A 115,343-nucleotide genomic window follows, 5' to 3' on the forward strand; every position below is an offset into this window, starting at 1 on the left:
CTGCTGACGCGCGGCACCAGACGTCGTCTCGGCTTGGCGGATGAGGTTCCTAACCAAGTCGAGGTAGCTTTCAGCATATGCGAGGCATTCCTTTTCCGAGTCTCGGAACGAAAGCCCCTGCATGATCAGCTCAGCAGTGTTTTTTCGCACTGCTGCAAAAAACTCTTCGCGGGCGGCGAGAAATGAGGCCATCGCGGCAGAAGATGGCAGCGTGAGCCCGACCTCGGAAGGCGGCTCGGCGGTATCCAGATTGATCTGCATTCGCCAGCCTGATGGGTGCTTTGGCTCCGCCAGGATGCGCTGCTCAATGGTTTTTAGCATGCGCGAAAGCGGAATCTGAACAGCGCCTTCACGGCCAAATTTCGCAAGCAAAGTTTCCTGACGGGAGGCCTTCTTCGAGCGACCGCCCTCGGACCAGGCGACACCGCTGATGGCAATGTCATCCGGGTCGCGCTCATCCCCTAAAGCAGTCAGTTGCAACCGGAAACGTGCATGCTCCAGGCTCTGTTCAATAGGGACGCCGCGTTGCGGCGGTTCTTCCTCGATGTTGCCACCGGGCAGGACATAGAAGGGCTCGCTCTCGTATGAGCGTTTGCCACCGCGGTAGGTGGAATCCGATTCCATCGGAATCGGATCGCCATCGCCCGTCCAAGGCATTACACGGATGAAATGCCATCCTTCCTCGAATTCGATCCTATTGAGTTTGTCCAGGGCGGTTGTGCATTGCAGGCGGTTCGGCGTCCAGGCTCTGACCTTTTTGGATTTGCCTACCGGGCCGTCAATCTGCGAAATGATCTGAACCGTAAAATGATCAAGTCCGCTGACTTTGCCAGGGTGAGGGGTAACCTCGAACACCACATTCATTTTTCGGCGGTCGTTCGGGACCAGAACCTGTTGCCCGATGAGGCCAGAGAGTTGGTCGTTGATCTCATCCTGCTGAACGACTGGTAAGTCGGTTTCCAGCACTGTCAAAAGGACCTTGTCCAGGGAAAGCTCTTCCTGGAACGTCCATTTGTCGAAAGAAATGTTCCACCAGCTCTTATCAGTCGCGATGGGCGGCTCCCAGGATTCTGGCTCCTGAACATCATATTTCTCAAAGTAGGTCAACAGGCGTGATTCCAAGGCTTTGTCGCTGAGTCCCAGATCGGCGATGCGGCCACGAACCGACTTGTGCGAGGTCATTAGGCTGCGGACGCTGCCGATGTTACGACGAATCTTGCCATTGACCATCCCAAGATCGGCAAAGAGCTTGAAGTCCGGGATTAGCGTCAATTCATACAGGCCGGCTCCGAGGGTTTCTCCATCAATTCCGTTTTCGAGCGCGGTGAGTAAGTACCGCACGCGGGAAACATCGTCGGCAAAAATCCATTCCTCGTCGGTGAGGATGCCCAAAAGATCGCGAACATGGCTGACTAGCGTTGCCGGGAGCCGGTCAAGCAGTGAGTCTATAAGTTCCTCATAGATGCCGGTGAAAGCGAGCTCCTCGAAGGTCGCCACGCTAAAAGAGTCCTCGGCGCTGGTGCGGAGCGAGGTCGGTATGAAAACCAGCAAAGGCTGGCGCAGTTCGCCAATTGCGTCAGGATTGCGAAGCTCCACCAGTTTGGTGGAAGTGACTCGGAAGGGCTGGTCCTCCTGGTCATGACTGCCGAGGATAAAGATGTTTATTTCAGGCCGGGCTTGCCGCAGTCCCCTACAGACCGACTCCATCACATCGTCATCAAGATCGGTGACTCGAATGCAGTGGCCTGGGCCACGCTCGCCGAGGACCGCTTCGATACGAGGGCACAGCAGACCAGCGAGTGCCGCGTTCAATTTATCCTGGGAAAGCTTGGTGAACGCGTTACTCATACGTGCCTCCCGCTCCTATCAGTTCCGTCACTTCTCTCAATTGCATAGCGGGGCGATACCTTCTGGGTCACGTAGGCATCCGACAGGTCCTCATAGAACCCGATTTCACGCAGGCGGCGCTTGAATGCTTCAAGGTTGAGGCGCAGGGCGCGTCTGTCGAGGATGCTGCTGTTGGCCTGGGCTCCTTCCGGCAGTCGGTCAATGTGAAGGCCATAGCGGTTTCTCAAAAAGGTTAACAACTCCTCGATGCGAAGCTCGCGGGTCACGAAACGCCCGCTGTCCTGCGTGAGCACAGCCACCTGAAGCAGCACTTCGAGCAGCTTGCTTCCTAGCACAAATCGTCGAGGACTCCCCTTGGTTCGGGATTGGGCCAGCAGGCCGTTCTCTTTGTTCTTCAGCAGCAGAGAGTCCAGGCACTCAGTGATGTACTGGCGGTGATAATTGCCCCGATACGCCATCAGGATTTCGATGAAGGATTCGAACTCGCCCAGGCCCATGCCGGTAACGTCCCGGATCTCCGGATCGACGTCCTCGTTCCCGGAGGTAGATTCCTCGATCAGGCTTGCTAGACGGAATTTAAAGTAGGCTTGGCGCTCGGCGTCGTGCTCGGGCTTGAGCAGGGATACCAGATCGCCAACGGAGAACACGCCGCCCCCAGGGGTAGCCAGCTTGCCCATTTTTTTGCTCAGGTATTCCGCCATCTCATCGAGCTTCTTGACGACGAAATTAGCCTGAACAAAGGCCGGTATCTGACGATAAAGCCGGTCAGTGGACTTGCGGGCCAACTCGGCCATGTGCGGATTGTTGACGTCACCCATGTCCACGGCCAGTGCCACACGGTACGGACAGCCCTCCAGCGCATTGTCGCGGCCCGGGTTGATCGGGCATTCCTTTGTGGTGCAGAGATCGTTGCCGGAGCGCTGTTTCACCAGCTTGGGTAGCATCTGCAGCAGCTTAAGGTGGTAGAGCGCCAGATGGAATGCCATCAGGGTTTTGAGGTAATCCACCAACACCGAACGCGGAATATAGGGCTCATAGGCCAGTAGCCGCAGGATGTCATCGGCCATAATATCCGCCTGACCAATACACAGCGGCTGGGAGCGCGAGGGCTCCTTGGAGTCCTTCATGTCCTGGGTGACCTGATGATCCAGACGCAGGATGGCCTGCGTTTCCACGTCTACTGACACGTTGGGATCGTAGCGGTCTGTCACCAGGTCGATTCCCGGAAAGAAAAAGCGCTTTAAGGCATCCCGCGCTGCTTGGCCCTTGCCTTTGCGGGCATAGAAAAGCATCCAATATATCTGCTCGGCAGCGCCATAGTCACGGGAATGCTTTGCGTTGCGGAACTTATAAGTATTACCATGTAGCGGCCTCGGGGCAGCCACGGCCTGATTGGCTTTGCCTCGATTAACAACATCCATCAGATCGGTTTCGATCCAGCGGCGTACTACCTGTGGAAAGCGATCAAAGCCCGCAAACCATTCGGGATGCTCGAGGAAGTCCTCCATAAACTCTTCAACGGTCAGGTCGCCGCCACGAGGCGGGCGCCGGCTGGCATAACCATCATATTTCAGCCGGGGAAAAAGCATGGTCAGCACACGATCCATCTCAACGTGTTGCCAATGCAGATAACTCACTTTTTCAATACGAAACTCTTTGTCTCGAGCTTTAACACTCATGTTTCAGCACTCCTGCTTACCTTTCCCAGATGCAGGATGCCTTTGTCGTCGCGCCGGATCTGGAAGAATTCGAAGCCGCTTTCAGTGAGGAGCACCTCCTGATAAGGAGCGGCGGATAGAATGTTTTTGAACACGGCTAGGCTCAGGCAGAAACCTTCTAGCTCCTCGATGCTAGGCCGGTAGCCGTTGTTGAGCCGCATTAGCATTTCGTAGATGTCAAGGTTGATGCGCAAGCTGGCCTTGTGCCCGTCATTAGAGTCGTAAAGCAGCACCAGCGCTTGAGACAAGCACTCGAGGAAAGGATGAGCCGTCGTTTCCTGCTCGGTTCGGAGCGTGAACTGGTCGCCGCCAAAGAGGCGATAACTGCGGATGGTTCCCTTATCCACATAGCGAACTCGCAGCGCCAACTGGTCGCCTAGTCGTGTCGGATTGCTCAAGCCTTCGCCCCGGTTAATGGCTCGGAGAATGGCGGCAACCTCATCGGCACTTTTCGCACCCGGCTGCTCAATGGCATCTAGGAAGGGATCGATGCTTCCGTAAGGCAGCATTTCCTTCCAGCCGATATCACGCCGCTCGAAGAAATGGCGACGGCGCATGTGCGAGAGGTAATTCCGGTGCTTGGCGATCAATCGAGCACGGTTCTTTGACGAATAATCGCGAGGCAGATTGCGAAACAGCGTCTCCACGAGTTCATTGTCATATCCGGACCGCTCTGCGAACGAGAAGCGGCTCATGGTCTTGGTCTTAGGATTAAGGAAACCAAGCTCGCGGTCCAAATCAGGGTTGCTAACTTCGGCAACGTCGATCTCGCGCAGCAAGGCAATTAGCCGATCATTGGATCCCCCCGCCCCGCCAAGCCACGAGTTGAAATAGAAACCGTCGAGAATGCGGTTCTGGGTCTCTTCACCGCCGTTCTGATAGAGTTGGTGAATGCCGTCACAGTCCTGGGTGCCCACCAGCATGAATGCCAGCGCCGAACGCAGGTCGCGCATGGTGATATGCAGTCGCCCGCGGAGGTGGGTAATAGTGTAGAGCATCTTTAAGCGCTCAATCACCTTGGGTCCGGCAACCGGGTCTTGGAAGGTTCGGGCGTTATGGTTGGCAAAGCACTTGCCCTTGAGGTCACATTTCTCGCAGGCCTTCCAGTATTCCTGTTGTGTCATGCGGGCGATCAACCGTTCCAGGATCGAAGGCTGACCTTCCTCGGGTTCGGCGACCACCGAGCGTAGGTTGAGGTTAATGACCGCGATACCGCCCTCCGGAGCGGCCCCGGCCAAACCCTGCTGGATTTGCTTGGCGAGCAGCGGGAACTCCTCGTCATGCTCCAGGAAGAAATCGACCAGCCGCCCCTCGTTGATAGCGATCAGGCGGGTCTGATTCGCGGGCCAGCTTGAGGCGTCCTTGCCCGCGAAGGGAGTAAAGAACTTCTGCAGTACGGCATCGTTACGCTCGTCGCCTTCATCTTGGCTGCCGTCGTAGTTGCTCTGGTACGTATGCCCCTTGAGCTGGAACACAGCCCCATTTGCGCCGCGCTGCATATGTGCGCCTTTGCTCTCGGCAAAAGCCTCGAATTGCTGAATGAAGGCCGTCTTACCGTCACCGGCGTTACCACTGATGATCACGAGGCGGAACTCGCCCTTGAGTAGCGCAGGCTTGAGTTTTTCGTCCAGATAGGTTGGCACATAGGTGGCCTTACCAACTTCGTCGAGGCCACGGGTGCCCGCGTTGGACACCTGGCTCTGGCTGTAGAGGGTCAACAGGTGGGAGACAAAGGGATTGGTGTTGGGCTTAATCGGCTCGAAGCCCAGCTTGGACACCACCTTGGGTCCGGCACCGATCTCACCGGTGGTGCTACCTGCCCGCAGGCGCTTGACTTCGGCCATAACGTTCAAGAACTCATCAACTGAAGCGAAGCGATCCTTGCGCTCAGGCGCGATCATCTTCGCCAGCATATTGACCAGCGACGAGCTGAGGTCGGCGCAGCCTTTGAACTGCTTAGGGTCCTTGGGCTGCGTCTTGATCGGCGGCGTGGGGGCGTCGAAAGGATACTTGCCGGTCAGGCACTCATAGAAGGAGATGCCCAGGGCATAGAGGTCGCGGTCTATCCGAGCCGAAGCATCCGGCTCGGAGGAGTAGTCGTAATCCGGCGGCAGGTAGCGACGCGTGCCCCCGCCGCCTTGAACCTCGTCGTTCTCGGAGACGGCAACGTTGAAATCGATGATGCGGACACCCTTATCGGTCCACAGCAGGTTGGAGGGCTTGACGTCCTGATGGTAAACGCCGTGCTTATGAAGATGGGCCAGCCCATCGGCAGCCTCGCGCACGATGCGCACTGCATCATCCAGCGACAGCGCCTCGGCATCGATCAGATCGGAGACGTCCAGACCTTCCACATACTCAAAGACGATGTACGGCGTCTGTTTGGCATCGGCCATGCGGTCCGCCCAGATCACTTTCACCACATGCGGATGGTCGGGCAGATTGGTCAGGGTCTTGTACTCGCGGCGCAGCCGTTCGTACACGCTACGGCGGTCCTTAGTCACCAGCTTGATCACCCGCACCACATCGCCCAGAGAATCGAACACCTTGTAGGCCACGCCGAAGCCACCGCTGCCCAGCTTCTTTTGAATGCGGAAGCGATCCGCCAGGATGAAATCTTGCGGCAGTTCCATAAGATTATCTGGAAGCTGCGGTACAACTACGACCGGACTGCTCGCATCCGGGGTGGAATCGTTCTTAGCCTCGGGCAGAATTAAGTCATCCAAGGCCCTGCGGGCGATGGCCGCGCTGGTGTGCCGATCCTCGGGGTCGAACTCGCAGAACTTCTGCAGCCACTCGTCCATCCCCTTGGGCAGATCCGGCTTGTGCTCCGAGGGTTTCATCGGAAACTTGCCGTCGGCCTCCATCATCTGGTCGACGCCTTCAAAGGGCAGCTCGCCGGTCAGCAGCTCATAGAAGATCAGCCCGGCGGCGTAGAGGTCGGAGGCGATGCTGGCCTGGGTCGGGTCTTTGAAGCACTCCGGAGCCTGATAGGTGACTTCCAGATCATCTACCACCTGATCGGCGATGGTGAAGGTGCGGTTCTTGCCAACCCGGGCAAAATCGAAACCGGTCACGCGCGCCTGGCCGCCCTTGGTCACCAGAACGGCGTCCGGTGTGAGATTACGGTGGATCACCTCATGCCGGTGCGCATGGTCCAGGGCCGATAGCACGTCGCGCATCACCTGAAGCTTCTGGTCAAACGTCAGCGCCAAAGAGGCCTTGTTGATGTGCAGGCGCAGGGCCTGGCCGGGCAGGTCCTCGATTACTAGCACTACATTATGTTCGTCGTCGGAAATGAACAGATCCTTTACCGCCAGCACATTGGCGTGGGTCGGCATGTTTGCTACGGCGCGATAGGCGTTGCTGATCTTCTTGAATTCTTCCCTGCGAACGGCCTCGTCCTGGTACGGATCGGCCTGATAGACACGCAGACGGGCCATACCGCCGCTCTTGCCCAACAGGTTGTGCTTGGCGCGGTACTCGGTATAGCGGTCGGTGCCGCCGAGCTTCTCTTCCACCTGCCAGTCGCGGAACACCAGCGCCGCACTCTTGGGCTTGGCATTGCCGGTGATCGCCTTGGCGATCTGGGAGTGGAAGCGGCTGATGTTATCCAGCCGGTTTTCGGGGATGCGGCTCGCGTCGCGGAAGTATTTCAGGCAATGCTTAAAGTCGGTTACGTCTGGGCTGTCGATGCCGGCCTGATCAAAGACGGCAGCGTCATTGGCGGTGAGCAGCACGGTGGCATGCACATGAGCCTTGCGCAGCTCGATCAGGCCGGTGTTGCTCTCGCGGACGATCGTGGCCATGGTCTTAGCATGGCTGCGCAGTTTGGCCAGCGGCGAGAAGAAGGGCTGCCGCCCCTCGGGATACCATTTGGAACCATACACATCAATGTTGCCCCGTGTCCCTTTGACATCCACCAGATACACTGCGTGAGGCGCAAGGATGGCGATGTCGATTTCGAACACCTCATTACCCTGGCGCATCTCGAAGTTGTGGAAGATCAGCCAGCCATCGGGCAGATGATCCCGAAGAAAACCAATCGCCTGGCGTTCAGATTCGTTCACGGGTTGCCCGATGGGTATGACCTTTGCCATTAGTGCCCTCCCTCCTCAATAGTACGTTCGATGAGAGAGCGTGCTTCGTCTTCTAACTTAATGGCCTCATCGCGAGACTGATAAGCCTCCATGACCAAGTCATGACACTTCTTACGGACCGCCTGATCTGGATAAGGGATCGGTAAAGACGGCAGAACAGCATAGTGAAAATCTTGGAGTTTGCTTCCTGTCGAGGCAGAGCGAAGCATCCGGAATGCGGTTTCTGAACGCATAAATGCAAACAGTGCCCCGCGTTCGATAATAGTTTCATCTCCAATAACCCTCAGAAAATGCTGAGAGTACGCTCGCTCCAGCGTGGCTCCTGTAATAAACTCAGAACGACAAAACAGTTCACTTTCACCCAGTGTTCCTTGGGCAGCAACAAGGATAGTTCCATCCTGTACAAGCACTTCAGTTCCGACAGATTTCTTTGCAATCCAACGCCCTTCGGGCCTCAACCAGAATATCTGCTTTTGGCCTATCAACTGATATGCGTATTCAGGGTCTGCATCGATTCTTTTGAAACGCGGTCCGCTCTTTAGTGTGCCGTCGAGACATAATTCTGCTAAAGGCTTCCATTGCCCCTGCTTGATTCTCTCGCAAAGCCGATTAAACCGGGGGTTAAAGTTTAATGCGCGAAGAGACTGCACACCCGCTTTAGCTGTAAAACCAAGATCTGATCCCCAAGAATGCCAATCGCTTGGACTGATGTCCTTCAGACCAACAGAATCGAAATAGAGCTCTGTTGCCTGATTTAAGTTTGCCTGGTATTTGGTAAGCAGTGCAGCAGATTTCTCAACAAGGTCATGGGCCTTCTGCTCAATAGTATTTCCGAGCCGTGGAACCAAGAGGTCGGCAAAATGCTTTGGTTCAAGATGAGTAATTACCGAACCGTATTTCCCGGAAACAACAAATGGGACGCCGAATCTCGTGCAGAGATACGCATTCAGGTATCCCGAGAGTATTCGATTTGGATCCGCAACGATCTTCAGGATGTCTTGGTTGGACCAAACGTCATTCATGTCCGCACGTGCATAGATGGTCCTTCCTACCGTTCCAGAACACGTAATTAACGTCATCCCCTCATGAACCCGCAAGTAGTTGAGCTTTCTCGAGTGCGCGTCCTTCTTGCTCAAAAGAGGCAACCGACTCAAATCAGCCTGCATCATGAAAGTGGTTGTTAAAAACGGAACACCGTGGTGTGCATCATCAACATAATTCCGTTCAAACTGAGGACCGTTGTAAATCCCCCCATCATGACCTGCTGTCAAATCGGGAAGTACATCAGTTTTGTGTTTTTTTAGGAGTTCGCGAATCTCGACCGCGCCGGACATATAAGGGCCGCAGTCGAGCCGCCGACCAGTGCTTTCCAGCCAGGTACTTGGAATCGCTTTTACTTGGAACTTTCTACTCATAGCGTCACCTCGCCGGTCGCACGGAATTCTTTATATTTCTCTGCCACCAGCGGCAGTTCGTCATCAATACGCGGCGCACGTTTTGTGACACGCCGTACCTCAATCTGACCGCCATTACGTACTCGCTCAATGACGTTCTCTTCAAAGATCAGCACTTCACCATCAGGCGCACGCTGAAACAGTTTTCCACGAGTATCTTCTCCGGCCCGACCCACCACAGCCATGAAGACTTTATATTCCGGGTGGTCGGTATTGATTAGCTCCTCTTGGCTGCGACGACGCAGCACTAGCAAGCTGGGCAAGGCGGGGGCCAGGCCATACTCCTTCACGGTGACTTTGAACGGCTCCACCGGCAGGTCAACCGAGGCCATGACCTCGAAGTGACGCAGAATCCACCAGCGCACGTATTCATCGCCGGGATTGCCCAGCAAGCCATCAGGCAACAGGATTCCCACTCGGCCGGTTCCGGGCTTCACCCATTGTAGGGCGCGTTCAATAAACAGCACCTCGGGAGGGACACCGCCGGTGTTCAATTCGCCAGTGTTGCGGAATCCGCCTTCATCGTCGCGCTCCCAAATATTGCCCAGGTCATAATGCTGCAGGATGGAGGTGTCGCTTACCGTATCTTGGGTCGAGAACCAGGGGTTGAGCAAAACTATGTCCATGCTGCCCAGCGGCATGGCAGGACGGGCGGCTTCAATGCCATCCAAATCTCCATCCGGGAAGGTGCGGGCATCAATGCGAAATACGCGGCCGGGGTTGCCAGTGGTGAACAGCAGGTTCATGCGGCTGGCCACTGCCAGAAACGGATCGATGTCGCAGCCCAGGGCATTGCTGGCCGCCCAGGCGGCGGTTTCGTTTTGCGCCTGGCGAATCTGTTCTTTGGTGGCCTCATCAGGCGTGGCCCCCATAGCGGCGAGCTTCTTTTTGAAGATGTGCACGGCGGTCATGGCCAGGAAAGTGCCTGTACCGCTAGAGCAGTCCATAATGCGTTCGCCGGGTTGCGGGTCGAACATATTCACCGCTAGTTCGGCCACGTTAAGCGGCGTGGGGTAGCGGCCCTCGCGGCCGTCCATCACGCTGCGGGCGACCGCACGGAAGGCCCCGGTACGGTAACGAGGCTGGGTTTCGCTCAGGGAGTAGCGGGCTAGTTCCATGACCAAGCGGGCAATCTCATTTGGTTCCAGCGTCAAATCCCAGCCGCGTGTCAGTAGGTTTGGTTGCCAGGCCTTGGCAGCGGCAATGGATGCAATGATGCGCCGTGCAATAGCCTGTTGGCCTGCCTCGGTGAAAGGTTCGTCGCCCCTGATCCAGAACTTGCGCTCGCCGGTCGGTAGCGTCTCGTCGTGGATCTTGGCCAGCATCAGCACTGCCAACTGTTTGAACGAATCCTTGTGGTCGAGCCCCAGGTTGCGGTTCAGATACTGACGGCAGCGCATCAGGGCGTCTTCCAGATCCTCCGCCTCGGCGCTGATCTGAATGACACCGCCGGTGCGGTCGAGATCGGCAGTGCGTTCGCCTGGAACCGGCCAGACACCCAGGGGCTCGGGCCGGACCTCGAAGCGGGTGCGTTGGACCTGGAACAGGAATTCTTCCTGGCCGTTAGTCCACATGCCCAGAGTCGCGCCAGGAATTAGCTCCAGCAGCTCCGTGAGCTCACGTAGGTCGGCGTCCGCCTCGGTAATGGAGCGGAGCTTGTCGCGCTTCTTCTGGTTCTTGCAGACGATGATCCGCTGTAGGTTGTCATTGTTGTGCTCCGCATTGGGACGGAATACCGCGATATCGATGCGCTTGCGCCCCTGGCCGGAGAGCTGGGGGTTATAGTTCACCTCCAGGTCGTTCCGATCAAACCCATAGCTTTCGATGAGCTGGCGCAGAACCTTCTGCACTAGCAGCTTCTTGGCCGAGGCGCTTTCCTTGTTGCCGGTCAGGATGTCGATAAAAAAATTATCCGGTCCGTTCTCTTCGGCAGCATCCTGCTGGGCTTTAATGATGTCGTCGTCCTGGTCGCGCATTATGCCGCCACCTTTACCCCGTTTTGTTTTTGGCCGCGGTCAGTGCCTGAATTCTCACTGGTGAGTGGCAGGTCATTGCATTCCTTTAGAAACTCTCGATATTTCCGGGCGATTAGTGGCAGATCGTTGTCTTCGATCTTTTCCTGCCGCGTAAGTGTTCTCTCGACCCAGCCACTCTTGCGATGGAATCGCTCGGTGAACTGCCTGGGTTCGAGGATCTCTTCGCCGTCCGGCGTACGCTTGTAGAGCTTGTTGCCACGACGGTCGAACCCAACCTTGTCGGCTACCGCCATGAAGATAGGATATTCCTCCACTCCACCTAGAGCCTCGGCGCGTTTTTCCTCTTCACTCTTGCGGCGTAAGAACAGAAGGCTGGTAAGGATGTTGACATTTGCCTCGGCGATAAAAGCTTCCACAGGAAGATCGACGGAGGCAAGTACCTGCGATTCACGCATAATCCACCAGCGGATGTATTCCGCCGCTGGATTGCCGAGAACGCCATCGGGCAGGACGATACCCATGCGGCCGGTGCCCGGTTTGAGCCACTTGATACAACGCTCGATAAACAGAATTTCGGGAGCAACGCTGCCTTTAAGTACGCCATTATTGCGAAAGCCGCCTTCGCCATCGGACTCCCAGTTATGGGCCAGCTCGTACTGCTCCAGAATATGTTTGTCGGTAATTGGAATGTCCGAGCCGAACGGAGGATTGGCGGCGATAATATCCACCGACCCTAGCGGAATCTCCTTCTTGGCGCTCGTCAAATCGGCCAGATGTCCTAAGGGAAATTCCAGCGAGTTGATATTGTAAATATGCCCTCGGCCATCGCCCGCCAGTACCATGTTCATCTGGGCGGCACGGATCAGGAATGGATCGAAGTCGGCCCCGAAGACGTTGGCAGCCGCATACTCTTTCAGCCGTTCATAAATATTTAGAAACTCGTTTGTGCTTTCGCTTCCAACTTTAGTGTTTTGCTCATCTCGGAATTTTTTCAGCATGTAGCCTAATGTGGCGACCAGGAATCCGCCCGTTCCACAACTTGGGTCCAGCAGTTTCTCGTTTTCTTTGGGGTCAAGCATCTCAACAACCAGCTTCACTACGCCTCGCGGAGTGAAATACTGACCACGATCGCCGCGAAGATTGACTCCCACCAGCTCCTGGTATGCCACACCTTTGGCATCGACATCGGTACGTGTGAAGTCATACTTGGCCAGTTCGGAAACGATAAAGGCCAGTGCACGGTCGGAGAGGGCAATTTCTTCGTTGCCGCGGAAGATATTTTTGAATTGCTCCTTAACCTCGACGAAGAGCTCCTCGATCCGCCTGCGAATGGCTTTTCGACCCTCGGCTTCGAACTGCTCTTTGGGGCCTGCCCAGAAGCGGCGCTGCCAGGCCTGACGCTGCTTGGTCCGCAGGTTCTCGTCGTGCATTTTGCAGAAAATGAGGTAAAGGAACTGCCAAAAGGCGGCGTCCTTAGGCATCCCTTCGTTGCCATGAATGAAATTATGGCAGCGGCGGAAGGTGATCTTTAGCATCTCATTGTCGGCGACGCGGGTATGAGCATCAGACATAACCTCCTTGGTGCCAACCGACTCTTCAGCCATCGGCCAGTCGCCGATTGGGATGCACTTGGTTTCGAAGCGCTTTTGTTCTTTCTCGACAAAGAAGAACTCTAGGCCGTTGGTCCACAAGCCGTACTGGACAGCCTCGACCTCGTGCATGATAGTTTCAATTTCTTCAAGATCTTTGGCGGCCTGTTCAAAATCACGGATACGTACAGTGTTCTTGCCGATGTTAGGCTCTTGTCGGCAGAGAACGGCTCGGCCCAGGTTTTCAATGGAGTGGGCCTTGTCATGGTGGAAGATCGCGATATCCACCTTCTTGCGCCCGCCAATGGAGAAATCCATTTCCATGTCTTCGGGCGAAAACCCATATTCGTGAATAAGGGCACGAACCACCCGCTGGCGGACCAGCTCTTTAGGTGTTTCCTTGACTTGCCTTCCGGTTACATAGTCGAGCGTATACCCGGCTGGGATAGTGCCCTCTGGATGCTCCTGGTTTTTTTCCCGGCTCATGGAATGCTCCGTCGATTTGATGTTTGATTCATTTTTTCCGTCCTTCTTCGAAGTCCTGGGTTGCATGCTTCTGTAGCTCTATCCAGGCATCCAGATCCTTTCGAGAGAAACGCCATTGCCCCCTGACCTTGAATGCCGGGAGCTCTCCGTTCTGAGCCATGGAGTAGATGGTTTTTTCACTAACTTTCAACAGGGCTGCCACGTCTTTGATCGTTAGCACCTCTTCGCCTTGCACTTGGTTTCTCCTATGATGGTGCCGGGAACTGTCTATTGACGTGCAGCACACAAGGATTGACACGAAAAGGCATATGGTACTACTAGATGCCACATTTTACCAAAATCGTTTCATGTTGCGCAACACAAAACAATGAGATAAAATTTGCGCTATGAATAGCTTTGGCGAAACCATTCGCGATCTTAGAGTCGCCCAGGATCTTGGCTTACGGGAAACTGCGGGCAAGACGGGTATTTCGCCTGCCTACCTAAGCCGAATCGAGCGCGGAAAGGAGCGGCCCCCACGCCCTGAGGTCATAAAGGCCCTCGCGAGGGTCCTTGCTGCTGATCCGGACGTCCTTTTTCGGTTGTCATCTTCGACAGATCCTGAGGTAGTCGACTTTCTGCATGACCAACCCGAGGCGATGGCTTTGCTTCGCCATCTTAAAGATGCTGCTTTCACGAATGCGGAAATGGTGCAGCTCCTAAAGCTTGCCGAAGGAATTAAGAGGCCTGCGAAATGAAGCATGTCAACGGCTAAGAAGCACAGCTTCCGCCTCGTGTCGCCCCATAAGCCCGAGCAAGACTCGGCTTCCACCGTCGATCAGACAGCATAGCTCTTGTCAGGCTATAACCTAGTCCCACAGCTAAGGAACTCTTCCGAGAGCAGGGGCAGGCCAGCAGTCCCTGTTCGGTGAGGGCTGACGGATCACATCGAATCTTCCTCGAGGTGCGTGTGCGTGCACGCACCGACTTGGTCCGTCAAACCCGTCAGTCGGGCATGGCGGCATGGTGGTCAGTTGCCGGCATAAAGGTGTAACAAGATATCCGAGCGCTCTGCCATTGGGCGGTCGAAATCGCGAAGCAGTTCCGTCGCTTAGGGTCTGGCACCTCTGTGCCCAGCACGATCTAATATTGACTATCAGACATGAAGGATTAGTTGATGTTGGACTAAAGATGAAAACCGCATCAAACTCGCTTTGGCGGAGGAATCACATCATCCAGTCGTCTTTGTAATGATTGAACTTCTTCGGTTAATTCTATGATCCGCATATTTGCACTCGTAAGTGCGGACTGAGCATGATCACGCTGTAGAATCGCATCTTTGAGGCGCTCTTTAGCGGATCTATTCGCGCTCAGCTTTTTTCGAGCTGACTGGTTTAGAGGCTCATCATTATTAGGATGAAGTTCAATGTATGCTTGTATTTCACGAATAAGTGCAGGAAAACGAGATTTTTTTAGAGCTGATGGGTCGCAACCAGCTTCCCGCGCCACATTATTTTGCGTTACTGGCGTTCCCGATTTTAAAACGACTGTATCTCCAAACTTCAATCGTTCAAATGCTTGGCGAAATCGATTTTCTGCGCTCAGCGGAGCACTGGGTTGCTGCTCATTGGTGTTAGAGGGCATTTAAATAATTCTCCATCGCGGTTCGCTCATCTGCAAGGGCATTGTATCGAGGATGTACAACCGGAAGAATTTTCATTTCTTCTACTACACGGCGAAGTTCGGCGCGTACCCGAGGTTCCTTTGCACGGTCAAACAGGACGTCCGGACAGGGCTTTCGGTCCTTTCCACCAGCACAGCGTGCGACCGATTCGAGCCCACCATATTCGCATAGTCCTGCTTTCATGCAGCCGCCTAAACGATGTTCGCGAAAATTAATAGCTCCTTTTTTCGCCATTGCAACTAATTCATTGGTCTCCTTTGCGCTAAGCAAATTTATAACAAGCTGCTCTTTGCGCTCCAGAGCATGAGGAGAAAAAAATCTGTCTTCAGCGGCGGCAACCTTGACGATCTCTACCTGAGCTTCATACATTGCTAATAATACTGTTGTCTGCACCTCGTTATTAAAGCGCAAACGGCTGTGATTTCTTCCGTAATATAAAGGCATTAGGCGACTTGAGTGCTTCAATTGTTGTTGCATCGTCGAGTCTGAAATATCGCCGCTAGCAAACATATTAACTGCGCCAGTGCGACGATATTGATGCCATGATAAAGGCCAAATCGCATCTACAAAAAACTCCTTTTCTGGAAGGTTGGTTGTAAGACGTTTCGCGATCGCCAGATCATCAGCAGTAATTTTCATCTGCTCCTTATCAAATAACATCGAACATACTTTTTCTAATGTTTCCTGCAAATCCTTTGTAACGCCTCGAATCTTATAATTTCGCGAATGCCTTAGCCCAAGACCCCATGGCTCAGTGGCCGTGCTAGACAGATATGGATCGTTTCGATCTGCATCGCTAGGCATAATTTTAGGATTGACTCGATCGCAAATCATTCTCATGTGTGCGATCGCGGATGAAGCTTGGATCGCAATCTCAACGCTAGGGCTTGCCACCCAACGTGCATCCGAGTCTGGATCTGTCTTAGTGGTTTCGCCGCAGATAATCGGTACGCGACCGAATTTTTCGTCATTATCCCAAAGCAAGCAGCTACTTCTAAGTGAGCCAACCTCCTCTCTGCGTTGCAAAGTAAAATTGCAAATGTATAGTAGACTCGCGAATGTGACGATCGAAAAATATGAAGATAGTCCAGATATGTGTGGTCTATCTTTGAAGCCAGCAACCCACTTTCCAAAGATTTCAGAAAGGCCGAAGCGCGCAACAACCTCATGAAAAGTCCCTGGGAAATCTTTTTTGTAATTAAGTTCCGGATTAAAAGGACTCACTCGTGAATTTTCTTTTGTTCGAGATAGAGCAGCCTCGAGCGATCCATATTGTTTGGCATATTCGTTAAGACAAAATTGAAAGCATGCTTCAATCTGAGTTTGATTCGCGATGAAGTCTGTCAAGCATTCTCGCAAGCGACTAAGTTGATATAGCCAAATTCGGGGAGGGATATAGGGCGTTTGAATGGTTTCGTGTTTGGGCGCAATTTCAACCAGCCGTTTCAAACCGTTTGCATCAACGATCGTGAAGCCAAGAAATCCACGTGCGTCATATAGGTAATGGAGAAGCGTAATTGCCGCATCGAAATTGCTTGCAGATATGACATTTGGAACTTGTTCCAGTACCTTTGGGAAGCGCATCAATTTCTCAGCACTAATGCCGTTGCGATTGCAGAGGGAAACGATAGTCCTGAGAACATAGACGTGAGCATATATTGTAGCTGCCGACCTTATTCTTAACGGGCCCCAGATGAGCCAGGTAGCGATCATTCTCATTAGGTCAGCGTTCTCGGCACTAAGAGGCTCCGACTGCTTTCGCTTACGAACTTCGCCGTCCCCAAAGTTAAGAATCTTTCGGCGTCCAAACCATGACGTAATGTCCCATGTCGAGTCGCCCCAACGAGAGATAATAGTGCCATGTTCATCGACTACTACAGGCCAATCGCGTGGTGGTGGCCAAGACGTAATCCGATAGTTAGGCGATGTGATTTTTATGAAATCTCTATCGATTCCAATGGTCATTTCTTGAAAATCGACATTCATTTAATTTCGCCTTCCATTGATTCGATTATATAAGACCATTGATCGTGATAGTGGCCTTCCTCAATGCGCATTAACGACTCCTCAACCCAGTCGCGACGTATTGATTTCGATTCTCGAAAAAATTTAAGCTTTTCAGTCAACCTGTCTACTGAGTGTTCAGCTGGAGACACTGATTGATCTTTGCCTTTTTTCAAAGGCTCCTTTCCGACTTCGATAATTTTTAAATGTCGAAACGATGCCAATGACCAAACATAGTCAAGAGTATCGATGTCACGATGATGGTCGCACCAAAGGCATCCTGAAGGACTTCGGCAATCCGGCTCAGGGGCAGATATTGGCTTCTCGGACGATGTCGTTGGAATGCCATCACATGCGCCGGGCGCAGCAGCAAGCAAAATCGCCTTATCTACAAGAGCTGGATCATTGCTTACATGGAAGCGAACGATTTCGCTTATTGCCCGCTGTTGTGATGGTATTTCGTAAACAGTCAACAATGTTTTCGCATGATGTTGAGCCATCTCAGCTGTTATTTCTGGATCGCCACTACGCCGTAAAAGCCAATTTATACGAGTGCTACGTAGGGCACTTGGAGTGATCCACTTAACCCCAGATAGTTTACAAGCGGATTTAAGTGCCCCAAAATGGAGTCGTCCCGATTCATGAGCGCCGTGAACCCTTATAAAAGGGAAGATTCGCTTTTCTGTTTCAGGGAATATTTTCCTTCGCCATTCTAAGTATCGCTCGAAGTGACTTCTATATTCGCTAAAAATTTCGAAAAGTACCTCACCCTTACGTCTAGGTTTATATTCTCGGACTTTATATCCATCTATATCGCTCGAGTAAGAGAATCTATACAAGGAAATATTTTGCGCTTGCGCTAAATTCATTCCCGTCTGAGCCATAAACATAAGTAACTCGGCTTGCATACGAAGATTGACCATGTCTCGTCGGAAGCGGTGATCTAGTGACCGATTAGCCTTGTAAGCTGCAAGCGCAAGGTTTGCTTTGTTAACGGCGCTACGACGTTTTTCGGTCGTAGGAGTTCTGTTAGAGAACCTGTATTCTAGTTCTCCGCCCTGTTGCAGTTGTATGCGTACATGATGGTCTTTCCAGATAACTTCGAGAGGAAGACCATCACAGATGTCTTGTACAAATCGTCCAAATTTAAAAGTTTCGTCCAAGTTCTGCTTGTCTGCCTTTGCGCCTCTTGGCGTTTTTCTAGGATTCGGTCGTTTAATTCTTGTTGCCCGAAGAATAGGCTTTGTTCGTTCCAACGCTTTGTCTATGATTTGACCAACCATCCTGGCGCGAGAATATATAGTTTGTTGGTTTATACTCTTCGCCACTTTGCAACGATGTAATAAATAGTCTGACCATTCCAGGTAACTATTGATTATGCCTGAGACTGTTAGTTCGGCACTATGGCGGTCTGCCCAATTAAAGAATTCAGTAAGTTCCCTGATCTGCACACGAGCCGTTTGTGCACTACCGCCGGCGGCAAGACTATCGCTTATGTAGGTGTGCGAAAGCTGAACAAACGGAATTCTGTCGAATATAACTTCGCCAAGTAATCCCTCTCGAATTGCTTTCTCAGCTTTATCAATTCTAGTAGATGCTCCGCCTTTGTATAGCAATCGATTAAGGTTAAGCGGCGTTTCTTTTTCTCCAGCCGGAATTTTAGGGAAACTCAGGTCGAGGTTCTGTCCATCTTCATGCATGATACTCGTTCCAATCACGACCCACGAGGCCTGAGAAGATAGCACTAAATTGATTGGAAACCTCGGCTTTCAAAGGTTCGCGCTCAAGAAAGCGAACGTAAAGAAAAGTGGTTTTTTCATCTTTGTGTAGCATTGCATCGCGAACGAAGCTTACAGCGGCTTTTGCACTGGTTGCTTTTAAAGCTACACCCATAAGCCATGTGCCAAAAGTTGCTCGAGTCTGATGAAATTTAAAGCTATTCATAAAACGAAGTCCAGCATTTGATGCTAGCCTTCTCAAGTCCGTCATCAAGCGTGTGATTGTCCCGCTTTTGTAAGGGTTGCCCCTGTTCGTTAGAAATAGAAAACTACGATTCACTTTTTCTGCAATTGCTTGGCGTCTTAGTCTCTGCATGCTGTAGGCATAGGCCTTCAATTCATCGATAAGAAATTTAGGTACTAAAATTTCTCCGCTGACGTCGAATTTGGTTTCTACGCCGGTCCCTGGGCCGACGCGAATTCGGTATATGTTTGGTGTCTGGACGTCTGCGTATGCATTTTCAATGTTTTTAATGTGCAGGGTAGTAATAGTTTGAATGCGCGCGCCTGAAAGAATCCCAAGTAGCAGCATCAAATGAATTTCTTTTGGGCCTTGTTCCTTAGTAAGCTCAAGCAGCTTTTTTATGTCATCGTTTCTTATTGGTGTAAGCCCGTCTTCTAAACGCAATCCGACTCGAGATAGGTTGGGAATGGATAAATCGGATGACGTGGTGACGAATGTTCTTTCGAAGCCGGCAGCATCAAAATGGCGCACAACTACCGAACGATCTATCCATAATGGAGAATGTCTTTGGACAAAGCCATAAATTTTGGCGTGTCGATAAAATTGAATTACCGCTGCCATCCTTGATCGAGTTGTTGACGGGGCAAGGCTACCTCGATCTCTCTGCGCAATTAGATCTCCTCGATATCGAAGGACAGCACGATCTTGCTTGCGTATTGGAAAGTGCCACCATTCGAGTTTGGCTTCTTCTAGCCAAGACGCATATGCGACCAAATGCTTCATTAACGACGTTACCGTTTTAATGTGGCCACCTTTGGTACTCGTGACTTTCGTTAGTGCCCAGTGGTTCGCTTCATGCCACGCTTCGCCACTTGACCAAAAGATCTGTGGTAGCGCGTCTATTGAGCGAGCCAATGGGTCGGGTACCCAGGTGACTTTGTCGTTGTGTATGACTTCACGAACAGGTCTGTAGTTAATGGTTTCGAGGTTGGCCACGGAGTAGATATGTCATCTGATCAATGTCCATACCATACAGCACTCGTGGTTGCATGTCCATACCCCTGAGCTCGCGGTTGTCGTAAATGTAGTCGCCCAGGAAGGCCACCAGGTCGGGATTGGCCAGCGCGATGTGGCGGTGCGCGCCGTAGCTGCCGAACTCCCAGTGCTGGCACGATGCGACCGCCAGCTTCAAGGCGCCCGGCATCTCGTCGCGCGCAGGCGCGGTGCGCGTGCGGCCGACCGGGCTGACGGCGTCGCCCAGCATGAAGCGGTACCAGTACCATCGGCCAGGAGACAAGCCGGTCGCATCGACGTGCACGCTGTGCGCCAGTTCCGGCACGGCGGTGGCCGTACCCTTCGCGACGATGCTGCGAAAGGCTTCGTCGCTCGCGACTTCCCAGCGCACACTCAGCGCCACCGGCGCGATCGGCGCGCCCAGCGGGTCGCTCAGGATGCGCGTCCACAGGATCACCGCGTTCGGCAGCGGCGAGCCCGAGGCCACGCCGAGGCTGAACGGATAGGGACCCTTGGCGGACGATGCGCAGCCGCTCAGCGAGGCGCCCGTGATCGCGGCCGACAGCCGGGCCGCATCCAGCAGGAAGGAACGGCGCGACGTCATCGATGCGTCAGTCGCGGTGGATCAGCGATTCGATCGGCGGCACCTGGCGCGGCTTGCGGTCCGGGCCGGTGGCGACGTAGGTCAGCTGCGCCTCGGTGACCTTTACGACGTCCGCCTGCAGGCGGTTGCGCTCGGCGTAGACCTCGACGTTCACGGTGATCGAGGTATTGCCGACCCGGACGATGTCGGCATAGAAGGAGAGCAGGTCGCCGACGAACACGGGCTGCTTGAACAGGAAGGAATTCACGGCGATCGTCGCCACGCGGCCATTCGCGCGGCGGGTGGCCGGCAGCGAGCCGGCGATGTCGACCTGGGCCATGATCCAGCCGCCGAACACGTCGCCGTATACGTTGGCGTCGGCCGGCGCGGGCATCACGCGCAGTTCCGGCATCTTGCCTTCGGGCAGGCGGGTTGGATTGGGGGCGGCGTTTTGTGGCGTGGTCATCTTGTTTTCTCGGTAAAAGCTACAATCGTCCCGAATTGAACCATAAAACCCCCAGCCCTGCCATGCGACGCACTCCCGCTTCATCCGCTCCACTCCCGCCAGATGCGAAGGCTACGCCGCGCAACGACTGGGCCACCCTGCGCACCTTGTTCCCTTACCTGTGGGTGTACAAGTGGCGCGTGCTGGCCGCGCTCGCCGCGCTTGTCGGCGCGAAACTCGCCAACGTCGGCGTGCCGCTGGTGCTCAAGCAGCTCATCGACCAGCTCGCGATCGATCCGAAGGACCCGCACGCACTCCTCGTGCTGCCGCTCGGCGCGCTGGTGGCGTATGGCCTGCTGCGCCTGTCCACCACGCTGTTCACCGAGCTGCGCGAATTCCTGTTCGCGCGGGTGACGCAGCGCGCGGTACGGACGATTGCGCTCAAGGTGTTCCGCCACCTGCACGCGCTGTCGCTGCGCTTCCACCTGAACCGCCAGACCGGCGGCATGACGCGCGATATCGAACGCGGCACGCGCGGCGTGAATTCGCTCATCTCGTACTCGCTGTTCAACGTGCTGCCGACCCTGGTCGAGATCACGCTGGTGCTGGGCTACCTGGTGCTCAACTACGACATCTGGTTCACCATCATCACCGGCGTGGCGCTGGCCAGCTACATCGCCTTCACCGTCATCGTGACGGAATGGCGCACCCACTTTCGCCGCACGATGAACGAGCTGGATTCGAAGGCGAATACCAAGGCCATCGACTCGCTGCTCAACTACGAGACCGTGAAGTACTTCGGCAACGAGGAGTACGAAGCGAAACGCTACGACCAGGGGCTGCAGAGCTTCGAGAACGCGGCGGTGCGCTCGCAGACCTCGCTGTCCTTCCTGAACACCGGCCAGTCGCTGATCATCGCCACCGCCGTCACGCTCATCCTGTGGCGCGCCACCGAAGGCGTGATCGCCGGGACCATGACCCTGGGCGACCTGGTGCTGGTGAACTCGTTCATGATCCAGCTGTACATCCCGCTCAACTTCCTGGGCGTGATCTACCGCGAGATCAAGCAGAGCCTGGCCGACATGGAGCGCCTGTTCTCGCTGCTGGACCAGAACCGCGAAGTGGCGGATGGCGCGCATGCCAAGCCTTTGGTGACCCGTGGCGCGCATGTCGAGTTCTCGCACGTCGAGTTCAGCTACGAGGCCAAGCGCCAGATCCTGTTCGACGTCGATTTCGCCATCCCCGCCGGCACCACCACGGCGGTAGTGGGCCACAGCGGTTCCGGCAAGTCGACCCTGTCGCGCCTGCTGTTCCGCTTCTACGACGTGAACGGCGGCGCGATCCGCATCGACGGCCAGGACCTGCGCGACATCACCCAGCAATCGCTGCGTTCCTCGATCGGCATCGTGCCGCAGGATACGGTGCTGTTCAACGACACCATCGAATACAACATCGCCTACGGCCGTCCCGGCGCCTCGCATGAGGACATCGTCGCCGCGGCGCGCGCGGCCTCGATCCACGAGTTCATCGAGAGCCTGCCGGACGGGTACCAGAGCATGGTGGGCGAGCGCGGCCTGAAGCTGTCCGGCGGCGAGAAGCAGCGGGTGGCGATCGCGCGCACCTTGCTCAAGAACCCGGCGATCCTGATCTTCGACGAAGCGACGTCGGCGCTGGATTCGAAGTCGGAGCAGGCGATCCAGGCGCAGCTGAAGGAGATTGCGAAGGACCGCACCACCCTGGTCATCGCGCACCGGCTGTCGACGATAGCGGATGCGCAGCAGATCATCGTGCTGGACCACGGGCGCATCGTGGAACGCGGCACGCACGCATCCCTGCTCGCGGCGCGCGGGCTGTATCAGCAGATGTGGGAACGGCAGCTGGCGCGGCCGGATGAGGAGTTGGCGTCGCCGCCGTTGGAGATTGCGAAGTAAGCGTCGCGATCAGCTACCGATTCTATTTATTGTGGACCGAGAAACCGTCATGCGCGCCACTGGCGCCCATGACTCCCGGCGTAGGCCGGGATGACGGTCTTGAGGCTAGCGACTACGGTGACTTAGTAGGTATAGAACATCCGCTGAATCTCTTTGGTGCTGTTCGTCTTCGTCAACGCCAGCATCAACAGAATGCGCGCCTTCTGCGGGCTGAGCGTATCCGACACCACGAAGTCCAGCTGATCGTCATTCGCCTCGCCATTGCGGGCAACAATGCCCTGTCCCACGCGCGCCGAACGCACGATCACCACGCCCTGCGAGCGCGCCGCCACCAGCGCCGGCTTGGTCTTCGCCGGCAGACTGCCGTTCCCAACGCCGGCATGCACGAGACCCTTCGCGCCCGCAGCCACCAGCGCCTTCACCGCCACATCCCCCACATTCGCATACGCATACGCCACGTCCACCTGCGGCAGCGCATCGAGCTTGGAGATATCGAACTCGGTATCCACCGTATGCTTGCGTGTGACGTCACGATAGAAGAACGGCTTGCCGCCCTGGATATAACCGATCATGCCCAGCTCCGCGGTGCGGAAGGTGTCGGCGGTGGTGGTGTTGGCCTTGGTGACGTCGCGCGCCGCGTGGATCTGGTCGTTCATCGCGACCAGCACGCCCTTGCCGACCGCGGCGGGCGAGCCGGCCAGGTTGACCGCGTTGTACAGATTGATCGGCCCGTCGGCCGACAGGGCAGTGGACGGACGCATCGAGCCCACGACCACCACCGGCTTCCTGCTCTTGACGACCAGGTCCAGGAAATAGGCCGTCTCTTCCAGTGTGTCGGTGCCGTGGGTGATCACGATGCCGTCCACGTTCGGCTGGGCCAGCAGGGCGTTGACGCGCTTGGCCAGGATCAGCCACTGTTCGTTGCCCATGTTCTCGCTGGCGATCTGGAACACCTGCTCGCCGGTGACGTTGGCGACCTTCGTGATCTCGGGGACAGCGGCGATCAGCGCTTGCACGCCGACGGTGGCGGCGGTGTAGCCGACCGTCGTGGTGCTGGTGGCCCCGGTGCCGGCGATGGTGCCGCCGGTGGCGAGGATGGTCACGTTGGGCAGCCCGGCCGTCTGGGCCTGCGCCGCCGAAGCGAGCAGCAGGCAAGCGAACAGCGCCGCCATGGCGCGGGTGAAGCTCTGGTACATCTACATCTCCTTGAGTAAAACGGATTACGGCTGTTTGTATACGACGCCGTCCTTCATGACAAACCTGACCTGCTCGAGCAGTTTGACGTCCTGCAGCGGGTCGCCCTCGACCGCCACGATGTCGGCCGCGAAGCCCGGCTCCACTTGGCCCAGTCGCGCGGACTGGTCGAGCAGGCTGGCGGCGTGCAGCGTGGCGGCGCGGATCGCCTCGATCGGCTTCATGCCCGCTTCGACCATGTAGCCGAACTCCTTCGCGTTCTCGCCGTGCGGGAACACGCCGGCGTCGGTGCCGAAGGCGATCTTCACGCCGGCCTTGTGGGCGCGCGCGAACGTCGCCTGCAGCTGCGGGCCGATCGCCGCCGCTTTTGGGCGCACCAGGTCCGAATAGTAGCCCGGCGTCTTCGCCTTGTCCGCCACGTAGCGGCCGGCCGAGATGGTCGGCACGTACCAGTGGCCGGTCTTCTTGAACAGGGCGATGACTTCGTCGTCCATCAGGGTGCCGTGCTCGATCGAGTCGACCCCGGCGCGCAGCGCGCGCTTCATGCCCTCGGCGCCGTGGGCGTGGGCGGCGACGCGGAAACCGTAGTCCTTCGCGGTGCCGACGATGGCCTTCAGTTCGTCCTCGGTGTACTGCGAGTTCTGGCCATTGGCGGCCTGGCTCAGCACCCCGCCGGTGGCGGTGATCTTGATCAGGTCCGCGCCTTCCTTGTAGCGCTGGCGCACGGCCTGGCGGCCCTGTTCCGGGCTGTCGATCACGCCTTCTTCCGGGCCCGGGGTGCCGACCTTCTCGCTCAGGAAGTGGGACAGGTTGTTGGTCGGGTCGGCATGCCCGCCGGTGGTGGCGATCGATTTACCCGCGGTGAACATGCGCGGGCCCGGGATCTCGCCGCTGGCGATCGCCCGCTTGAGCGACACGTTCAGGCCGTCGGCCGCGCCGAGGTCGCGCACCGTGGTGAAGCCTGCCATCAGCGTGCGCTGGGCGAATTTCACGGAGCGGTAGGCCATGTCCTGCGGGTCGGCGGTGAGGCGGTCGCGGTAGGCGTCGACCACCGGCGCGGTTTCGCTGGTCAGGTGCACGTGCATGTCGATCAGGCCCGGCAGGCAGGCGTGGCGCGACAGGTCCACCCGGTCACCACTTGCGGGCGCCTGCGTCATCGGCCCGACGGACTTGATCACGCCGTTCTCGACCACGATGCTGACGCGCTCGCGCCAGGTCCCGCTTTTCACGTCCAGCAGGCGGCCGCAGTCGACCGTCCTGGTAGCGGCGTGGGCGCCGCCGGCAATCATCAGCAAAGCAAACGCAAGCAGTTGTTTCATGTCTCGCTCCTCATTGTCGTTATATGAAAAAAAGGCCCCCCATCGCTGGAAGGCCTTCGGTGCTGGAACTGTTAATGTCCCGCGTCAGCGCAGCGGCGCCACCGCCGGATCCTTGCTCGGTTCGCCGAGGTCGCCCTCCCACTTGGCGACGACGGCGGTGGCGATGCCGTTGCCGATCACGTTGGTGGCCGAACGGGCCATGTCCAGGAAGTGGTCGATGCCCAGCAGGAGCAGCAGGCCGGCTTCCGGGATGTTGAACTGGGCGAGCGTCGCGGCGATCACCACCAGCGAGGCGCGCGGCACGCCGGCCATGCCCTTCGAGGTGAGCATCAGGACCAGCATCATGGTCAGCTGGGTCGAGATGTCCAGCTCGATGCCGTAGGCCTGGGCGATGAAGACGGCGGCGAAGGTACAGTACATCATCGAGCCGTCCAGGTTGAACGAGTAACCGATCGGCAGCACGAAGGCGGCCAGGCGGTTCTTGACGCCGAAACGCTCCAGGCCTTCCAGGGTTTTCGGGAACGCCGCTTCCGACGAGGCGCAGGTGTAGGCCAGGATGGTCGGCTCCTTCAGTTCCGAGATCAGGCGCAGCACGCGCGGGCCGAGGAAGGCCATGCCGATCAGGATCAGCACCACCCACAGCAGGATGATCCCGAGGTAGAACTCGGCCATGAAGATGCCGTAGGTCGAGAGCACGCCCAGGCCGCTCTTGGCGATCACGCCGGCCACCGCCGCGAACACCGCGAGCGGGGCGAAGTTCATCACGTAGCCGGTCACTTTCAGCATGATGTGGGCGATGCCGTCCACCGCGTCGATCAGCGGGGTAGCGCGCGCGCCGACCGCGGCGGCCGCGGTGCCGAAGAAGATCGAGAACACCACGATCTGCAGGATCTCGTTCCTGGCCATGCCGTCGAAGATCGAGGACGGCACCAGGTGGGTGATGAAGTCCTTCAGGGTCAGGCCCGAGGTGGTGATGCCCGAGGAAGCGCCGACCGGCGGCACCGCGCCCGACAGGGCCATCGCGTCGCCCGGACGGAACAGGTTGACCAGGAGCAGGCCCAGCGACAGCGAGATGACGGAAGCGATGATGAACCAGCCCAGCGCCTTGACGCCGATGCGGCCGACTTCCTTGGCGTCGCCCATCTTGGCGATGCCGACCACCAGGGTCGAGAAGACCAGCGGCGCGATGATCATCTTGATCAGGCGTAGGAACAGGGTCGTGATCAGCGCCATGGTGTCGGCGAAGCCGGCCGGATCGGCGAAGGTGGTGTTGGCCACGTAGCCGACGACGATCCCGAGCACGAGGCCGATCAGGATATAGGTAGTCAGACGGTTTCGATTCTTCATAAAACTGCTTCCTGTCTTGTGGACCTGTGCAAAGCCGGCGGCAGGGGTATGCTGTCGCAGCCGATTAATGAGGCAAAAAATGGTGAGGGGAGGGCGAATGGCCATTCTGAAGATAATGGCAAGTTCCGCAGTATCCTAGGCACTGGAAATGCTGTCAAGCATGCTTACATCGGTACAACAGGACACGTGAATACAGGCGGCGAATGATCGAAATCCAGAATGTCAGCAAGTGGTACGGCGGCTTCCAGGTCCTGCGCGACTGCACTACCCAGGTCGCGCGCGGCGACGTGGTGGTGGTCTGCGGCCCGTCCGGCTCCGGCAAGTCGACCCTGATCAAGACCGTCAACGGCCTCGAACCCTACCAGAAGGGCCGGGTGCGGGTCGACGGCGTGGAAGTCGGCGCGCGCACCACCGACCTGGCGCGGCTGCGCGCCCGCATCGGCATGGTGTTCCAGAACTTCGAGCTGTTCCCCCACCTGTCGGTACGCGAGAACCTGACGCTGGCGCAAATCAAGGTGCTGGGGCGCGGCAAGGACGAAGCGATCAAGCGCGGCCTGGCCTACCTGGACCGGGTCGGCCTGCTGGCGCACCAGGACAAGTACCCGGCCCAGCTCTCGGGCGGCCAGCAGCAGCGCGTGGCGATCGCGCGCGCGCTGTCGATGGACCCGGTGGCGATGCTGTTCGACGAACCGACGTCCGCCCTCGACCCGGAGATGATCGGCGAGGTGCTCGAGGTGATGGTCGGCCTGGCCCAGGACGGCATGACCATGATGGTGGTGACCCACGAGATGGGCTTCGCGCGCAAGGTGGCCGACCGCATCGTTTTCATGGACGAAGGCAGGATCGTCGAGGACAGCTTCAAGGAAGACTTCTTCGCGGCGCCGCGTTCGGCGCGTGCGCGCGAGTTCCTGGCGCGGATCATCCACTAACGCCGCCCGTTCAATAAAAACGGCGCCCGAGGGCGCCGTTCTCAATATGGGAGCAGGATCCCGACTCAGGCCTGCTTGGCGGCGCGGCGGCGGCGTGCAGCGGCCAGGCCGACGGCGCCGAAGCCCAGCAGGGCCATGCTGCCCGGTTCAGGCACATAGTTCCAGCCGATCGCGTCGAACATCAGGTAGTCCATCGTGGTGATGTCCATGAATTCGCCGCGTGCGCCGGTCGGGTCCATGATGCCGATGTCCAGGTTGTCCTTCCAGTGGCTGGCTTGCTGGCTGTCGCCATAGGTACGGCCGGTCGAGAAGGTCGCCAGGGTGGTGGCGCACTTATCCAGCGAGAAGTACTTGGTACGGTTATCGGCCGAGAAGTCGATGTCGGCGTTGTTCTGATAGCTCAGGTTCGAGCAGCGGAACACGTCGGTCGGGGAAATATAGGTGAAGGCGACATCGGAGTAGTTGCCCGAGCGGTTTGCGTCGAGGGTGTCCACACCGCTGACTAAGCCGAGCGCATGACCGATCTCGTGAGCGGCGACGCCAATGAAATCGAAGGCGTTGCTGGTAATGCCGTCGGTGCGGTCGAAGTCCCATGTGAATGCCGTGCTGAACGAGATGTTGCCGTCCGATGCATTGTCCTGCGCGGTATACAGGCCCAATGCACGGGCATTGGCCTGGGTCATGCGGATCGTATTGTTATTTGCGTTGCAGTTATTGTCGAGGAATGGCGTCGCGCTGCCGGCACCATTCGGGTTGACTGCAGTACCGTTCATGACGACACTCAGGCACGATTTCGTGCTCATGCCGGAAACTGCTTTCTGGTCGAAAGGCGTGGAGATATCGTTCTTCAGCGCATTACGGAAATTGTCATATGACGAAACGTAACGGGTGGAACCGGTCGAACCCAGGATGCCGGTGCCGAGGGCGGTAAAGCCGATGTTCAGGTTCACCGTGACCTTATCGGTGAAGGCCGACGACCAGAGGTCCGCAGCGGCCTGGAAACCGGCCAGTGCACGCTGGTCCATGCTCGGGTCATAGGTGAACTTGAATTCCAGGGCTTGCACGGAGCCGCCGTAGGCGACAGCCATCAGTGGCACGAGCTTCAGCAGTTTCTTCAGGTTTTTCATGCGTCTCTTTTTCCGTAATGTTGACTTGTTATATGAGCGATGCCGGCGCACCTGCATGACCATTGCCGGCTCACCCTTTTGAGAGATGCAAGTTTCGAGCCAGAAACGCATGCAATTGTTTTTATTGAGAAATTTTCTTTTGAGAATTATTTCTCATCGTAAAGTGTAAAGATTGTCGACAGCAATTTGGCTGAACAGGAAGTTTGTACGGAGAAAATTGCCGTATGCCTCTCCCCACAGCCAGCGGGTAAAATGGCGGGATTCGTTCTCCGAGACCCGCCATGTCCACCATCGACCCGATTGAAATCCCGCAGTCCATCACCATCACCCGTCCCGACGACTGGCACTTGCACCTGCGCGATGGCGCGGCCCTCGCCAGCGTGCTGCCGCACAGCGCGCGCCAGTTCGCACGCGCGATCGTGATGCCGAACCTGAAGCCGCCGGTCACCACGACCGCCGCCGCCGGCGCCTACCGCGACCGCATCCTCGCGGCGCTGCCGGAAGGAGTAACCTTCGAGCCGCTGATGACGCTCTACCTGACCAACAACACCGACCCGGACGAGATCCGCCGCGCCGCCGACACCGGCTTCATCCACGCGGTCAAGCTCTACCCGGCCGGCGCCACCACCAATTCCGACGCCGGCGTGACCGACCTGCGCAACTGCTACAAGGTGCTGGAAACCATGCAGGAAGTCGGCATGCCGTTGCTGGTGCACGGCGAGGTGACCGACAACGACATCGACTTGTTCGACCGCGAGGCGGTCTTCATCGAACGCGTGATGCGTCCGCTGCGCCGCGACATGCCGGTGCTGAAGGTGGTGTTCGAGCACATCACCACCAAGGAAGCGGCCCAGTACGTGGCGGAAGCCGAAGGCCCGATCGGCGCGACCATCACCGCCCACCACCTGCTCTACAACCGCAACGAGATCTTCCGCGGCGGCATCCGCCCGCACTATTACTGCCTGCCGGTGCTCAAGCGCGAGGAACACCGCCTGGCGCTGGTCACCGCCGCCACCAGCGGCGACGAGCGCTTCTTCCTCGGCACCGACTCGGCCCCGCACGCGGTGCACACCAAATATGCCGCCTGCGGCTGCGCCGGCTGCTACACCGCGCTGCATGCGATGGAGCTGTATACGGAGGCCTTCGCCCAGGCCGGCGCGCTGGACAAGCTCGAAGCCTTCGCCAGCCTGAACGGCCCGGCCTTCTACGGCCTGCCGGTCAACGAGGGCACCATCACGCTCGAGCGCAAGGACTGGACCGTGCCGGAGAGCGTGCCTTTCGGCGAGCACCAGCTGGTGCCGCTCAACGCCGGCGAGACCATCCACTGGAAGATGGCGTAAGCGCCGCATGCTGTCGCAGATCGACTGGACGCGCCCCTGGTACGACACGGTGCGTCCAGGCGTCGAGCGCCTTGGCTTGGCGGGCGACGGCTTCATCGACGCCTTCAACCGCAGCGCGGCGTCGCTCGGCCTGCTGAACCACGCCGGCCTGCCGCTGCGCTTCGTGCCGCAGGCCGCGCTGCCCGAAGGCACGGCCTACGAGGAGTTCATCGGCGCCACCGGCCAGGTGCCCACGCGCGACAACCTGCACGACTTCTTCAACGGCCTGGTGTGGCAGACCTTCCCGCGCATCAAGCGCCAATTGAACGCCCTGCAGGCGGCGCAGATCGCGCAGGCCGGGGTGGGCAAGTCGCGCGGGGCCGCGCGCGACGCCGCCACCATCTTCGACGAGAACGCCGCGCTGCTGCTGGTGCGCGCCGGCAGCGCCGGGCGCGCGCTGGTGGACGAATTGCGCGGCCACTGCTGGCTCGCCGCGCTGTATGAGAAGCGCGCCATGTTCGGGCTTGAAGTGCAAGTCTTCCTGTTCGGGCACGCGCTGATGGAAAAGCTGGTGGCACCGCGCAAGGCCATCACCGCACATACGCTCGTCATCTTCGCCGGCGATGATGTGTTCGCGCTGGAGCCCGGCGCGCGGCGCGCCTGGATCGACGAGCACGTGGCGCGGCAGCTGGCCCTGGAGGGCTTGACGACGTCAAGCTTCACGCCGCTGCCGGTGCTCGGCGTGCCCGGCTGGTGGGCCGATCAAGACCAGGATTTTTATCTCGACACCACCGTGTTCCGCCCGAAGCGGGCATGAAACGCAACGCGAACTGAAAGGGAATCGCCGATGGTCGACGCAGTACGCTGGGGCATCCTCGGCACGGGCAAGATCGCCCGCGCCTTCGCCACCGCATTGAAGGACGTGCCGGGCGCCGTGCTGGCCGCCGTGGCCTCGCGCAGCCAGGACAAGGCCGACGCCTTCGCCCGGGAGTTCGGCGCGCAGGCCGCCTTCGGCAGCTACGACGCGCTGGCGGAGGCGCGCGGCGTCGACCTGGTCTACGTGGCCACCCCGCATCCCCGGCATGCCGACAATGCCCTGATGGCGCTGCGCGCCGGGAAGGGCGTGCTGGTCGAGAAGCCGTTCACCATGAATTTGCGCGAGGCCGAGCAGGTCGTCACGCTGGCGCGCAGCCGCCGCCTGTTCCTGATGGAGGCGATGTGGACGCGCTACCTGCCCGGTTTCCAGGAAGTGCAGCGCATCATCGCCTCGGGCGAGATCGGGGCGGTGAGCCAGGTGGTGGCCGACTTCGGCTTCACCGCCAACTTCGGCCCCGAACACCGCGCCTTCAATCCGGAACTCGGCGGCGGCGCGCTGCTCGACCTGGGCATCTACCCGCTGTCGATCGCCAGCGCACTGCTTGGTCCCGTGGTCGAGATCAAGGCGCAGGCCGAGATGGGCGCCACCGGCGTCGACGTGCAGACCGGCTTCACCCTCAAGCACGAAGGCGGCGGCGTCTCGGTGTGCAGCTGCTCGTTCACCGCGCGCACGCCGTGCGAGCTGACGGTGTCGGGCACGCGCGGCCACGTGCGCATGAACACCCGCTTCCACCACGCCACCTCGGTGACGGTCGTGACCGAAGACGGCGCGGCGCGCACCATCCAGACTCCCTACATCGGCAACGGCTATGTGCACGAAGTGATCGAGGCGCAGCGCTGCTTTGCCGCCGGCCTCACCGAAAGCCCGGCCATGAAGCTGGAAGAAACGCTGGCGCTGATGGGCGTGCTGGACGAGATGCGGCGCCAGATCGGGCTGGTCTACGACAGCGACCGCGCCTGAACAGTGGGGTATGCGCGGTGGGTTGACACCCGCCCGCCTGCCGCGAATACTGGACGGTGTCATCCACCTTCCTGCGAAAGCCGCCATGGGCCCCGTTACCCCGATCCTGCGCATCTTCGACGAGGCCAAAGCCCGCGAGTTCTACGTGGATTTCCTGGGCTTCCAGGTCGACTGGGAGCATCGCTTCGAGCCCGGCCTGCCGCTGTACCTGCAGGTCTCGCGCGACGGCTGCGTACTGCACCTGAGCGAACACCATGGCGATTGCTGTCCCGGCGCGGGCATGCGGATCCAGGTCGGGGACATCGACGCCTATCACGCCGAGCTCACGGCGAAGCAGTACGGCTACGCGCGTCCCGGCATCGGCGACAGGCCCTGGGGCTCGCGCGACATGTCGATCGCGGATCCGTTCGGGAACCGGCTGACCTTCACCAACGCGATCAGCACCTGATCAACCCGCGGCCGCCGCCGCGTCCAGGCGCCGCAGCAGGTCCTTGTGCAGGTCCAGCGTGTACTTGGTCATGTGCTTGCGCGCGTGCGAGATCTCGGTGATCTCGCGCTGCGCCACCGCCGCCTGGCCGTTGGCCAGCGCCCACAGGGCCAGTTCCACGCGCGCCTCGATGCTGCTCGAACGCTCGGCCGCGGCGATGAACTGTTCGCCGGCCTCGGCGCGCTGGCCGCAGGCGCTGTAGGCGCGGCCCAGCACCAGTCCCACTTCCTCGGGGCGGAAGCCCGGCTGGCGCGTCTGCAGCGGCAGCAGCAGGGCGATCGCCGCCGCGGCCTGGCCGTGTGCCAGCCGTGCGCGCGCCGCGCCCAGGATCACTTCAGCGTCGCCGGCGAAAGGGCCCTGCAGGCAGGCGTCGTACTGCGCCACCGCTTCCGCGGTCTGCCCGGCTTCCAGCAGGGCGCCGGCCAGGCGCATCTGATTGTGCGCGGTCGGGGTCAGGTCGAAGGCCTGGCGCGCTTCGCGCACGTCGCGGCCCGGGTCGAGCTTTTTTTGCAGCGCATTCCCCGCCATGCGCGCCTGGCGCTCGAGGCGCGAGTGCGGCAGGAACACGGCGGCGAAATAGACGATGCTGCCGAGCAGGGGGAAGGAAAAGAGGATCAGCAGCCAGACCATCTGGCGTCCGGTGCGCACGGCATGGACGGCGAAGAAGAGGGCGACGATCAGGTGGAGTCCGAGTCCGAGGATGGGCATGGCAGTAGGGATTCCGCAGGTAGGAAGACGATGCAGCCGCCACGATAGCCTGTTGGGAGGCGCGCATGTCTATCGGATTGTCACACCTGCGCAATTTGCGACACAAATTCCGCCAATCCCGACAATCCCGGCCCGGGTGTTGTCAGACTTTCAGGAATTCCTCGCGCCCGCCCAGCCAGCGGGTCAGGTGGGCGTCGACCACCGCCATGTATTCCGGGCGGTCGGCGTGGTCCAGCAAGTATTGCGCCACGTCGCGCGCCTTGTCGACGATCCACTGGTCGGCTTCCAGGTCGGCGAAGCGCAGCATCGCCTCGCCCGACTGGCGGGCGCCGAGGAATTCGCCGGGGCCGCGGATTTCCAGGTCGCGCCGGGCGATCTCGAAGCCGTCGGTGGTTTCGCGCATGGTCAAGAGGCGCTGCTTGGCGACCTGGCCCAGCGGGCTCTGGTATAGAAGTAAGCACACGCTCGCAGCCGAACCCCGGCCCACGCGGCCGCGCAGCTGGTGCAGCTGCGACAAGCCGAAGCGCTCGGCGTGCTCGATCACCATCAAGGAGGCGTTCGGCACGTCGACGCCGACCTCGATCACGGTGGTCGCCACCAGCACGTGCACCTCGCCGCTGGAGAAGCCATCCATGATCACCTGTTTTTCGGCCGGCTTCATGCGGCCGTGCACCAGGCCGACGACCAGATCCGGGAGGGCTTCGGCCAGGGTCTCGTAGGTCTCGGTCGCGGTCTGCAGCTGTAGCACCTCGGATTCCTCGATCAGCGGGCAGACCCAGTAGACCTGCCGGCCTTCCTGGGCCGCCGCGTGCACCCGCTCGATGACCTCGTCGCGCCGGTTCTGGTCGATGGCGCGCGTGACGATCGGGCTGCGGCCCGGCGGCAGTTCGTCGATGACGGACACCTCGAGGTCGGCGTAATAGGTCATGGCCAGCGTGCGCGGGATCGGGGTGGCCGACATCATCAACTGGTGCGGCACCAGGCCGTCGCTGCCCTTGTTGCGCAGGGTCAGGCGCTGGCCGACGCCGAAGCGGTGCTGTTCGTCGACGATCACCAGGCCCAGGCGCGCGAACTGCACGGTGTCCTGGATCAGGGCGTGGGTGCCGATCACGAGCTTGGCTTCGCCCGATTCGATCAGCTCCTTGGCCGCGTCCTTTTCCTTTTTCTTCAGGCTGCCCGTCAGCCAGGCCACCTTCACGCCCAGCGGCTCCATCCAGGCGGCGATCTTGCGGAAGTGCTGCTCGGCCAGGATCTCGGTCGGCGCCATCAGAGCCGCCTGGTAGCCGCTGTCGATGGCCTGGGCGGCGGCCAGCGCCGACACCACGGTCTTGCCGCTGCCGACGTCGCCCTGCAGCAGGCGCTGCATCGGATAGCTTTCGCGCAGGTCGGCGCGGATTTCCTGCACCACGCGCTGCTGGGCGCCGGTCAGCTGGAAGGGCAGGGCGCCCAGGAAGGATTCGGACAGTTCACCCACCGCGCGCAGGGTCGGCGCGCCTTTTTCGCGCCGCGCGCGCTGGGCCCGTTTCAGGGAAAGCTGCTGCGCCAGCAGCTCGTCAAACTTCATGCGGGTCCAGGCCGGATGGCTTTTTTCGGTCAGCGCGTATTCGTCGACGTCGGCCGGCGGATAGTGCAGCAGGCGCACCGACGGTTCGAAGTCCCACAGCTGCAGGCGGCTCAAGAAGGCGTTCGGCAGCGTGTCGCTCCAGTCGACCCGCTTCATGGCGTCCGCGATGGCGCGCCGCATGATGGTCTGCGACAGGCCTTCGCCGGCCGGATACACCGGCGTGAGCGAGGTCGGCAGCGGCGCGCCCTCGTTGATCACTTTATAGGTCGGGTGGACCATCTCGGCGCCGAAGAAGCCGTGCTTGAGTTCGCCACGCGCGCGAATCCGCACGCCTTCGGCCATCTGCTTGACCTGGCTGCCGTAGAAATTCATGAAGCGCAGCTGCAGGTCGCCGGTCTCGTCGGCGATCTGGACCAGCAGCTGGCGCCGCGGCTTGTAGGTGATCTCGTTCTTGGTGACCACGCCCTCCACCTGCCAGGTCTGCAAGCCGCGCATGGCGGCGTCGCGGATCGAGACGACCTGGGTCTCGTCCTCGTAGCGCATCGGCAGGTGCAGCACCAGGTCCATGTCGGTGCGCAGGCCCAGCCGGGCGAGCTTGGATTCTGTGGTTTTGGGGGCGGATGGGGTCTTGGAAGCGGGCATATTGCGGCAATTGAGCAAATGCTGGCGTAAAATAGAGGGTTCGCCGCACGCATTGCAGCCTCTATTGTAAGGCTGTCAGCACCCATTTTCCCAGAATTGAACACAATGTATTCGCTTTCCGATTTCGATTTCGAGCTGCCGCCAGAACGCATCGCGCAGCTGCCGCTGCCGGACCGCAGCGCCTCGCGCCTGCTGCAGCTCGATGGCGGCCAGATCACGGACCGTCATTTCGCCGACATCGTCGACCAGCTCCAGCCGGGCGATCTGCTGGTGATGAACAATACGCGCGTGCTCAAGGCGCGCTTCTTCGGCGTCAAGGAAACCGGCGGCCAGGTCGAGGTGCTGGTCGAACGGGTGCTGGACCCGCGCACGGTGCTGGCCCAGGTGCGCGCCTCGAAGTCGCCGAAGCCCGGCAACCGCATCCGCCTGGCCGACGCTTTCGACGTTACCACCGGCGAGCGCGCCGGCGAGTTCTTCACCCTGCATTTCGAGGGCGACGTGTTCGAGCTGATCGAAGCCCACGGCCGCCTGCCGCTGCCGCCCTACATCGAGCACAACGCCGACGAATTCGACGAGCAGCGCTACCAGACCGTGTATTCGAAAGAGCCGGGCGCAGTCGCCGCGCCGACCGCCGGCCTGCACTTCGACCAGCCCTTGCTGGACAAGCTGCAAGCGAAGGGCATCCAGTTCGCCTACGTCACCCTGCACGTCGGCGCCGGCACCTTCCAGCCGGTGCGGGTGGAAGACCTGTCGGAGCACAAGATGCACTCGGAGTGGTACACGATCCCGCAAGAGACCGTGGACGCCGTGCGCGCCGCCAGGGCCGCGGGCCGCGACGTGATCGCGGTCGGCACGACGAGTCTGCGCGCGCTGGAATCGGCCTCGCAATCGGGTGAACTGAAAGCGGGCAGCGACGACACCGCGCTGTTCATCACGCCCGGCTACACCTTCAAGACCGTCACACGCCTGATCACCAACTTCCACCTGCCGAAGTCGACCCTGATGATGCTGGTATCGGCGTTCGCCGGCTACGACGCCATCCGCAGCGCCTACCAGCACGCGATCGCCAACGAATACCGCTTCTTCAGCTATGGCGACGCCATGCTGCTGACGACCACCTCCCGATAAGAACACGATGCTCGAATTTACCCTGCTTAAAAAAGACACCAGCGGCCTGTCGCACGCGCGCCGCGGCCGCCTGAAACTCAACCACGGCACCATCGAAACGCCGATCTTCATGCCGGTCGGGACCTACGGCTCGGTCAAGGCCATGGACCCGATCGAGCTGCGCGAAGTCGGTTCCCAGATCATCCTCGGCAACACCTTCCACCTGTGGCTGCGCCCGGGCACCGCGGTGCTGGACAAATTCGGCGGCCTGCACGGCTTCATGGGCTGGAACGGGCCGATCCTGACCGACTCCGGCGGTTTCCAGGTGTTCTCCCTGGGCGCGATGCGCAAGATCACGGAAGAGGGCGTGAAGTTCGCCTCGCCGATCGACGGCTCGCGCCAGTTCCTGTCGCCGGAAGTGTCGATGCAGATTCAGCGCTCGCTGAACTCGGACATCGTGATGCAGTTCGACGAGTGCACGCCGTACGAGATCGATGGCCGTCCGGCCACCAGCGAGGAAGCCGCCAAGTCGATGCGCATGTCGCTGCGCTGGGCCCAGCGCTCGATGAACGAATTCAATCGCGGCGAGAATCCGAACGCGCTGTTCGGCATCGTCCAGGGCGGCATGTACGAACACCTGCGCGACGAGTCGTTGGCGGGCCTCGAGGACATCAACTTCCCGGGCCTGGCGATCGGCGGCCTGTCGGTGGGCGAGCCGAAGGAAGACATGCAGCGCATCCTGGCCCATGTCGGCCCGCGCCTGCCGGAAAACAAGCCGCACTACCTGATGGGTGTCGGCACGCCGGAAGACCTGGTCGAAGGCGTGGCGAATGGCGTCGACATGTTCGACTGCGTAATGCCGACCAGGAATGCGCGCAATGGGTGGCTGTTCACGCGGTTTGGCGACGTCAAGATCAAGAACGCGCGCTACAAGGATGACCAGGCGCCGCTGGATGCGTCGTGTGATTGCTATTGCTGCAAGAATTTCTCGCGGGCTTATCTGCATCACCTGCACCGGTCGAACGAGATCCTGGGGGCACGGCTCAATACCATCCACAATCTGCATTTCTATTTGAAGATCATGCAGGAGATGCGGGATGCGATTGATGCGGACAAGTTCAATGAGTTCAGGATTCAGTTCAGGGCGGATCGGGGGCGTGGGGTGTAAGTGGGCGCTAACTGCTGGGCTGGCTAACTTGGATCCCGGCCTGCGCCGGGATGACGGTGTTAGGGCTGGTGGATTTAGTTGGCATCCTTCTCTGCGCTAGCTGAAAAACCGTCGTACGCGCCACTGGCGCCTACGACTTACGGCGCAGGCCGGAACCCAATTTCTCTAGCGCGCCACTCGGTCACCGCTCCCCACCAAATTAAATTTCCTGCAACATCTTGCAATCCGGAATTGCAAACCTACATACCTCCAGCTTGTCTCCAGCCATAGTGCCGGTGCTAGAATACACCGCTTAATTTTTTTAATCTCACCACCATCGGAGTTCTTGTGTTCATTTCCAACGCGTACGCGCAAACCACTGCCGCTGCAGACGCTGGCATCATGGGTAGCATCACCGGCTTCCTGCCGATCATCCTGATGTTCGTGGTCATGTACTTCCTCATGATCCGTCCGCAGCAGAAGCGCCAGCGCGAGATGAAGTCGATGATGGACGCGCTGACCAAGGGCGACGAAGTGGCGACCGCCGGCGGCATCCTGGGCCGTGTCGTCAAGGTGGCCGACACCTACGTGACCCTGGAAATCGCGACCGGCACCGAGATCGTGGTCCAGAAGAACGCGGTGACGACCCTGCTGCCGAAAGGCACCCTGAAGGCCCTCTAAGCCGGTCAGCACATGGCGGCGGCCTGGGGCCGCCGCGCGCCCAACTCAGAACGCTGGAATACCATGAATCGCTACCCCGTCTGGAAATATCTACTGATCGCCGTCGCGCTCCTGCTGGGCGCGCTGTTTACGGCGCCGAACTACTTCGGTGAAACGCCGGCACTGCAGGTCACCACCGGCAAGACGGCGGTCAACATCACCAGCGCCACCGTCAGCCTGGTCGAGGATGCGCTCAAGCGCAACGGCGTTCCGGCCACCGCGGTCGCCCTCGAAGGCGCAGGCAACAGCACCTCGGTGCGCGCCCGCTTCGCGAGCACCGACGCCCAGTTCCGCGCCAAGCTGGCCCTCGAGCGCGACCTGAACCGCGACAAGAACAACCCCGACTACATCGTCACCGTCAACCTGGCCAAGAACACCCCGGCCTGGATGGAAAAGATCGGCGCCAAGCCGATGAACCTGGGCCTCGACTTGCGCGGCGGCGTTCACTTCCTGCTGCAGATCAACAGCAAGGCCGTGCTCGATACCAAGGTCAAGGGCCTGCAGGCGAGCGTGCGCAGCCAGCTGCGCGACGCCAACGTGCGCCACACCGGCATCGAGCGCGTGGGCGACACCATCGAAGTGCGCTTCCGCGACGCCGCCACCCGCAGCGCCGCCCGCAACACGCTGGGCAAGCAATCGCAGGACCTGACCTTTACCGAGACCGCCGACGGCACCGAGCTGAAGCTGGCCGTCGCCCTGAAGCCGGAGGCGATCAAGCGCACCGTCGAAGACGGCGTCAAGCAGAACATCGCTACCCTGTCCAAGCGCATCAATGAGCTGGGCACCACCGAGCCGCTGATCCAGCAGCAGGGCGCCGACCGCATCATCGTCCAGCTGCCGGGCGTGCAGGACGTGGCGCGCGCCAAGGACATCATCGGCCGCACCGCGACCCTGGAACTGCGCATGGTCGATTCGACCGTGACCCCGGGCACCGAGCTGTCCGCCGCGATTCCGCTGAACTCGGAACTGTTCACCGAAGGCCGCGGCGCCCCGGTGGTGGTCTCGAAAGACGTCATCCTGACCGGCGACTACATCTCGAGCGCCGTCGCCAGCTTCGACCAGAACCAGCAGCCGGCCGTCTCGATCGACCTGAACGGCGACGGCGGCCGCCGCATGCGCATGGCCACCCGCGAAAACGTCGGCAAGCGCCTGGCGGTGCTGCTGGTGGAAAAAGGCGTGTACAGCGTGCCGACGGCCCCGACCATCAACCAGGAACTGGGTTCGACCTTCCAGATCACCGGCATCGGCAGCATCGAGGACGCCAACGAACTGGCGCTGCTGCTGCGCTCGGGCGCGCTGTCGGCGCCGATGGAATTCATCGAGGAACGCGTGATCGGCCCGCAGCTGGGCGCCGAGAACATCGACCGCGGCCTGCACTCGACCGTGTGGGGTTTTGTTGCGATCGCGATCTTCATGGTCATCTACTACCACCTGGTGGGCTTCATCAGCGCGCTGGCGCTGGCCGCCAACGTGCTGTTCCTGCTGGCGCTGCTGTCGATGATGCAGATCACCTTGACCTTGCCGGGTATCGCCGCAATCGCGCTGGCGCTCGGCATGGCGATCGACGCCAACGTGCTGATCAACGAGCGCATCCGCGAGGAACTGCGCGCGGGCGCGGCGCCGCAGGTGGCGATCAACGCCGGCTTCAAGCACGCCTGGGACACGATTTTCGACTCCAACGTGACCACCCTGATCGTCGGCCTGGCGCTGCTGGTCTTCGGTTCCGGCGCGATCCGCGGCTTCGCCGTGGTGCACTGCCTGGGCATCCTGACCTCGATGTTCTCGGCCGTGTTCGTGTCGCGTGGCCTGATCAACCTGTGGTACGGCCGCAAGAAGAAGCTGACCCACATCTCGATCGGCACCGTCTGGAAAGAGGGCTTCACGCCTAACAAGAGCAACACGACTCAGGAAACTCAGGGTTAATCATGGAATTTTTCAAGATCAAACGGGACATCCCGTTCATGCGCCACGCCAAGATCCTCAATGCGATCTCGGTGCTGACCTTCCTGGCGGCCGTGTTCTTCCTGGTGACCAAGAACCTGCATTACTCGGTCGAGTTTACCGGCGGCACCCTGATCGAGCTGCACTACCCGCATGCGGCGGACCAGGAAAAGATCCGCAACACGCTGCGCGGCGTCGGCTTCGAAGCGCCTGAAGTGACCAGCTTCGGCACCGCCCAGGACGTCCTGCTGCGCCTGCCGATCGCCCAGGGTTCGGCCCAGGACGGCACCTCGACGCGCGCCTTCAACGCCGTCTGCGCGTCCGAGCAGGGCACGCCGAAGGTCACGCAAGTGCAGACCGACAAGGGCCAGACCGTCAACCGCACCAGCTGCATGAGCGCCGCCAACCAGGAGCTGGTGAGCCTGCAGCGTGTCGAGTACGTCGGCCCGGCGGTCGGCAAGGAACTGGCGCAAAACGGCCTGAACGCGCTGCTGATGGTGGTGATCGGCGTGGTCGCCTACCTGGCCATCCGCTTCGAGTGGAAGTTCGCGGTCGCGGCCATCGTCGCCAACCTGCACGACGTCGTCATCATCCTCGGCTTCTTCGCCTTCTTCGAGTGGGAATTCTCGCTGACGGTGCTGGCCGCGATCCTGGCGGTGCTGGGCTACTCGGTCAACGAATCGGTCGTCATCTTCGACCGGATCCGCGAAATGTTCCGCAAGCAGCGCAAGATGACGGTGCCGCAGGTGATCGACCACGCCATTACCAGCACCATCTCGCGCACCATCATCACCCACGGCTCGACCCAGATGATGGTGCTGTCGATGCTGTTCTTCGGCGGCCACGCGCTGCACTACTTCGCGATGGCCCTGACCATCGGCATCTGCTTCGGCATCTACTCGTCGGTGTTCGTGGCGGCGGCGCTGGCCATGTGGCTGGGCGTGAAGCGCGAAGACCTGATCAAGCCGGTCAAGGAAAAGGACGAGACCGACGGCGCCGTCGTCTGAGCGGACTCTTCCTTTGAAAAATGTCGCCCGGCTCTGCCGCGGCGGCATTTTTTCATCCAGATCAAGGTGAAATGGTATTTTGGCCATTTATGTGTGGTAACGCACAGAGTGGCCATTCCGGCCACCCTATAGTGGACCTGTCTCTTTCAGGACATCCCTAGTTTTGGACTTCACCCGCTTCCCAACCGAAGCGGGTTTTTTTTGGCTGTGTTCGCGATCGTTGGGTGAACCAAATCGCGTTGTCGAAGTCCTACGCATCGTCGAGTTAACTCATCTGGAGTGACGATGCAAGGCCCGCGCTTCGACGAATTGTTTGCTTTTCTGACCGCCGCGCCATTGTCCAGCACCGATCTTGCCCGGCTGCGCGACTGGCTCGACAGCATCCGCGACCCGGCCGAGTGCCTGGCGCTCATTGAAGCGGCCGCGGCAGGCCGGCCGTGTCCGCACTGTGCTTGCGCGCGCTTGCACCGCTCCGGCTTCGCCAGCGGCCTGCAGCGTTATCGCTGCCTGGGTTGTCGTCGCTCCTTCAATGCGCTGACCGGCACGCCGCTGGCCCGGCTGCGCAAGCGCGAGTGCTGGCTGCCTTATATCAAGTGCTTGCTGGAATCACGCACCGTGCGCGACGCGGCGCTCGTTACCGGCGTGCATCGCACCACGAGTTTTCGCTGGCGCCACCGATTCGCGCCGGGCGCCGCCCGGCACCGGCCCGCAGCATTAACGGGAATCATAGAGGCCGACGAAACCTACAGACTGGAATCGCAGAAGGGTTCGCGCACCTTGTCGCGCCCGCCGCGCAAGCGTGGTGGCGCCGCCCGGCGGCGCGGCATCAACCGCGAGCATGATTGCCTGCTGGTAGCGCGTGACCGCATCGGCACGACGCTGGACTTTCATACCGGACGCGGTCCCGTGACCGCTGCGCAATTACATACCTGCCTGCAGCCGGTGCTGCCCGGCGACGGGCTGCTCATCAGCGATGGCGCAGCGGCCTATGTCCGGTTTGCCCTTGACGCTGGAATCATGCACGAATCCATCAACGTGCGGGCGGGCCGGCGCGCACGCGGCGCGATCCACATCCAGAACGTGAATGGCTGGCACAGTCGCTTCAAGAACTGGCTGGTGCGCTTCAAGGGCGTGGCCAGCCGCTACCTGGCGAATTATTCGGGGTGGCAGCGATTACTGGATGCGCAAGTGTTGCGTACACCAGCGCAGTGGCTATGTGCTGCGGTACGACAAGTTCAGTGAAGGCGACCGTAAATACATAACTAACGCGAACACAGCCTTTGCATCCTCAATATTTTCTCCAGAAAAGGAGAAATTATTTTGATGCAATAAATGCATTATGAATTTCACCAGATGCCCTTACGATTTTGCGCACTCTGAGTGATTTTGGTCGGGCCAGGCATACACTGGCCCGACCAAAATAAACATAGTGGAGACAAAATGAAGACTCTGGCAAAGCAGTGCCTGCCTGCGTTCGCGCAGCGCAGGAAGGCTATCGGCATGGTGGCCGCGGCGCTGTTCCTGCACGGGTGCGGCGGATCGGACACCGGTCTCGATACCGGCGCCGGCCCCAACGCCACCCTGGGCACCATGGTGTCCTCGTCCGCACGCGAGGTGCCGGCCTTCCCGGTCAGCGGCTGGGCATCGCAGGGCGAGGGCACGACCGGCGGCGCCGGCGCCCCGCCCAGTAACATCTACGTGGTGCGCAACTGGGCGCAGCTGAAAGCCGCACTGGCGAACCGCAACAGCCCGACCTTCGCCACCAATCCCAATGCCGCCAAGCTGGAGCCGAAGATCATCCAGGTCGTCGGCACGCTCTACGGCACCGACATCGGCAATGGCCGCCTGGCCGACGAGGCCTACTACAAATCGCTCAACGCCACCGCCGCCAAGTGGGACTGGAACCTCTACCTGCAAAGCCTGGACACGGCCTTCATGGCCGACCTCAACAAGAAAGTCGCCCAGGGCGACCCGGCGGCGATCGCCCTCAGGTCGCGGATCTCCGCACTGAGCTCGGCGAAGAGCACGCTGCGTAACATCCAGAAGGAACAGATCCAGGCCATCATCCCGTCCAACACGACCATCGTCGGCGTGGGCGCGGACGCCAAGCTGATCGACGGCTATTTCTCGATCAACGCATCGCGCAACATCATCCTGCGCAACCTGGAACTGGAGGCGCCGCTCGACCTCACCGCCGACTGGAACGGCAAGGAATGGAATGCCCGCTACAAGGCGATCTCCGTCGTCACCGGCAAGCAGCTGTGGATCGACCACAATACCCTGAGCGACGGCAGCCATTTCGATTCCGCCGAGGTGGTGACGATCAACGGCGTCACCAGCAAGGTCCAGCGCCACGACGGCCTGATCGACATGGAAGACAGCACCGACTACGTCACCATCTCGTACAACATCTTCAAGAACCACGACAAGACCAATATGGTCGGCGGCTCCGGCGACCAGAACGGCGCCAAGGAGCGCGAGTTCAACCGCCTGACCTTCAGTAACAATATCTGGGAAAACACCACCCAGCGCGCCCCGCGCGCCCGTTTCGGCCGCATCCACGTCTACAACAACTACTACAAGGGCGATACCGCCGCCCAGGACTACAAGCTCAGCTACTACATCGGCATGGGCGCGGAGTCGAAGATCCTGTCCGAGGCGAATGCCTTCGAGATCAGCGGGCCGAACGCGGACGCCTCGAAGGTCGTGTCGAACCTGAACGGCTACCAGTTCAAGGACGTCGGTTCCTGGATCAACGGCGTGCCGTCATCGATCGCCATCGAGAACGCCGCCCGCGCCGCGCTGGAAAAGAACTGGGCCAGCGCCAGCGCCGCTGCGGTATCGAGCAATTTCACGCTTGGCCCCTACACCAACGTCCTCGGCTGGACGCCGCCCTATGCCTACACGCCGGGCGCCTCGTTCGACGAAGTCAGGCAGCACAACCGCGCCAATTCCGGCGCCGGCAAGGTGGCGATCGAGGGCGCGACGCTCGACGTCAGCGCCGGCTTCGCCGTGCTGCGCTCGGGCCTGGCCTGGAACCGCAGCACCAACAAATACAGCGGCACGATCACCCTGACCAACAAGGGCGGCACGGCGGTGAACGGTCCGGTACAGCTGGTGCTGGCCGGACTGCCGGGCGGCGTCACGCTCGACAACGCCACCGGCCTGCGCAACGGCTCGCCCTACGTGACCGTCGCGGCGGCGTCGATCGCGCCGGGCGCCTCGGTCACGGTCCCGCTTACCTACAGCAATCCGGCCAAGCTGGCGATCAGCTACACCAATTCCATCCACATCGGCATCTTCTGAGACCAGGACAATCAATCATGCGCAATCTGATGAAACGCTTTTCGCTGTGCCTGTTCGCGCTGGCGCTGTTCGCCAGCAATGCCGCGCAGGCGCTGCCCACCTACCAGGTGAAAGTCGACACCCGCGGCCTGAGCGGCACGGCCCTGATGGATTTCACTTTCCTGGCCAATGCCGGGGCGACGCCGGCCCATGCCATCCTGAGCAATTTCAGCGGCGCCTTCGGGGACGAGTATGAACGTTCCGCGGGCGTCACCGGCAACGCCGCCGATGGGCTGGTGCTGGGCAACCAGGATGGCGGCGACTGGCTGACCCGCTACGTCCTGCTGGGCGGCTGGTTCAGCTTCGACGTCAGCTTCGACGGCGCCTTCGCCACGACCGAGGGTGTGGACGCCACGCTGTTCAACGCCAGCCTGTACACGGAAGACTTCAGCGACTACATCGGGACCGTGGGCAGCTTCGCCGCGTTCTCGCTGCTGCCGCAGGTGGATGGCGTGCCCGGTGAGATCGTAATATCCGCAGCGGATGGGCTGGCCACCGTCGCGCAGGTGCCGGAGCCCTCGTCGCTGCTGCTGGTGCTGCTTGCCTTCGGCGCGCTGGCCTGGACCCGCCGCAATGCCGCACAGTGTGAATCAGCGCACGGAGCGCGCCTGGCGGCGCACGTATAGTGGACCTGTCTCTTTCAGGACATCCCTAGTTTTGGACTTCACCCGCTGCCATCGCAGCGGGTTTTTTTTTGCCCGGCTCAGCCGTCAGCAATTGCGGATTTATGTGTGTCAGCGCACCGAGGCGGGCTCGTCGCGGCCTTATAGTGGACCCGTCTCTTTCAGGACATCCCTAGTTTTGGACTTTGCCCGCTCCCTCCGGAACGGGCATTTTTTTTGCGCAATCCGCCTCAGATCAGGGCGGCGGTCAGGCTCTTGACTTCCTCCGCCGACTCGTCCAGCACTTGGGCCAGCGTGCCTTCGCCGGCGACGAAATCGATGGTCGCCGCCGAGTGCATGGTGGTGGCGCCGGGGCGCTGGTGCAGCGGGGAGGGGAAGGGCGCCAAGTCGTTGGCCAGCAGCAGGGTGTCGCCCAGGGTTTCCGGCGGCAGGGCGCGCATGCCGTTCCACAGCGCCTCGATGGCGCCCATCACCGGCACCGGCACGCCGAGCTTGGACAGCACGCCGCGGCCGATCGCCACTTCGCCATGCTCGATCCATTCCTCGGCGCCGCCGTCGACCAGGCCCGGGTATTCCTCGGCGCGTGAGAGCAGGTAGAAGCCGCCCACTTCATGCACGATGCCCGCGAACATCGCGGTTTCCGGATCGACGAAGGAGACCCGGCGCGCGATCACCTGGCTCAGCGCCGCCACGTGGGCCGAATGGATCCAGAGGGCGTCGGCGCGGGCGCGCAGGTCCGGGTCCTTGATGCCGCTGGCCAGCTGGCGCACGATGACGGACGCCGCCAGCGCGCCCAGGGTGCGAAAGCCGACGCGCTGCACGGCCGCGCGGACGTTGGTGACGTCGTGGCCGGCGCGGTTGTAGGCCACCGAGTTGGCGATCGCGACGGTGCGCGCGGCCAGCAGCGGCTCGGCCTGCACCAGGCGCGCCGCCATGTCGGTATGGCAGTCGGGTTCACCCAGCGCCCGCTGCAGCTTGAGCGTGGCGTCGACATTGGTCGGGAAGCTGAGTTCGCCGCGGCTAGCTTGGGCGGCAATGTCCTTGAGAGCAGTGAGTCGGTCCATCGGAAAATTATATCTCCATCGGTTTGCCGGGTCGCTAAAAAATTACTCTGCGGCATTTCTCAAAAGGCCCTGCCGCGCGGCTGCCGCCATCAAGGTTCGGCGAAGATGGCGTCGCAGCCTTCCTTCTGTTCCTCGGTGTTCTCGAGCTCGTCTTCCAGGCCGAGGTCGGCCAATTCCTCGACCGCGTTCATGAAGCTGTTGAGCTTGGTCGCGCCGATGAGGCGGTAGATCTCGCCCGCTTCGTTGCGCACGCCGATCAGCATCGGCTCTTCCTGGACTTCGTCGAGCGGCGCCACGTCGAGCAGCAGGTTACCGATGATGTGCTTGTCGAAGTGGGCAGGCTTTTTGCCTTCGATCAGGGATGTTTTCAAGGCAATTCCTTATTGGTTGGTGAAGACAGGGATTGGCTGCCCGCGGCGATGCGCTCGCGCAGCAGGCGCAGGGCGCCGTTCAGGGCGTCGAACTCGGCCTCGCTGTAGGCCGAGAACAGCTGCTTGCCGTGCGCCACGACCTGCGGGAACACGTCGCAGAATACCGCGTCGCCGGCTGGCGTGAGGCGCACGAAGAAGGAACGCTTGTCCTCGCTGCTGCGCTCGCGCAGCACCAGGCCTTTCTGCTCCAGCCGTTCGATCACGCCGGTGAGCGTGCCCTTGGTGATCAGGGTGCGCTCGCCGAGTTCCTTGTAGCTCATGCCGGGCGTATTGCCCAGCGTGGCGATGATATCGAACTGCGCATGCGTCAGGCCATGCTGGCGCACCGACTCGCCGGAAAAACGCTCGAAGCCCTGCATGCATTCGGCCAGCAGCCGGACACTCTTTAGATATCGTTCCCCCATGGGGCAGGATTATAGCCTCAGGCATGTGCTTTGCTGCGATCCGGTATCATTACGGCCGATGCCTACCGTGCCGCCCACCCCCTGCCATGCAGCCCGCTGACCTGTCCGTCCTGGCACGGGAACGGCCATTGCGCGTGCTGCTGGTGAATGCGGGCGAGCCGGACACCTTGAGCTGGTCGGGCCTGGTGCAGCCGCTGCGCCTGGCCGCCAAGCTGCTGGGGCCGGAGCTGCTGCACGTCGATGTGCGCAGCCCCGACAAGTTCAGCGCCGACAGCGCGCGCCACTGGCACCTGGTGCTGCTGGTGGCCGACGAGACCGAGGCCGCATTGAAACCCGCCAACTGCCGCGCCCTGGTCGAGCGCTGCCGCGCCGCGCCCTACTGGGGCGGGGTCGGCGCCGGCGTGCTGTGGCTGGCCGACGCCGGCGCCCTGCACGGCATCCGCACCGCGCTGCCGTGGGCGCTGTATCCCGACACCAATGCGCTGGCGGAACAGGCCCTGTTCACCCCCAACCTCTACGAGGTCGACGGCAACCGCCTGACCTGCTGCGGCGGCGCCGCCAGCATCGACTTCGCCTTGACCCTGGTCGAGCTGCTGTTCGGGGCGACGGTGCAGGCGCAGGTGAAGGAAATCCTGTGCGTGGAGCGGGTGCGCGGCAAGGACGAGCGCCAGCGCGTCGCCCTGCAGGCGCGCTTCGGCACCCTGCAGCCCAAGCTGACCGAGGCGGTGGCGCTGATGGAAGCGAATATCGAAGAGCCGCTCTCCACCGACGAGATCGCCCAGCTGTCCGGGATTTCGCGGCGCCAGCTGGAGCGTTTGTTCAAGCAATACCTGGGCAGCCTGCCGTCGCGCTACTACCTCGAACTGCGGCTGCAGAAGGCGCGCAAGTTGCTGATCGATACCAACCACTCGATCGTGCAGGTGGGGTTGATGTGCGGGTTTTCGTCGGGGTCGCATTTCTCGACGGCGTTCGGGGCGCTGTTCGGGAATACGCCGCGCGAGGAACGGCAGCGCAAACTGGGGCAATAAGTCAGCGCATCCATAGCAGCTTGTTCCATTGTGGGCTCCTGCACGTCATCCCGGCGCAGGCCGGGATCCAATTCCGCAGCACCGTGAGAACGCTAGCAGCACCTCATTGCACGCAAAATTGGATACCGGCCTTCGCCGGTATGACGTTGACGTTCAAAGGGGGCGTGATAAAACCGGCGTATCTACAAGTCAGCCCTTGGCGCTACGCCCCTTGCCATTCCCACAATCTTTCCCGGCCAAAAACGAAAAACCCTGTCGCAGATCTGCAAGAACTTGTCAGGTAGCGTTTCTATAATGGTCCGATCCTGCGCGACGTTTGGTCTGCGCACAACCTTCTTGAAGATGAGGAAGAAGCCATGAACGCAAAGCTTGATTCGGGTGTCACCACGCGGCCTGTCACTCGGCAGACCTTCGACGAAGTCCTCGTCCCCACCTACGCTCCGGCCGCCATGGTGCCGGTGCGCGCGGCGGGGCTGGACGTGTGGGACCAGGAAGGCAAGCGTTACCTGGACTTCACCTCGGGCATCGCGGTCTCGAGCCTGGGCCACTGCAACCCGGTGCTGGTCGATGCGGTCACCAAGCAGATCAACACCCTCTGGCACCTCGGCAACGGCTATACCAACGAGCCGGTGCTGCGCCTGGGCCTGGCCCTGACCGAAGCTACTTTTGCTGACCGCGCCTTCTTCTGCAACTCGGGCGCCGAAGCCAACGAAGCGGCCCTGAAGCTGGCGCGCAAGTACGCCCACACCAAATTCGGCCCGCACAAGTCGCGCATCGTGTCCTGCCTGTCGTCCTTCCACGGCCGCACCCTGTTCACCGTCTCGGTCGGCGGCCAGCCGAAGTACACCGAAGGCTTCGAGCCGCTGCCGCAGGAACTGAGCCACATCCCGTACAACGACATCGAGGCCGCGCGCGCCGCCATCACCGACGACGTCGCGGCAGTCATCGTCGAGCCGATCCAGGGCGAGGGCGGCGTCATCCCGGGCAACCCGGATTACCTGAAGGCGCTGCGCGAGTTCTGCGACCAGACCGGCGCGCTGCTGATCTTCGACGAAGTGCAGTCGGGCGTGGGCCGCACCGGCACCCTGTACGCCTACGAGCAGATGAACGTCACCCCGGACATCCTGACCTCGGCCAAGGCGCTGGGCAACGGCTATCCGATCGGCGCCATGCTGACCAAGGAAGAGATCGGCCAGCACTTCAACGTCGGCTCGCACGGCACCACCTACGGCGGCAACCCGCTGGCGGCGACCGTCGGCCTGAACGTGGTCGAGACCATCAACCAGCCCGCCTTCCTGGCGCGCGTGAAGGAAGCGAGCGCCAGGATCTTCGCCAACCTCGAAAAGCTTTCCGCCGACTACCCGCAGGTGTTCGGCAAGGCGCGCGGCATGGGCCTCTTGATCGGCCTGCCGATGGCGGAGGCGAACAAGGGCCGCTCCAAGGACTACACCAAGGAATGCGAGAAGCGCGGCCTGATGCTCCTGATCGCGGGCCCGGACGTGGTGCGCCTGGCGCCGGCGCTGATCGTGTCGGACGAGCAGATCGCGCAAGCCGACCGCGTGATGCGCGACGCCGTCGAGGCCTTCATCGCAGCCTGATCGAAGCGCACGCATGGCCGGCCCGCCCGCAAAGGCGCGGCCGGCCTTGCCGTTTCAGCTGATCCTTACCAGGAGTTCGCATGTACGTAGTTCGTCCGGTAGAACGCGCGGATGTCGGCGCCCTCGAAGCACTCGGGGCGGTGTCGATCCCGGGCCTGCACACGCTGCCGCGCACGCGCGAAGCGATCGTCGCGGCGGTCGAGCGCTCGATCGCCTCCTTCGCCGCCCACGTCGACATCCCCAGCGAAGAGTCCTACCAGTTCGTGCTGGAAGACCTGCGCTCGCGCGAGGTGGTCGGCACCGCCGCCATCCACGCCTCGGCCGGCTCGAACGGCACCTATTTCGCCTTCCGCAACGACGTGATCCAGCAGGTCTCGCGCGACCTGAACATCAGCCACAGCGTGCATGCGCTGACCCTGTGCTCGGAGCTCACCGCCTGCTCGCACCTGTCGGGCTTCTACATCCGCCACCGCGAGACCGCCGGCTTCGAGGCCGCGCTGCTGTCGCGCGCGCGCCTGCTGTACGCGATGCAGGCGCCGCACCGCTTCGGCGACCGCTTCTTCGTGCCGCTGGCCGGCGTCACCGACGGCAACGGCCAGTCGGCGTTCTGGAATGCGCTGGGCCGCAAGTTCTTCAAGATGGACTTCCTGGAAGCCGAGCGCGTGATCGACGGCGCCCGCAACCGCACCCTGATCGTCGAGCTGATGCCGCACTACCCGGTCTACGTGCCGCTGCTGCCGGAAGACGCCCAGGCCGTGCTCGGCCAGATCCACCCGAGCGGCCAGCTGGCCTTCAAGCTGCTGACCCAGGAAGGCTTCGAGGCTGACGAATACATCGACATCTTCGACGGCGGGCCGATCCTGCAGGCGCACAAGAATTCGCTGCGCTCCTTCTGCGGCTCGCAGCTGCGCCAGGTCGAGAACGCCGGCCGTGCCGCGGGCGCCGAGGAGCTGGTGCACTATGCGGTGGCCAGCACCGAACAGAATTTCCGCGCCGTGATCGCCGCCTGCCCGGCGGTCGAGACCACGCAGCAGATCTGCCTGCCGCGCGACGCCCAGCAGGCGCTCGGCGTGAGCGCGGGCGACACCGTCACCTGCGTGCGCATATGAGAGAGGACGACATGCTCGTTATCCGTGCAGTACAAACCGCCGACCTGGACGCCCTGATCGAGATGGCGCGCCAGGCCGGCAGCGGCATGACCACCCTCAAGCCGGACCGCAAGATGCTGGGCGACCGCGTCGCCACCGCGGTCGCCTCCTTCAACCAGACCATCCCGCCCGAGCAGCGCGACTACATGTTCGTGCTCGAGCACACGGGCGACGGCAGCATCGCCGGCGTCTGCGCGATCAAGGGCGCGGTCGGCCTCACCGAGCCGTTCTACAACTACCGCATCGGCACCCTGGTGCACTGCAGCCGCGAACTGAACGTGTTCACGCGCATGGAGACCCTGTACCTGTCGAACGACCTGACCGGCGCCTCGGAGCTGTGCTCGCTGTTCCTGCTGCCGCAGTACCGCGCCGGCTTCAACGGCAAGTGGCTCTCCAAGAGCCGCTTCCTGTTCATCGCCCAGTTCCAGCAGCTGTTCACCGAGAAGATCATCGCCGAGATGCGCGGCTACCAGGACGAGCACGGCGTCTCGCCCTTCTACGAGGGCCTGGGCCGCCACTTCTTCAAGATGGACTTCGACCACGTCGACGGCCTCACCGCGATCGGCAAGAAGTCCTTCATCGCCGAACTGATGCCGCGCCAGCCGCTGTACGTCGACTACCTGCCGGAGTCGGCGCGCGAGGTGATCGGCAAGGTCCACACCTCGACCCAGCCGGCCAGGAAGCTGCTGGAAAACGAGGGCATGCACTACGAAGGCTACGTCGACATTTTCGACGCCGGCCCGGTGCTGCAGGGCCGCGTGTCCGAGCTACGCGCGGTGCGCGACTCGGTGCTGGCGGTGGCCGAGGAAGCGGCGCCCGAGGAGGAGACCGAACACCTGCTGGTGTCGAACACCCGCCTGGCCGATTTCCGCATGATCCTGACCCGCGGCGTGCCCGGCGCCGCCCGCATCGCACTGAGCGCCCACGAGCTGTCGCAACTGCGTGTGCAGGCCGGCGACGAGGTGCGCACGCTGCCCCTCACCACAAGGAAGAACGCGCATGCCTAACCTTTCGAACTTCATCGACGGCGCCTGGCTCGCCGGCAGCGGCCGCGAACTGGCCACCATCGACCCGTCCACCGGCCGCCAGACCTGGACCAGCAACGAATCCACGAGCGAGGACGTGGCCCGCGCCGTCGCCGCCGCGCGCGCATCCTTCGAAGCCTGGGCGCTGACCCCGCTCGAAGAGCGCATCGCGGTCGCCACGCGCTTCCGCGACCTGCTGAAGGAAAACAGCGAGGAGCTGGCCGCCACCATCGCCGAGGAAGTCGGCAAGCCGCTGTGGGAAGCGCGCACCGAAGTGACGACCATGGCGAACAAGATCGACATCTCGGTCCAGTCCCACGGCAGCCGCACCGGCGAAACCCAAGCGAAGGTCGCCGACGGCAACGCCGTGCTGCGCCACCGTCCGCACGGCGTGTTCGCCGTCTACGGCCCCTACAACTTCCCCGGCCACCTGCCGAACGGCCACATCGTGCCGGCCCTGATCGCGGGGAACACCGTGGTGTTCAAGCCGAGCGAATACGCGCCGCGCACCGCGGTGAAAACCGTGCAGCTGTGGGAGCGGGCCGGCCTGCCGCAAGGTGTGCTGAACCTGGTCAACGGCGGCCGCGAGACCGGCGTGGCGCTTGGCCAGAATGGCGATATCGACGGCATCCTGTTCACCGGCAGCAGCCAGACCGGCACGGCCCTGCACAAGCAGTTCGGCGGCCAGCCGGGCAAGATGCTGGCGCTGGAAATGGGCGGGAACAACCCGCTGGTGGTGTGGGACGTCAGTGATATCGACGCCGCCGTCCACCACACCGTGATGTCCGCCTTCATCTCGGCCGGCCAGCGCTGCACCTGCGCGCGCCGCCTGATCATCCAGGACACGCCGCAGGCGCAAGCCTTCCTTGATCGCCTGGTGGAAGTGGCGTCGAAACTGCAGGTCGGCGCCTCGAACGCCGAGCCGCAGCCCTTCATGGGCCCCGTGGTATCGAGCGCCGTGGCCGCACGCCTGGTGCAGGCGCAGGCCGAGATGGCGGCCAAGGGCGGCAAGGTGCTGCTGCAGATGCGGCAGCCCGACCCGAACGCCGGTTTCGTCACGGCCGGCATCGTCGACACCACCGACGCGCAAGGCATCCCGGATGAAGAGTGGTTCGGCCCCCTGCTGCAGGTGATCCGCGTGAAGGACTTCGACGCCGCCCTGCGTGCCGCCAACGCCACCGAATTCGGCCTGGCCGCGGCATTGCTGTCGCCGTCCGAAGACCTGTGGAAGCGCTTCGCCGTGCGCGCCCGCGCCGGCATCGTCAACTGGAACCGCCCGACCACCGGCGCGGCCAGCTCGGCGCCCTTCGGCGGCGTCGGTAAATCGGGCAACCACCGCCCGAGCGCCTACTATGCCGCGGATTACTGCGCCTACCCGGTCGCCTCGATCGAGACGGCCGAACTCGAAATGCCGGCCAAGCTGTCGCCCGGCCTGACTTTCTAAGCACGATATGCGTACCGCTCGCGAATACAACTTCGACGGCCTGGTCGGCCCATCCCACAACTACGCCGGCCTCTCCTTCGGCAACGTCGCCTCCTTCAGCAATGTGAGGAGCGCCTCGAACCCGCGCCAGGCCGCCCTGCAGGGCCTGGCCAAGATGCGGGCCCTGGCCGCGCGCGGCTTCGCGCAAGCCGTGATGCCGCCGCAGGCACGCCCCAACTTCCGCCTGCTGCGCCGCATTGGTTTTTCTGGCACCGACGCCGACGTGCTGTCCCACGCCTGGCGCGAAGCGCCGGTGATCCTGGCCTGTGCTTACTCGGCGGCGCCGATGTGGACCGCGAACGCGGCCACCGTCAGTCCCTCGGCCGACTCGCAGGACGGCCGCGTGCACTTCACCGCCGCGAACCTGAACAACAAGCTGCACCGCTCGGAAGAGCACGTGCAGGCCACCCGCACCCTGCGCGCCATCTTCGGCGACAGCAACCGCTTCGTGGTGCACGACGCGCTGCCGCCGGTGCCGGCCTTCGGCGACGAGGGCGCGGCCAACCACACCCGTTTCGCGGCCTCGCACGGCGCGGCCGGCGTGGAGTTCTTCGTCTACGGCCGCGTCGAATTCGACCCCTCGGCCCCGGCGCCGAAAAAATACCCGGCGCGCCAGACCCTGGAAGCATCGGCGGCGGTCGCGCGCCTGCACGGCCTCGACCCGGCGCGCACCGTGTTCGCCTCGCAGAACCCGGACGTGATCGACCAGGGCGTGTTCCACAACGACGTGATCGCGGTCGGCAACGGCAACGTGCTGTTCTACCATGACCAGGCCTTCTTCGACGAGGCCGCGACGCTGGACGCCCTGCGCCGCGCCATGGGCGCCGTCGACACCGACCTGCTGCCGGTGCGCGTGGCGAGCGGCGAGGTGCCGGTGGCGGACGCCGTGGCCAGCTACCTGTTCAACAGCCAGCTGCTCACCAAGCCGGACGGCCGCATGGCCCTGGTGGTGCCGCACGAATGCCGTGAGAACGCAGCGGTGGCGCGCTACCTGAACGGCCTGGTGGCCAGTGGCGGCCCGATCGACGAACTGATCGAGTTCGACCTGCGCCAGAGCATGCGCAACGGCGGCGGGCCTGCCTGCCTGCGCCTGCGCGTGGCGCTGACCGACGAGGAAGCGGCGGCCATGCACGGCGGCGTGATCATGACCGAGGAGCTGTATGCGCGCCTGGTGGCCTGGGTCGAGCGCCACTACCGCGACCGGGTCGAGCCGAAGGACCTGGCCGACCCGCAGCTGGCGCTCGAATGCATGGCCGCGCTGGAGGAGCTGGAACGCCTTCTCGGCCTGCCCGGCCTGTACGACCTTTCGTAACACCCAAGCGCCGTACGGATCGTGGGTGACCGCGTCCTTACGGCATGTTCTAATACCGGATTGACGCGCGGGCGGGGAGCCGGCGCACGGCATTCGGACGGGAGACCCCCGTCCAACTAAGGCAGGGGCAGCGCGCAGCCACAAGCAGGAACGCGCCCAGGCACACAAACTTTGGAGAAGCAAGATGAACGACATGTCTCAAGATTTGCGCAACCAGACGCTTACCCTGGTCAACGCAAACCACGCCGGCGATACCAAGCAGGTCGGCGCCCTGGTCAGCGCCTGGCTCGGATCGCTCGACGACGAGGACCTGGCCGGCACCGCGCCCGCCAGCCTGGCGCCGGTGCTGTGGGAAGGGTTCTCGCAACTGGCCAGGCGCACCGCGCCCGGCTGCCAGATCGCGCAGATGCGCTACGCCGACGCGCGCGGCGGCATGGCGACCGCGCTGCTGATCCTGAATGACGACATGCCTTACCTGGTCGATTCCTTCGTCATGGCCCTGCGCAAGGAGCGCCAGAGCGCCGCCGGCGTGATGAATGCCGTGCTGCCGGTGCGCCGTGACGCCGACGGCGCCGCGGTCTCGGTCGGCGAAGCCGGCGCGCCGCTGGAATCGATCGTGCTGATCCTGATGAGCGACGAGCTCGAATTCTCCGAACTGGATTCCCTGACCGCGCGCATTCGCATGGTCGCCAACGACGCCGCCGTCGTGCACCGCGACGCCGTCAAGATGGCCGACCGCATGACCGCCGTCGCCGCGGCCGCCGCGCAAGCCGGCAGCGCCGAAGGCCAGGAAGTGGCCGCCTTCCTCGAGTGGGCCAAGAACGAAGGCTTCGAACCCTTCGGCTACGCCTATTACATGGTCAAGGAAGGCGTGCGCGAACTCGAACGCGACGTTCCGAGCCGCGTCGGCGTGCTGGCCGACACCGGCCACCCGGTCTACGGCACTTGCCTGGCCAACATCCCGGGCGACTTCGAAACCCTGTCGCGCCGCGCCGACACCCTGTCGATCGTGAAAGCCGACGTCGAAGGCACCCTGCACCGCGACCAGCCGCTCGACTTCATCGGCGTGCGCGACACCGACGCCCAGGGCAAGATCCTCGGCGAGCACTGCTTCGTCGGCCTGTTCACCCGCGCCGCCACCGCGACCCCGCTGGCGCGCCTGCCGTTCGCGCGCGGCCGCGTGGCCAAGGTGCTGTCGATCGCCGGCGTGCGCCAGGAAGGCTTCCGCGCCGAGAAGTTCGTCGAGATCCTCGAGTCGCTGCCGCGCACCGAAGCGCTGGAAGCCGATCCGGAATGGCTGGCCCAGGTGTGCTCCTCGGTGGTGTCGCTGTACAAGCAGCCGCGCCCGAAGGTGTTCGCGCGCCGCGACGTGTATGCGCGCCACCTGAACGTGCTGGTCTACCTGCCGCGCGAGCGCTACAGCGCCGCCGTGGCCGCGAGCCTGGCCTCGGCCCTCAAGGACAGCTCGGGCGCCAGTGACGTGCGCGTGCAGACCCTGGTGGCCGATGGCCCGCTGGCGCGCGTCTACCTGATCGCCCACGCCGCGCGCTACCCGCTGGACCTGGAAACCGACATCCAGCAGCCACTGCTGTCGGTGCTGGACGGCTGGCACGACCGCTTCGCCGCCGCCACCAACACCATCGAAGACGGCGCGCTGCGCGGCAGCCTGCGCAAGCTCGGCGCCAACCTGCCGGTCAGCTTCGTCACCAACACCGCGCCGGAAACCGCCTTCCGCGACCTGCAGGCCCTGCTGAACAAGGGCCAATCGGACCGCGTCGCCGTGCGCGTGGAACCGGGCGACGACGCCAACGGCATCGACGCCTCGATCCGCATGTACTCGGGCGAGACCGTGCCGTCGCTGTCGCGCATCCTGCCGGCCCTGCAGAACGCCGGCATCGCCGTGGACCGCGAACAGACCTGGACCATCAAGGCCGCCGACGGCAGCATCCACAACGTCACCGCGCTGGCCGTGGACGACGAGAGCGGCGCCAAGCTGGTCAAGCAGGGCATCATCCCGGTGGCCGAGGAGCTGTTCACCGCCCTGTTCAACAACGACGCCGAAGACGGCCGCATGAACGGCCTGACCATCGAAGGCGGCCTGTCGATGCGCGAAGTGCAGCTGGTGCGCGCCTACATCAGCTACTGGCGCCAGCTCGGCTCCAAGTTCTCGGTGCGCTACATGGCGGAAACGCTGCGCACCCAGCCGGCCCTGGTGAAGGAATTCGTCACCGCCTTCCTGCTGCGCTTCGATCCGAAGCTGAGCGACTCCGAGCACGCCGCCGGCACCGCCAAGCTGGCGGCCCTGCGCACCGGCCTGTCGAACGTGAACCACGCCGACACCGAGGAAATCATGGCGGCGCTGGTCGACCTGGCCCTGGCCACCGTACGCACCAACTATTTCCAAAATGACGGCGAGAAGATCATCTTCAAGGTCGACACCAGCAACCTGGTGCTGGCGCCGGAACCGCGTCCTTACCGCGAGATCTACGTGTTCTCGCGCCGCTTCGAAGGCGTGCACCTGCGCGGCGGCCCGGTTGCCCGCGGCGGCCTGCGCTGGTCGGACCGCATGGAAGACTACCGCACCGAGGTGCTCGGCCTGGTCAAGGCCCAGATGGTGAAGAACGCCGTCATCGTGCCGGCCGGCTCCAAGGGCGGCTTCGTGTGCAAGCAGATGCCGACCGGCGCCCCGCGTGAAGTGGTGGCGGCGGAAGGCGAATCGGTGTACCGCCTGTTCATCTCCAGCCTGCTGGAAGTGACCGACAACCGCGTGCGCGGCGCCATCGTCCCGCCGGAGAACACCGTGCGCTATGACCAGGACGACCCCTACCTGGTGGTGGCCGCCGACAAGGGCACCGCGACCTTCTCCGACATCGCCAACAGCATCGCCGTCAAGCGTGGCTTCTGGCTGGGCGACGCTTTTGCCTCGGGCGGCTCGAACGGCTACGACCACAAGAAGATGGGCATCACCGCCAAGGGCGCCTTCGAAGCGGTCAAGCGCCACTTCTATGAACTGGGCCACGACATGACGACCACCCCGATCACCGTGGTCGGCGTGGGCGACATGTCGGGCGACGTGTTCGGCAACGGCGTGCTGCTGTCGCGCCAGCTCAAACTGGTGGCGGCCTTCGACCACCGCCACATCTTCCTGGATCCGAACCCGGACGTCGCGGTGTCGTTCAAGGAACGCGAGCGCATGTTCGCGCTGCCGCGCTCCTCGTGGGAAGACTATGACAAGTCGCTGATCTCGCAGGGCGGCGGCGTGTTCCCGCGCACCGCGCGTTCGATCGAGCTGTCGCCGGAAATCCGCGCGGCGCTGGACATCAAGGAATCGTCGCTGTCGCCGGAAGAGCTGATGCACCGCATCCTGCTGGCGCCGGTCGACCTGTTCTACAACGGCGGCATCGGCACCTACATCAAGGCCTCGAGCGAGACCCACGCGCAAGTGAAGGACCGCGCCAACGACCGCATCCGCGTCAGCGGCAACGAGCTGCGCTGCAAGGTGGTGGCCGAAGGCGGCAACCTGGGCGCGACCCAGGCCGGCCGTATCGAATTCGCGCTGGCCGGCGGCCGCATCTTCACCGATGCGATCGACAACTCGGCGGGTGTGGATTGCTCCGACCACGAAGTCAACATCAAGATCTGGCTCGACACCGAAGTCAATGCGGGCGAGCTGTCGGAAGATGATCGCAACCGCGTGCTGAACGAGATGACCGGCGCCGTGGAAGACCTGGTCCTGCGCGACAACACGCTGCAGACCCACCTGCTCACCCGCGAAGTGCAGGCGCAGGCCGCCGCTTCGGTGGTCGACGGCTACGCGGCCTTGATCACGAACCTGGAAGGCGAGGGCGCGGTCAACCGCGAGCTGGAACAGCTGCCGAGCGATACCGAGCTGCAGCGCCGCAAGGCGCTGGGCCTGGGCCTCTCCGCGCCGGAACTGGCGGTGGTCATCGCCAACGTCAAGAACCGCTTCAAGCGCACCCTGTCGGCGATCGACCTGACCGGCGAGAGCTGGGCCGATTCGCTGCTGCGTCCTTACTTCCCGGCCCAGCTGGTCGCCACCCGCGATCCGCTGAACCACCCGCTGGCCAACGCCATCCTGGCGACCGTGCTGGCCAACGAAGCGGTCAACCGCTGCGGACCGCTGATGCTGCGCGACCTGGCGGCCGAGCACCACGTCGACGAGACCGAAGTGGTCAAGGCCTGGGCCCGCGCGTGGTCGGCGCTGCACCTGGCGCCGGTGTTCGACGCCCTCGACGCCGATGCGCTGCGTGTGCCGCGCGACGTCTCGATGATGGTCGACGCGCGCACCCGTGCGCTGCTGCGCGCCGTGATGGAGGGCGTGCTGTCGCTCCCAAGCGGCGCCGACGGCATGGCCGAGCTGTCCACGCTGTTCGGCCAGGCCGACCAGCTGCGTTCACTCACCCCGGCCCGTTCCGAAGCCGATGGCCACGGCAGCCTGCCGTCCGACTTCACCGCGGCCTGGAAGGCGGTCGAGACCATCGAGTCGCTGGCCACCTTCCTGTTCGCGGCGGTGTCGGTGCAGCGTCCGAGCGGCATGAGCCTGGCCCAGTTCCTGCAGGTCGGCATGCTGCTGCGCCAGCAGGCCGGCATCGACATGCTCGAGCGCGGCCTGAAGCTGCCGGCCCAGAGCAAGTCGCAGGAACAGCTGCGCAACTACGCGATGCAGGCCCTGCGCCGCACCCAGCAGCGCCTGCTGCTGCAGGTGATCGCGCAGGCCGGCACCAGCGGCGATGCGCAGGCGGCCGTCAAGGCGGTCACCGAAGCGCGCGGCCTGACCGGCTTCGCACAGCCGGTGGACCTGGAGCAGGCGATGCTGGACGTGTGGGCGCTGTCGGAAGGTTCGAATCCGGACCGTCTGGCTGCGTAAAGCGATGAGCGCTGCCGACAATCCAGCGCTGCCGGAAGCGGTGCGCGCCCTCGCCGGAGGCGACTTCGGCGCGGTGGCGCAGCGCTTCGCGCAGGCCGGCTTCGCGGTCGGCCTGCCGGCGCGCGGCATCCTGACGGTGAAGGCGGCCACGCCTTCCGCCGGCCGGCCCGCCGTGCTGGTGTCGGTGGGCGTGCACGGCGACGAGACCGGGCCGATCGAAATGGTCGCCTGGCTGATCGAAGCCCTGTCGCATACGCCTGCCGCGCTGGCGGTGGACCTGATGCTGTGCGTCGGCAGCATCGACGCCATCGCCCAGGGCAAGCGCTTCATCGATGCGGACCTGAACCGCATGTTCCGTGCCGAGCGCGGTTCGCTGGCCGGCACCTTCGAGGCCGCGCGCGCCGATGCGATCATCGCCGCGACGGTGGACTTCTTCGCCGGCGCCGGGCCGCAGCGCTGGCACCTCGACCTGCACACGGCGATCCGCTCTTCGCACTATCCGATGTTCGCGATCGTACCGGAGCTGATTGCCGACGCGCCGCGCCGGGTCTTGATCGACTGGCTGGGCGAGGCGGCGATCGGGGCGGTCATCATGAATCCGAAGTCGGTGGGCACGTATAGCTACTACTCGGCGGAGCACCACGGGGCGGCGGGTACGACCGTGGAGCTGGGGAAGGTGGGGACGCTGGGGCAGAATGATTTGTCGCAGTTTGCGGATGCTTCGAAGGCGCTGGATCGGTTGCTGCGTGGGCAGCCGGCTGCGGCGGCCAAGGTGCGGCCGCACGTGTTTGCCACCGCACGGCAGGTGATCAAGCTGTCGGATGCGTTCAGCATGTCGGTGGGGCGGGAGACGTGGAACTTCACGCCGATGAAGAAGGGTGAAGTGATTGCGACGGATGGCGAGACTGTTTATACCGTCGAGCACGATGAAGAGCTGGTTGTTTTCCCCAATCCGGATGTGCGGGTTGGCTTGCGTGCGGGGCTGATGGTTGTTCGTATCGGCTGATCGAGCAAACTTGGGTCCCGGCCTGCGCCGGGACGACGTGCTTACACTGTTGGCTTTAAAACCGTCATCCCGGCGCAGGCCGGGATACAATTTCTTATCCCGAAGCCGCGCAGCACGATTTACCCCACAGCGCTAGACTGAGACTTTTGCACCAAGCGGAGGCCTCATGAGCAGCAAGCTTTTCTCCCCAGTCACCCTGGGCCCCCTCCACCTCACCAACCGCATCGCCATCGCGCCGATGTGCCAGTATTCCGCCGTCGATGGCCTGCCCACCGACTGGCACACCATCCACCTCGGCCACCTCGCCCTGTCCGGCGCCGCTCTGCTGATCATCGAAGCGACCGCCGTGACGCCCGAGGGCCGCATCTCGCCCGATGACCTGGGCCTGTGGTCCGATGCGCATGCCGATGCACTAAAACCCGTCATCGCCGCGATGCGCCGCCACTCACCCATCAAGATCGCCATCCAGCTGGCCCACGCCGGCCGCAAGGCATCCAGCGAGGTGCCGTGGGAAGGCGGCGCCAACATTCCGCCCGACCAGCCGCGCGGCTGGCAGACCGTCGCGCCGTCCAGCGTGCCGCATGCCGATGGAGAAACCGTGCCGCTGGCGCTCGACGCCGACGGCCTGGCGCGCATCAAGGACGGCTTCGTGGCTGCAGCGAAGCGCGCCCATGCCCTCGGCCTGGACGGCATCGAGCTGCACGGCGCCCACGGCTACCTGCTGCACCAGTTCCTGTCGCCGCTTTCGAATATCCGAACAGATGAATACGGCGGTTCGCTGGAAAACCGCATGCGCTTCCCGCTCGAGGTGTTCGACGCCGTGCGCGCCGCGGTGCCGACGGAGATGGCGGTCGGGATGCGCATCTCGGCCACCGACTGGGTCGAAGGCGGCTGGGAGATCGAACAGAGCGTGCGCTTCGCGCAAGCGCTGAAGGAACGCGGCTGCGACTTCATGCACGTCTCCAGCGGCGGCCTGTCGCCGCGGCAGACGATTCCGGTGGGCCCGGGCTACCAGATCGACTTCGCCGCGCGCATCAAGCGCGAGACCGGCATGCCGACCATCGGCGTCGGCCTGATCACGGAGGCGCGGCAGGCGGAAACCATCCTGCAGCAGGCCCAGGCCGATGTGGTGGCCCTGGCGCGCGCCATGCTGTACGACCCGCGCTGGCCCTGGCATGCGGCGGCCGAGCTGGGCGACCAGGTGTTCGCCCCGCCGCAATACTGGCGCTCGCAGCCGCGCGAGTACAAGGAGCTGTTCGGCAGCACCCGGCTCGGCCAGCGCTAAGGCTTACAGCAGGTTGTCCAGCAGGTCCGGGCCGAACACCTCGCGGTGCAGCTTGGCCGCAGGCGCGCCGGCGGCCAGCAGCGCATTCCACTGCGCCTGCATGAAGGGCAGGGGACCGCACAGGTAGACGTCGGTCTCGCCGCGCGGCCATGAGGGCAGGCGGTTCAATTCCATCATTCCTTGCAGGACACCGGCGGCGGCGTCTTCCTCGTGGAAGGTCACGACGTGCAGGTGCGGCATGCGCGCCTGCGCGGCGGCCACGTCACGCTGGTGCGCATGGTGGCCGCTGTTCCGCGCCGCATGGGCGAAGATCACGCGCCGCTGCGGGTTCACCATGGCGATGCGGTTCAGCGCCGCGATCATCGGCGTGATGCCGACGCCGGCCGAAAGGAACACCACCGGCTCGTCCGACTCGGTGTCCGGCAGGAAGTCGCCGAAGGGATGGCTCACCTGCAGCAGGTCGCCCGCCTTGACGTTCGCGTGCAGCCAGGCCGAGACCTCGCCGGCCGGATGGGCGCCGCCGTCCTCTCGCTTGACCGAGATGCGCATCGAATCCTTGCCCGGCGCGTCGGACAGGCTGTACTGGCGCAGCTGGCGGTGGCCGTCGGCGAAGTCCACCGCCACGCTGACGTACTGGCCTGCCCGGAACGGCGGCAGCTCGCCGCTCTCCGGCGCGAAGCGGATCGCGATCACATTGTCGCTCTCGCGCACCACATCCAGCACGCGCATCGAACGCGTTTCGCCCGGCTGCACGCCGGCTTCCGCGTACATCTTCACTTCCGCATCGATCAACAGGCGCGCCAGCGAGGTGTAGGCCTCTTCCCATGCCTTGAGCAGCGGTTCGGTGGCGGCGTCGCCCAGCACGGTCTTGATCGCGCCCAGCAGGTGGTGGCCGACGATCGGATAGTGGTCGGCGCGGATGCCGACCGAGGCATGCTTGTGCACGATGCGGCTCACCACCGGACCCAGCGCGGCCGCGTTACCGATGTTGGCCGCGTACGCGAACACCGCCGACGCCAGCGATTGCTGCTGCACGCCGCTCACCTGGTTGCCCATGTTGAACAGGTTCTTCAGCTCCGGGTGGGCGGCGAACATGCTGGCGTAGAAGGTCGTGGTGATGGTGAGACCATGTTCGCGCAGGACGGGAACGGAGGCGTCGATGTAGGGGCGGGAAGCGGCGGAGATCATGGTGTGTCCTTATTGATGTATTTGAATTGTATGTTTAAGCCCAAAAAAGAGTCCGGACGCGTATGGACGGTGCGGACGCAGCCATTCTAACAAAGATTCACATTGAATATATGTTTCAGCAAACTATTTTATTGAAAGAACACAAAACCCCTATAATCGCTGCTCTGACAAGCGGCCCAGTCGAGCCGCCGATGCCTTGAATAACTGTGCCACCAAAGGACCTTTCGTGAATCTGACCCTGGGCCAAAAGCTGATCCGTACCAAAACGGCTGAACGTCACCACGAGGGAGAAGGGGGCCTGCAACGGTCGCTCGGCCTGTTCCCGCTGACCATGATCGGCGTCGGCGCCACCATCGGCACCGGCATCTTCTTCACCATGGTCGAAGCGGTGCCCAAGGCCGGCCCTGCCGTGATCCTGTCCTTCCTGCTGGCGGCCCTCACCGCCGGCCTGACGGCGCTGTGCTACGCCGAGCTGGCGGGCCGGGTGCCGGCCGCGGGCTCCTCCTATTCCTTCGCCTACGCCACCGTCGGCGAGTTCGCCGCCTTCATCGTCGCGGCCTGCCTGCTGCTCGAATACGGCCTGGCGGGGAGCGCGGTGGCGATCGGCTGGTCCGACTACCTGAATAACTTCCTGCTGAACGCCTTCGGCTGGGAGATTCCGGCCCAGCTGCGTTCGCCGATGTTCGTGTCCGACCACCACAACGTGCATTTCACGCCCGGTAACTTCAACCTGCCGCCGGTGATCCTGATCGCGATGTGCTGCCTGCTGCTGGTGCGCGGCACCAAGGAATCGGCCACCACCAACGCCATCATGGTGCTGGTCAAGCTGGCGATCCTGGTGTTCTTCTCGGTGATCGCCTTCACCGGTTTCGACAGCGCCAACTTCACGCCCTTCTTCAGCCCGGACAAGGAAAGCGGCTACGTCGGCATGGCCGGCGTGACCGCCGCCGCCGGCACCGTGTTCTTCTCCTTCATCGGCCTGGACACCATCGCCACCGCCGGCGAAGAAACCAACAACCCGCGCCGCAACGTCCCGATCGGGATCCTGGCCGCTCTGCTGATCGTGACCGCCTTCTACCTGCTGGTGGCGGTCGCCGCGATGGGCGCCCAGCCGGCGCACATGTTCGCGGGCCAGCAGGCCGGCCTGTCGGTGATCCTGCAGAACGTGACCGGCCAGGCCTGGCCGGCGCTGGTGCTGTCGGCCGGCGCGGTGGTCTCGGTGTTCTCGGTGACCCTGGTGACGATCTACGGCCAGACCCGCATCCTGTACGCGATCAGCCGCGACGGCCTGATTCCGAAGACCTTCCAGAAGGTGAACAAGCGCACCCTGGCCCCGACCAGCAATACCGTGATCGTCTGCCTGGTGGTGGGCGTGGTGGCCGGCCTGGTCGACGCGACCTTCTTGTGGGACATGGTGAGCATGGGCACGCTGACCGCCTTCATCGTGGTCTCGATCGCGGTGCCGGTGATCCGCGCCAAGCAGGGCAAGGGCGAGCCGGGCCACTTCCGCGTGCCGTTCGGCCCTTACGTGATCCCGGGCCTGTCGGTGTGCGCCTGCCTGTACATCATGAAGGACCTGTCGCCGGCCACCTTCCGCGTGTTCTTCATCTGGATGGCGGTGGCGGTCGCGACCTACTTCCTGTACAGCGTGCGCCACAGCCGCCTCAACAAGCAGTAAGCCCGCATGGAGAAGTTCGAACGGCGGCGCGACCGCTTCGACCTGTTCAACGGCATGGACAGCGCGGCGGTCAATATCTGTTTTCCGCTCGAGCTGCCGGACTTCCGGCCGTGGTGCAAGCAGGAAGGCCTGGCGCCCTTCCACGTGCTCTTGTTTGCCGTGCTGCGGTCGGTGCTGAAGGTCGAGAACTTCCGCTACCGCCTGCTGGATGGCGAGGTGTTTCGCATCGACCGCCTGCGTCCCTCCTTCACGGCGATCAACCAGCACAACGACCTGAACTTCGCCCTGTTCGACTGGAGCGACAACCTGCGCGAATTCGTCGCGCGCGGCGTCGCGGCGCGCGAGCAGGCGTCGAACATGGAGCGGCTTAACACCGCCTACGCCTCGTTAGGCCTGCGCGAAGCGAAGGAGCAAGTGTTCATCACCTGCATCCCCTGGCTCGCCTTTACGTCGATCCAGCACCCGAGTGCGTCGATTGCGCATCCGGACATTCCGTCGCTTGCCTGGGGCAAGTTCCGGGACGGTGCGCCCGGCCGCCTGGAGCTGCCGTTCTCGGTGCAGGCCCACCACGGCTTCGTCGACGGCTTCCACATCCACCAGCTGGCTTCTACAATCGCGGCCGAGCTGGAAGCGATCATTTCGCCAGCGGCCTGACGACCTCGATCAGGCTGACGAGAAGCTTGCCCGGCTCCTCCCACGGGACCATGTGGGCCGAGCGCTCGAACCACACCACGCGCTTATACGGCGCGTCCACCTTCTCCATCCACGCTACCGTGGGCGCTGCCGGCGTGGTGTAGTCGTGCCGCCCCAGGAACATGACGACCGGGATCGGGAAACGCTTCACGCTGCTGAAGTCGACGTCGAGGAAGGCCGGCAGCACCCGTGCCAGGGTCAGCACATTGCCCTTGTCGATGTCCTTGACCTGCTGCGGGGTGTACTCGGGCGAGAGCAGCGGGCCGCGGAAGAAGTAGCCGGACTCGCTGCGATAAGCCGTCAAGCCGCCGTAGTGCTGCGGCCACTTGCGCGCGATGATGATGCGCTCGCGGGTGATCGGCTGGTCGCCGGGGTAGGGCGCGATCGACGCCATCTCCTTCACCGCTTCCCCGTTGTTTTCGCGCTTCGCACGTTCATACGCGTACTCGAAGCTGATACGCTCGTTCTCGCGCACGTTCAGCACCTGGCCGATGCCGACGTAGGCGTGGAACAGGTCGGGGCGCTTCAGCGCCGCGAGCATGCCGACCACCGTGCCCCAGCTGTGGCCCACCAGGATCAGCTTGCGCTGCTTGTAGCGCGCCTTCAGGTGCTCGGCCACCTCGATCGCATCGTCGACGTAGCGTTCGATGCGGATGGTGTCCGCCACCTTTTCCGGCGCGGTCTCGCCGTAGCTCTTCCCCGAAGCGCGCTGGTCCCAGTTCGCCACCGTGAAGTACTCCTCGATCGGGCGCTGGAACTGCCACATGGTCGGCGTGATCGGCGAAGCCGGGCCGCCGTGCACGAACAGGATCATCGGATTGGCGCGGTCCTGGCCGCGTACGTTGAGCCACTGGGCTACGCCGCCGATCGACGTCTTGTACGAGTCCTGCACGCCGGTGGGCGCAACGATGCGCGACAGGTCTTCGATGATGGCGCGGGATGGGGCGTAGGGGTCGTCCTGGGCGTGGACGATGGGGGCGAGGAGGGATGCCAACAGCAGCAGGAGGATTCTCATGTGCGGCCTCGTGAAGTGATGAGGAAGCATAGCGCAAGTACAAATCGGGGTATGCGGAAGTCGTGTCGCCTCAATCACCCCGTCAGCAAAACAACGTCATGCGCGCCACTGGCGCCCATGACTTCCCGCGCAGGCGGGAATCCAAGTTTCGACGAGAACCACATGATTCACACGAAGAAGCATCGGCACGAACTTGGGTCCCGGCCTTCGCCGGGACGACGGTTGTGGGGCTAGCTAGAATAAAAAAGCCACGCAACCTTGCGGCGGCGTGGCTTCTCGCATGGCGCCTTGCGGCGCCACCGAACGCTTACTGCACGTTCATCTCTTTCAGCAGATTATCCGCCTTGTCCACGTGCTTCATGTTCCACAGGATGTAGCGCACGTCGACCTGGATGTCGCGGGTCATGGCCTTGTTGAAGTCCCAGTCCGAGATGATCGAATCCAGGGTGCCGTCGAAGGCCAGGCCGATCAGTTCGGCCTTCGAGTTCAGCGCCGCCGAACCCGAGTTGCCGCCGGTGATGTCCAGGGTCGCCAGGTAGTTGACCGGCACGGTCTTCAGCTTCGGATCGACGTACTTGCCGAAGTCCTTGGCCTTGATCGCGGCCAGCTGGGCTTGCGGCGCGTTGAACTCGCCTTCGCCGGTGTGCTTGGCCACCACGCCCTTGATGGTCGTGAAAGCGGTCCAGCCCTCGGTGCCGTCGGCGCCGACGTCACGGCCGGCGATCTTGCCGAAGGTTACGCGCAGGGTGCCGTTGGCGTCAGGGTAGACGGCCTGGCCCTTGCTGTTCATGTAGGCAATTTTCGCCTTCATGTAGTTGCCGTAGGCTTGCTGGATCTTGCCTGCCAGTTCCTCTTCCTGGGCTTCTTCGCGCATAGACGCGTCGTACATCGCGACGGCGGCCTTGATGAAGCTGTCGTTCGAGGCCTTGAAGTCGGCCGGCGATTTGCTCAGCCAGGCGGTGCGCTCTTCCTTGTTGGCCAGCTTGGAGCCCGCGTAGATGCGGTCCAGCGCGGCCTTCAGCTCGGCTTCGCTCATGCCGGCGCGGATGCCGAGGGCAGCGTCGAAGGCGGCGTCATGCTCGTTCGCAGGCTGGGCGTTGTACTTGGTCAGGAAGTGCAGCACCAGCGCCTTGTCGACCTTCTCGTCGTAGGTGCGGTCCTGGCCGGCCACGATCGAGTTCCAGCGCGCGGTGTCGCGTTCCTGGAAGCCGGTCTTGCGCTCGGCGTCCGGCTTGGTGCGCTCGTTGGCCAGGCGGTACAGCGAACGGGCCGAGGACAGGAACTTCGGCTGGGCGTAGCCCAGGTAGAAGCTCTTCTTGGCGCCGGCGTCGCGCTCGGCGATCAGTTTCTCGGCGGTCTCGATGTCGGCGGCGTACTGCGCCTTGCGGGCCGGGGTCGCGTTCACCCATGCCTTCAGGGCATTGTGCTCGGCGGTCTTGCGCTGCAGGAAGTCGCTGTTCTCGTAGGAGGTCAGCATGCCCTTGCGGTTCTTGTAGTAGTTGTTCACGCCCGCGATCTGGCCTGCGTACTTCAGCTTGGCGGCCGGGTCGTTCTTGGTCTCGCGGTCGATGATTGCCAGGGTCTCGCCCGATGCCTGCACGAAGGCCGGGTAGTTCCAGTCGAAGGTCGACGCCACTTCCGACGGCAGGCGGTGGCGGTTGGTGCGGCCCGGATAGCCCAGCACCATGACGAAGTCGCCCTCTTTGGAACCTTCGGTGGCGATCTTCAGGTGGTGCTTCGGCTGGTAAGGCACGTTGTCCTTCGAGAACTCGGCGGCCTTGCCGTCCTTGCTCACGTAGGCGCGGTAGAAGCCGTAGTCGCCGGTGTGGCGCGGCCACATCCAGTTGTCGGTGTCGCCGCCGAACTTGCCGACGCCGGCCGGCGGTGCGTGCACCAGGCGCACGTCACGGATTTCGAGCTGTTTCAGGCGGTAGAACTCCAGGCCGCCGTAGTAGCTGGCCACGGTGCAGCGGTAGCCGGCGTCCTTCTCGCATTCCGACACCAGTTTCTTCTGATTCTTTTCGATGGCGTCGATGCGGGCCTTGCCGCTCAGCTTGGCGACTTCTGGGGTGATGATCTGGTTGGTGACGTTCGCGACTTCCTCGGTCACGTAGACGCGGCTGCCCGGGGCGGCCGGCAGTTCCTCGCCGAAGGACTTGGCCAGGAAGCCGTTGGCCAGCAGGTCGCGTTCCGGGGTCGAATTGACGGCAACACTGTTGTACACGCAGTGGTGGTTGGTGATGACCAGGCCCTGCGGCGATACGAAGGAGGCCGAGCAGCCGCCCAGGCTCACGATCGCGCCCATCGGGAATTCGGTCAGCTTGGTCAGGGAAGCCGGGTCGAGCTTGAGGCCGGCGGCTTTCAGTTGCTTGGCTACTTGTGGCAGCTGCTGCGGCATCCACATGCCTTCGTCCGCTTGTGCGGCGAAGCTGGTCAGGATGGCCAGCGAGAGGAGAGTCTTTTTCATTCGCGTCTGTCTTTATGGGAAAGGGAACTCATGGGCTTTCAAGAGCATCCGAGAGTATCCGTAATCCTGATAGGCATCGTCAACCAATATTTCGCCCGGACAAACCGCGTATTTTCCGCAAGGGAACTGATCTTTACAGCTGTTCACCAACCAGCGAGGCGACGCTGGTCGTGAAGCGCTGCCACAGCGGCCGTTCGCGGAATTCCGCCTTCGTCACCGGGTTGGCATGCTTCCAGTCGTCCTCGAAGATGGCGGCCTGCTCGCGCGCGAAGGCCGGGTCGAGGACGTTCAGGTTGGCTTCGTCGTTGATGCTGAACGAGCGGTTGTCGAAGTTGGTCGAGCCCACCGATACCAGCAGCTCGTCGACGATCAGCGCCTTCACGTGGTACATGGTTGGCTGGTACTCGGCCAGCTTGACGCCGGCGGCCAGCAACTCGCCCCAGCGTTCGCGCGAGGCGGCTTTCACCAGGTCGGAATCGATGTACTTGCCCGGCATCAGGATGCGCACGCGCACGCCGCGCCGCGCCGCTTCCATCAGGGTGCGGATGGTGAGGTCGTCCGGCACGAAGTAGGCGGCCGACAGGTCGATGGTCTTCCTCGCCGCGGTGATCGCCATCAGGTACATCAGGTGCATCGACTCGCTGCCGCCGGTCGGCGAACTCGAGAACATCTGGGCCGGCATGTCGCCGACGGGCGCCAGGGCCGGGAAATAGTCCGGGCCGTCGAGCACGGTGCCGGTGGCCTTCAGCCAGTTGTCGTTGAACACGGCCTGGATCTGGCCCACCACCGGGCCCTCGATGCGGAAATGGGTGTCGCGCCAGTGGTCCTTGTCCTGGGCGTTGCCGCGCCACTGGTCGGCGATGCCGACGCCGCCGGTGAAGCCGACCTTGCCGTCGATCACCAGGAGCTTGCGGTGGGTGCGGTTGTTCAGGCGCGCCAGTTTCCACCAGACCGGCTTGTGGTAGCGCTGCACTTCGACGCCGGCCTGCCTCATCGCGTCGATCTGCTTCAGGTCCATCTTCATGCTGCCCATGAAGTCGAGCAGGACGTGCACTTTCACCCCGGCGCGGGCGCGCTCCATCAGGGCGTCGGCGAATTCCTGGCCGATCGATTCGGACCAGTAGATATAGGTTTCGAAGGTGACCGTCTTCTGCGCGGAGCGGATCGCGTCCAGCATGGCGGGGAAGATCTGGTCGCCGTTGAGCAGGACCTCGACCTTGTTGCCTTCGAGAATGGGCGGGCCGAGCAGGACGCCGAGCGAGCGGCGGAATTGCGGGTCGTTGCTGTCGTAGAGCCGGCTGAGCCGGGTCTCGATCTGCTTCTCGTTCGGTGCGAAGTTGAGCAGGAGGATGCCGCCGATCAGCGTGAGGGCGGCAGTGACCAGGACGGTCCAGAAACGTTTCGGTGTGACGTGACGGCGCATGAGCTTGAAAGCAAAAAAAAACCAACGCGCGAGGCGTTGGTTTTCAGGTGTGGCTTGCCACTGCGATTAGCGAACGCGGCCGCGGCGCAGCAGGTTCACGATTGCCAGCAGGATGACGGCGCCCAGGAACGAAACCAGCAGCGAAGAAACGCTGAAGTCGTCCGAGTTGATGGTGCCGGTGCCGAACAGCGGCGACAGCAGCCAGCCGCCCAGGAAGGCGCCGACGATACCAACCACGACATTGAGAATCATGCCTTGTTCTGCGTCGGTTTTCATGACCATGCTGGCGAGCCAGCCCAGAATGCCACCGACAACGATCCAAATGATGAACAACATGGTGTACCTCCTAGAAAAATAGAAAACATACCCCCAGGCCAGTGAGTGCAGTGATTGCCGTGGCCATGGAGAAAAGTCTAGAGACCCATCCCCTTCAGGTCGGTGCGGCAACGAACGTTAGACGGCGAATCGCAAGGCCCGTTCTGGCGCTGGCCGGATTTCGGGTCAAGAGTGCGTCAGCGAACAGAAGAGACATGGGGCCGGGAATAAGGTTGAAAAACTAGTTTCCCGATTACCGATTAGCGACTACGTGCACCACTGAACCTACTGAAAGGATTCGTTATGAGCAGCTACGACAGCACCGGCAACAATAACCAGAACTCCCGCATGGTCACCGGCCTGTTCCCGGACCGCGCCAGCGCCGAACGCGCCTATAGCTCCATCTCCGACCGTGGCTACGGCAAGGACGACGTCAACCTCCTGATGTCCGATTCCACCCGCACCACCCACTTCGCCGACACCGACACCGAACTGGGCAGCAAGGCCGCCGAAGGTGCGGGCATCGGCGCCGGCATCGGCGGCACCATCGGCGCCGTGCTGGCCGGCATCGCCGCCGTTGGCACTACCCTGGTGCTGCCGGGCCTGGGCGTGGTCGTGGCCGGCCCGTTGGCAGCGGCCCTGGCCGGCGCGGGCGCGGGCGGCATCACCGGTGGCCTGATCGGCGCGCTGATCGGCGCCGGCATCCCGGAAGAACGCGCCAAGCACTATGAAGAAGGCATCAAGGGCGGCGGCATCGTGATGGGCGTGCACGCCCGTTCCGACGAAGACGCGCGCCACATCGAACAATCGTGGACCGACAACGGTGGCACCCACATCATCGGCACCGGCGTCGGCGCCCTCGGCGGCGCTGCCGCCGGCGCGGCCATCGGCTCGGCCGCCGGTCCGATCGGCACCGTGGCCGGCGCCGCCATCGGCGCGGTCACCGGCGGCATGGCCGGCAAGGGCGTGGGCGAAGTCGTGAATCCGAAGGCCGGCGACGACCTGTCGGAACACTATCTGGCCAAGGGCGTGGGTTCCAGCTCCGGCGCAGCGGTGGGCGCGATCGTCGGCGCGGCCGGCGGCCCGATCGGCATGGCGGCGGGCGCCGTCGTCGGCGGCCTGGCGGGCGGCGCGGCCGGCCGCGGCGCGGGCGAAGTGGTGAACCCGAAAGCGACCGACGACCTGAACGACCATAACCTGGCCCAGGGCGTGGGCGGCGCGGGCGGCGCGGCCGCCGGTGCGGTGGCCGGTTCGGTCGCCGGCCCGGTCGGCGCTGCGGCGGGCGCCGTGATCGGCGGCCTGGCCGGCGGCGCAGCCGGCAAGGGCACGGGCGAAGTCGTGAACCCGAAACCGGGCGACGAACTGCGTGACCACCACCTCGGCACCGGCGTCGGCGCGGCCGGCGGCGCGGCGGTCGGCGGCGCGGTGCTGGGCGGCGCGGTCGGCGGCCCGATCGGCGCGGTGGCCGGCGCCGGCATCGGCGCGGCGGTCGGCGGCATGGCCGGCAAGGGCGTGGCCAAGATGGTCAACCCGCAGGAAGAAGACGCCCACTGGCGCAACCAGTACCAGACCCAGCCCTACTATACCCCGGGCTACACCTACGACGACTACGCACCGGCCTACGCGCTGGGCTACAACTCGGCAGGCCGCTATCCGGGCAACTACGACATGCACGAGAACGAGCTGTCGACCGAGTGGGAACGCACCAAGGGCAACTCGCGCCTGAGCTGGGACCAGGCCAAGCACGCTTCGCGCGCCGCATGGCATAAGGTCGAGCGCGCGATCCCGGGCGACTACGACCGCGACGGCCGCTAATCCTTAGCGATCTTCAAGCGTAAAAAAGCCCCGGTGCCTGACGGTACCGGGGCTTTTTCAATGGGGCTGGGTTACTGCTTGACCGCTTCGACCTGGATCGCCAGCTTCACTTCCGGCGAGAAGCGCGGCAGGCCGTAGTTGACGCCGAAGTCGCTGCGCTGGAAGGTGCCGGTCACGTCGGCGCCGCACACTTCACGCTTGAGCATCGGGTGGTCGATGCACTTGAACTTGTTGATGGTCAGGGTCAGCGGCTTGGTCACGCCGTGCAGGGTCAGTTCGCCCTGGGCCGAGGTCGGGACGTCGCCGGTGAAGGTGATCGACTTCGACTTGAAGGTGGCGGTCGGGAACTTGGCGGCGTCGAAGATGTCCGGGCTCTTCGCGTGCTCGTTCATCTTGTCGTGGCCGAAGTCGATGCTGTCGATGTGGACGGTGATGTCGAGGGTGCCGGTCTTCTTCGCGCGGTCCAGGGTCACGGTGCCTTCGCTCTTGTTGAACTTGCCGCGCCAGACCGAGATGCCCATGTGGTCGGCCTCGAAGCTCGGGTAGGTGTGGCCCGGCTCGATCTTGTAGGTGTCGGCGGCGAAGGCGATGCCGGCGCCGAGGGTGCTGGAGGCGGCCAGGGCCAGGATCAGGTGCTTGATTTTCATGTGGACTTTCCCTTGGGGTTGAAAGGTTTATTGGCCCGCGCTGACGCGGAACTTGATGACGACTTCATCGGCGACCATGCTCGTGTCCTTCCACTCGCCTTCGCCGATGTTGAAGGCCAGCCGCTTGATCGGCAGCGCGCCTTCGAAGACCTGCTTGCCGCCCTCGCTCTTGACGGCCAGCGGGAACGTTACCTGTGCGCTGCGGCCCTTGATGTTCAGGGTGCCGCTCACGTTCAGCTTGCCCGCGCCGGCCGGCGCGATGCTCGAGGACACGAAGGTCGCCTTCGGGAACTGGGCCGCATTGAACCAGTCCTTCTTGGTGACTTCCTTGTTGTAGTCCGGGTCGCCCAGGTCGAAGCTGGCGGTCGCGATTTCGACGCTGGCTTTCGAGGCGGCCGGCTTGGCCGCGTCGTAGTCGATCTGCGCCGTGAACTGCTTGAACCTGGCCTCGACCGGCACGCCCATCTGCTTGAAGGTGGCGGTGACGCTGCTCTTCGCCGGGTCGGTTTTCAGGACGGCGGCGCCGGCGAGGGCGCTGGCGAAGGCGGATGCCAGCAGCAGGCCTTGGATTGCTTTCATGGGAACTCCTTGGGGGTGGAATCGAGACGCAGGCCGGGCAGCATGCGCGCCATCACGCCGTCGCGGTCGACGAACAGGTGCTTGAGCGCGGCCGCCACGTGCAGGGCGACCAGCGCCGCCAGCAGCATGTTGAGCCAGTAATGGGCATCCTTCAGCACGGCTTTCAGCTCGGGGTTGGGGCCGATGAGCACCGGCAGTTCGACCACGCCGAACCAGACGATCGGGTAGCCCGTCGCCAGACTGTAGAAATAGCCGGACAGCGGCACCGCGAACATCAGGATGTACAGCAGCCAGTGCAAGCCGTGGGAGGCGCCGCGCTGCCAGGCCGGCATCTCGTCGGCATAGGCGGGCGGATGCCGGAACAGGCGCCACAGCAGGCGCAGCGCGGCCAGCAGCAGGACCGTGACGCCGGCCCATTTGTGCCAGTTGAAGTACTTCAGCTTGGTCGGTGTGATCCCCGGGATATCCGTCATCACCAGGCCGAGCGTGAAGGTGCCGACGATCAGCAGGGCGATCAGCCAGTGCAGGACGATGGCCGTGGTGGTGTAGCGATGCATAGTTATCCCGGAGGAAAGTCGTACGAATTAGAACTAACTATAGCAAAGTTCCGGCTGTATTGCTGATGACGGGAATTTTTGGCTTCGTACACTAGCACGGAATGAAAAGCGTGCACAGCCATTGCCGCTGGAATGTAAAATCCGCCAACAGAACCGTTTATCAAAATATATTGGCGGACACATCCGCTGCCATGGAGCAGGATTGATGAGTTATCCCACCGAGGACAGGCGTCTGCGGCCTACGCGCATCGCGCTGGCCTGCTTGTGTGCGGCACTGGCTTGGCCGGCCGCCGCACAGTCCCAGGCTGACGAGCTGGCCGACCTGTCGATCGAGGAACTGGCCACCATCCAGGTCACCTCGGTGTCGAAGAAGCCCGAGCGCCTGCAGGATGCGCCGGCTTCGGTGTTCGTGATCACCGCCGACGACATCCGCCGCGCAGGCGCGCGCAGCCTGCCCGAGGCGCTGCGCCTGGCGCCCAACCTGCAGGTGGCGCAGCGCTCCAGCTACGGCTACGCGATCAGCGCGCGCGGCATGAACGGCAGCAGCAACAGCGCACCGAACAAGCTGCTGGTGATGATCGATGGCCGTTCCGTGTATGCGCCGCTGTTCTCGGGCGTGTTCTGGGACATGCAGGACCTGATGCTGGAAGACGTCGAGCGCATCGAAGTGATCAGCGGCCCGGGCGGCACCATGTGGGGCGTGAACGCGGTCAACGGCGTCATCAACATCAGCACGAAAGCGGCCGGTGCGACCCGGGGCGGCATGGCCGTGCTGCGTGGCGCGACGGACGGCGTGGACGCCGCCTTCCGCCAGGGTGGACAAAGCGGTGACATCGACTGGCGCGTCTACGGCAAGGCGCTGCGGCGCCGGCACAGCGAGGCCGAGGACGGCGCGCGCGTCAACGACGCCTGGCGCCAGGCGCAGGCGGGCTTTCGCGCCGACTGGGCGCGTGGCGAGGAAACGTTCAGCATCAACGGCAACGTCTTCCGCGGCGCGCCGGAGCAGCCGGAACCGGGCGAGATCTCGGTCAGCGGCACCCAGCTCCGCCTGGGCGAGATCGATACCGAAGGCGCCAACCTGACGGCGCGCTGGGAACGTGCGCTGAACGATGGCGGGCGATTGTCGGTGCAGGCTTACCTCGACCATGCGCGCCGCGACGTCCCGCCGACCTTCACCGAATCGCTGCAGATCGCCGACGTCCAGTTCCAGCACACGCTGCCGGCCTTTGGCCGCCACAGCCTGGTGTGGGGCGCCAACCTGCGCCATAGCTGGGACGACGTCGAGAACAGCGAGGCGATCGCCTTCCTGCCTGCGCGCGAAGAACAGACCTGGGCCAGCCTGTTCGCCCAGGACGAGATCGCATTGCGATCCGACCTGAGCCTGACCCTGGGCGCGCGCATCGAGCGCAACGACTACACCGGTAACGAATTCCTGCCGACCGCGCGCCTCTCATGGCGCCTGGCGCCGCGCCACGCGCTGTGGACCGCGCTGTCGCGCACCGTGCGCGCGCCGACCCGGCTCGACGCCGACGCCTTCATCCCCGGCCGCCCGCCCTACCTGCTGCGCGGCGGCCCGCGCGTACGCTCGGAAGTGGCGCGTGTGTTCGAGGTCGGCTACCGCGGCCAGCCGCTCGCGGGCCTGTCGTTCTCAAGCACCGTGTTCCACAACGAGTACGACCACCTGCGCACCCAGGAGATCGATCCGACCTACACCTATCTCATCTTCGACAGTTTGATGGAAGGGCGGGCCACCGGCATCGAGATGTGGGGCAGCTACCAGGTGACCCCGATGTGGCGCCTGTCGGCCGGCTTCACGGCCCTGCACGAACGGCTGCGCCTGAAACCCGGCAGCAACGACGCGGCCGGGCCGGGCACGGCGGGCAAGGATCCGGAGCATGCGCTGCAGCTGCGTTCGCACTATGCCTTCGACGACCCGCGCGAGCTGGACGTCGGGCTGCGCAAGGTGGCGGCGCTGGAGAATCCCGCGGTACCGGGCTACTGGGCGCTGGATGCGCGCTTCGGCTGGCGGGTGGCGCCGGGCGTGGAGGTGTCGGTGGTGGGGGAGAACCTGAATGGCGGCCACGCGGAGTACGGGGCGGCGGGAATGCGGGCGGAGATCGACCGCAGGGTCGGCGTCAAGTTGACGTGGTCCTTGTAGGGTGGGCGGAGGACCGCCCACGCTACATTAAATTGCCTTCGCGAGCTGCGCGGCGATGCCGGTGTAGTTCGCCGGCGTCATCGCCAGCAGCAGCTCCTTGGCTTCCTGCGGCACCGCCAGCTTGCCGATGAAATCCTGCAGCGCTTCGCGGGTGATGCCCTTGCCGCGCGTGAGTTCCTTCAGCTGCTCGTACGGGTTCTCGATGCCGTAGCGGCGCATCACGGTCTGCACCGGCTCGGCCAGCACTTCCCAGCTCGCGTCCAGGTCCGCTTCCAGGCGCGCGGCGTTGACTTCCAGCTTGTTCAGGCCGCGCAGGCAGCTGTCGTAGGCCAGCAGGGCGTAGCCGAAGCCGACGCCGATATTGCGCAGCACGGTCGAGTCGGTGAGGTCGCGCTGCATGCGCGAGACCGGCAGCTTCTCGGCCATATGGCGCAGCACCGCGTTGGCCAGGCCCAGGTTGCCTTCCGAGTTCTCGAAGTCGATCGGGTTGACCTTGTGCGGCATGGTCGACGAGCCGATCTCGCCGGCGCGCAGCTTCTGCTTGAAGTAGCCGAGCGAGACGTAGGTCCAGATGTCGCGGTTCAGGTCGAGCAGGATGGTGTTGGTGCGCGCGATGGCGTCGAACATCTCGGCCATGTAGTCGTGCGGCTCGATCTGGATGGTGTAGGGATTGAACACCAGGCCCAGGCGGTTCTCGATCACGTCCTTCGAGAAGGACGGCCAGTCGAAGCCCGGATAGGCCGACAGGTGGGCGTTGTAGTTGCCGACCGCGCCGTTCATCTTGCCGAGGATTTCGACGTCCGCGATGCGCTTCACGGCGCGCTGCAGACGTGCGACCACGTTGGCGAATTCCTTGCCGAGGGTCGTCGGGCTGGCGGTCTGGCCGTGGGTACGCGACAGCATCGGCAGCTCGGCATTGGTGTGCGCGATCTCGGTCAGCTTGGCGATGATCGCCTGCAGGGACGGCAGCAGCACGCCGTCGCGCGCGGCTTTCAGCATCATGCCGTGCGAGGTGTTGTTGATGTCTTCCGAGGTGCAGCCGAAGTGGATGAATTCGCTCGCCGCGACCAGTTCCGGCACGTCCTTGACCTGCTCCTTGAGCCAGTACTCCACCGCCTTGACGTCGTGGTTGGTGACCGCCTCGATCTCCTTGATGCGCGCCGCCTGGGCGTCGCCGAAGGTCGCCGCCATCTGCTCGAGGTGAGCGTTCGCTTCGTTCGAGAACGGCTTGATCTCCGGGAAGCCGGCCTGCGACAGCGCCTGCAGCCACGCGATCTCGACCTTCACGCGGTGGTGCATGAAGCCCGCTTCGGACAGGATGGGACGCAGCTTGTCGGTCTTCGACGCGTAGCGGCCATCCAGCGGGGACAGGGCCGACAGGGTAGGGGAAGGAACGGTAGAGGTCATGGCGGGCGGTCCGGGAAAAAACGCGGATTTTACCACCGGACGGGTCGCGCGGCCTTGCGGACACGGTGCGTCGAGCGCCGCGGCGGACTGTCCGGCGCAGACAATCGGCAAAACGTCGATGTTATACTGTCATCCAATCTTCTTATCCGGGCATGTATGAAACTCATCGGTTCGCTCACCAGTCCCTATGTGCGCAAAGTCCGCGTCGTGATGGCGGAAAAAAAGCTCGATTTCAGCCTCGCGCTCGAAAACGTCTGGGTGCCGGAGACCACCATCCAGGAGGTCAACCCCCTGGGGAAAATCCCCTGTCTCGTGATGGAAGACGGCAGCACCCTGTACGACTCGCGCGTCATCGCCGAATACCTCGACACCATCTCGCCGGTGTGCAAGCTGCTGCCCCCCAACGGCCGCGACCGCACTGAAGTCAAGGTCTGGGAAGCGCTGGCCGACGGCGTGCTCGACGCCGCCATCCTGGTCTTCCTCGAGCGCCGCGAACGCACGCCGGAACAGCAGAGCCAGAAGTGGATCGACCGCCAGATGAACAAGGTCCACGCCGGCCTGCGCGAGATGTCGTCGCGGCTGGGCGAGTCCAGCTACTGCATGGGCATCCACTACTCGCTGGCCGACGTCGCGGTCGGCTGCGCGCTGGGCTGGCTGGCCTTCCGCTTCCCCGACATCGACTGGCGCGGCGACTATCCGAACCTGGCGCGCCTGTTCGACAAGCTGTCCGAGCGCGCCTCGTTCCGCGACACCGTGCCGGTCCTCGCGTGAACAGCGCCGCCGCCACCGCGCCCTGCCTCGTGTTCGGCGAGGCCCTGGTCGACGACTTCAGCACCGAGCAGGTCGTCGGCGGCGCACCTTTCAATGTGGCGCGGCACCTGGCGGCCTTCATGGCGCCGCAATTGCTGGTCACCCGCATCGGCAACGACGCCGCCGGCCAGGCCGTGCGCGCCGAATTCGAGCGCTTCGCCATGAGCGAGGCCGGGCTGCAGCTCGACGCCATGGAAGAAACCGGCCGCGTGCTGGTCGAGCGCAGCGCGCGCGCCCACCGCTTCACGATCCTGCCCAACCAGGCCTACGACTTCATCGACCGCGACACGGCGCTGACGGTGGTGGAAGCGGCACAGCCGGGCATCGTCTACTTCGGCACCCTGGCCCAGCGCAACGAACGCTCGCGCACCGCATTGAACGCCCTGCTGGGCGCCACGGGTGCGCTGCGCTACCTCGACCTGAACCTGCGCGAAGGCCAGTACGAGGAACGCACGGTCACCCGCTCGCTGCAGGCGGCGAACATCGCCAAGGTCAACGAGGAAGAGCTGCAAGTCCTGTTCAAGTCCTACTTCCAGATCAAGCCCGACGATCCCGCCCTCTCGGCCGAGGAAGTGCGCGCTTCCTGCCAGGCGCTACTGCAGATGTTCTCGCTCGACGCCCTGATCCTGACCCTGGGGCACCGCGGTTCGGCCTACTTCAGCGCGGACGGCCAGGTAGTCACGCACCGCGACAACCCGGCGCCGCCGTTCGTCATCGACACGGTGGGGGCGGGGGATGCCTTTTCGGCGATTTTCCTGCTGGGGAAGATGCGGGGATGGGAGCTCGACGTTACCCTGGGGCGGGCCAACGAGTTCGCGGGAGCGATCTGCGCGATTCCGGGGGCGGTGCCGCGGGATCTGGGGTTTTATGATCAGTGGATGAGGAAGTGGCGCTGAGAATTAGCGCTGATGGCTGATCATATGAACTTGGGTTCCGGCCTTTGCCGGAACGACGGTTCAAACTGTGGTAGTGCTAATTTGCTTAGCTAGCCCTGAGACCGTCGTGCGCCCCACTGGGGCCCACGACTCCCGGCGAAGGCCGGGATCCAAGTTTACTTCGAGCAGAGTTACTCGCTGATCTGCGATTGCAGGTAGTTCTGAATCCCCACCTTCACAATCAGATCCAGCTGCGTCTCCAGCCACTCGATATGCTCCTCGGTATCCTCCAGGATCATTAGGAACAGGTCACGCGTCACATAATCCGCCGCCGCTTCCGCCGCCGCGATGCCTTCCTTGACCGTCAGCTGGGCCGCGCGCTCGAGCTTGAGGTCGCACTCCAGCATTTCCTGGGTCGACTCGCCAATGAGCAGCTTGTGCAGCGCCTGCAGGTTCGGCAGGCCGTCCAGCATCAGGATGCGGTCGATCAGCTTGTCGGCGTGCTTCATCTCGCCGATCGATTCGTCGTATTCCTTCTTCGCCAGCTTGCCGAAGCCCCAGTGGCGGTACATGCGCGCATGCAGGAAGTACTGGTTGATCGCGGTGAGTTCGTTGGTCAGCTGCGCGTTCAACAGACGCAGGACGTTTTGGTCGCCTTTCATGGGGATGCCCTTGATGGATTTCGAATGGGCTCCATGATATCAAACAAGCTGCCAATAAACGGCCAAAAATCGTCGAAAATCCTTAAAAAATGGCCCGAAAAGCGCTGAAAATCGCAAAAAACCGCTGGAATGAAAACCGTTCTCGTTCCATCGCGAGAACGCTTCTCAGTACCGCGGCAGGGACTTCCAAAAGGCGAAAAAAAAACCCCGCAACAAGGCGGGGCAGGAGAGATGTTCGGGACAGTTCAGGCCGTTTGCGGCATGCGGCGCACTTCGGTGATCGTGGTCTTGCTGTCGAGGTGTTCGTTCAGGACTTCGCGGGCGTAGCTGACGCACTTGCCGCACATGGTGCCGACGCCGAGTTCCTTGTGGAGTTCCGCCACCGAGGAGATGCCGAGGTCGACCGCCTGGCGGATTTCGCGGTCGGAGATGTTGTTGCAGACACAGACGATCATCGTTTCGCTTTCCTTGCCGTTTTCATCATATAAATGAGAATCAATCTCATTCGTGTTCTATTCTGATGAAACTCGGCCGCGTGCGCAAGCGATTTTTGCAGTGTGCGCGCAAATAGAGGCGAGTGTGATCAAGCTGCAAATAGAAATAATTCGCATTTAGGTTTATCATGCACCTATCTGTCTCATCAGCGCTACAAAGCCAGCGCATCTACCGGACGCGACCATGACTCTTGCTCCTCCCCTCACCACGCTCGACGCCCTCCAGGCCGGCCAGAGCGCGACCGTGATCCACCTGGCCCAGACGGCGCAGGAAGGCGGCGCCGACGTCCAGCGCCGCCTGATGGAACTCGGCTTCGTGCCCGGCGAGCGGATCCGCGTGCTCAAGCGCGTGCTGGGCGGCCCGCTGGCCGTCAAGGTCGGCGAATCCACCTTCGCCCTGCGCCGCTTCGAAGCGGCGCTCGTCTCGATCAAACCGGAATAAGCGGATGGGTGTAATGGAACAGCAGGTGGCGTCGCGCACGCCCCTGGTCGCACTGCTCGGCAATCCCAACTGCGGCAAGACCGCGCTCTTCAACCGCCTGACCGGCTCGCGCCAGAAGGTCGCGAACTACGCTGGCGTCACCATCGAGCGCAAGGAAGGCAGCTTCACTTCGCCCGGCGGCCGGCCTTTCCGCGTGCTCGACCTGCCCGGCGCCTACAGCCTGAGCGCCCAGACCCCGGACGAAGCGATCACGCGCGACGTGGTGGCCGGCCTGCGCGCCGGGGAAGCGGCGCCGGACGCGATCCTGTGCGTGGTCAACGCGACCAATCTGCGCCTGAACCTGCGCCTGGTGCTCGAGCTCAAGCGCCTCGGCCTGCCGATGGTGCTCGTACTGAACATGGTCGACGTGGCGAAGAAGCGCGGCATCGTCATCGACACCGGCAAGCTGTCGCAGGAAATCGGGATGCCGGTGGTCGAGACCGTCGCCATCCAGTCCGGCGGCGAACAGGCCCTGCTGGCCACGCTGGACGGCATGGTCTTCGCCGACAAAGTCAGCCCGCAGCCGCTGTCGGCGATCGACGCGGTGCCGGTGGAAGAGACCCAGCGCGAAGTGCGCCGCATCCTCGAACTCAGCGTCTCCACGAGCGCCGACACCGGCAACCTCACCGAGAAGATCGACAACGTGGTGCTGCACCCGGTGGCGGGTCCCGTCATCCTGGCCGCGCTGATGTTCCTGATCTTCCAGGCCGTGTTCAGCTGGGCCGGCACGCCGATGGACCTGATCGAGGCGGGCGTCGGCGCGCTCGGCGAAGGCGTCGGCAAGCTGCTGGGCGAAGGCATGCTGCACAGCCTGATCGTGGACGGCATCATCGCCGGCGTCGGCAGCGTGCTGGTGTTCCTGCCGCAGATCTTGATTTTGTTCTTCTTCATCCTGCTGCTGGAAGACGTCGGCTACCTGCCGCGCGCGGCCTTCCTGCTCGACCGCATCATGGGCAGCGTGGGCCTGTCGGGCCGCGCCTTCCTGCCGCTGCTGTCCTCGTTCGCCTGCGCGATCCCCGGCATCATGGCGGCGCGCACCATCCAGAACCCGCGCGACCGCCTGGTGACGATCATGATCGCGCCGCTCATGACCTGCTCGGCGCGCCTGCCGGTGTACGCCTTGCTGATCGCCGCCTTCATCCCGGACCGCGAAGTGGCCGGCCTGATGAACCTGCAGGGCCTGGTGCTGTTCGTGCTCTACATGGCCGGCATCCTGAGCGCGATGGCGGTGGCCTGGTACATGAAGCGCCGCAGCGACTTCAAGCAGCACGCACTGATGATGGAACTGCCGGCCTACCACTGGCCGCAGCCGGGCGCGCTGGCCGTCGGCCTGTGGGAGCGCGCGAAAGTGTTCCTGAAGCGTGTCGGCACCCTGATCCTGGCCATGATGGTCCTGCTCTGGCTGCTGTCGAGCTTCCCGGGCGCCCCCGAAGGCGCGACCCAGCCGCCGGTCTACTACAGCGTCGCCGGCATGATCGGCCGCGGCCTCGAATACATCCTGGCCCCGATCGGCTTCGGCTGGCAGATGGCGATCGCGCTGGTGCCGGGCATGGCCGCGCGCGAAGTCGCGGTCGGCGCCCTGGGCACCGTCTACGCGCTGTCGGGCGGCGACGATGCAGCCAACGCGCTGGCGCCGATCCTGGCCCAGACCTGGTCGCTGGCCACCGGCCTGTCGGTGCTGACCTGGTACATCTACGCGCCGCACTGCCTGCCGACCCTGGCGACGGTGGCGCGCGAGACCGGCAGCCGCCGCTACGCCTGGATCATGGCCGGCTACATGTTCGGCCTGGCCTACGCGGCCTCCTTCATCGTCTACCGCACCACCCTGTTCTTCACCGGAGGGTAAAACCATGTGGCAGGAAGTCATCGTCGGGATCATCGTCGCGCTGGCGCTGCTGTACGCCGTCGCGAAGTACCTGCCCGAACGCTGGCGCCACGCGCTCGCCGGCCGCCTGGCGCGCGGCGGACGCGCCGGCCGCTGGCTGGTGAAATGGTTCGACGCCACCGCGAGCTGCGGCACCGGCTGCGGTACGGGCTGCGGCAGCTGCGGCCCGTCCGAGCCCACGCCGCCTTCGGGCAAGGGCAAGGTCATCCAGATCCATCCGCGCCGCTAAGGCGCACACACCCGGGCCCCCGGCACTCAGCGCGCCGGCACCTCCACCACGTGCCAGGCCTTGCCGACCCCGTCGCCGGCCTTGTCTCCCGCCTTCTTGTCCTTGATAAAGGTGTACAGCGGCTTGCCACGATGGGCCAGCTGCACGACGCCGTCCTCGCGCGTGACAATCGACCAGGGCTCTGGCAGTGCGCCGGCCGGCGCCTTGACCGGCGGCCAGTTTCTGGCGCATGTATCGACACAGCTGCTCTTGCCGCTGCCGGCGGCGTCCTTGTCGTAGGTGTAGACGGTCATGCCGGCCTGATCGACCAGTACGCCGTGCGCGGCCCTCAGCGGCGGCGCGTCGAAGGCGAAGGCAAGGCTGGAAAAGAGCAGGGCAAGGACGGCGAAGCAGGAACGCAGCATCATGATGGACTCCTGATTGGATCATGCAGAGATAGACCGCGAATCTACGCGGCCGTTCCCGCTAAATCCGCCACGGCCTTGATCAGGCGCTGGGCATCGTAGGGCGCATGCACCTTGATGTCGTTGTCGAAGTAGCAGTAGACGTCGCGCGCCTTCTTCCTCGGCGGCGCCAGCGTCGAGACCAGCCGCGCGTTCTCCGGCTGGCGCCCATGGCGCCAGGCATCGATGCGCGCCGCCCAGGCCGCGATCGCCGCATCCCCGTAGCCGCTCGCATACAGTTCCTGGTCGCCATGCAGGCGGATGTAGACGAAGTCGGCGGTGACGTCCTCGCACAGCGGCCAGCGTCCCGCGGTGTCGGCCACCACCAGCGCCACGTTGTAGCGGCGCAGCATGGCGACAAAGGCCGGATCGCGGAAACTTTCGTGGCGGATCTCGACCGCATGGCGCATCGGCCGGCGCGGCCCGGCGTCGAGCGACACCTTGCCCTCCATGCGCGGCTGGTATTGCCGCGCCAGCGCCAGGGCGGTATCGGTATCCTGCGGCAGCAGCGACAGGAAATGCTCAAAGCGTTCCGGCTCGAATTTCACCATCGGCGGGAATTGCCACAGGAAGGGCCCGAGTTTCTCCTTCAATTCGAACACGCCCGAGGCCAGCACGTTCGCCAGCGGCCCTTCGATGTCGCGCAGCTTGAGCATGTGGGTAATGAATCGGTTGCCCTTGACCGCGAACACGAAGCCGGGCGGCGTGGCGGCATGCCAGGCCGCATAGCTGGACGGCCGCTGCAGCGCGTAGAAGGAACCGTTGATCTCGATGCTGGGCAGCTGGGTCGCGGCATATTCCAGCTCGCGGTGCTGGGCCAGGCCGGGCGGATAGAACTTGCCGCGCCACGGCACGTAGCGCCAGCCGGAAATCCCGATGTAAACCGATCCGCTCATACGCGCACCTTACATCGGTCCGCCTGCCGGCTTGCGTGCGGCCACGCACCGAGGCGCGCTGTTGGCAGGTGCGCAACAATGGTAAGCTGGCAGCCCCAACACAACCCAGAGACCCGCGCCATGATCGTCGTCCACCACCTGAACAACTCGCGCTCGCAGCGCATCCTGTGGCTGCTCGAAGAGCTGGGCCTGGACTACGAGATCAAGAAATACCAGCGCGACCCCAAGACCATGCTGGCGCCGCCCGAACTCAAGGCCGTGCACCCGCTCGGCAAGTCGCCGGTGATCACCGACGGCGCGAATGGTGACCTCGTCGTGGCCGAATCCGGCGCCATCGTCGAATACCTCGTCGGCCGCTACGGCAACGGCCGCCTGGTGCCGGCCGCCGGCACCCCGGAACGCCTGCGCTGGACTTATTTCCTGCACTTCGCCGAAGGCTCGGCGATGTCGCCGCTCCTGATGAAGCTGGTGTTCGACAAGGTCGAGAACGGCCCCATGCCCTTCTTCGCCAGGCCGATCGCACGCGCCATCGCGCGCAAGGTCAAGGACGGCTTCGTGATGCCGAACATCCGCAGCCAGCTGGACTTCCTCGAGGCCGAACTCGGCAAGTCCGCATGGTTCGCCGGCAACGAATTCAGCGCCGCCGACATCCAGATGAGCTTTGCGCTGGAAGCGGCCGCCTCGCGCGGCGGACTGGGCAGCCAGTATCCGCGCCTCGGCGCATTCCTGCAAAAAATCCACGCGCGCCCGGCCTATGTCCGCGCACTCGAACGTGGCGGCAAGTACGACTACGCCTCGTAACTGAAAATTTTTAACCGAAAGGTGTTGTAAGGACGCATACAGCTGGTTTCTTTGGCAATTCCTGCATGCAATAATGTCGGCTTCGACCATGCGGGAGTTCCCATGCCAATCTTGTCGCGCCGTCTCCGTCCTTCGCTGGCCTGGGCGATCCCTGCCGTCCTGGCGTTGGCCGCCGGCTGCGGCCGCCAGGACGATGCTCCCGATACCCAGGCTCCAGCCTTCAGCGCCTCGAGCGGCCAGGTCCAGCCGGCCCGCGCCAACGCCGTCACCTATTACGCGGCGGCGCGCTTCGCCGACCAGGTCAGCTTCGGCGCCACCCCGGCCCTGATCGCCGACATCCAGGCCCGGGGCTTCGAGGGCTGGATCGACAGCCAGTACGCGCTGCCGGCCTCGATCATCGACACCAGCCCGATCGTCAACTACGACAGCCAGATCCCGGCACTGGGCCACCAGGCCTACCAGTATGCGCACCGGCAGCTGTACGCCTCCTTCCTGAACGCGCCCGACCAGTTGCGCCGGCGCGTCAGCTGGTCGCTGTCGCAATTCATCGTCACGGCGATCAACAAGATCGAGCCCTACGGCGGCCTGAGCTACTCGAACTTCCTGCAGCGCCACGCCTTCGGCAACTATGGCGAGCTGCTGCGCGCGGTGACGATGAACCCGGCGATGGGCATCTACCTGGACAACCTGCAGAACCGTCCCACCACCGACGAATGCAAATGGTGCGCGCCGAACGAGAACTATGCGCGCGAACTGCTGCAGCTGTTCACCCTGGGCGTGGTCAAGCTCAACCTCGACGGCAGCATCCAGCGCGACGCCGCCGGCAAGCCGGCCGAAACCTATAGCCAGAAGGATGTCGAGGAACTGGCGCGCGCACTGACCGGCTGGCGCATCGACGGCGACTACGACCGCACCGACTACCGCCGCTACGACAAGGAACTGATCCCCGACCCGTGGCGCGCGGCCCACGACCGCGGCGCCAAGAACGTGCTGGGCCGCGCCTTCCCGGCCGGCGTCGAAGCGCGCCAGGAACTCGACGCCATCGTCGCGCTCCTGATGGGGCACCAGAACATCGCGCCCTTCGTGGCGCTGCGCCTGATCCAGCACCACGTCACCAGCGACCCCAGCCCGGCCTACGTGGCGCGCGTGGCGGGCGTGTTCCGCAGCAGTTCGGGCGACATGAAGTCGGTGATCAAGGCGGTGCTGCTCGATGCCGAGGCGCGCCAGGGCGACCAGGCCGGCAGCGGCGGCGCCCAGGCCGGCAAGATGCGCGAGCCGCTGCTGTGGTACACCGGCCTGCTGCGCGGCATGGGCTGCAAGCGCCAGCTGAACTGGAGCGACGGCAACCTGATGAACTCCTCGCAGAGCCCCTTCGATCCGGCCAGCGTGTTCAGCTTCTACATGCCGACCGACCGCGCGCCGGGCAGCAACATCCTGTCGCCCGAGCAGCGCCTGCTGAACGCTTCCGAACTGTCCTGGCGCCTGCAGAACGGCATCGCCGAAGGCGCCCGCGCCGCCGGCGGCGACTGCAACGCGGCCGAGTTCGAGCGCGCCTTCCGCAGCTCGCCGGCGGCCCTGGCCGACCTGGTCAACGAACGCTACTTCCGCGGCGCCATGCCGGCGGTGCTGCGCCAGAACCTGATCGAGCTGGCGCCCAGCACCTGGGGCAACACCCCGGCCGAGAAAGCAATCAGCCTGGTGCAGTTCGCCCTGGCGACCCCTTACTATGGAGTGATCCGCTGATGGACCGCCGCCACTTTCTTCGTTTTGCCGGCGCCGCGCCGGTGGTCAGCATGCTCGGCGCCTCGAGCCTGCTGGAATCCGGCCCGGCCCACGCCGCCGGCGACGACTACCGCGCCCTGGTGGTGGTCTTCCTCAACGGCGGCAACGATGGCCTGAACAGCCTGGTGCCGCTGGACGGCGCCTACAACGACTACGCCGCCGCCCGTCCCGAACTGGCGATCGGCAAGAGCGTCCTGACGGCGCTGGCCGGCAGCAGCGGCGGCCATACCTACGGCCTGCATCCGGCCCTCGCCCCGCTGGCGCCCCTGTACAACAACGGCCGCCTGGCCTGGATCGCCAACGCCGGCCCGCTGGTGCAGCCGGCCACCGCGCGCCAGGTGATCGAGCGCACGGTCGCGGTGCCGTCCTTCCTGCTGTCGCACAGCGACCAGGTGATGTGGCAGCAGGGCTGGCTGGGCGACAGCGACACCAGCGGCTGGGCCGGACGCGCGCTGGAACTGCTGCCGAGCAGCCTGCGCAACGCCGCCAACGCGGTCACCATGAACAACGACCGCACCCTGGTCCTGGGCCGCAATTCGCCGGTGTCCTTCCTGAGCGCCTGGGATTCGCGCTACTGGGGGCAGGCCGACCTGGCGCAGCCGCAGACGCCGGCGGCGCAGGCCCTGAACCGCATGGCGCGCTGGCAGTTCGCCAACGGCTACGAGGCCGAATACGCGCGCACCTTCGGGCGCAGCGTCACCGAATCGACGCTGTTCACCCAGGCCGCGCTCGGCGCCAAGGATCCGCAAGGCGACTTCGGCGGCGACGAGCTGTCGCGCTGCCTGCGCAAGCTGGCTTCGCTCCTGCCCGAGTTCAAGAAGCGCGGCTTCAAGCGCCAGGTGTTCCTGGTCCAGTGGGGCCAGTTCGACACCCACGCGGCCCAGCGCGGCACCGGCCCCACCAGCCAGGATGCCCAGCTGGCGACGCTGGCGCGCGCGATGACGGCGTTCGACACCGCCAACCAGGCCGCGGGCCTGGACCAGAACGTGGTCTCGCTGACCATGAGCGACTTCGGCCGCACCCTGCGCCAGGCTTCCGGCGGGGGCAGCGACCACGCCTGGGGCAACCACTGGTTCGCGCTGGGCGGCCCGGTGCGCGGCGGCCAGGTGGCCGGCGCCCTGCCCACGCTCACCCTGGGCGGGCCGGACGACTCGGATCCGAACGGCGGCGGGCGCTTCGTGCCGACCATCTCGACCGACCAGGTGGGCGCGACGCTGATGCAGTGGCTCGGCCTGGCCCCGTCGGACTTCGACAAGGTGTTCCCGAACCTGGCCAACTTCAGCCAGAAGACCATCAACCTGCTGCACGCATAAGGCCCATCGGGCGCATCGAGACACGGCATGGACATCAATCTCAGCGAAGCCGCCGACACCTACGTCAACGACAGGCTCTCCGACCAGTGGGACACCATCTACGGCAAGGGCGGCAACGACATCATCCGGGTCTACCTCGGCAACGTGGTCGGCGGCGCCGGCGACGACCGCATCGAGCAGCTGCCGAGCGCCGACTGGTGGCGTAAACTCACGGCCGCCTACTGGGACAGCCCGAACGGCGTGACGGTCGACCTCGAAGCCGGCTGGGCCGAGGATGGCTGGGGCACGCGCGACACCCTGGTCGGCGTGCAGCGCGTCAGCGGCAGCTGGCAGAACGACCGCCTGCTGGGCAGCAGCCTGGACAACGAGTTCTTCATCGGCGGCGGCGCGACGGTCGTGGATGGCCGCGGCGGCGACGACGTGGTCTTCCTGCCCGAGTTCCACCCGGGGATGACCCTGTCCGAGTTCACCATCACGACCTCGATCGATGGCCTGAGCGGCGCCGTCACCTGGGCCGGCCGGCCCGAGTTCAGCCTCGCTTTCAGCAACGTCGAACGGATCGGCGTGAGCGGCGCCAACAACAACGTCACCGTCAGCCTGGGCGACTTCATCTCGCCCGAGCAGATGGCGCGCGAAGGCCTGGTCGGCGCCAACGCCAACCGCTGGAACGCCGGCCAGTCGCAGGGCACGCCGGTGGAACTGACCTTCGGCTTCGCCACCACCGCCCCCGCCAGCGGGCCGGGCGCCAGCGGCTTCGCCGCCTTCACCGAGGCGCAAAAGGCGGCGGTGCGCGCGATCCTGGACAGCGCCGCGAAGTTTGCCGGCCTCACTTTCCGCGAAGTCGCTACAAACGACGCCAAGCTGCTGTTCGGCGCCAGCGCCCAGGCCGGCACCAAAGGCGTGGCGGCACTGCCGGGCCAGCCGAACGCCGGCCAGGTCTGGATGGACGTCGATTCGCTGAAGAACCTCACGCCCGGCTCGGAAGGCCATGCCGCGCTGCTGCACGAAATCGGCCACGCCCTCGGCCTGCGCCACCCGCGCAACGTCGACCCCGGCGACGCCTGGACGGCCCAATGGCGCCTGGAGGACGACGTCACCAGCTACTCGGTGATGGCGCACGGCGCGACCGCGGACGGCCTGTTCCCCGCCACCTGGGGCGCCCTCGACATCGCCGCGCTGCGCTACCTCTACGGCAGCCGCAATACCGGCGCCGGCGACACCACCTATGTGCTGGACGCGGCGCGCTACGCGGCCCAGACCAGCATCGTCGACGACGGCGGCGTCGACACCATCGACGCCTCGGGCTCCGCGATCGGCGTCTCGATCGACCTGAACCCGGGCAGCCTGTCGAGCGTCGGCGCGACCCCGGCCGGCGCGGTGGCGCTCGGCAACCTGGGCATCGCGCCCGGCACCTGGATCGAGTCCGCCATCGGTTCCGCGTCGGACGACGTCCTGGTCGGCAACCGCCTCGACAACACCCTGCGCGGCGGCCTGGGCAACGACTGGATCGACGGCGGCGCCGGCAACGACACCGCGGTGTTCGAGGGCCGCCGCGCCGACTACCTGCTCAGCACCGGCTTCGGCAAGACCTTCGTCACCGCGCGCGACGGCAGCAGCGGCTTCGACACCTTGCTCGGCATCGAGAAGCTGCGCTTCGCCGATGGCGACCTGACCCTGGGCACGGCGGGCCTGGCGGCCGACATCGTGATCGAGGTCGACCAGAACGCCAGCACCGCCGGCAGCCTGCCGGCGTCCAGCGACGGCGTCGCCGTCAGCTACAAGGTGAAGACCGCGCCGCTGCACGGGACCCTGGTGCTGGGGGCGAACGGCGACTACGTCTACACGCCGCAGCGCGGCTATGCGGCCGAGGACCGCTTCACCTTCACCGTGACCGACGCCAAGGGCAGCAGCGACTACATGGCCTTCATTCCGGTGCGCACCCTGGCCGCGACGGTGGCGGGCAGCGAGGGTCGCGACAGCCTGGCCGGCACCGCGGGCGACGACACCGTGGCGGCCGGCGCCGGCAACGACAGCATCACGGCCAGCGCCGGCTTCGACCACATCGACGGCGGCGCCGGCTTCGACGTGGTGCGCTACGACGGCCCGAGGACGAGCGTGAGCTTCGGCCACAGCCACGATGGCAGCATGGTCGCGGCCAAGGCCGCGGGCAGCGACCACCTTGTGAACGTGGAGCGCGCGCTGTTCAGCGACGGCAACGCGGTCGCCTTCGACCTCGACGGCGCCGCCGGCCAGACCTACCGCCTGTACCAGGCCGCCTTCGACCGCAAGCCCGACAGCGGCGGCCTGTCGTTCTGGATCCGCAACATGGACAACGGCATGTCGCTCGACGACATGGCCGGCTATTTCATCGCCTCGCCGGAGTCGATCCAGAAGTACGGGGCCACGCCCTCGGTCGAGGACTTCGTGACCAAGCTGTACAATAACGTGTTGCACCGCGCCCCCGAGGAAGCGGGCTTCAGGCACTGGGTCACGGTGATCAACAACGGCTACGAGCGCGCCAAGGTGCTGTCCTTCTTCGCCGAGAGCCAGGAAAACCGCGCCCAGGTCATTGGCGCCATCGAAAACGGCATCGACTACACCCCCATCCCTTGAACTCAATGAATGTCCGCTTCTTCGCCGCAGGCCTGGCCTGCGCCGCGCTGCTGGCCGGCTGCGGCGGCGACACGCCGTCGGCGCCGGCGGCGCAATCCGCCGCGCCGGTGCGCACCCTGAGCGTCGTGCCGGTCACCCAGCAAGACCACGAGGCTGCGGTCCAGCGCCTCTACCTGGCGTATTTCGGCCGCGCCGCCGACCCCGACGGCCTGGCCTTCTACACCGGCGTGAGTCAGCGCCTGCAGCTGGTGGCGGACACCGGCGCCCTGTACTGGCGCTACGGCGTCGACTCCGGCGTGCGCGCCGTCCTCGACGGCATGGCGCAGAGCCGCGAGGCGGGCGCGCTGTATTCGAGCGACCACCGGGCGACGGTCGCCATGATGTACCGGAACCTGTTCAACCGCGAGCCCGACCCCGGCGGCCTGGCGTTCTGGTCCGACCTGCTGGCGCGCGGCGTGTTCACGCGCGGCCAGGTGCCGGTGGCGCTGCTGTCGACCGCGTCGATCGACGACCTCACCGTATTCGACCGCAAGGCTTCGCTGGCCGCCGCCTTCACCAGGGCGCTCGACACGCCCGAGCGCGCCGCCCACTACAGCGGCGACGCCGCGGTCGCCGCGCTGCGCGCCGTGCTGGGCAAGGTCGACGCCAATACCAGCGCCGCGCAGGAAGCCGCGCTGGTGCAGGAAGCCCTGGCGGCGGTGGCGGCTTCGCCGGCCGCATCGAAGGTGAACGCGATCGTCGGCGCGCGCTGCGTCGCCTGCCATTCGGCGACGCCGACCATGCCGGGCTTCGCCAGCGCGCCGCGCGGCATCCGTTTCGACACGCCCGAGCAGATCCGCGCCGACGCCTACCGCATCTACGTGAACGTGGTCCAGACCCAGTTCATGCCCTACGGGAACCAGACGAAGATGACCCAGGCCGAGCGCGATATCGTGCGCGCCTGGTACGAGGGCGGCGCGCTGTAAGCCTGATCAACCGGCGGCGGCTTTCCTTGGGAAGCCGCGCGGTTTATGATGGGCGGTTTCCACTACCGGCACGGCCAGCACCATGAGCAAACCGGGCAAGCTGCTGGCGATCGATGGCCTGAACATCGTGCGCCGCGTCTATGAGGCCAGTCCCGAACCGGATTCCGACCTGAAGGCCGGGATCGCGCTGCGCCATGCCTTCTCGTCCTTCCGCAACGTGCTCGAGGTGCACGCGCCGACCCACGTGCTGGCGGCCTTCGACTACGGCGGCCCGAACTGGCGCCACGAACTCTATCCGCGCTACCGCGAGGGACGGGCGGCGATGCCGGCGCCGCTGCGCGAGGCGCTGCCGGAATTCCACGAGCGCTTGCGCCGCGCCGGCGTGCAGGTGGTCTCGCTGCCCGGCGTCGAAGCCGACGACGTGATCGCCACCGGCGTGATGCGCTGGCTGAACGAAGGGCGCGGCGCAGCGATCGTCGCCACCACCGACAAGGACCTGCACGTGCTGATCGCGCACGGCGCGCTGGTGTGGGACCATTTCAAGAACGAGTGGCACGACGACGCCTGGGTGCGCGCGCGCTTCGGCGTGGCGCCGGAACGGCTGCACGACCTGCTGTCGCTGATGGGCGACCCCACCGACGGCGTGCCGGGCGTGTCGAAGATCGGCATGAAGACGGCGGCGCGCCTGCTCAACGCCTACGGCAGCCTGGACGCGGTGGTGGCCGGCGCCGGCATCCTCAAGACGCCGCTGGGGGAGAGGCTGCGCGCCGAGCGTGAGATACTGGAGATCTCGCGCCGCCTGGTGCAACTGAAGACCGACCTGCGCCTGGGCGTGAGCTGGAACATGCTGGCCTGGGAGGCGCATTGATCAACGAGAAGGGAAGCCGATGCTCAAGGCAGTGATCGTGGACGGCAGCGCGATTTCGCGCGGCCTGCTCAATACCGTGCTGCTGGACGGCGGCTACGACGTGGTCGGCCAGACCCACACCGGCCACGCCGGCATCCTGCTGGCGCTCAAGCACCGCCCGCAGATCGTCTGCATCGCGCGCGAGCAGGTCGAGGACGGCAGCGGTATCGTCGAGGAACTGCGCAGCCAGCTGCCGAAGGCGATGGTCTTCATGGTCTCCGGCACGCTCGACGCCCCGACCATCCAGGCGTCGGTGGCGCGCGGCGTGCACGGCTTCATCGTCAAGCCCTTCAAGGCCGACGCGGTGCTCAAGACCATCCGCAACACCGTGATCGCGGTGGTGCGCAAGCACCAGGCCGGCAATGCCTGACGGCGTGCACGGGGCCTCAGCCGCGGCGCTTGATCTCGTCGGATGCGATCGCGGCCAGTTCGCGCAGTGCGCGCATCTCGCGCTCGCGCAGGCGGCGCGGCTCATGGTCCATCACGCACAGGGTGCCGAGCAGGCGCCCCTCGCCGTCTTCCAGCGGCACTCCGGCGTAGAAGCGCACGTGCGGCTCGCCCACCACCAGCGGATTGTTCGAGAAGCGCGGGTCCTTGGCCGCATCGCCCACCACGAAGGCGTCGCCGGCCGCCAGCGCGTGGCTGCAGAAGGACCAATCGCGCGGCGTCTCGTTCAGGTCGACGCCGATGCGCGCCTTGAACCACTGGCGCTGCGAACTCACCAGCGAGACCAGGGCCATCGGGCAGTCGGTGGTCTGGGCGGCCAGGCGCGCCAGCCGGTCGAATACTTCCTCGGGCGGCGTGTCGAGCAGCCGGGTCGCGGCCAGCGCCGCCAGGCGCAGCGACTCTTCCGCCGCCGCGGGGTAGTGCGCCGCGGCCTCGGTGCGGTAGGACGTGTCCTTGCCGTCCTCGGCTGCGCCGCGCCGCTGGCGCAGCGCCAGCACGGCGCTCAGGCGCACGCGCCGGTGTCCGCCGGGCGTCTTCCAGGCCGGCAGGGCGCCGCTCTCCATCCAGAGCTGCACGGTACTGACTGCCACACCCAGCAGCTGGGCGGCATCGCGCGTGGTCAGGATCGGATCGTCGTCGGAGGTGGACATGGCTACGGAGAATTACAAAAGATGGAGGAATTCTACCGCATATGGAAGAGTATTTGATGAATTTGCGTGGAAACTCTGTTAAATTATTGACTGCGTGCATCATTTAAACCAAAAAATTCCGCTATAATCGTCATTTTCGATAAATACGTACGCCTGTTGAGCGTGCGACCCACAACGGCCTGCAATGAACTCACCGTACGACCCCCATCTGGCGGAAGCCGGCCGCCTCGAGGCGCTGCGCCAGCTCGACCTGCTGGACACGGCGCCCAGTGAAGCCTATGACCGCATCACCCGCATGGCGGCCCAGCTGTTGCGGCTGCCGATCGCGGCGGTGTCGCTGACCGACGCCGACCGCCAGTGGTTCAAGTCGAAGGTCGGGGTCGAGCACAGCGAGATTCCGCGCATGAAGGCGCCGTGCGCGGCAGTGGCGGTGAACGGCAAGATGCTGGCGGTGCCGGACCTGCTGGAAGACGAGTGCTTCCGCGACAGCCTGCTGGCCAGGAGCGGCATCCGCTTCTACCTGGGCGCGCCCCTGGTGACGAAGGCGGGCCACTGCCTGGGCGCGATGTGCGTGCTGGGCCTGGAACCGCGCGCGGTCAGCGACGCCGACCGCGCCGCCCTGGAAGACCTGGCGGCGATGGTGATGGCGCAGATCGAGCTGCAGCACGCGCTGGGCCGGGTCGACCCGGTCAGCGGCCTGCCGAACCGGCACCAGTTTGTCAGCGACGTGCGCGACCTGGCCCTGATCGAGCCGGCCGGCGAAGCGCGCCTGGCCGCGCTGGTGAGCCTGGCCAGCCCCGAGGAACTGAGCGACGCGATGCGCGTGATGGGCAGCGCCCACCTCGACGAGATCGTGCGCGCGGCGGTGCCGGCGCTGCGCCGGCTGCCCGGTGGCGCCAAGGTCTACCACGTCGGCACCGCGCAATTCGCCTTCGTCGCCGCGCCGGGCGCCTCGCTGGTGCGCTTCAGCGGCAGCCTGCTGGCCTGGCTGGGCGACCGTGCCCCCGCCGGCGACGCGCGTTTCATCACCACCGCCACGGTCGGCCTGGCGCGCTTCCACGTGGGCCAGGACGCGCCGCTCGACGTCCTGCGCAACCTGCACAGCGCCGCCCACGACGCGCTCGGCGCCGAGTCAGGCCTGCGCGTGTATTCGCCCGAACAGGACGCCGCCTACCGGCGCCGCTTCTGGCTGATCGGCGAATTCGGGCGCGCCCTGCAGGAGCAGAGCGAGCTGCACCTGGTGTACCAGCCCAAGGTCGACCTGCAGGGCGGCGCCTGCCACGGCGTGGAAGCGCTGCTGCGCTGGAACCATGCGGACGAGGGCTTCATTTCGCCGGGCGAATTCATCCCCATCGTCGAGAGCACCTCGCTGGCGCGCGCCACCACCCAATGGGTGCTGGATGCGGCAATGCGCCAGGTGGCCGCCTGGCGCGACCAGGGCGTGATGCTGCAGGTGGCGGTCAACGTCTCGGCCGTCAACCTGGAGGAAGCCGACTTCTGCGAACGCGTGCTGGATGGCCTGCAGCACCACGCGCTGGATCCGGGCAGCCTTGCGCTGGAACTGACCGAGAGCGCCCTGATGCGTAAACCCAAGGCGGCCCAGGACACCATGGCGCGGCTGGAAAAGGCGGGCGTGAAGATCGCGATCGACGACTTCGGCACCGGCTACAGCAGCCTGGCCTACCTGCAGGAGATGCCTGCCGACGTGGTCAAGATCGACCAGTCGTTTGTCCGCGGCATCGAGACCGACGAGCGCACCTTGTCCTTGGTGACGGCGATGATCAAGCTGTCGCACGATCTCGGCCACCGGGTGGTGGGCGAGGGCGTGGAGACGGAAGGCGCGGCGCAGCTGCTGCGCGCGGCGGGCTGCGACGAGGCGCAGGGGTATTGGTATGGGAAGCCGATGACGCCGGAGGCGCTGGCCGGGTGGCTGGCGAGCCGGGCGGCCGGATAACAAAACGGCGCGGGATGAACCCGCGCCGTTTTGTTCTGTGCGTAGGCGATCCGCTCAGGCGGCGTCGCTACGGTGATCGATGATTCCGCCGCCCAGGCACACGTCGCCGTCGTACAGCACGGCCGACTGGCCCGGCGTCACGGCCCATTGCGGATCGGTGAAGTCGAGGGCGAAGCGCTGATCGCCGTCGGCCTGCACGGTGCAGGCCACGTCGGCCTGGCGGTAGCGGGTTTTCGCGGAGAGCAGGCGCGGGCTCGGGGCTTGGCCCGCGACCCAGCTGGCCTGGCCCGCTTCCAGCCGCGACGACAGCAGCCACGGATGGTCGTGCCCCTGCACGATGTAGAGCGTATTGGTGGCCACGTCCTTGCGCGCCACGAACCACGGCTCGCCCGTGCCGTCCGCGTTCTTGTGCGACTTCAGGCCGCCGATGCCGATGCCCTTGCGCTGGCCCAGCGTGTAGAAGGACAGGCCGATGTGCTCGCCCACGGTCTCGCCGGTGTCGAGCTTCATCGGGCCCGGCTTGTGCGAGAGGTAGCGGTTCAGGAACTCGCGGAACGGACGCTCGCCGATGAAGCAGATGCCGGTCGAATCCTTCTTCTGGGCGTTCGGCAGCTGCAGGCGTTCGGCGATCTTGCGCACTTCGGTCTTCGGGATCTCGCCCAGCGGGAACAGCGACTTCGAGAGCTGGGCCTGGTTCAGGCGGTGCAGGAAGTAGCTCTGGTCCTTGGTGTGGTCGAAGGCCTTCAGCAATTCGAAGCGGCCCTCGTTCTCGCGCACGCGCGCGTAGTGGCCGGTCGCGATCAGGTCGGCGCCCAGCTTCATCGCATGGTCGAGGAAGGCCTTGAACTTGATCTCGGCGTTGCACAGCACGTCCGGGTTCGGGGTGCGGCCGGCCTGGTATTCGCGCAGGAATTCGGCGAACACGCGGTCCTTGTACTCGGCGGCGAAATTCACCGCCTCGATGTCCACGCCGACCACGTCGGCCACGCTGGCGGCGTCGATCCAGTCCTGGCGCGTCGAGCAGTATTCCGAGTCGTCGTCGTCTTCCCAGTTCTTCATGAACAGGCCGATGACTTCATAGCCCTGTTCCTTCAGCATCCACGCCGCGACCGAGGAGTCGACGCCTCCCGACATCCCGATCACGACTTTTTTCTTGCTCATTTCACGTTCCGTATTCTTTAGATCCCGCCCTCGAACACCGAAGGGTGGGTGTACAGCAGGTGCAGCGGGGTGCGGTGGCCGGCCAGGTAGTCGTCGACGCACTGCAGCACGATCGGGCTGCGGTGGCGCTCGGCGGTGGCGGCGATCTCGTCGCGCGTCATCCACATGGTGCGCAGGATGCCTTCGTCCAGCGGCTGGTCCAGTTCGCGGCCGGCATGGCCGCAGAAGGTGAAGCGCAGGTAGGTGACGTCGGCGCCGCGCGACTTCGAGTGGTAGCGCGACATGTACATGCCGACCAGCGCGGTCGGGATGAATTCGTGCGCGGTTTCCTCCAGCGCTTCACGCACCACCGCCTGCTCGAGCGACTCGTGCGGGTCGAGGTGGCCGGCCGGCTGGTTCAGCTTGATGCCTTCGCTCGTCTCTTCCTCGATCAGCAGGAAGCGGCCATCGCGCTCGATGATCGCGGCGACGGTCACGGATGGTTTGAAGATATCGGTCATGCGCATCCTTCAAAAATGAGGCGTTATTCTACCTTGACAGCGGGTATCTCTGCTCATCCATGCCCGTCCGGTGTGCTTGCCTGTCGTTAAATGGCCTTGATCTTATGCAAACACATGGGCCGTGGCGCTGGCCCGCAGCCGGCGTCTCCGTCACAATCGAATATTAGTTTTTTGGTATTTGTTGTTGAGCAATGGCCGTCATTACATGGTAGATTGTGGACAGTGCTTCCACTGAACTTCCACCCAACGGAGAGCTTCATGAGAATTGGCATACCGGCCGAGACACGGCCGGGCGAGACACGCGTCGCTGCAACTCCCGAAACCGTCAAGAAGCTGGCCGCGCGCCACCAGGTGCTGGTGGAGGCCGGCGCCGGACTGCGCGCTTCCTGTCTAGATGCCGCATATGAAGCGGCCGGCGCCACCATCGTCGACGCCGCCGCCGCCTTTGGCGCCGACATGGTCCTCAAGGTGCGCAGCCCGGATGCCGAGGAACGCGCCCGCATGCGCGCCGGGACCGTCCTGGTCGGCATGCTCAATCCCTTCGACAGCGAGAACCTTGCCCACCTTGCCGGCGCCGGCCTCACCGCCTTCGCGCTGGAAGCGGCGCCGCGCATCACGCGCGCCCAGTCGCTGGACGTGCTGTCGTCGCAGGCCAACATCGCCGGCTACAAGGCCGTGATGCTGGCCGCGAACACCTATGGACGCTTCATGCCGATGCTGATGACCGCGGCCGGCACCGTGAAGGCGGCGCGCGTGCTGATCATGGGCGTCGGCGTGGCCGGCCTGCAGGCGATCGCCACCGCCAAGCGCCTGGGCGCCGTGATCGAAGCGTCGGACGTGCGTCCGCCGGTGAAGGAACAGGTCGAATCGCTCGGCGCCAGGTTCATCGACGTGCCTTATGAAACCGATGAGGAGCGCGAGATCGCGCAAGGCTCCGGCGGCTACGCGCGGCCGATGCCGGCAGCCTGGATGGCGCGCCAGGCGGCGCTGGTGCACGAACGCGCGAAGCTGGCCGACATCGTGATCACCACCGCCCTGATCCCGGGCCGCAAGGCGCCGGTCCTGATCGGCGAGGAGACGGTGCAGGCGATGAAGCCGGGATCGGTGATCGTCGACATGGCGGTCGAGCAGGGCGGCAACTGCCCGCTGACGGAGCTGAACCGGACCGTGGTCAAGCACGGCGTGCACATCATCGGCGAGCCGAACCTCGCCAGCCTGGTCCCGGCCGACGCCTCGGCGCTGTATGCGCGCAACGTGCTGGACTTCCTCAAGCTGGTGGTCGACAAGGAAGACCGCTTCGTCATCGACCGCGAGGACGAGATCGTGCGCGCCACGCTGGTGTGCGCGGATGGCGCAGTGCTAAGGACCTAGACAGGAGATCGACATGGATATCAGCCATACCATCATCAACCTGATCATCTTCGTGCTGGCCATCTACGTCGGCTACCACGTGGTCTGGAACGTCACCCCCGCGCTGCACACGCCGCTGATGGCGGTGACCAATGCGATCTCCGCGATCATCATCGTCGGCGCCATGCTGGCGGCCGGCCTGACCGAAGGCCTGACCGGGCAGGTGGCCGGCACGGTCGCGGTGGCGCTGGCGGCGGTCAACGTGTTCGGCGGCTTCATGGTCACGCGGCGCATGCTGGAGATGTTCAAGAAGAAGGAGCCGAAGCGGGCCCTCGATCCGGCCGTGAAGGCCGACGCCGCATCTGGCGCGGGAGAACGGGCATGAACTACATCAGCATGAACGTGGTGACCCTGTTCTACCTGGTGGCCTCGGTGTGCTTCATCCAGGCGCTCAAGGGCCTGTCCTCGCCATCGACGGCGCGCATCGGCAACACCTTCGGCATGGCCGGCATGGGGATCGCGGTCTTGACCACGGTGGCGCTGATCTTCAAGCTGCAGGCCGAGCTAGTGACCGGGCATGGGATGGGCTTCCCGCTGGTGATTCTCGGCGTGGTAGTGGGTGGCGCGATCGGTGCGGTCGCCGCGAAAAAGGTCGAGATGACCAAGATGCCCGAGCTGGTCGCGGCGATGCACTCGCTGATCGGCCTGGCCGCCGTGTGCATCGCGGTGGCCGCCGTGTCGGAACCCTGGGCCTTCAACATCGCCTCCCGCGACGCCCCGCTGCCGTTCGGGAACCGGCTCGAGCTCTTCATCGGCACCTTCGTCGGCGCGGTGACCTTCTCGGGCTCGGTGATCGCCTTCGGCAAGCTGTCGGGCAAGTACAAGTTCCGCCTGTTCCAGGGCGCGCCGGTGCGCTTCGCCGGCCAGCACATCCTCAACCTGGTGCTGGCCATCGCCATCATCGCCCTCGGCCTGATGTTCTGCTTCGCCGACGGCGTGGCGCCGAGCTGGACGCCGTTCGTGATCATGGCCGCGCTCTCCTTCGTGCTGGGCGTCCTGATCATCATCCCGATCGGCGGCGCCGACATGCCGGTGGTGGTGTCGATGCTGAACTCCTACTCCGGCTGGGCGGCGGCGGGCATCGGCTTCTCGCTGAACAACTCGATGCTGATCATCGCCGGCTCCCTGGTGGGATCTTCCGGCGCGATCCTCTCCTACATCATGTGCAAGGCGATGAACCGCTCCTTCTTCAACGTGATCCTGGGCGGCTTCGGCGGCGAGGCGTCGGTGGACACGGGCGAGGCAAAGGAACAGCGCCCGGTGAAATCCGGCTCCGCCGACGACGCCGCCTTCATCCTGCAGAACGCGGAATCCGTCATCATCGTCCCCGGCTATGGCCTGGCGGTGGCGCGCGCCCAGCACTCGGTGAAGGAACTGGTCGACAAATTGACCGAGCACGGCGTGCAGGTGCGCTACGCGATCCACCCGGTGGCCGGCCGCATGCCGGGGCACATGAACGTGCTGCTGGCCGAAGCCGAGGTGCCCTACGACCAGGTGGCCGAGATGGAAGACATCAACGGCGAATTCGGCCAGACCGACGTGGTGCTGGTGCTGGGCGCGAACGACGTGGTCAACCCGGCGGCCAAGGACCCGAAATCCCCCATTGCCGGCATGCCGATCCTGGAAGCCTACAAAGCCAAGAGCATCATCGTCAACAAGCGCTCGATGGCTTCCGGCTACGCGGGCCTGGACAACGAACTGTTCTACCAGCCCAACACGATGATGGTGTTCGGCGACGCCAAGAGGGTGATCGAGTCGATGGTGAAGGCGGTCGAGTAGATGCGGGAACTGCGTTTCAATGTCTTCGGGACGCTGGTGACCATCACCGGCGCTCCCGGCGCCTGGCAAGCCTTCCACCCCGGCACCGACGGCAAACGCCGCCCCGCCGACTTCGTGATCCCCCACGACATTTCCGAAGACGGCCTGCTGGAATACCTGGCCGACCTCTTCCACGAAGACGCCACCCCTCGCCGCCCCACCGTCCACCGCCTCCCCTGACCCCCGATTGGGGAACCCCATGGGGTCAGAGTTGAATTGTTTACCAATTGATTCGGCGATCGATCTTCAAGCCATGTAAAACGTCGCGCGACCAATTGCCATAAGGTTCTTGGCAAATAATTTGACTCTGACCCCAATTAGGGTTGGGAAGTCCACGCCATGACCTAATCAGGGTCAGAGTCAAATTATTGAGCACGAGCCCAGAATCAATTGGCGGTGGCGAAGATTAATGGGCATGGGTTAGCTGCCCCGAAGATCTTGGCAAATAATTCTACTCTGACCCCAATTGGGTTCTCTGACCCCAATTGGGTTTCGATTGCGGTCAGCGGCGGCCGAACATCATGAGGTCGGCGAGGAGCAGGCGGGCGGGTTTGACGATGTCGAGGGCGGCGAGGGAGAGGCCGAGCAGGGGTTGCAGGGGGCCGCGGCCGACGAAAGCGCGCGCCATGGTGTCGGTCAGGCCGATCGTCAGGCGGCGGTCCTGGTGACGCTCAACCATGAAGGCGGCGATGGCGTCGGGCGTGGCGCCGCGGGCCAGGTGGCGGGACAGGACGGCGGCGTCGCGCAGGCCGAGGTTCAGGCCCTGGCCGGCGACCGGGTGCAGGGTCTGGGCGGCGTTGCCGATGGCGACTGTGCGCGCGGTGGCGCGGGCTTCGGCGTTCAGGCCGAGGGGGAAGGCGACGCGGGGGGAGGCGGCGGTAAAGGCGCCGAGGCGGGTGCCGAAGGCGTCGGTTAACTGGCGCAGGAAGGCGCTGTCGTCGAGGCGCTGGATGTCGAGGGCGCGTTCGGGGCGCATGCACCAGACCAGGGCGTAGGTATGGCCCGCATCTTCACCTTCGGCGTCTTGGGGCAGCAGGGCGAGGGGGCCTTCGTCGGTGAAGCGCTCGAAGGCGCGGTGCGGGATCGGCTCGCTCACGGTCACGCGCGCGATCAGGGCGGTCTGTTCGTAGTCGCGCTGGTGCGCCTTGCTTTCCTGTTGGCCGAAGACGCCGCCTTCGGCCTGCACGGCCACCTTGGCAAGCACGGTGCGGCCGTCGTCGAGGCGCAGCTGGACGGCAGCGTCTTCTTCGTCGAAGCCGTCCACGCGGGCGGGACGCAGCGTGTGCACGCCGGCGGATGCGCAGGCGCGGGCCAGGGCGTCGACCACGTCGCCGTAGCGCGCCACGTAGCCCAGCGCCGGCACGCCATGTTCGGCGCGGTCCATCAGGCTGCGGCCCAGCTGGCCGCGGCGCGAGACGTGGATCTCGTGGATCGGCGTGGCCGGCAGGGGCCAGGCGCGCACTTCTTCCAGGAGTTGCACGCTGCCCCAGGACAGCGCGATCGAGCGCGGGTCGGTGATTGCCTGGCCCAGCGATTTGCCGTCGATGAGGGCGATGCGTTCGCCGCTCACGCCGCGCCGCGCCAGGAAGGCGGCCAGCGCGAGGCCGGCCGGGCCGGCGCCGCAGATGGCGACGTCGACGTCAATGCCTTGTTCGGTCATGCGCGTATTCCCATCAGTTGTTCGACCTCGGCCACGCGTTTCGGCGCGTCGCCGGACAGGATGCGGCAGCCGTCGTCGACGACGATCACGTCGTCCTCGATCCGGATGCCGATGCCCCAGTATTCCTCCGGCACTCCTTCGGCTGGGCGCACGTAGATGCCCGGCTCCACCGTCAGCGCCATCCCCGCCAGCAGCGGGCGCGAAGGCCGGTCCGGCAGCGTCAGGTCGCGGTAGGGCCCGACGTCGTGCACGTCCATGCCGAGCCAGTGGCCGGTGCCGTGCATGTAGAAAGGCAGGTGGGCCTTGTCCGCAATCGCATCCTCGACCGAGCCATACCGGGCCTTGTCGATCAGCCCCAGGTCCAGCATGCCGGCGGTGAGCACCCGGACGGCGGCGGTGTGCACGTCGCTGTAGGGCCGGCCGGGCACGATGGCGGCGAAGGCCGCTTCCTGCGCCGCCAGCACCAGCTCGTACAAGGCCCGCTGCGGCGCGCTGAAGCGGCCGTTCACCGGCCAGGTGCGGGTGATGTCGGAGGCGTAGCCGTCGAATTCGCAGCCGGCGTCGACCAGCACCAGTTCACCTTCCAGGCAGCGGCGGTTGTTGGCGTTGTAGTGCAGGACGCAGGCGTTCGCGCCCGAGGCCACGATCGGCGTATAGGCCGGGAACTGGGCGCCGTGGCGGCGGAATTCGTGCAGCAGCTCGGCCTCGATCTCGTACTCGAACACGCCGGGACGGGTGAAACGCATGGCGCGCGCATGGGCGCCGGCGGCGATGGCGGCGGCGCGCGCCATCAGGGCCTGTTCGCCCGCATCCTTCAGCAGGCGCATCTCGTCGAGGATGGCGGGCAGGTGATGGGTGGTTGAAGGGGCTGCAATACCAGTGCGGCCCTTTGCACGCACGGCCTTGAGCCAGCCGCCGACCTGCGCATCGAGCGCGGCGCTGTGGCCGAGCGCGTACCAGATCGCCGGCGCATCGGCCAGCACGGTCGCCATCTGCGCATCGAGCTCGCCGACCGGATACGCCTCGTCGAAACCGAATGCGACACGCGCCGCTTCGGGTCCATGGCGGAATCCGTCCCAGATCTCGCGCTCGACGTTCTTCTCGCGGCAGAACAGGATCGACCGCGCAGGCGCATCCCCGCGCGCCGCGACCAGCACCAGCACGCTCTCCGGCTCCGCGAAGCCAGTCAGGTAGTAGAAAGAGCTGTCGTGCCGGTAGGGATACTCGCTGTCGCCGTTGCGCAGCACCTCCAGCGCGGTGGCCAGCACCGCGACCGCGCCCGGCTCCATGCGCGCCGCCAGCCGGGCGCGCCGTTCGATGAAGGAGGAGACGTCGACGGAACCCGTCATGAACCGGTCCTGGCCGCCCCCAGCGGCGCATTCAGTTCTTCCAGCTGGCCGGCGGTGCCGACGTTGACCCACTGGCCGTGATACAGCTCGCCGCCGACGCGGCCCTGCTCGATGAACTTGCGCATCAGGGGGCCGAACTTGACGAAGTCGCCGGCCTGGATCCCGTCGAACATCTCGGGCCGATAGACGCCGATGCCGGCGAAGTTCCACTTCTGCGGACCCTCATTGCGCAGCGTGTACATGTCGAGCACGAAGTCCCCTTCCGGGTTGTGCCACGGGTTCGGCGTCAGCCACAGCCAGGCGATGTCGCGCTTGTCCGGCGGGTAGGGGACGCCCACCATGTCCTTGTCCTTCAACACGTCGATCGCTTGCGAGAAGTCGAAGTAGGGCGCATAGATGTCGCCCGACACCGCCAGGAACGGTTCGTCGCCCAGCAGGTGCAGCGCATTGGCGATCCCGCCGGCGGTCTCCAGCGGCGTCGGCTCGTGCGAGTAGACGATGCGCGCGCCGTACTTGCTGCCGTCGCCCAGCTCGTCCTCGATCATGTGACCGAGGTGGGAGTGGTTGATGACGATATCAAGGATCCCCGCGCGCACCAGGTTCAGCACGTGCCAGGTGATCATCGGCCGTCCGCGCACCTTGAGCAGGGGCTTGGGGCAGGCGTCGGTGAGGGGGCGCATGCGCTCGCCGCGGCCGGCGGCGAAAATCATCGCTTTCATGATGAACCCGTCTTCAGAAGGTATAGCCGACCGACGGCGCGCGGTCTTCGAGCGCGTCGAGCAGGCGCAGCAAGGGCTTCAGTTCGCTGTAGCGGTTGGCCGTCTTGCGCACGTAGTCCATCACGGTCGGCAGGTCGCCCAGGTAGTTGGGCTTGCCGTCGCGGTAGTTCAGGCGGCAGAAGATGCCGAGGATTTTCAGGTGGCGCTGCAGGGCCATGAATTCGAAGTCGCGATAAAACGCGTCGATGTCCGGATTGACCGGCAGGCCGACCGACTTCGCGCTCTGCCAGTAGCGCACCACCCAGTCCAGCACGATCTCTTCGTCCCACTGGACGTAGGCGTCGCGCAGCAGCGACGCCAGGTCGTAGGTGACCGGGCCGTAGACGGCGTCCTGGAAGTCCAGCACGCCCGGGTTGCCCTGCTCGAGCCACATCAGGTTACGCGAGTGGAAATCGCGGTGCATGTAGACCTGCTGCTGCGCCAGCACGTTGGCGCAGATCGCCTCGAAGACTTTATCCAGCGTGGCCTGCTGCTTCTCGTCGAGCGTCACGCCGAGGTGCTTGCCGATGTACCACTCCGGGAAGATGCCCAGTTCGCGCATCACGAAGGCGCGGTCGAATTCCGGCAGCACGCCGGGCTGGCTGGCCATCTGGAACTTCAGCAGCGCGTCGACCGCGTCGGAGTACATGAAGGGCGCGTTGTCCGAATCCAGTCGCTGCAGGTAGGTCGTCACGCCGAGGTCGGACAGCAGCAGGAAGCCGCTCTCGACCTGTTGCGCCACGATGGCCGGCACTGTCACGCCGGCCTCCAGCAACAGGCCCTGGACGTGGATATAGGCCGGCACGTTCTCGCGCTCGGGCGGGGCGTCCATCGCCACCAGGGTGGCGCCGAGCTTCTCGCGCATGGCGGGTGCCACGTCGTAGCGGAAATAGCGGCGGAAGCTGGCGTCCGCCGACGCCGGGCGGCCGCTCCCGATGTCCACCAGGCCGGTCGTCGCCAGCCATTCGGTCAGCTGCTGCAGGCGCGTATCCTGGCCGGCGGAAGTGGGGGTATTTTGATACAAAGAAGACATGAAAGCAGCCTGGTGAATCGGGTTGGTTGAGCTAATCCCATATAATAAGGGATTCATCCTAAAAATACCGCCCTTTATGGCGCACGCAGAGTCTCCATGAGCTGGACTACAGCCCACCCAATTCCTTCTCGCCAGGTGTTCAAGCCGACCGCGCTGGCCACTGCCGTCGCCATCGTCGTCGCGGCCGCATCGAACCCCGCCTGCGCGCAGAGCGTCGCTCCCGCGCCACATCCGAACGAGCAGGACCTGCCGATCACCATCCAGGCCGAGGACATCAGCGGCCGTCCGGACCGCCAGCTGAACCTGGAGCGCAATGTCGAACTGACACGCGGCCAGACCCGCCTGACGGCCGACAGCGCCTGCTACTTCCGCGTCGAAGACCAGGTCACGGCCACCGGCAACGTCAACATGTGGCGCTTCGGCGACCGCTACAAGGGCGACGAGCTGCAGCTGAACATGGAGACCGGCAAGGGCTACGTGCTGCGTCCGGAGTACCGCCTGCAGATGAACAACGCCCAGGGCAACGCCTCGCGCATCGACTTCCTCGGCGAAGACGTGGCGCTGGTGCGCGAGGGCACCTACAGCACCTGCGAAGGCCCGGACCCGGACTGGTACCTGAAATCGAGCACCCTGCGCCTGGACAGCGGGCGCGACGTCGGCCTGGCCGGCAAGACCGTCATCTACTTCAAGGACGTGCCGATCCTCGGCACCCCGGCGCTGTCGTTCTCGCTGTCGGGCGCGCGCCGTTCCGGCTGGCTGGCGCCGACCTTCGGCTTCGGCGCCAAGGGCAAGGCCGAGGTGATGGTGCCGTATTACTTCAACATCGCGCCGAACCGCGACCTGACGCTGTATCCGCGCATGATGTTCGACCGCGGCCTGCAGCTCGGCGCCACCGGGCGCTACCTGGGCATGACCGACCGCGGCTACTACCAGGGCGAGACCCACGTCGAGGGCCTGCGCCACGACCGCGAGACCGGCGAGGACCGCTGGCGGGTCGACTCGATCCACACCCAGGGCCTGGGGCCGGGCTGGTCGTTCGGCTGGAACCTGCACGGGGCGTCGGACGACGAATACCCGTCCGACTTCTCGCGCACGGTGGCGGTGTCGGCCGAGCGCCAGCTGCTGCGCGAGGTGCGCACCGACTACAGCGGCCAGTACTGGAACCTGACGGCGCGCGCCCAGAACTACCAGGTGCTGCAGGACCCGGCGGCGACGCCGACCAACGGCCTGTTCGTGCCGCGGCCCTACGACCGCCTCCCGCAGATCAACTTCCACGCCGGCCGCTACGACGTCGCCGGCGGCTTCGACTGGGCGCTCGACGCCGAGGCGGTGCGCTTCTGGCACCCGGACTTCGTGCGCGGCAACCGCGCCGTCGCCGTGGCCCAGCTCAGCTACCCGATCGTGCGGCCGGGCTGGTTCATCACCCCCAAGGTGATCGGCCACTACAGCAAGTACGACCTCGACCAGCACAACTACACCGGCGAGCGCAAGCTCTCGCGCAGCCTGCACACGGCTTCGCTCGACGCCGGCCTGGTGTTCGAGCGCGACACCACCCTGTTCGGCAAGGCCGTGACCCAGACCCTGGAGCCGCGCCTGTTCTACGTGAAGACGCCGTACAAGGACCAGAGCGCGTTCCCGATCTTCGACACCGGCCGCACCGGCTTCAACTACGCCCAGCTGTTCTCGGAAAACCGCTACGTCGGCCCGGACCGGGTGTCGGACGCCAACCAGCTGACCGCGGCCGTGGTCTCGCGCTTCATCCAGCAGGACGGCGCCGAGCGCCTGCGCATGGCCTTCGGCCAGCGCATCTACCTGGACGAGCCGCGCGTGCGCCTTCCGGGCGAACCGGTGCACCAGAGCCGTTCCGACGTGCTGGTGGCGGCGTCGGGACGCATTTCCGAGACCTGGACCTTCGATAGCGGCGTACAATACGATGCGACCGGCAGCAATCTGTACAGCTCGAACCTGAGCATGCAGTGGCAGCCGGCCCGGATGAAGGTGCTGAACGCCGAGTACCGTTATCAGCGCGACAGCTTCCGCAACGTCGACCTGTCCGGCCAGTGGCCGCTGTCGAAGCGCTGGTACGGCGTGGGCCGCGTGAGCTATGCGCTGCGCTCGTACACGGTGGGCAATGCGACGCCGGGCAAGGGCAAGATCCTCGAGAGCCTGCTGGGGCTCGAGTACAAGGCCGATTGCTGGGTGTTCCGTTTCGGCGCCCAGCGCTTCGTGACCGCCGCCCAGACCACGTCGACGCCGATCTTCTTCCAGCTCGAGCTCAACGGCCTGTCGAGCCTGAGCCTGGGCAGCAACCCGCTCGAAGCGTTCACCAAGAGCGTGCCGGGCTATACGCATTTGAATACGGGCCGGCTTTAAGCCCGGCTTATCCAAATTACAATTAGTTAAGTAAAACTGTTGCGAGCCGGTCCTGGCGGGCCGGCCGCTTTTAAGCGAAACTTAACGGCATGTCCGTAAACTGATCCGGTTATACCGAAATCTTTCACCTGAAATGAGTGCTTTCCAGATGATGCGTTCCACCCGTTTGCACCAAATTACGCTGGCAGCGGCGCTGCTGTGCGCGTTCACCGCCGGCCACGCCACCGCCCAGGAAGCGGCCAAGCCGGGCAGCGGCTTCCTGCCGCCGGCCTCGAGCAACGCCAAGGTGATCGATTCGATCCACGTGGTCGTCAACGATGAAGTGATCACCAAGAACGAGGTGCGCAACCGCCTCGGCCAGACGGTCCAGAACCTGAAGGCGCGCAATGTGCAGATGCCGGACCAGTCGGTGCTGGAGCGCCAGGTGGTCGAGTCGATGATCGTCGAGCGCGCCCAGATCCAGCTGGCCAAGGAGATGGGCGTGCGCGTGAGCGACCGCCAGCTCGACGCCACCATCGGCCGCATCGCCGAGAACCAGAAGATGTCGGTGCAGGACATGCGCAACCAGATGGAAAAAGAGGGCATGACCTTCGCCCAGTTCCGCGAAGACATCCGCAACGAGATCATGCTGAGCCAGCTGCGCGAGCACGAGGTCGACGCCAAGGTGCAGGTCTCGGAAGCCGAGATCGACACCTACCTGGTGGCCTCCAAGGCCGCCGCCGCCGACAAGGTCGAGATGAACCTGGCCCAGATCCTGGTCGCGGTGCCGGAAAACGCCTCGCCCGAGCAGATCGCCGCGCGCCGCGCGCGCGCCGAGGAAGTGGCGCGCCAGCTGCGCACCGGCGCCGACTTCGCCAAGATGGCCGCCACCTATTCCGACGCCGCCGACGCCCTGAAGGGCGGCGAGATCGGCTGGCGCGACCCCGACCGCCTGCCGGAAGTCTTCTCGACCCAGCTGCGCAAACTCAGCGCCGGCCAGGTGACGCCGATCATCAAGACCAACGTCGGCTTCCACATCCTGCGGATGGCGGACAAGCGCAACCTGGCCGCGGCCGGCGAGGCGGGCGCGGAAGTGGTGCAGCAGACCCACGCCGGCCACATCCTCATGAAGCCGACCCCGACCATGGACGTGGCCGCGGTCAAGCGCAAGCTCCTCGAGATCAAGGAAAAGATCGCCAACAATGCCGGCACCTTCGAAGACCTGGCGCGCCAGTACAGCCAGGAACCGAACAGCGCGGCCAAGGGCGGCGACCTCGGTTGGCTGGCGCCGGGCGACGCCGGTCCCGAGTTCGACCAGGCCCTGAGCGGCCTGAAGCCGGGCGAGATTTCGGACGTGATCGAGTCGCCCTTCGGCTACCACCTGATCCGCGTGGTCGAGCGCAAGAGCGAAGACGTGAGCCAGCAGAAGGAACGCGCCCAGGCGCGCCAGGTCCTGCGCGAGCGTAAGATCCAGGAAGCGATGGAAGACTGGGTCCGCCAGGTGCGCGACCGCGCCTACGTCGAGTTCCGCGAAGAGGTCTGAACGGATGACGATGCTGAACGGTAGCCGGCCGGCGCTTGCGATCACGGTCGGCGAACCGGCCGGCATCGGTCCCGAGATCGCGATCCGCGCGGCCTGGGCGCTGCGCGAGGAAGCCAACTGCGTGCTGGTCGGCGACGCCGCTTTCCTGGCGCTCACCGCCGGCCTGATCGACCCGAGTATCCGCCTGTCGGCCCTGTCGATCCAGGCATTACGGAACGGCGGCCTGCCGCATTTCGGCAAGGAGCGCCTGGCCGTGGTCGACGTGCCGCTTGCCGCCCACGTGACGCCGGGCACGCTCGACGCCGAGAACGGCCGCGCCGTGCTGGCCACGCTGGACCTGGCGATCGAGGGCGCGCAAAACGGCTGGTTCGAAGGCATCGTCACCGCGCCGCTCCAGAAAAGCACGATCAACGACGCCGGCGTGGCGTTTTCCGGCCACACCGAATACCTGGCCGAGAAGACGGGCACGCCCAAGGTGGTGATGATGCTGGCGGGGCAGCCCGCCGGCGGTCAACCCTACCTGCGCGTGGCGCTGGCCACTACCCACCTGCCATTGAAGGACGTGCCGGCCGCGCTCACCCGCGACAACCTGGCGCAGGTGATCGATATCATCGACGCCGACCTGAAATCCAAATTCGGCATCGCCGCGCCGCGCATCCTGGTCACCGGCCTGAACCCGCACGCGGGCGAGAACGGCTACCTGGGGCGCGAGGAAATCGAGGTCATCACCCCGGTGCTGGAAGCGGCGAGGGCGCGCGGCATCGACGCGCGCGGGCCGTATCCGGCCGACACCCTGTTCCAGCCCAAGTACCTGGAGGACGCCGACTGCGTGCTGGCGATGTACCACGACCAGGGCCTGCCGGTGCTCAAGCACGCGACCTTCGGACGCGGCATCAACGTCACCCTCGGCCTGCCGTTCGTGCGCACCTCGGTCGACCACGGCACGGCGCTCGATCTCGCCGCGCAGGGCCTCGGACTGGCCGACTGCGGCAGCATGGTCGAGGCGATCCGCGCCGCCATGCAGATGGCGCGAGCCCGCCGCGCCTGAAGCAAGCAACAACAAGAGAATATAGAAAAGAACCCCCGCATGAAACACGTCGCCCGCAAGCGCTTCGGCCAGAACTTCCTGACCGATAAACTCGTCCTGGACAACATCATCGACGCCATCGCACCGCAGCGCGGCCAGGCGATGGTCGAGATCGGCCCGGGCCTGGCCGCCATGACGGCGCTGCTCCTGAAAAGCCTCGATCACATGCACGTGGTGGAACTCGACCGCGACCTGGTGGCGCGCCTGGAAAAGGCCTACCCGCGCGAAAAGCTCACCGTGCACTCGGGCGACGCCCTGAAGTTCGACTTCGGATCGATCCCGGTGCCCGAGGGGCAGAAGCTGCGCGTGGTCGGCAACCTGCCGTACAACATCTCGAGCCCGCTGCTGTTCCACCTGGCCGAATTCTCGCACCTGGTGGAAGACCAGCACTTCATGCTGCAGAAGGAAGTCGTGGAGCGCATGGTGGCCGAGCCGGGCACCAAGGCCTACAGCCGCCTGTCGGTGATGCTGCAATGGCGCTACGACATGGACCTGATGTTCATCGTGCCGCCCACCGCCTTCGATCCGCCGCCCCAGGTCGATTCGGCCATCGTGCGCATGATCCCGAAGCGCCGGATGCTCGAGGTCGACGGCGCCACGCTGGAAAAAGTCGTGGCCAAGGCCTTCTCGCAGCGGCGCAAGGTGATCCGCAACTGCGTGGCGGGGATGTTCACCGAGGCGCAGCTGATGGAGGCGGGCATCGATCCGGGTGCACGTCCGGAAGCGGTCGGCCTCGAGCAGTACGTCGCGCTCGCGAATCTGCTGTGATGTGACGCTGCATTGCGGCGCACAATCGCCGCATAGCGCCGCATATCGCGCAATTTCGCCCTTCATTCGGCCAATCCTGCAGTCCGTCGCACCCCGATGGAAGACCGCGGACCCCTTGGCTACAGTGTCTCCATCGACAGCCGGAAACGCCCGGCACATTCACCGAAGGAGCACGAAATGAACGTCCTCAAGCACATGGAAGCCATCTTCCTCGCCACCCTGGTCGTGGTCGGCCTCACCGGCTACGCCGATGCCGCCACCACCCGCGCAGTCGATGCCTACAAGGCCCAGGTCTCGGTCGGCGCCTCGCAAATCGCGGTGGTGAAGGTCAGCGCCAGGCGCGCCGACTGAACAGGCGAAAAAAAAGCCCGCTGTTGAAGGCGGGCTTGAAATCCAATTCTTTTCTAAGGAGAGTTGGAGGAGACAGGAGCAAGTATGCTGCGTTACAGCATATTAATCCAATTCTCTTTTCGCATACTTATCATACGTTTTCGATATATCAGCGCGGCACGCAGTTGACGTTGACGTTCGTGATCTCGGCGTCGCCCATGGTGCCGGCAGCATTTTGCACGGTGCAGAAGCGGCCGACCGGCTGGGTGATCACGGTGACGCTGTAGGTCACGCCGTAGGCCACCTGGACCGGCAGCGAGTACAGGAAGGGCTTGTCGGCCGTGATCGCCTCGAGCGTCGGGCTGTAGGTGCCGGTGTTGCTGCCGTTTGCCAGCACCAGGCCGGTGGTGTCCTTGGTCAGGCCGGTAATCGTGCCGCCGACCGGTTTCTCGTTGAGGGCGCAGGAAATAATCGCGTTGATCGAGGACAGGCGGCCGGCGGTGTCGCTCAGGCTGAGCGGCGCTTCACGTGCTGCACCGCAGGTCTGGTGCAGGGGCTGGCTTTTGATGCTGACCGTGTACACGTCGCCATATTCGATCTTGTTCGGGAACGAGAAGCTGACAGTGTCTCCAGAGGCTGGCGGATTTACCGTCAGATCTTGGCTGCCATTGTTCTGCAGTACCAGGCCGCTGTACTTCAGGCCGATGACGGTACCCTGCACCGTGAATTTGTCGTCGTCGCCGCCACCGCAGGATGCCAGGGCCAGGGCCAGGACCAGCGCGCCGGCCGGACGAATCAGATAGGACTTCATTGGGTGCTCCAAAGATTTAAGTGCGGGGGCCGCAGGTGACCGCCACATTGGTGACGTCGTTCGCGCCCATGGTGCCGCTGCCGTTGGCGACGGTGCAGGTCTGGTTGTCGGGCTGGGTCAGGACCGTGATGCCGTAGGGCGCATCTTCGCTGATCTTGGCCATGGTGAAGCTGGTGGCGCCGGCCGGGACGGCGACCTTGTCCGAACCGTTGACCAGCACCAGGTTGGCGCCGGTCAGGCCGCTGACGGTGCCCTTGAGCTCATGCTGCTTGAGCGTGCAGACGACGCTGATGTTGGTCACGTCGTAAATGACCCTGCCGGCGCCATTGAGCACTTCGCACCCCGACGCATTGCTCGGGATATTGCCAGGCTTGACCTTGACGTCGTACTTGTCGTCGGTTTCCACCAGTTTGCCGAACGCGAAGTTGCCGGAGCCGGTATTGGACGGCGCAATCACGAGCTCGTCGCCACCGTTGGTCAGGACCAGGCCGGGCTTGGTGACGCCGTAATAACTGCCGCCCACCACCATATTGCCGTCGCTGCCGCCACACGCGGACAGCGCCAGCGCGCATGCCAGCGCAGCACCGGCACGCAGGTAAGAACTCTTCATAATTTCTCCAAAATCTGACGGGTAGGGCGCGCAAGGTGCCGCGGACAAGTGCTTGAGGCGACGCGCCTTGACTGATAATCGCCCAACATTTTAGTCCATTTGGCAAGCAGCTGGACGGTTTCCCTTTGTATCACGGTGTAACCACATGCAGATGCGCAGGCGTGCCGATTGCTTTCCACGCCAGTGCTCGCTATCCTTGGTCCGACCACTTTCCACCATACCGACCATGAGCCCCCCGCGCCGCCCCTGGCCCAAAGCCGTATTGTTCGACCTCGACGACACCCTGTGGCCGATCGCGCCGGTCATCCTGGAAGCCGAGCAGATCCTGTTCGCCTGGCTGCGCGAGCATGCGCCGCGGGTGGCCCAGCAATTCACCATCGACACGCTGCGCCAGGCCCGGCTCGAGCTGCTGGCGCGCAAGCCGGAATTCCAGCTCGACCTCGGCGCCCTGCGCCGCGCCGGCCTGATCGCCGCTTTCGAGCAGGCCGGCGAGGACGCGGCCAAGGTGGAAATCGCGATGACCGAGTTCTTCGCCGCCCGCAATGCCGTGATTCCCTTCGACGACGTGCTGCCCGGCCTGCTGCGCCTGAAGGGGCGGGTGCTGGTCGGTTCCGTCACCAACGGCAACGCCGACCTCCAGACCATCGGCCTGGCGCGCCACTTCGACGCCTCGGTGTCGGCGCCGGCCTTCGGGGTGGCCAAGCCGAACGCCGCGATCTTCCTGGAAGGCTGCCGCCTGCTCGGGGTGGCGCCCGCGGACGCGGTCTACGTCGGCGACGACCTGCGCATGGACGTCTACGGCGCCCAGCGCGCCGGCCTGCGCGCGGTGTGGATGAACCGTACCGGCCAGGTCAACTACCTGCCCGACGAGGTGAAGCCGGACGCCGAGGTGGGCAGCCTGGACGGCCTGCTCGACTGGCTCAAGCGCGAGCACGGATGACTGGCGCCGCGGCTGGCGGAACGTGCATAATAGGGAATCACGGCCTCCGCGCTTGTCACTTGGTGTCACTTAGCTAGCCTCAATGCAACTCGAACCCCGCGCCCAGACCCTGCTCAAAGCCCTTGTCGAGCGCTATATCGCCGACGGCCAGCCGGTCGGCTCGCGCGCGCTCTCGAAGATTTCCGGCCTCGACCTGTCGCCGGCCACGATCCGCAACATCATGGCCGACCTCGAAGAAATGGGCTATGTCGCCAGCCCGCACACCTCGGCCGGCCGCATTCCGACGCCGCGCGGCTACCGCCTGTTCGTCGACACCCTGCTCACCGTCCAGCACCTGGACGAGCACGCGGCCGCCGCCCAGAACATGCGCCTGGGCACGCAGCAGCCGCAGAAGATCATCGCCAACGCGGCCCAGATGCTGTCCTCGCTGTCGCAGTTCGCCGGCGTGGTGCAGAGCCCGCGGCGCGAATCGGTGTTCCAGCAGATCGAATTCCTGCGCCTGTCCGAAAAACGCATCCTGCTCGTCATCGTCGACCCGCGCGGCGACGTCCAGAACCGCCTGCTGCTCACCGAGGTCGACTACACGCCCTCGCAGCTGATCCAGTCGGCCAACTACCTGAACCAGAACTACGCCGGCCTGTCCTTCGACGAGGTGCGCCTGCGCCTGGCCGGCGAACTGGCCCAGCTGCGCGACGACATGGGCCGCCTGATGCAGGTGGCGGTGGAGGCGGGCAGCGAAGCGATGGCCGAGGGCGACGACATGATCATCTCCGGCGAGCGCAATTTATTGTCGGTGTCCGACCTGTCCTCCAACATGAGTTCGCTGCGCCAGATGTTCGACATGTTCGAGCAAAAGACCGGCCTGATGCAGCTGCTCGACGTCTCGAGCAAGGCGGGCGGGGTGCAGATCTTCATCGGCGGCGAATCGAAGCTGGTGCCGATGGACGAGATGAGCGTGGTGACGGCGCCGTACGAGGTGAACGGGCGGATCGTGGGGACGCTGGGGGTAATCGGGCCGACGCGGATGGCGTATGAGCGGGTGATACCGATTGTGGATATTACGGCGAAGTTGTTGTCGAATGCGCTCAGTCAAAGCTGAGGGTGGTGGCTGCGGTGCGAACTTGGATCCCGGCCTGCGCCGGGATGACGGTCTTACTGCTAACAGTTCAAACTAAGTTTGCTTTTTTCCTCGTTACCCTAAAAACCGTCATGCGCGCCACTGGCGCCCATGACTCCCGGCGAAGGCCGGGATCCAA

At 64.0% G+C, this 115,343-nt stretch carries 95 protein-coding genes and 1 pseudogene (1 of these 96 only partly in view); 52 read left to right on the forward strand and 44 right to left on the reverse strand.

Annotated elements, in window-relative coordinates:
- The 7 genes in view from mads8 to mads1 are tightly spaced (at most 28 nt apart) and all read right to left on the reverse strand, a layout consistent with a single transcriptional unit that may run on beyond the window.
- Positions 1-1,848: the start of a methylation-associated defense system ATP-binding protein MAD8 gene (gene mads8, locus LQ564_RS00170; RefSeq protein WP_231056073.1), read on the reverse strand. Its footprint begins 3,615 nt before the window's first position; the window shows 1,848 of its 5,463 coding nt (coding positions 1-1,848); the start codon lies at positions 1,846-1,848; its stop codon lies off the left edge, out of view.
- On the reverse strand, positions 1,845-3,527 hold the full coding sequence (mads7, locus tag LQ564_RS00175) for a methylation-associated defense system protein MAD7 (protein WP_231056074.1): 1,683 nt from the start codon (positions 3,525-3,527) through the stop codon (positions 1,845-1,847). The genes mads8 and mads7 overlap by 4 nt, the downstream gene beginning before the upstream one ends.
- Entirely contained in the window at positions 3,524-7,666 is a 4,143-nt protein-coding gene (gene mads6, locus LQ564_RS00180) for a methylation-associated defense system protein kinase MAD6 (protein WP_269143381.1), read from the reverse strand. The genes mads7 and mads6 overlap by 4 nt, the downstream gene beginning before the upstream one ends.
- Positions 7,666-9,081 (reverse strand): methylation-associated defense system restriction endonuclease subunit S MAD5, encoded by a 1,416-nt coding sequence (gene mads5, locus LQ564_RS00185; RefSeq protein ID WP_231056076.1) that lies wholly within the window; start codon positions 9,079-9,081, stop codon positions 7,666-7,668. The genes mads6 and mads5 overlap by 1 nt, the downstream gene beginning before the upstream one ends.
- Positions 9,078-11,096 carry a methylation-associated defense system DNA methyltransferase MAD2 gene (mads2, locus tag LQ564_RS00190; RefSeq protein WP_231056077.1) on the reverse strand — a complete coding sequence of 673 codons (2,019 nt, stop codon included), beginning with the start codon at positions 11,094-11,096 and terminating at the stop codon, positions 9,078-9,080. The genes mads5 and mads2 (LQ564_RS00190) overlap by 4 nt, the downstream gene beginning before the upstream one ends.
- The gene (gene mads2 / locus LQ564_RS00195; protein WP_231056078.1) at positions 11,096-13,171 is read right to left on the reverse strand and encodes a methylation-associated defense system DNA methyltransferase MAD2; all 2,076 of its coding nucleotides are present in this window, start codon (positions 13,169-13,171) and stop codon (positions 11,096-11,098) included. The genes mads2 (LQ564_RS00190) and mads2 (LQ564_RS00195) overlap by 1 nt, the downstream gene beginning before the upstream one ends.
- A gap of 28 nt (positions 13,172-13,199) precedes the next feature.
- A complete protein-coding gene (gene mads1 / locus LQ564_RS00200) occupies positions 13,200-13,406 on the reverse strand; it encodes a methylation-associated defense system helix-turn-helix domain-containing protein MAD1 (RefSeq protein WP_231056079.1) in 207 nt (68 codons plus the stop codon).
- Positions 13,407-13,557: 151 nt separating this feature from the next.
- Here mads1 and LQ564_RS25990 point away from each other — a divergent pair, with 151 nt between their 5' ends.
- The gene (locus tag LQ564_RS25990; RefSeq protein WP_371873395.1) at positions 13,558-13,908 is read left to right on the forward strand and encodes a helix-turn-helix domain-containing protein; all 351 of its coding nucleotides are present in this window, start codon (positions 13,558-13,560) and stop codon (positions 13,906-13,908) included.
- Between the two features lie 445 nt (positions 13,909-14,353).
- Here the strand turns inward: LQ564_RS25990 and LQ564_RS00205 are convergent, their stop codons facing one another.
- Genes LQ564_RS00205 through LQ564_RS00230 form a run of 6 tightly spaced genes read right to left on the reverse strand, consistent with a single transcriptional unit; the run spans position 14,354 to position 20,863 of the window.
- The gene (locus tag LQ564_RS00205) at positions 14,354-14,794 is read right to left on the reverse strand and encodes a hypothetical protein (protein WP_231056080.1); all 441 of its coding nucleotides are present in this window, start codon (positions 14,792-14,794) and stop codon (positions 14,354-14,356) included.
- Positions 14,784-16,820: a hypothetical protein gene (locus tag LQ564_RS00210; protein WP_231056081.1), complete on the reverse strand. Its 2,037-nt coding sequence runs from the start codon at positions 16,818-16,820 to the stop codon at positions 14,784-14,786. The genes LQ564_RS00205 and LQ564_RS00210 overlap by 11 nt, the downstream gene beginning before the upstream one ends.
- Entirely contained in the window at positions 16,817-18,538 is a 1,722-nt protein-coding gene (locus tag LQ564_RS00215) for a site-specific integrase (protein WP_231056082.1), read from the reverse strand. Before LQ564_RS00215 ends, LQ564_RS00210 begins: the two co-directional genes overlap by 4 nt.
- Positions 18,531-19,796, reverse strand: coding sequence for a tyrosine-type recombinase/integrase (locus LQ564_RS00220; RefSeq protein WP_231056083.1), 1,266 nt, complete (start codon positions 19,794-19,796; stop codon positions 18,531-18,533). Before LQ564_RS00220 ends, LQ564_RS00215 begins: the two co-directional genes overlap by 8 nt.
- A complete protein-coding gene (locus LQ564_RS00225; RefSeq protein ID WP_371873396.1) occupies positions 19,774-20,418 on the reverse strand; it encodes an alkaline phosphatase D family protein in 645 nt (214 codons plus the stop codon). The genes LQ564_RS00220 and LQ564_RS00225 overlap by 23 nt, the downstream gene beginning before the upstream one ends.
- 7 nt (positions 20,419-20,425) lie before the next feature.
- Positions 20,426-20,863, reverse strand: coding sequence for an acyl-CoA thioesterase (locus tag LQ564_RS00230; protein ID WP_231056084.1), 438 nt, complete (start codon positions 20,861-20,863; stop codon positions 20,426-20,428).
- A 62-nt stretch (positions 20,864-20,925) separates the two neighbouring features.
- Here LQ564_RS00230 and LQ564_RS00235 point away from each other — a divergent pair, with 62 nt between their 5' ends.
- A complete protein-coding gene (locus LQ564_RS00235) occupies positions 20,926-22,773 on the forward strand; it encodes an ABCB family ABC transporter ATP-binding protein/permease (protein WP_231056085.1) in 1,848 nt (615 codons plus the stop codon).
- Positions 22,774-22,895: 122 nt separating this feature from the next.
- Here the strand turns inward: LQ564_RS00235 and LQ564_RS00240 are convergent, their stop codons facing one another.
- From LQ564_RS00240 to LQ564_RS00250, 3 genes are all read right to left on the reverse strand, one after another.
- Complete coding sequence (locus LQ564_RS00240) at positions 22,896-23,969, reverse strand: type II asparaginase (protein WP_231056086.1); 1,074 nt, start codon at positions 23,967-23,969, stop codon at positions 22,896-22,898.
- Positions 23,970-23,993: 24 nt separating this feature from the next.
- On the reverse strand, positions 23,994-25,286 hold the full coding sequence (locus LQ564_RS00245; protein ID WP_231056087.1) for a metal-dependent hydrolase family protein: 1,293 nt from the start codon (positions 25,284-25,286) through the stop codon (positions 23,994-23,996).
- A gap of 84 nt (positions 25,287-25,370) precedes the next feature.
- Entirely contained in the window at positions 25,371-26,633 is a 1,263-nt protein-coding gene (locus LQ564_RS00250) for a dicarboxylate/amino acid:cation symporter (RefSeq protein ID WP_231056088.1), read from the reverse strand.
- A gap of 203 nt (positions 26,634-26,836) precedes the next feature.
- On the opposite strand from LQ564_RS00250, the gene LQ564_RS00255 reads away from it, so the two are divergent.
- Positions 26,837-27,562 carry an amino acid ABC transporter ATP-binding protein gene (locus LQ564_RS00255; protein ID WP_231056089.1) on the forward strand — a complete coding sequence of 242 codons (726 nt, stop codon included), beginning with the start codon at positions 26,837-26,839 and terminating at the stop codon, positions 27,560-27,562.
- A gap of 65 nt (positions 27,563-27,627) precedes the next feature.
- Here LQ564_RS00255 and LQ564_RS00260 read toward each other — a convergent pair whose 3' ends face one another.
- Positions 27,628-28,689 carry an NF038122 family metalloprotease gene (locus tag LQ564_RS00260; RefSeq protein ID WP_231056090.1) on the reverse strand — a complete coding sequence of 354 codons (1,062 nt, stop codon included), beginning with the start codon at positions 28,687-28,689 and terminating at the stop codon, positions 27,628-27,630.
- Between the two features lie 281 nt (positions 28,690-28,970).
- Between LQ564_RS00260 and pyrC the strand changes: the two genes are divergently transcribed.
- The 4 genes from pyrC to LQ564_RS00280 all read left to right on the forward strand — a co-directional run bounded on the left by pyrC (position 28,971) and on the right by LQ564_RS00280 (position 32,293).
- On the forward strand, positions 28,971-30,029 hold the full coding sequence (pyrC, locus tag LQ564_RS00265) for a dihydroorotase (protein WP_231056091.1): 1,059 nt from the start codon (positions 28,971-28,973) through the stop codon (positions 30,027-30,029).
- 7 nt (positions 30,030-30,036) lie between these two features.
- Positions 30,037-30,825 carry a DUF3025 domain-containing protein gene (locus tag LQ564_RS00270; protein WP_231056092.1) on the forward strand — a complete coding sequence of 263 codons (789 nt, stop codon included), beginning with the start codon at positions 30,037-30,039 and terminating at the stop codon, positions 30,823-30,825.
- A gap of 30 nt (positions 30,826-30,855) precedes the next feature.
- Positions 30,856-31,845, forward strand: coding sequence for a Gfo/Idh/MocA family protein (locus LQ564_RS00275; protein ID WP_231056093.1), 990 nt, complete (start codon positions 30,856-30,858; stop codon positions 31,843-31,845).
- A gap of 85 nt (positions 31,846-31,930) precedes the next feature.
- Complete coding sequence (locus LQ564_RS00280; RefSeq protein WP_231056094.1) at positions 31,931-32,293, forward strand: glyoxalase superfamily protein; 363 nt, start codon at positions 31,931-31,933, stop codon at positions 32,291-32,293.
- Here the strand turns inward: LQ564_RS00280 and LQ564_RS00285 are convergent, their stop codons facing one another.
- On the reverse strand, positions 32,294-33,040 hold the full coding sequence (locus LQ564_RS00285) for a hypothetical protein (protein ID WP_231056095.1): 747 nt from the start codon (positions 33,038-33,040) through the stop codon (positions 32,294-32,296). It lies immediately after the preceding gene.
- Positions 33,041-33,182: 142 nt separating this feature from the next.
- Positions 33,183-35,246 (reverse strand): ATP-dependent DNA helicase RecG, encoded by a 2,064-nt coding sequence (gene recG, locus LQ564_RS00290; RefSeq protein ID WP_231056096.1) that lies wholly within the window; start codon positions 35,244-35,246, stop codon positions 33,183-33,185.
- 105 nt (positions 35,247-35,351) lie between these two features.
- Here recG and queA point away from each other — a divergent pair, with 105 nt between their 5' ends.
- The 8 genes from queA to LQ564_RS00330 all read left to right on the forward strand — a co-directional run bounded on the left by queA (position 35,352) and on the right by LQ564_RS00330 (position 45,139).
- Positions 35,352-36,374, forward strand: coding sequence for a tRNA preQ1(34) S-adenosylmethionine ribosyltransferase-isomerase QueA (queA, locus tag LQ564_RS00295; RefSeq protein ID WP_231056097.1), 1,023 nt, complete (start codon positions 35,352-35,354; stop codon positions 36,372-36,374).
- A gap of 7 nt (positions 36,375-36,381) precedes the next feature.
- Positions 36,382-37,521, forward strand: coding sequence for a tRNA guanosine(34) transglycosylase Tgt (tgt, locus tag LQ564_RS00300; RefSeq protein ID WP_231056098.1), 1,140 nt, complete (start codon positions 36,382-36,384; stop codon positions 37,519-37,521).
- Positions 37,522-37,848: 327 nt separating this feature from the next.
- On the forward strand, positions 37,849-38,181 hold the full coding sequence (gene yajC / locus LQ564_RS00305) for a preprotein translocase subunit YajC (RefSeq protein ID WP_231056099.1): 333 nt from the start codon (positions 37,849-37,851) through the stop codon (positions 38,179-38,181).
- 63 nt (positions 38,182-38,244) lie between these two features.
- The gene (gene secD / locus LQ564_RS00310; RefSeq protein WP_231056100.1) at positions 38,245-40,143 is read left to right on the forward strand and encodes a protein translocase subunit SecD; all 1,899 of its coding nucleotides are present in this window, start codon (positions 38,245-38,247) and stop codon (positions 40,141-40,143) included.
- 2 nt (positions 40,144-40,145) lie between these two features.
- On the forward strand, positions 40,146-41,168 hold the full coding sequence (gene secF, locus LQ564_RS00315) for a protein translocase subunit SecF (RefSeq protein WP_231056101.1): 1,023 nt from the start codon (positions 40,146-40,148) through the stop codon (positions 41,166-41,168).
- Between the two features lie 285 nt (positions 41,169-41,453).
- A complete protein-coding gene (locus tag LQ564_RS00320; RefSeq protein ID WP_231056102.1) occupies positions 41,454-42,410 on the forward strand; it encodes an IS1595 family transposase in 957 nt (318 codons plus the stop codon).
- Positions 42,411-42,608: 198 nt separating this feature from the next.
- Positions 42,609-44,474, forward strand: coding sequence for a pectate lyase family protein (locus tag LQ564_RS00325; RefSeq protein ID WP_231056103.1), 1,866 nt, complete (start codon positions 42,609-42,611; stop codon positions 44,472-44,474).
- Positions 44,475-44,491: 17 nt separating this feature from the next.
- Positions 44,492-45,139, forward strand: coding sequence for an NF038129 family PEP-CTERM protein (locus LQ564_RS00330; RefSeq protein WP_231056104.1), 648 nt, complete (start codon positions 44,492-44,494; stop codon positions 45,137-45,139).
- 227 nt (positions 45,140-45,366) lie between these two features.
- Here the strand turns inward: LQ564_RS00330 and LQ564_RS00335 are convergent, their stop codons facing one another.
- From LQ564_RS00335 to LQ564_RS00345, 3 genes are all read right to left on the reverse strand, one after another.
- Positions 45,367-46,200 (reverse strand): HDOD domain-containing protein, encoded by an 834-nt coding sequence (locus LQ564_RS00335; RefSeq protein WP_231056105.1) that lies wholly within the window; start codon positions 46,198-46,200, stop codon positions 45,367-45,369.
- Between the two features lie 89 nt (positions 46,201-46,289).
- Entirely contained in the window at positions 46,290-46,571 is a 282-nt protein-coding gene (locus tag LQ564_RS00340; RefSeq protein WP_231056106.1) for a hypothetical protein, read from the reverse strand.
- Positions 46,568-47,035, reverse strand: coding sequence for a MarR family winged helix-turn-helix transcriptional regulator (locus tag LQ564_RS00345; RefSeq protein ID WP_231056107.1), 468 nt, complete (start codon positions 47,033-47,035; stop codon positions 46,568-46,570). Before LQ564_RS00345 ends, LQ564_RS00340 begins: the two co-directional genes overlap by 4 nt.
- Before the next feature lie 86 nt (positions 47,036-47,121).
- Between LQ564_RS00345 and LQ564_RS00350 the strand changes: the two genes are divergently transcribed.
- The 9 genes from LQ564_RS00350 to LQ564_RS00390 all read left to right on the forward strand — a co-directional run bounded on the left by LQ564_RS00350 (position 47,122) and on the right by LQ564_RS00390 (position 61,808).
- Positions 47,122-48,063: a GlxA family transcriptional regulator gene (locus tag LQ564_RS00350; RefSeq protein WP_231056108.1), complete on the forward strand. Its 942-nt coding sequence runs from the start codon at positions 47,122-47,124 to the stop codon at positions 48,061-48,063.
- Between the two features lie 356 nt (positions 48,064-48,419).
- A complete protein-coding gene (locus LQ564_RS00355; protein WP_231056109.1) occupies positions 48,420-49,661 on the forward strand; it encodes an acetylornithine/succinyldiaminopimelate transaminase in 1,242 nt (413 codons plus the stop codon).
- An 80-nt stretch (positions 49,662-49,741) separates the two neighbouring features.
- Positions 49,742-50,770: an arginine N-succinyltransferase gene (locus tag LQ564_RS00360; protein WP_231056110.1), complete on the forward strand. Its 1,029-nt coding sequence runs from the start codon at positions 49,742-49,744 to the stop codon at positions 50,768-50,770.
- An 11-nt stretch (positions 50,771-50,781) separates the two neighbouring features.
- Positions 50,782-51,816, forward strand: a complete 1,035-nt coding sequence (astA, locus tag LQ564_RS00365; protein ID WP_231056111.1) for an arginine N-succinyltransferase — start codon at positions 50,782-50,784, stop codon at positions 51,814-51,816.
- On the forward strand, positions 51,809-53,278 hold the full coding sequence (gene astD / locus LQ564_RS00370) for a succinylglutamate-semialdehyde dehydrogenase (protein ID WP_231056112.1): 1,470 nt from the start codon (positions 51,809-51,811) through the stop codon (positions 53,276-53,278). The genes astA and astD overlap by 8 nt, the downstream gene beginning before the upstream one ends.
- Positions 53,279-53,285: 7 nt before the next feature.
- A complete protein-coding gene (gene astB / locus LQ564_RS00375; RefSeq protein ID WP_231056113.1) occupies positions 53,286-54,629 on the forward strand; it encodes an N-succinylarginine dihydrolase in 1,344 nt (447 codons plus the stop codon).
- Positions 54,630-54,813: 184 nt separating this feature from the next.
- Positions 54,814-59,517: an NAD-glutamate dehydrogenase domain-containing protein gene (locus tag LQ564_RS00380; protein ID WP_231056114.1), complete on the forward strand. Its 4,704-nt coding sequence runs from the start codon at positions 54,814-54,816 to the stop codon at positions 59,515-59,517.
- A 4-nt stretch (positions 59,518-59,521) separates the two neighbouring features.
- Positions 59,522-60,523: a succinylglutamate desuccinylase gene (locus LQ564_RS00385; protein ID WP_231056115.1), complete on the forward strand. Its 1,002-nt coding sequence runs from the start codon at positions 59,522-59,524 to the stop codon at positions 60,521-60,523.
- A 166-nt stretch (positions 60,524-60,689) separates the two neighbouring features.
- Positions 60,690-61,808, forward strand: a complete 1,119-nt coding sequence (locus LQ564_RS00390) for an NADH:flavin oxidoreductase/NADH oxidase (RefSeq protein ID WP_231056116.1) — start codon at positions 60,690-60,692, stop codon at positions 61,806-61,808.
- A gap of 3 nt (positions 61,809-61,811) precedes the next feature.
- On the opposite strand, the gene LQ564_RS00395 is transcribed toward LQ564_RS00390, so the two are convergent.
- The gene (locus LQ564_RS00395) at positions 61,812-62,996 is read right to left on the reverse strand and encodes a globin domain-containing protein (protein WP_231056117.1); all 1,185 of its coding nucleotides are present in this window, start codon (positions 62,994-62,996) and stop codon (positions 61,812-61,814) included.
- 226 nt (positions 62,997-63,222) lie between these two features.
- On the opposite strand from LQ564_RS00395, the gene LQ564_RS00400 reads away from it, so the two are divergent.
- Positions 63,223-64,674, forward strand: coding sequence for an APC family permease (locus LQ564_RS00400; protein ID WP_231056118.1), 1,452 nt, complete (start codon positions 63,223-63,225; stop codon positions 64,672-64,674).
- A 6-nt stretch (positions 64,675-64,680) separates the two neighbouring features.
- Positions 64,681-65,328 (forward strand): CatA-like O-acetyltransferase, encoded by a 648-nt coding sequence (locus LQ564_RS00405; protein ID WP_231056119.1) that lies wholly within the window; start codon positions 64,681-64,683, stop codon positions 65,326-65,328.
- Here the strand turns inward: LQ564_RS00405 and LQ564_RS00410 are convergent.
- From LQ564_RS00410 to LQ564_RS00425, 4 genes are all read right to left on the reverse strand, one after another.
- The gene (locus tag LQ564_RS00410; RefSeq protein WP_231056120.1) at positions 65,309-66,382 is read right to left on the reverse strand and encodes an alpha/beta fold hydrolase; all 1,074 of its coding nucleotides are present in this window, start codon (positions 66,380-66,382) and stop codon (positions 65,309-65,311) included. The genes LQ564_RS00405 and LQ564_RS00410 overlap by 20 nt on opposite strands.
- Positions 66,383-66,689: 307 nt before the next feature.
- Entirely contained in the window at positions 66,690-68,849 is a 2,160-nt protein-coding gene (locus tag LQ564_RS00415) for a S46 family peptidase (RefSeq protein ID WP_231056121.1), read from the reverse strand.
- Between the two features lie 133 nt (positions 68,850-68,982).
- Complete coding sequence (gene cls, locus LQ564_RS00420) at positions 68,983-70,272, reverse strand: cardiolipin synthase (RefSeq protein WP_231056122.1); 1,290 nt, start codon at positions 70,270-70,272, stop codon at positions 68,983-68,985.
- Between the two features lie 66 nt (positions 70,273-70,338).
- Positions 70,339-70,608 (reverse strand): GlsB/YeaQ/YmgE family stress response membrane protein, encoded by a 270-nt coding sequence (locus LQ564_RS00425; RefSeq protein WP_036212790.1) that lies wholly within the window; start codon positions 70,606-70,608, stop codon positions 70,339-70,341.
- A gap of 282 nt (positions 70,609-70,890) precedes the next feature.
- On the opposite strand from LQ564_RS00425, the gene LQ564_RS00430 reads away from it, so the two are divergent.
- On the forward strand, positions 70,891-72,402 hold the full coding sequence (locus tag LQ564_RS00430; protein ID WP_231056123.1) for a glycine zipper domain-containing protein: 1,512 nt from the start codon (positions 70,891-70,893) through the stop codon (positions 72,400-72,402).
- A gap of 71 nt (positions 72,403-72,473) precedes the next feature.
- Here the strand turns inward: LQ564_RS00430 and LQ564_RS00435 are convergent, their stop codons facing one another.
- From LQ564_RS00435 to LQ564_RS00445, 3 genes are read right to left on the reverse strand one after another with little or no spacing between them, the layout of a single operon-like run.
- A complete protein-coding gene (locus tag LQ564_RS00435; RefSeq protein WP_231056124.1) occupies positions 72,474-73,049 on the reverse strand; it encodes a YceI family protein in 576 nt (191 codons plus the stop codon).
- Between the two features lie 27 nt (positions 73,050-73,076).
- Positions 73,077-73,628 (reverse strand): YceI family protein, encoded by a 552-nt coding sequence (locus tag LQ564_RS00440; RefSeq protein ID WP_231056125.1) that lies wholly within the window; start codon positions 73,626-73,628, stop codon positions 73,077-73,079.
- Positions 73,625-74,185, reverse strand: coding sequence for a cytochrome b (locus tag LQ564_RS00445; protein ID WP_231056126.1), 561 nt, complete (start codon positions 74,183-74,185; stop codon positions 73,625-73,627). Before LQ564_RS00445 ends, LQ564_RS00440 begins: the two co-directional genes overlap by 4 nt.
- A gap of 205 nt (positions 74,186-74,390) precedes the next feature.
- On the opposite strand from LQ564_RS00445, the gene LQ564_RS00450 reads away from it, so the two are divergent.
- Complete coding sequence (locus tag LQ564_RS00450; protein WP_231056127.1) at positions 74,391-76,343, forward strand: TOL_0244 family TonB-dependent receptor; 1,953 nt, start codon at positions 74,391-74,393, stop codon at positions 76,341-76,343.
- 27 nt (positions 76,344-76,370) lie between these two features.
- Here LQ564_RS00450 and purB read toward each other — a convergent pair whose 3' ends face one another.
- Complete coding sequence (gene purB / locus LQ564_RS00455) at positions 76,371-77,750, reverse strand: adenylosuccinate lyase (protein WP_231056128.1); 1,380 nt, start codon at positions 77,748-77,750, stop codon at positions 76,371-76,373.
- A 156-nt stretch (positions 77,751-77,906) separates the two neighbouring features.
- Here purB and LQ564_RS00460 point away from each other — a divergent pair, with 156 nt between their 5' ends.
- Together LQ564_RS00460 and LQ564_RS00465 are read left to right on the forward strand one after the other, a co-directional pair.
- Entirely contained in the window at positions 77,907-78,521 is a 615-nt protein-coding gene (locus LQ564_RS00460) for a glutathione S-transferase C-terminal domain-containing protein (RefSeq protein ID WP_231056129.1), read from the forward strand.
- The gene (locus LQ564_RS00465) at positions 78,518-79,456 is read left to right on the forward strand and encodes a PfkB family carbohydrate kinase (RefSeq protein WP_231056130.1); all 939 of its coding nucleotides are present in this window, start codon (positions 78,518-78,520) and stop codon (positions 79,454-79,456) included. The genes LQ564_RS00460 and LQ564_RS00465 overlap by 4 nt, the downstream gene beginning before the upstream one ends.
- A 170-nt stretch (positions 79,457-79,626) precedes the next feature.
- On the opposite strand, the gene bfr is transcribed toward LQ564_RS00465, so the two are convergent.
- Both bfr and LQ564_RS00475 read right to left on the reverse strand, forming a co-directional pair.
- Entirely contained in the window at positions 79,627-80,097 is a 471-nt protein-coding gene (gene bfr, locus LQ564_RS00470) for a bacterioferritin (RefSeq protein ID WP_231056131.1), read from the reverse strand.
- A gap of 245 nt (positions 80,098-80,342) precedes the next feature.
- Entirely contained in the window at positions 80,343-80,552 is a 210-nt protein-coding gene (locus tag LQ564_RS00475) for a (2Fe-2S)-binding protein (protein ID WP_231056132.1), read from the reverse strand.
- Between the two features lie 223 nt (positions 80,553-80,775).
- Here LQ564_RS00475 and LQ564_RS00480 point away from each other — a divergent pair, with 223 nt between their 5' ends.
- The 3 genes from LQ564_RS00480 to LQ564_RS00490 are packed head-to-tail and all read left to right on the forward strand — an operon-like array spanning position 80,776 to position 83,186.
- Positions 80,776-81,033, forward strand: a complete 258-nt coding sequence (locus tag LQ564_RS00480) for a FeoA family protein (RefSeq protein ID WP_231056133.1) — start codon at positions 80,776-80,778, stop codon at positions 81,031-81,033.
- A 4-nt stretch (positions 81,034-81,037) separates the two neighbouring features.
- Entirely contained in the window at positions 81,038-82,918 is a 1,881-nt protein-coding gene (gene feoB, locus LQ564_RS00485) for a ferrous iron transporter B (RefSeq protein ID WP_231056134.1), read from the forward strand.
- 4 nt (positions 82,919-82,922) lie between these two features.
- Positions 82,923-83,186, forward strand: coding sequence for a DUF6587 family protein (locus LQ564_RS00490; protein WP_231056135.1), 264 nt, complete (start codon positions 82,923-82,925; stop codon positions 83,184-83,186).
- A gap of 26 nt (positions 83,187-83,212) precedes the next feature.
- Here the strand turns inward: LQ564_RS00490 and LQ564_RS00495 are convergent, their stop codons facing one another.
- Both LQ564_RS00495 and LQ564_RS00500 read right to left on the reverse strand, forming a co-directional pair.
- Positions 83,213-83,593 carry a COG4315 family predicted lipoprotein gene (locus tag LQ564_RS00495; protein WP_231056136.1) on the reverse strand — a complete coding sequence of 127 codons (381 nt, stop codon included), beginning with the start codon at positions 83,591-83,593 and terminating at the stop codon, positions 83,213-83,215.
- A 41-nt stretch (positions 83,594-83,634) separates the two neighbouring features.
- Positions 83,635-84,525: a DUF72 domain-containing protein gene (locus LQ564_RS00500; RefSeq protein ID WP_231056137.1), complete on the reverse strand. Its 891-nt coding sequence runs from the start codon at positions 84,523-84,525 to the stop codon at positions 83,635-83,637.
- 120 nt (positions 84,526-84,645) lie between these two features.
- Between LQ564_RS00500 and LQ564_RS00505 the strand changes: the two genes are divergently transcribed.
- The 7 genes from LQ564_RS00505 to LQ564_RS00535 all read left to right on the forward strand — a co-directional run bounded on the left by LQ564_RS00505 (position 84,646) and on the right by LQ564_RS00535 (position 93,276).
- The gene (locus tag LQ564_RS00505) at positions 84,646-85,326 is read left to right on the forward strand and encodes a glutathione S-transferase (protein ID WP_231056138.1); all 681 of its coding nucleotides are present in this window, start codon (positions 84,646-84,648) and stop codon (positions 85,324-85,326) included.
- Between the two features lie 102 nt (positions 85,327-85,428).
- Positions 85,429-87,069, forward strand: a complete 1,641-nt coding sequence (locus LQ564_RS00510; protein ID WP_231056139.1) for a DUF1800 domain-containing protein — start codon at positions 85,429-85,431, stop codon at positions 87,067-87,069.
- A complete protein-coding gene (locus LQ564_RS00515; RefSeq protein WP_231056140.1) occupies positions 87,069-88,421 on the forward strand; it encodes a DUF1501 domain-containing protein in 1,353 nt (450 codons plus the stop codon). Before LQ564_RS00510 ends, LQ564_RS00515 begins: the two co-directional genes overlap by 1 nt.
- A 27-nt stretch (positions 88,422-88,448) precedes the next feature.
- Positions 88,449-91,034, forward strand: coding sequence for a DUF4214 domain-containing protein (locus LQ564_RS00520; RefSeq protein ID WP_231056141.1), 2,586 nt, complete (start codon positions 88,449-88,451; stop codon positions 91,032-91,034).
- Between the two features lie 5 nt (positions 91,035-91,039).
- Positions 91,040-91,999 (forward strand): DUF4214 domain-containing protein, encoded by a 960-nt coding sequence (locus tag LQ564_RS00525; RefSeq protein ID WP_231056142.1) that lies wholly within the window; start codon positions 91,040-91,042, stop codon positions 91,997-91,999.
- Between the two features lie 82 nt (positions 92,000-92,081).
- Positions 92,082-92,867 (forward strand): 5'-3' exonuclease, encoded by a 786-nt coding sequence (locus LQ564_RS00530; protein WP_231056143.1) that lies wholly within the window; start codon positions 92,082-92,084, stop codon positions 92,865-92,867.
- Positions 92,868-92,886: 19 nt separating this feature from the next.
- The gene (locus tag LQ564_RS00535; RefSeq protein ID WP_231056144.1) at positions 92,887-93,276 is read left to right on the forward strand and encodes an ANTAR domain-containing response regulator; all 390 of its coding nucleotides are present in this window, start codon (positions 92,887-92,889) and stop codon (positions 93,274-93,276) included.
- A gap of 16 nt (positions 93,277-93,292) precedes the next feature.
- Here the strand turns inward: LQ564_RS00535 and LQ564_RS00540 are convergent, their stop codons facing one another.
- Entirely contained in the window at positions 93,293-94,003 is a 711-nt protein-coding gene (locus LQ564_RS00540) for a GAF domain-containing protein (RefSeq protein WP_231056145.1), read from the reverse strand.
- A gap of 184 nt (positions 94,004-94,187) precedes the next feature.
- Here LQ564_RS00540 and LQ564_RS00545 point away from each other — a divergent pair, with 184 nt between their 5' ends.
- On the forward strand, positions 94,188-95,957 hold the full coding sequence (locus LQ564_RS00545; RefSeq protein WP_231056146.1) for a sensor domain-containing phosphodiesterase: 1,770 nt from the start codon (positions 94,188-94,190) through the stop codon (positions 95,955-95,957).
- 54 nt (positions 95,958-96,011) lie between these two features.
- Here LQ564_RS00545 and mnmA read toward each other — a convergent pair whose 3' ends face one another.
- Positions 96,012-97,283, reverse strand: coding sequence for a tRNA 2-thiouridine(34) synthase MnmA (gene mnmA, locus LQ564_RS00550; protein ID WP_288377881.1), 1,272 nt, complete (start codon positions 97,281-97,283; stop codon positions 96,012-96,014).
- Positions 97,284-97,297: 14 nt separating this feature from the next.
- Positions 97,298-97,624, reverse strand: a pseudogene (locus LQ564_RS00555) (NUDIX domain-containing protein); the annotation flags it as partial.
- Positions 97,625-97,876: 252 nt separating this feature from the next.
- Between LQ564_RS00555 and LQ564_RS00560 the strand changes: the two are divergent.
- Genes LQ564_RS00560 through LQ564_RS00575 form a run of 4 tightly spaced genes read left to right on the forward strand, consistent with a single transcriptional unit; the run spans position 97,877 to position 101,026 of the window.
- A complete protein-coding gene (locus LQ564_RS00560; RefSeq protein ID WP_231056149.1) occupies positions 97,877-98,989 on the forward strand; it encodes a Re/Si-specific NAD(P)(+) transhydrogenase subunit alpha in 1,113 nt (370 codons plus the stop codon).
- Positions 98,990-99,002: 13 nt separating this feature from the next.
- Positions 99,003-99,353, forward strand: coding sequence for an NAD(P) transhydrogenase subunit alpha part 2 (locus LQ564_RS00565; RefSeq protein ID WP_231056150.1), 351 nt, complete (start codon positions 99,003-99,005; stop codon positions 99,351-99,353).
- Positions 99,350-100,807 carry an NAD(P)(+) transhydrogenase (Re/Si-specific) subunit beta gene (locus tag LQ564_RS00570; RefSeq protein ID WP_231056151.1) on the forward strand — a complete coding sequence of 486 codons (1,458 nt, stop codon included), beginning with the start codon at positions 99,350-99,352 and terminating at the stop codon, positions 100,805-100,807. Before LQ564_RS00565 ends, LQ564_RS00570 begins: the two co-directional genes overlap by 4 nt.
- The gene (locus tag LQ564_RS00575) at positions 100,808-101,026 is read left to right on the forward strand and encodes a DUF7661 family protein (RefSeq protein WP_231056152.1); all 219 of its coding nucleotides are present in this window, start codon (positions 100,808-100,810) and stop codon (positions 101,024-101,026) included. It abuts the gene before it with no gap.
- Positions 101,027-101,348: 322 nt separating this feature from the next.
- Here the strand turns inward: LQ564_RS00575 and LQ564_RS00580 are convergent, their stop codons facing one another.
- Genes LQ564_RS00580 through LQ564_RS00595 form a run of 4 tightly spaced genes read right to left on the reverse strand, consistent with a single transcriptional unit; the run spans position 101,349 to position 105,646 of the window.
- The gene (locus LQ564_RS00580; protein WP_231056153.1) at positions 101,349-102,506 is read right to left on the reverse strand and encodes an FAD-dependent monooxygenase; all 1,158 of its coding nucleotides are present in this window, start codon (positions 102,504-102,506) and stop codon (positions 101,349-101,351) included.
- Positions 102,503-103,855, reverse strand: a complete 1,353-nt coding sequence (locus tag LQ564_RS00585; protein WP_231056154.1) for an aminopeptidase P N-terminal domain-containing protein — start codon at positions 103,853-103,855, stop codon at positions 102,503-102,505. Before LQ564_RS00585 ends, LQ564_RS00580 begins: the two co-directional genes overlap by 4 nt.
- Positions 103,852-104,574 (reverse strand): N-acetylmuramate alpha-1-phosphate uridylyltransferase MurU, encoded by a 723-nt coding sequence (murU, locus tag LQ564_RS00590; protein ID WP_231056155.1) that lies wholly within the window; start codon positions 104,572-104,574, stop codon positions 103,852-103,854. Before murU ends, LQ564_RS00585 begins: the two co-directional genes overlap by 4 nt.
- A gap of 13 nt (positions 104,575-104,587) precedes the next feature.
- Entirely contained in the window at positions 104,588-105,646 is a 1,059-nt protein-coding gene (locus tag LQ564_RS00595) for an aminoglycoside phosphotransferase family protein (protein WP_231056156.1), read from the reverse strand.
- A gap of 96 nt (positions 105,647-105,742) precedes the next feature.
- Between LQ564_RS00595 and LQ564_RS00600 the strand changes: the two genes are divergently transcribed.
- From LQ564_RS00600 to LQ564_RS00620, 5 genes are all read left to right on the forward strand, one after another.
- Positions 105,743-108,019, forward strand: a complete 2,277-nt coding sequence (locus tag LQ564_RS00600; RefSeq protein ID WP_231056157.1) for an LPS-assembly protein LptD — start codon at positions 105,743-105,745, stop codon at positions 108,017-108,019.
- Positions 108,020-108,167: 148 nt separating this feature from the next.
- Positions 108,168-109,541, forward strand: a complete 1,374-nt coding sequence (locus LQ564_RS00605; protein ID WP_231056158.1) for a peptidylprolyl isomerase — start codon at positions 108,168-108,170, stop codon at positions 109,539-109,541.
- A 4-nt stretch (positions 109,542-109,545) separates the two neighbouring features.
- Entirely contained in the window at positions 109,546-110,589 is a 1,044-nt protein-coding gene (pdxA, locus tag LQ564_RS00610; RefSeq protein WP_231056159.1) for a 4-hydroxythreonine-4-phosphate dehydrogenase PdxA, read from the forward strand.
- Positions 110,590-110,628: 39 nt separating this feature from the next.
- Entirely contained in the window at positions 110,629-111,396 is a 768-nt protein-coding gene (gene rsmA, locus LQ564_RS00615; protein ID WP_231056160.1) for a 16S rRNA (adenine(1518)-N(6)/adenine(1519)-N(6))-dimethyltransferase RsmA, read from the forward strand.
- A 177-nt stretch (positions 111,397-111,573) separates the two neighbouring features.
- Entirely contained in the window at positions 111,574-111,747 is a 174-nt protein-coding gene (locus tag LQ564_RS00620) for a hypothetical protein (protein WP_231056161.1), read from the forward strand.
- Positions 111,748-111,895: 148 nt separating this feature from the next.
- On the opposite strand, the gene LQ564_RS00625 is transcribed toward LQ564_RS00620, so the two are convergent.
- Entirely contained in the window at positions 111,896-112,537 is a 642-nt protein-coding gene (locus tag LQ564_RS00625) for a hypothetical protein (protein ID WP_231056162.1), read from the reverse strand.
- A gap of 16 nt (positions 112,538-112,553) precedes the next feature.
- Complete coding sequence (locus LQ564_RS00630; protein ID WP_231056163.1) at positions 112,554-113,147, reverse strand: hypothetical protein; 594 nt, start codon at positions 113,145-113,147, stop codon at positions 112,554-112,556.
- 226 nt (positions 113,148-113,373) lie between these two features.
- Here LQ564_RS00630 and LQ564_RS00635 point away from each other — a divergent pair, with 226 nt between their 5' ends.
- Entirely contained in the window at positions 113,374-114,087 is a 714-nt protein-coding gene (locus LQ564_RS00635) for an HAD family hydrolase (protein ID WP_231056164.1), read from the forward strand.
- An 82-nt stretch (positions 114,088-114,169) separates the two neighbouring features.
- Positions 114,170-115,186 (forward strand): heat-inducible transcriptional repressor HrcA, encoded by a 1,017-nt coding sequence (hrcA, locus tag LQ564_RS00640; RefSeq protein ID WP_231056165.1) that lies wholly within the window; start codon positions 114,170-114,172, stop codon positions 115,184-115,186.
- Positions 115,187-115,343 lie beyond the last annotated feature (157 nt).

Origin of the sequence: Massilia phyllostachyos (assembly GCF_021044825.1) — a bacterium.
GTDB classification, from domain to species: Bacteria; Pseudomonadota; Gammaproteobacteria; order Burkholderiales; family Burkholderiaceae_D; genus Telluria; species Telluria phyllostachyos.

Excerpts from the sequence above, each read along its gene's own strand:
- mads7 (WP_231056074.1), bottom strand. The coding sequence starts at position 3,527 with ATGAGTGTTAAAGCTCGAGACAAAGAGTTTCGTATTGAAAAAGTGAGT.
- mads6 (WP_269143381.1), bottom strand. The coding sequence starts at position 7,666 with ATGGCAAAGGTCATACCCATCGGGCAACCCGTGAACGAATCTGAACGC.
- mads5 (WP_231056076.1), bottom strand. The coding sequence starts at position 9,081 with ATGAGTAGAAAGTTCCAAGTAAAAGCGATTCCAAGTACCTGGCTGGAA.
- mads2 (WP_231056077.1), bottom strand. The coding sequence starts at position 11,096 with ATGCGCGACCAGGACGACGACATCATTAAAGCCCAGCAGGATGCTGCC.
- mads2 (WP_231056078.1), bottom strand. The coding sequence starts at position 13,171 with ATGAGCCGGGAAAAAAACCAGGAGCATCCAGAGGGCACTATCCCAGCC.
- LQ564_RS25990 (WP_371873395.1), top strand. The coding sequence starts at position 13,558 with ATGAATAGCTTTGGCGAAACCATTCGCGATCTTAGAGTCGCCCAGGAT.
- LQ564_RS00205 (WP_231056080.1), bottom strand. The coding sequence starts at position 14,794 with ATGCCCTCTAACACCAATGAGCAGCAACCCAGTGCTCCGCTGAGCGCA.
- LQ564_RS00210 (WP_231056081.1), bottom strand. The coding sequence starts at position 16,820 with ATGAATGTCGATTTTCAAGAAATGACCATTGGAATCGATAGAGATTTC.
- LQ564_RS00215 (WP_231056082.1), bottom strand. The coding sequence starts at position 18,538 with ATGCATGAAGATGGACAGAACCTCGACCTGAGTTTCCCTAAAATTCCG.
- LQ564_RS00225 (WP_371873396.1), bottom strand. The coding sequence starts at position 20,418 with ATGACGTCGCGCCGTTCCTTCCTGCTGGATGCGGCCCGGCTGTCGGCC.
- LQ564_RS00230 (WP_231056084.1), bottom strand. The coding sequence starts at position 20,863 with ATGACCACGCCACAAAACGCCGCCCCCAATCCAACCCGCCTGCCCGAA.
- LQ564_RS00235 (WP_231056085.1), top strand. The coding sequence starts at position 20,926 with ATGCGACGCACTCCCGCTTCATCCGCTCCACTCCCGCCAGATGCGAAG.
- LQ564_RS00240 (WP_231056086.1), bottom strand. The coding sequence starts at position 23,969 with ATGTACCAGAGCTTCACCCGCGCCATGGCGGCGCTGTTCGCTTGCCTG.
- LQ564_RS00245 (WP_231056087.1), bottom strand. The coding sequence starts at position 25,286 with ATGAAACAACTGCTTGCGTTTGCTTTGCTGATGATTGCCGGCGGCGCC.
- LQ564_RS00250 (WP_231056088.1), bottom strand. The coding sequence starts at position 26,633 with ATGAAGAATCGAAACCGTCTGACTACCTATATCCTGATCGGCCTCGTG.
- LQ564_RS00255 (WP_231056089.1), top strand. The coding sequence starts at position 26,837 with ATGATCGAAATCCAGAATGTCAGCAAGTGGTACGGCGGCTTCCAGGTC.
- LQ564_RS00260 (WP_231056090.1), bottom strand. The coding sequence starts at position 28,689 with ATGAAAAACCTGAAGAAACTGCTGAAGCTCGTGCCACTGATGGCTGTC.
- pyrC (WP_231056091.1), top strand. The coding sequence starts at position 28,971 with ATGTCCACCATCGACCCGATTGAAATCCCGCAGTCCATCACCATCACC.
- LQ564_RS00270 (WP_231056092.1), top strand. The coding sequence starts at position 30,037 with ATGCTGTCGCAGATCGACTGGACGCGCCCCTGGTACGACACGGTGCGT.
- LQ564_RS00275 (WP_231056093.1), top strand. The coding sequence starts at position 30,856 with ATGGTCGACGCAGTACGCTGGGGCATCCTCGGCACGGGCAAGATCGCC.
- LQ564_RS00280 (WP_231056094.1), top strand. The coding sequence starts at position 31,931 with ATGGGCCCCGTTACCCCGATCCTGCGCATCTTCGACGAGGCCAAAGCC.
- LQ564_RS00285 (WP_231056095.1), bottom strand. The coding sequence starts at position 33,040 with ATGCCCATCCTCGGACTCGGACTCCACCTGATCGTCGCCCTCTTCTTC.
- recG (WP_231056096.1), bottom strand. The coding sequence starts at position 35,246 with ATGCCCGCTTCCAAGACCCCATCCGCCCCCAAAACCACAGAATCCAAG.
- queA (WP_231056097.1), top strand. The coding sequence starts at position 35,352 with ATGTATTCGCTTTCCGATTTCGATTTCGAGCTGCCGCCAGAACGCATC.
- tgt (WP_231056098.1), top strand. The coding sequence starts at position 36,382 with ATGCTCGAATTTACCCTGCTTAAAAAAGACACCAGCGGCCTGTCGCAC.
- secD (WP_231056100.1), top strand. The coding sequence starts at position 38,245 with ATGAATCGCTACCCCGTCTGGAAATATCTACTGATCGCCGTCGCGCTC.
- secF (WP_231056101.1), top strand. The coding sequence starts at position 40,146 with ATGGAATTTTTCAAGATCAAACGGGACATCCCGTTCATGCGCCACGCC.
- LQ564_RS00320 (WP_231056102.1), top strand. The coding sequence starts at position 41,454 with ATGCAAGGCCCGCGCTTCGACGAATTGTTTGCTTTTCTGACCGCCGCG.
- LQ564_RS00325 (WP_231056103.1), top strand. The coding sequence starts at position 42,609 with ATGAAGACTCTGGCAAAGCAGTGCCTGCCTGCGTTCGCGCAGCGCAGG.
- LQ564_RS00330 (WP_231056104.1), top strand. The coding sequence starts at position 44,492 with ATGCGCAATCTGATGAAACGCTTTTCGCTGTGCCTGTTCGCGCTGGCG.
- LQ564_RS00335 (WP_231056105.1), bottom strand. The coding sequence starts at position 46,200 with ATGGACCGACTCACTGCTCTCAAGGACATTGCCGCCCAAGCTAGCCGC.
- LQ564_RS00345 (WP_231056107.1), bottom strand. The coding sequence starts at position 47,035 with ATGGGGGAACGATATCTAAAGAGTGTCCGGCTGCTGGCCGAATGCATG.
- LQ564_RS00350 (WP_231056108.1), top strand. The coding sequence starts at position 47,122 with ATGCAGCCCGCTGACCTGTCCGTCCTGGCACGGGAACGGCCATTGCGC.
- LQ564_RS00355 (WP_231056109.1), top strand. The coding sequence starts at position 48,420 with ATGAACGCAAAGCTTGATTCGGGTGTCACCACGCGGCCTGTCACTCGG.
- LQ564_RS00360 (WP_231056110.1), top strand. The coding sequence starts at position 49,742 with ATGTACGTAGTTCGTCCGGTAGAACGCGCGGATGTCGGCGCCCTCGAA.
- astA (WP_231056111.1), top strand. The coding sequence starts at position 50,782 with ATGCTCGTTATCCGTGCAGTACAAACCGCCGACCTGGACGCCCTGATC.
- astD (WP_231056112.1), top strand. The coding sequence starts at position 51,809 with ATGCCTAACCTTTCGAACTTCATCGACGGCGCCTGGCTCGCCGGCAGC.
- astB (WP_231056113.1), top strand. The coding sequence starts at position 53,286 with ATGCGTACCGCTCGCGAATACAACTTCGACGGCCTGGTCGGCCCATCC.
- LQ564_RS00380 (WP_231056114.1), top strand. The coding sequence starts at position 54,814 with ATGAACGACATGTCTCAAGATTTGCGCAACCAGACGCTTACCCTGGTC.
- LQ564_RS00385 (WP_231056115.1), top strand. The coding sequence starts at position 59,522 with ATGAGCGCTGCCGACAATCCAGCGCTGCCGGAAGCGGTGCGCGCCCTC.
- LQ564_RS00390 (WP_231056116.1), top strand. The coding sequence starts at position 60,690 with ATGAGCAGCAAGCTTTTCTCCCCAGTCACCCTGGGCCCCCTCCACCTC.
- LQ564_RS00395 (WP_231056117.1), bottom strand. The coding sequence starts at position 62,996 with ATGATCTCCGCCGCTTCCCGCCCCTACATCGACGCCTCCGTTCCCGTC.
- LQ564_RS00405 (WP_231056119.1), top strand. The coding sequence starts at position 64,681 with ATGGAGAAGTTCGAACGGCGGCGCGACCGCTTCGACCTGTTCAACGGC.
- LQ564_RS00410 (WP_231056120.1), bottom strand. The coding sequence starts at position 66,382 with ATGAGAATCCTCCTGCTGCTGTTGGCATCCCTCCTCGCCCCCATCGTC.
- LQ564_RS00415 (WP_231056121.1), bottom strand. The coding sequence starts at position 68,849 with ATGAAAAAGACTCTCCTCTCGCTGGCCATCCTGACCAGCTTCGCCGCA.
- cls (WP_231056122.1), bottom strand. The coding sequence starts at position 70,272 with ATGCGCCGTCACGTCACACCGAAACGTTTCTGGACCGTCCTGGTCACT.
- LQ564_RS00425 (WP_036212790.1), bottom strand. The coding sequence starts at position 70,608 with ATGTTGTTCATCATTTGGATCGTTGTCGGTGGCATTCTGGGCTGGCTC.
- LQ564_RS00430 (WP_231056123.1), top strand. The coding sequence starts at position 70,891 with ATGAGCAGCTACGACAGCACCGGCAACAATAACCAGAACTCCCGCATG.
- LQ564_RS00435 (WP_231056124.1), bottom strand. The coding sequence starts at position 73,049 with ATGAAAATCAAGCACCTGATCCTGGCCCTGGCCGCCTCCAGCACCCTC.
- LQ564_RS00440 (WP_231056125.1), bottom strand. The coding sequence starts at position 73,628 with ATGAAAGCAATCCAAGGCCTGCTGCTGGCATCCGCCTTCGCCAGCGCC.
- LQ564_RS00445 (WP_231056126.1), bottom strand. The coding sequence starts at position 74,185 with ATGCATCGCTACACCACCACGGCCATCGTCCTGCACTGGCTGATCGCC.
- LQ564_RS00450 (WP_231056127.1), top strand. The coding sequence starts at position 74,391 with ATGAGTTATCCCACCGAGGACAGGCGTCTGCGGCCTACGCGCATCGCG.
- purB (WP_231056128.1), bottom strand. The coding sequence starts at position 77,750 with ATGACCTCTACCGTTCCTTCCCCTACCCTGTCGGCCCTGTCCCCGCTG.
- LQ564_RS00460 (WP_231056129.1), top strand. The coding sequence starts at position 77,907 with ATGAAACTCATCGGTTCGCTCACCAGTCCCTATGTGCGCAAAGTCCGC.
- bfr (WP_231056131.1), bottom strand. The coding sequence starts at position 80,097 with ATGAAAGGCGACCAAAACGTCCTGCGTCTGTTGAACGCGCAGCTGACC.
- LQ564_RS00475 (WP_231056132.1), bottom strand. The coding sequence starts at position 80,552 with ATGATCGTCTGTGTCTGCAACAACATCTCCGACCGCGAAATCCGCCAG.
- LQ564_RS00480 (WP_231056133.1), top strand. The coding sequence starts at position 80,776 with ATGACTCTTGCTCCTCCCCTCACCACGCTCGACGCCCTCCAGGCCGGC.
- feoB (WP_231056134.1), top strand. The coding sequence starts at position 81,038 with ATGGGTGTAATGGAACAGCAGGTGGCGTCGCGCACGCCCCTGGTCGCA.
- LQ564_RS00490 (WP_231056135.1), top strand. The coding sequence starts at position 82,923 with ATGTGGCAGGAAGTCATCGTCGGGATCATCGTCGCGCTGGCGCTGCTG.
- LQ564_RS00495 (WP_231056136.1), bottom strand. The coding sequence starts at position 83,593 with ATGATGCTGCGTTCCTGCTTCGCCGTCCTTGCCCTGCTCTTTTCCAGC.
- LQ564_RS00500 (WP_231056137.1), bottom strand. The coding sequence starts at position 84,525 with ATGAGCGGATCGGTTTACATCGGGATTTCCGGCTGGCGCTACGTGCCG.
- LQ564_RS00505 (WP_231056138.1), top strand. The coding sequence starts at position 84,646 with ATGATCGTCGTCCACCACCTGAACAACTCGCGCTCGCAGCGCATCCTG.
- LQ564_RS00510 (WP_231056139.1), top strand. The coding sequence starts at position 85,429 with ATGCCAATCTTGTCGCGCCGTCTCCGTCCTTCGCTGGCCTGGGCGATC.
- LQ564_RS00515 (WP_231056140.1), top strand. The coding sequence starts at position 87,069 with ATGGACCGCCGCCACTTTCTTCGTTTTGCCGGCGCCGCGCCGGTGGTC.
- LQ564_RS00520 (WP_231056141.1), top strand. The coding sequence starts at position 88,449 with ATGGACATCAATCTCAGCGAAGCCGCCGACACCTACGTCAACGACAGG.
- LQ564_RS00525 (WP_231056142.1), top strand. The coding sequence starts at position 91,040 with ATGAATGTCCGCTTCTTCGCCGCAGGCCTGGCCTGCGCCGCGCTGCTG.
- LQ564_RS00530 (WP_231056143.1), top strand. The coding sequence starts at position 92,082 with ATGAGCAAACCGGGCAAGCTGCTGGCGATCGATGGCCTGAACATCGTG.
- LQ564_RS00535 (WP_231056144.1), top strand. The coding sequence starts at position 92,887 with ATGCTCAAGGCAGTGATCGTGGACGGCAGCGCGATTTCGCGCGGCCTG.
- LQ564_RS00540 (WP_231056145.1), bottom strand. The coding sequence starts at position 94,003 with ATGTCCACCTCCGACGACGATCCGATCCTGACCACGCGCGATGCCGCC.
- LQ564_RS00545 (WP_231056146.1), top strand. The coding sequence starts at position 94,188 with ATGAACTCACCGTACGACCCCCATCTGGCGGAAGCCGGCCGCCTCGAG.
- LQ564_RS00560 (WP_231056149.1), top strand. The coding sequence starts at position 97,877 with ATGAGAATTGGCATACCGGCCGAGACACGGCCGGGCGAGACACGCGTC.
- LQ564_RS00565 (WP_231056150.1), top strand. The coding sequence starts at position 99,003 with ATGGATATCAGCCATACCATCATCAACCTGATCATCTTCGTGCTGGCC.
- LQ564_RS00570 (WP_231056151.1), top strand. The coding sequence starts at position 99,350 with ATGAACTACATCAGCATGAACGTGGTGACCCTGTTCTACCTGGTGGCC.
- LQ564_RS00575 (WP_231056152.1), top strand. The coding sequence starts at position 100,808 with ATGCGGGAACTGCGTTTCAATGTCTTCGGGACGCTGGTGACCATCACC.
- LQ564_RS00580 (WP_231056153.1), bottom strand. The coding sequence starts at position 102,506 with ATGACCGAACAAGGCATTGACGTCGACGTCGCCATCTGCGGCGCCGGC.
- LQ564_RS00585 (WP_231056154.1), bottom strand. The coding sequence starts at position 103,855 with ATGACGGGTTCCGTCGACGTCTCCTCCTTCATCGAACGGCGCGCCCGG.
- murU (WP_231056155.1), bottom strand. The coding sequence starts at position 104,574 with ATGAAAGCGATGATTTTCGCCGCCGGCCGCGGCGAGCGCATGCGCCCC.
- LQ564_RS00595 (WP_231056156.1), bottom strand. The coding sequence starts at position 105,646 with ATGTCTTCTTTGTATCAAAATACCCCCACTTCCGCCGGCCAGGATACG.
- LQ564_RS00600 (WP_231056157.1), top strand. The coding sequence starts at position 105,743 with ATGAGCTGGACTACAGCCCACCCAATTCCTTCTCGCCAGGTGTTCAAG.
- LQ564_RS00605 (WP_231056158.1), top strand. The coding sequence starts at position 108,168 with ATGATGCGTTCCACCCGTTTGCACCAAATTACGCTGGCAGCGGCGCTG.
- pdxA (WP_231056159.1), top strand. The coding sequence starts at position 109,546 with ATGACGATGCTGAACGGTAGCCGGCCGGCGCTTGCGATCACGGTCGGC.
- rsmA (WP_231056160.1), top strand. The coding sequence starts at position 110,629 with ATGAAACACGTCGCCCGCAAGCGCTTCGGCCAGAACTTCCTGACCGAT.
- LQ564_RS00620 (WP_231056161.1), top strand. The coding sequence starts at position 111,574 with ATGAACGTCCTCAAGCACATGGAAGCCATCTTCCTCGCCACCCTGGTC.
- LQ564_RS00625 (WP_231056162.1), bottom strand. The coding sequence starts at position 112,537 with ATGAAGTCCTATCTGATTCGTCCGGCCGGCGCGCTGGTCCTGGCCCTG.
- LQ564_RS00630 (WP_231056163.1), bottom strand. The coding sequence starts at position 113,147 with ATGAAGAGTTCTTACCTGCGTGCCGGTGCTGCGCTGGCATGCGCGCTG.
- LQ564_RS00635 (WP_231056164.1), top strand. The coding sequence starts at position 113,374 with ATGAGCCCCCCGCGCCGCCCCTGGCCCAAAGCCGTATTGTTCGACCTC.
- hrcA (WP_231056165.1), top strand. The coding sequence starts at position 114,170 with ATGCAACTCGAACCCCGCGCCCAGACCCTGCTCAAAGCCCTTGTCGAG.